The sequence below is a fragment of the Pseudoxanthomonas sp. 22568 genome (assembly GCF_052044485.1).
In the GTDB taxonomy this organism is placed as follows: domain Bacteria; phylum Pseudomonadota; class Gammaproteobacteria; order Xanthomonadales; family Xanthomonadaceae; genus Pseudoxanthomonas_A; species Pseudoxanthomonas_A beigongshangi.
On record NZ_JBQENC010000003.1, the window covers coordinates 182,790 to 298,132 of the forward strand.

General features: G+C 68.0%; 89 protein-coding genes and 2 tRNA genes (1 of these 91 only partly in view). 38 read left to right on the forward strand and 53 right to left on the reverse strand.

All coding sequences use genetic code 11. From position 1 onward, the window contains the following. Positions 1-262: 262 nt before the first annotated feature. From ACTJI2_RS05080 to ACTJI2_RS05110, 7 genes are all read left to right on the forward strand, one after another. Positions 263-1,507, forward strand: a complete 1,245-nt coding sequence (locus ACTJI2_RS05080; RefSeq protein ID WP_440841326.1) for an NnrS family protein — start codon at positions 263-265, stop codon at positions 1,505-1,507. A gap of 4 nt (positions 1,508-1,511) precedes the next feature. Further along, on the forward strand, positions 1,512-1,910 hold the full coding sequence (locus tag ACTJI2_RS05085) for a SirB2 family protein (protein WP_440841327.1): 399 nt from the start codon (positions 1,512-1,514) through the stop codon (positions 1,908-1,910). Between the two features lie 144 nt (positions 1,911-2,054). After that, positions 2,055-2,300, forward strand: coding sequence for a DUF2249 domain-containing protein (locus ACTJI2_RS05090; protein ID WP_225562431.1), 246 nt, complete (start codon positions 2,055-2,057; stop codon positions 2,298-2,300). Then, positions 2,297-3,535: a hypothetical protein gene (locus tag ACTJI2_RS05095; protein WP_440841328.1), complete on the forward strand. Its 1,239-nt coding sequence runs from the start codon at positions 2,297-2,299 to the stop codon at positions 3,533-3,535. Before ACTJI2_RS05090 ends, ACTJI2_RS05095 begins: the two co-directional genes overlap by 4 nt. A 154-nt stretch (positions 3,536-3,689) precedes the next feature. Then, positions 3,690-4,535 carry a ubiquinone anaerobic biosynthesis accessory factor UbiT gene (ubiT, locus tag ACTJI2_RS05100; protein ID WP_440841329.1) on the forward strand — a complete coding sequence of 282 codons (846 nt, stop codon included), beginning with the start codon at positions 3,690-3,692 and terminating at the stop codon, positions 4,533-4,535. Continuing rightward, positions 4,532-5,548: a quinolinate synthase NadA gene (gene nadA, locus ACTJI2_RS05105; protein ID WP_440841330.1), complete on the forward strand. Its 1,017-nt coding sequence runs from the start codon at positions 4,532-4,534 to the stop codon at positions 5,546-5,548. Before ubiT ends, nadA begins: the two co-directional genes overlap by 4 nt. Beyond that, a complete protein-coding gene (locus ACTJI2_RS05110) occupies positions 5,545-6,993 on the forward strand; it encodes an L-aspartate oxidase (protein WP_440841331.1) in 1,449 nt (482 codons plus the stop codon). Before nadA ends, ACTJI2_RS05110 begins: the two co-directional genes overlap by 4 nt. Before the next feature lie 79 nt (positions 6,994-7,072). On the opposite strand, the gene ACTJI2_RS05115 is transcribed toward ACTJI2_RS05110, so the two are convergent. The 5 genes from ACTJI2_RS05115 to ACTJI2_RS05135 all read right to left on the reverse strand — a co-directional run bounded on the left by ACTJI2_RS05115 (position 7,073) and on the right by ACTJI2_RS05135 (position 14,011). Beyond that, positions 7,073-7,960, reverse strand: a complete 888-nt coding sequence (locus tag ACTJI2_RS05115; protein ID WP_440841332.1) for a U32 family peptidase — start codon at positions 7,958-7,960, stop codon at positions 7,073-7,075. Positions 7,961-7,963: 3 nt separating this feature from the next. After that, the gene (gene ubiU, locus ACTJI2_RS05120) at positions 7,964-8,962 is read right to left on the reverse strand and encodes a ubiquinone anaerobic biosynthesis protein UbiU (protein WP_440841333.1); all 999 of its coding nucleotides are present in this window, start codon (positions 8,960-8,962) and stop codon (positions 7,964-7,966) included. Continuing rightward, entirely contained in the window at positions 8,962-10,548 is a 1,587-nt protein-coding gene (locus ACTJI2_RS05125; protein WP_440841334.1) for a UbiD family decarboxylase, read from the reverse strand. The genes ubiU and ACTJI2_RS05125 overlap by 1 nt, the downstream gene beginning before the upstream one ends. An 83-nt stretch (positions 10,549-10,631) precedes the next feature. Continuing rightward, positions 10,632-11,873 (reverse strand): alginate export family protein, encoded by a 1,242-nt coding sequence (locus tag ACTJI2_RS05130; RefSeq protein ID WP_440841335.1) that lies wholly within the window; start codon positions 11,871-11,873, stop codon positions 10,632-10,634. A gap of 50 nt (positions 11,874-11,923) precedes the next feature. Continuing rightward, positions 11,924-14,011: a TonB-dependent copper receptor gene (locus ACTJI2_RS05135; RefSeq protein WP_440841336.1), complete on the reverse strand. Its 2,088-nt coding sequence runs from the start codon at positions 14,009-14,011 to the stop codon at positions 11,924-11,926. A gap of 225 nt (positions 14,012-14,236) precedes the next feature. Between ACTJI2_RS05135 and nirK the strand changes: the two genes are divergently transcribed. From nirK to ACTJI2_RS05165, 6 genes are all read left to right on the forward strand, one after another. Then, positions 14,237-15,295 (forward strand): copper-containing nitrite reductase, encoded by a 1,059-nt coding sequence (gene nirK, locus ACTJI2_RS05140; protein WP_235997000.1) that lies wholly within the window; start codon positions 14,237-14,239, stop codon positions 15,293-15,295. A gap of 25 nt (positions 15,296-15,320) precedes the next feature. Beyond that, positions 15,321-16,082, forward strand: coding sequence for a formylglycine-generating enzyme family protein (locus ACTJI2_RS05145; protein WP_440841337.1), 762 nt, complete (start codon positions 15,321-15,323; stop codon positions 16,080-16,082). Next, the gene (locus ACTJI2_RS05150) at positions 16,079-16,669 is read left to right on the forward strand and encodes an SCO family protein (RefSeq protein WP_440841338.1); all 591 of its coding nucleotides are present in this window, start codon (positions 16,079-16,081) and stop codon (positions 16,667-16,669) included. Before ACTJI2_RS05145 ends, ACTJI2_RS05150 begins: the two co-directional genes overlap by 4 nt. A 27-nt stretch (positions 16,670-16,696) precedes the next feature. Next, positions 16,697-17,155 carry an azurin gene (gene azu / locus ACTJI2_RS05155; protein ID WP_141452761.1) on the forward strand — a complete coding sequence of 153 codons (459 nt, stop codon included), beginning with the start codon at positions 16,697-16,699 and terminating at the stop codon, positions 17,153-17,155. A 91-nt stretch (positions 17,156-17,246) separates the two neighbouring features. Next, positions 17,247-17,486 carry a hypothetical protein gene (locus ACTJI2_RS05160; protein ID WP_192198641.1) on the forward strand — a complete coding sequence of 80 codons (240 nt, stop codon included), beginning with the start codon at positions 17,247-17,249 and terminating at the stop codon, positions 17,484-17,486. A 92-nt stretch (positions 17,487-17,578) separates the two neighbouring features. Continuing rightward, positions 17,579-18,010, forward strand: a complete 432-nt coding sequence (locus ACTJI2_RS05165) for a group III truncated hemoglobin (protein WP_440841339.1) — start codon at positions 17,579-17,581, stop codon at positions 18,008-18,010. 96 nt (positions 18,011-18,106) lie between these two features. On the opposite strand, the gene ACTJI2_RS05170 is transcribed toward ACTJI2_RS05165, so the two are convergent. The 18 genes from ACTJI2_RS05170 to ACTJI2_RS05255 all read right to left on the reverse strand — a co-directional run bounded on the left by ACTJI2_RS05170 (position 18,107) and on the right by ACTJI2_RS05255 (position 60,068). Continuing rightward, positions 18,107-22,453, reverse strand: coding sequence for a DEAD/DEAH box helicase (locus ACTJI2_RS05170; protein WP_440841340.1), 4,347 nt, complete (start codon positions 22,451-22,453; stop codon positions 18,107-18,109). 734 nt (positions 22,454-23,187) lie between these two features. Then, positions 23,188-24,576: a sensor histidine kinase gene (locus ACTJI2_RS05175; protein ID WP_440841341.1), complete on the reverse strand. Its 1,389-nt coding sequence runs from the start codon at positions 24,574-24,576 to the stop codon at positions 23,188-23,190. Between the two features lie 88 nt (positions 24,577-24,664). Further along, on the reverse strand, positions 24,665-25,684 hold the full coding sequence (locus tag ACTJI2_RS05180) for an OmpA family protein (protein ID WP_318289137.1): 1,020 nt from the start codon (positions 25,682-25,684) through the stop codon (positions 24,665-24,667). Positions 25,685-25,694: 10 nt separating this feature from the next. Continuing rightward, on the reverse strand, positions 25,695-29,105 hold the full coding sequence (locus ACTJI2_RS05185; RefSeq protein ID WP_440841343.1) for a hypothetical protein: 3,411 nt from the start codon (positions 29,103-29,105) through the stop codon (positions 25,695-25,697). After that, positions 29,102-38,626 carry an SdrD B-like domain-containing protein gene (locus tag ACTJI2_RS05190; protein WP_440841344.1) on the reverse strand — a complete coding sequence of 3,175 codons (9,525 nt, stop codon included), beginning with the start codon at positions 38,624-38,626 and terminating at the stop codon, positions 29,102-29,104. The genes ACTJI2_RS05185 and ACTJI2_RS05190 overlap by 4 nt, the downstream gene beginning before the upstream one ends. A gap of 366 nt (positions 38,627-38,992) precedes the next feature. After that, positions 38,993-39,703: a response regulator transcription factor gene (locus ACTJI2_RS05195; protein ID WP_440841345.1), complete on the reverse strand. Its 711-nt coding sequence runs from the start codon at positions 39,701-39,703 to the stop codon at positions 38,993-38,995. Between the two features lie 240 nt (positions 39,704-39,943). Next, positions 39,944-41,437 (reverse strand): glycoside hydrolase family 47 protein, encoded by a 1,494-nt coding sequence (locus tag ACTJI2_RS05200; protein WP_440841346.1) that lies wholly within the window; start codon positions 41,435-41,437, stop codon positions 39,944-39,946. 25 nt (positions 41,438-41,462) lie between these two features. Then, positions 41,463-44,141 carry a beta-mannosidase gene (locus ACTJI2_RS05205; protein WP_440841347.1) on the reverse strand — a complete coding sequence of 893 codons (2,679 nt, stop codon included), beginning with the start codon at positions 44,139-44,141 and terminating at the stop codon, positions 41,463-41,465. A gap of 152 nt (positions 44,142-44,293) precedes the next feature. Next, positions 44,294-46,543 (reverse strand): family 20 glycosylhydrolase, encoded by a 2,250-nt coding sequence (locus ACTJI2_RS05210; protein ID WP_440841348.1) that lies wholly within the window; start codon positions 46,541-46,543, stop codon positions 44,294-44,296. A gap of 68 nt (positions 46,544-46,611) precedes the next feature. Further along, entirely contained in the window at positions 46,612-47,811 is a 1,200-nt protein-coding gene (locus ACTJI2_RS05215) for an AGE family epimerase/isomerase (protein WP_440841349.1), read from the reverse strand. Beyond that, the gene (locus ACTJI2_RS05220; RefSeq protein ID WP_440841350.1) at positions 47,798-48,799 is read right to left on the reverse strand and encodes a carbohydrate kinase family protein; all 1,002 of its coding nucleotides are present in this window, start codon (positions 48,797-48,799) and stop codon (positions 47,798-47,800) included. Before ACTJI2_RS05220 ends, ACTJI2_RS05215 begins: the two co-directional genes overlap by 14 nt. Before the next feature lie 7 nt (positions 48,800-48,806). After that, positions 48,807-50,114 (reverse strand): L-fucose:H+ symporter permease, encoded by a 1,308-nt coding sequence (gene fucP / locus ACTJI2_RS05225; RefSeq protein WP_440841351.1) that lies wholly within the window; start codon positions 50,112-50,114, stop codon positions 48,807-48,809. Positions 50,115-50,162: 48 nt separating this feature from the next. Beyond that, complete coding sequence (locus ACTJI2_RS05230) at positions 50,163-51,239, reverse strand: LacI family DNA-binding transcriptional regulator (protein ID WP_141452748.1); 1,077 nt, start codon at positions 51,237-51,239, stop codon at positions 50,163-50,165. 116 nt (positions 51,240-51,355) lie between these two features. Beyond that, complete coding sequence (locus ACTJI2_RS05235; RefSeq protein ID WP_440841436.1) at positions 51,356-53,731, reverse strand: GH92 family glycosyl hydrolase; 2,376 nt, start codon at positions 53,729-53,731, stop codon at positions 51,356-51,358. 284 nt (positions 53,732-54,015) lie between these two features. Further along, entirely contained in the window at positions 54,016-56,895 is a 2,880-nt protein-coding gene (locus ACTJI2_RS05240) for a TonB-dependent receptor plug domain-containing protein (RefSeq protein WP_440841437.1), read from the reverse strand. Positions 56,896-57,291: 396 nt separating this feature from the next. After that, positions 57,292-58,035: a copper homeostasis protein CutC gene (locus ACTJI2_RS05245; RefSeq protein ID WP_440841352.1), complete on the reverse strand. Its 744-nt coding sequence runs from the start codon at positions 58,033-58,035 to the stop codon at positions 57,292-57,294. Next, positions 58,032-59,036, reverse strand: coding sequence for a N(4)-(beta-N-acetylglucosaminyl)-L-asparaginase (locus tag ACTJI2_RS05250; RefSeq protein WP_440841353.1), 1,005 nt, complete (start codon positions 59,034-59,036; stop codon positions 58,032-58,034). The genes ACTJI2_RS05245 and ACTJI2_RS05250 overlap by 4 nt, the downstream gene beginning before the upstream one ends. Before the next feature lie 42 nt (positions 59,037-59,078). Next, entirely contained in the window at positions 59,079-60,068 is a 990-nt protein-coding gene (locus ACTJI2_RS05255) for a glucokinase (RefSeq protein WP_192198666.1), read from the reverse strand. A 295-nt stretch (positions 60,069-60,363) separates the two neighbouring features. Between ACTJI2_RS05255 and ACTJI2_RS05260 the strand changes: the two genes are divergently transcribed. The 5 genes from ACTJI2_RS05260 to ACTJI2_RS05280 all read left to right on the forward strand — a co-directional run bounded on the left by ACTJI2_RS05260 (position 60,364) and on the right by ACTJI2_RS05280 (position 64,688). After that, complete coding sequence (locus ACTJI2_RS05260) at positions 60,364-60,783, forward strand: CopL family metal-binding regulatory protein (protein ID WP_192198667.1); 420 nt, start codon at positions 60,364-60,366, stop codon at positions 60,781-60,783. Positions 60,784-60,894: 111 nt separating this feature from the next. Beyond that, positions 60,895-62,718 carry a copper resistance system multicopper oxidase gene (locus tag ACTJI2_RS05265; RefSeq protein WP_440841354.1) on the forward strand — a complete coding sequence of 608 codons (1,824 nt, stop codon included), beginning with the start codon at positions 60,895-60,897 and terminating at the stop codon, positions 62,716-62,718. Further along, entirely contained in the window at positions 62,715-63,668 is a 954-nt protein-coding gene (locus ACTJI2_RS05270; protein WP_440841355.1) for a copper resistance protein B, read from the forward strand. The genes ACTJI2_RS05265 and ACTJI2_RS05270 overlap by 4 nt, the downstream gene beginning before the upstream one ends. 59 nt (positions 63,669-63,727) lie before the next feature. After that, positions 63,728-64,039 carry an EF-hand domain-containing protein gene (locus tag ACTJI2_RS05275; RefSeq protein WP_440841356.1) on the forward strand — a complete coding sequence of 104 codons (312 nt, stop codon included), beginning with the start codon at positions 63,728-63,730 and terminating at the stop codon, positions 64,037-64,039. Positions 64,040-64,094: 55 nt separating this feature from the next. Further along, a complete protein-coding gene (locus ACTJI2_RS05280) occupies positions 64,095-64,688 on the forward strand; it encodes a DUF411 domain-containing protein (protein ID WP_440841357.1) in 594 nt (197 codons plus the stop codon). 55 nt (positions 64,689-64,743) lie between these two features. Here the strand turns inward: ACTJI2_RS05280 and ACTJI2_RS05285 are convergent, their stop codons facing one another. From ACTJI2_RS05285 to ACTJI2_RS05300, 4 genes are all read right to left on the reverse strand, one after another. After that, positions 64,744-66,573 carry a 2Fe-2S iron-sulfur cluster-binding protein gene (locus tag ACTJI2_RS05285; RefSeq protein WP_440841358.1) on the reverse strand — a complete coding sequence of 610 codons (1,830 nt, stop codon included), beginning with the start codon at positions 66,571-66,573 and terminating at the stop codon, positions 64,744-64,746. Next, complete coding sequence (locus ACTJI2_RS05290; protein ID WP_440841359.1) at positions 66,570-67,262, reverse strand: PepSY domain-containing protein; 693 nt, start codon at positions 67,260-67,262, stop codon at positions 66,570-66,572. The genes ACTJI2_RS05285 and ACTJI2_RS05290 overlap by 4 nt, the downstream gene beginning before the upstream one ends. Positions 67,263-67,335: 73 nt before the next feature. Beyond that, positions 67,336-70,080 carry a TonB-dependent receptor gene (locus tag ACTJI2_RS05295; RefSeq protein ID WP_440841360.1) on the reverse strand — a complete coding sequence of 915 codons (2,745 nt, stop codon included), beginning with the start codon at positions 70,078-70,080 and terminating at the stop codon, positions 67,336-67,338. A gap of 98 nt (positions 70,081-70,178) precedes the next feature. Continuing rightward, positions 70,179-70,601, reverse strand: coding sequence for a CopL family metal-binding regulatory protein (locus ACTJI2_RS05300; RefSeq protein ID WP_440841361.1), 423 nt, complete (start codon positions 70,599-70,601; stop codon positions 70,179-70,181). 128 nt (positions 70,602-70,729) lie between these two features. On the opposite strand from ACTJI2_RS05300, the gene hutC reads away from it, so the two are divergent. The 8 genes from hutC to ACTJI2_RS05340 all read left to right on the forward strand — a co-directional run bounded on the left by hutC (position 70,730) and on the right by ACTJI2_RS05340 (position 80,646). Continuing rightward, a complete protein-coding gene (gene hutC / locus ACTJI2_RS05305) occupies positions 70,730-71,461 on the forward strand; it encodes a histidine utilization repressor (RefSeq protein ID WP_318289159.1) in 732 nt (243 codons plus the stop codon). 2 nt (positions 71,462-71,463) lie between these two features. Continuing rightward, positions 71,464-73,158: a urocanate hydratase gene (gene hutU / locus ACTJI2_RS05310; protein WP_440841362.1), complete on the forward strand. Its 1,695-nt coding sequence runs from the start codon at positions 71,464-71,466 to the stop codon at positions 73,156-73,158. A gap of 6 nt (positions 73,159-73,164) precedes the next feature. Beyond that, positions 73,165-74,691: a histidine ammonia-lyase gene (hutH, locus tag ACTJI2_RS05315; RefSeq protein WP_440841364.1), complete on the forward strand. Its 1,527-nt coding sequence runs from the start codon at positions 73,165-73,167 to the stop codon at positions 74,689-74,691. Continuing rightward, the gene (gene hutG, locus ACTJI2_RS05320; RefSeq protein WP_440841365.1) at positions 74,688-75,617 is read left to right on the forward strand and encodes a formimidoylglutamase; all 930 of its coding nucleotides are present in this window, start codon (positions 74,688-74,690) and stop codon (positions 75,615-75,617) included. Before hutH ends, hutG begins: the two co-directional genes overlap by 4 nt. A gap of 81 nt (positions 75,618-75,698) precedes the next feature. Next, the gene (locus tag ACTJI2_RS05325; protein ID WP_183636593.1) at positions 75,699-76,094 is read left to right on the forward strand and encodes a heavy metal-responsive transcriptional regulator; all 396 of its coding nucleotides are present in this window, start codon (positions 75,699-75,701) and stop codon (positions 76,092-76,094) included. Then, positions 76,091-78,829 (forward strand): heavy metal translocating P-type ATPase, encoded by a 2,739-nt coding sequence (locus ACTJI2_RS05330; protein ID WP_440841366.1) that lies wholly within the window; start codon positions 76,091-76,093, stop codon positions 78,827-78,829. Before ACTJI2_RS05325 ends, ACTJI2_RS05330 begins: the two co-directional genes overlap by 4 nt. A gap of 105 nt (positions 78,830-78,934) precedes the next feature. Further along, positions 78,935-79,297 carry a DUF1428 domain-containing protein gene (locus ACTJI2_RS05335; RefSeq protein WP_440841367.1) on the forward strand — a complete coding sequence of 121 codons (363 nt, stop codon included), beginning with the start codon at positions 78,935-78,937 and terminating at the stop codon, positions 79,295-79,297. 1,091 nt (positions 79,298-80,388) lie between these two features. After that, entirely contained in the window at positions 80,389-80,646 is a 258-nt protein-coding gene (locus ACTJI2_RS05340; RefSeq protein ID WP_440841368.1) for an XAC0095 family protein, read from the forward strand. Positions 80,647-81,416: 770 nt separating this feature from the next. On the opposite strand, the gene ACTJI2_RS05345 is transcribed toward ACTJI2_RS05340, so the two are convergent. From ACTJI2_RS05345 to ACTJI2_RS05435, 19 genes are read right to left on the reverse strand one after another with little or no spacing between them, the layout of a single operon-like run. Then, positions 81,417-81,857, reverse strand: a complete 441-nt coding sequence (locus ACTJI2_RS05345; RefSeq protein WP_183636602.1) for an excinuclease ATPase subunit — start codon at positions 81,855-81,857, stop codon at positions 81,417-81,419. 31 nt (positions 81,858-81,888) lie between these two features. Beyond that, positions 81,889-83,133 carry a beta-ketoacyl-ACP synthase gene (locus ACTJI2_RS05350; protein ID WP_440841369.1) on the reverse strand — a complete coding sequence of 415 codons (1,245 nt, stop codon included), beginning with the start codon at positions 83,131-83,133 and terminating at the stop codon, positions 81,889-81,891. After that, on the reverse strand, positions 83,130-83,864 hold the full coding sequence (locus ACTJI2_RS05355; protein ID WP_141452724.1) for a 3-ketoacyl-ACP reductase FabG2: 735 nt from the start codon (positions 83,862-83,864) through the stop codon (positions 83,130-83,132). Before ACTJI2_RS05355 ends, ACTJI2_RS05350 begins: the two co-directional genes overlap by 4 nt. After that, positions 83,861-84,358 carry an ApeP family dehydratase gene (locus tag ACTJI2_RS05360; protein WP_440841370.1) on the reverse strand — a complete coding sequence of 166 codons (498 nt, stop codon included), beginning with the start codon at positions 84,356-84,358 and terminating at the stop codon, positions 83,861-83,863. Before ACTJI2_RS05360 ends, ACTJI2_RS05355 begins: the two co-directional genes overlap by 4 nt. Then, entirely contained in the window at positions 84,358-85,548 is a 1,191-nt protein-coding gene (locus tag ACTJI2_RS05365; RefSeq protein ID WP_440841371.1) for a beta-ketoacyl-[acyl-carrier-protein] synthase family protein, read from the reverse strand. The genes ACTJI2_RS05360 and ACTJI2_RS05365 overlap by 1 nt, the downstream gene beginning before the upstream one ends. Beyond that, positions 85,545-86,090: a DUF3261 domain-containing protein gene (locus ACTJI2_RS05370; RefSeq protein ID WP_440841372.1), complete on the reverse strand. Its 546-nt coding sequence runs from the start codon at positions 86,088-86,090 to the stop codon at positions 85,545-85,547. The genes ACTJI2_RS05365 and ACTJI2_RS05370 overlap by 4 nt, the downstream gene beginning before the upstream one ends. Continuing rightward, the gene (locus ACTJI2_RS05375) at positions 86,078-87,310 is read right to left on the reverse strand and encodes an NAD(P)/FAD-dependent oxidoreductase (protein ID WP_318289166.1); all 1,233 of its coding nucleotides are present in this window, start codon (positions 87,308-87,310) and stop codon (positions 86,078-86,080) included. Before ACTJI2_RS05375 ends, ACTJI2_RS05370 begins: the two co-directional genes overlap by 13 nt. A 6-nt stretch (positions 87,311-87,316) precedes the next feature. Next, on the reverse strand, positions 87,317-89,677 hold the full coding sequence (locus tag ACTJI2_RS05380) for an MMPL family transporter (RefSeq protein ID WP_440841373.1): 2,361 nt from the start codon (positions 89,675-89,677) through the stop codon (positions 87,317-87,319). Next, positions 89,670-90,302 carry an outer membrane lipoprotein carrier protein LolA gene (locus tag ACTJI2_RS05385; RefSeq protein ID WP_203322470.1) on the reverse strand — a complete coding sequence of 211 codons (633 nt, stop codon included), beginning with the start codon at positions 90,300-90,302 and terminating at the stop codon, positions 89,670-89,672. The genes ACTJI2_RS05380 and ACTJI2_RS05385 overlap by 8 nt, the downstream gene beginning before the upstream one ends. Next, on the reverse strand, positions 90,299-90,721 hold the full coding sequence (locus tag ACTJI2_RS05390; RefSeq protein WP_318289169.1) for an acyl-CoA thioesterase: 423 nt from the start codon (positions 90,719-90,721) through the stop codon (positions 90,299-90,301). The genes ACTJI2_RS05385 and ACTJI2_RS05390 overlap by 4 nt, the downstream gene beginning before the upstream one ends. Next, positions 90,708-92,267: an HAL/PAL/TAL family ammonia-lyase gene (locus tag ACTJI2_RS05395; protein WP_440841374.1), complete on the reverse strand. Its 1,560-nt coding sequence runs from the start codon at positions 92,265-92,267 to the stop codon at positions 90,708-90,710. Before ACTJI2_RS05395 ends, ACTJI2_RS05390 begins: the two co-directional genes overlap by 14 nt. Next, on the reverse strand, positions 92,245-93,198 hold the full coding sequence (locus ACTJI2_RS05400; RefSeq protein WP_440841375.1) for an LpxL/LpxP family acyltransferase: 954 nt from the start codon (positions 93,196-93,198) through the stop codon (positions 92,245-92,247). The genes ACTJI2_RS05395 and ACTJI2_RS05400 overlap by 23 nt, the downstream gene beginning before the upstream one ends. Then, the gene (locus ACTJI2_RS05405; RefSeq protein WP_440841376.1) at positions 93,195-93,947 is read right to left on the reverse strand and encodes a glycosyltransferase family 2 protein; all 753 of its coding nucleotides are present in this window, start codon (positions 93,945-93,947) and stop codon (positions 93,195-93,197) included. Before ACTJI2_RS05405 ends, ACTJI2_RS05400 begins: the two co-directional genes overlap by 4 nt. 3 nt (positions 93,948-93,950) lie before the next feature. After that, positions 93,951-95,624 (reverse strand): AMP-binding protein, encoded by a 1,674-nt coding sequence (locus ACTJI2_RS05410; protein ID WP_440841378.1) that lies wholly within the window; start codon positions 95,622-95,624, stop codon positions 93,951-93,953. Then, entirely contained in the window at positions 95,617-96,171 is a 555-nt protein-coding gene (locus ACTJI2_RS05415; protein WP_192198688.1) for a hypothetical protein, read from the reverse strand. The genes ACTJI2_RS05410 and ACTJI2_RS05415 overlap by 8 nt, the downstream gene beginning before the upstream one ends. An 18-nt stretch (positions 96,172-96,189) precedes the next feature. Beyond that, positions 96,190-96,444: an acyl carrier protein gene (locus ACTJI2_RS05420; protein ID WP_141452713.1), complete on the reverse strand. Its 255-nt coding sequence runs from the start codon at positions 96,442-96,444 to the stop codon at positions 96,190-96,192. A 22-nt stretch (positions 96,445-96,466) separates the two neighbouring features. After that, entirely contained in the window at positions 96,467-96,727 is a 261-nt protein-coding gene (locus tag ACTJI2_RS05425) for a phosphopantetheine-binding protein (protein ID WP_141452712.1), read from the reverse strand. Further along, positions 96,714-97,529, reverse strand: coding sequence for a lysophospholipid acyltransferase family protein (locus tag ACTJI2_RS05430; RefSeq protein ID WP_440841379.1), 816 nt, complete (start codon positions 97,527-97,529; stop codon positions 96,714-96,716). Before ACTJI2_RS05430 ends, ACTJI2_RS05425 begins: the two co-directional genes overlap by 14 nt. Then, positions 97,495-98,241, reverse strand: a complete 747-nt coding sequence (locus ACTJI2_RS05435; protein ID WP_440841380.1) for a beta-ketoacyl synthase chain length factor — start codon at positions 98,239-98,241, stop codon at positions 97,495-97,497. The genes ACTJI2_RS05430 and ACTJI2_RS05435 overlap by 35 nt, the downstream gene beginning before the upstream one ends. Before the next feature lie 138 nt (positions 98,242-98,379). Here ACTJI2_RS05435 and ACTJI2_RS05440 point away from each other — a divergent pair. Further along, positions 98,380-98,455, forward strand: a tRNA-Ala gene (locus tag ACTJI2_RS05440). 58 nt (positions 98,456-98,513) lie between these two features. Further along, positions 98,514-98,589: transfer RNA gene (locus tag ACTJI2_RS05445), tRNA-Glu, on the forward strand. Between the two features lie 244 nt (positions 98,590-98,833). Here the strand turns inward: ACTJI2_RS05445 and ACTJI2_RS05450 are convergent. Beyond that, positions 98,834-99,322 carry a DUF1249 domain-containing protein gene (locus tag ACTJI2_RS05450; RefSeq protein WP_440841381.1) on the reverse strand — a complete coding sequence of 163 codons (489 nt, stop codon included), beginning with the start codon at positions 99,320-99,322 and terminating at the stop codon, positions 98,834-98,836. A 130-nt stretch (positions 99,323-99,452) separates the two neighbouring features. Continuing rightward, on the reverse strand, positions 99,453-100,271 hold the full coding sequence (ppsR, locus tag ACTJI2_RS05455) for a posphoenolpyruvate synthetase regulatory kinase/phosphorylase PpsR (RefSeq protein ID WP_183641052.1): 819 nt from the start codon (positions 100,269-100,271) through the stop codon (positions 99,453-99,455). A gap of 150 nt (positions 100,272-100,421) precedes the next feature. Here ppsR and ppsA point away from each other — a divergent pair, with 150 nt between their 5' ends. Both ppsA and ACTJI2_RS05465 read left to right on the forward strand, forming a co-directional pair. Further along, positions 100,422-102,812: a phosphoenolpyruvate synthase gene (gene ppsA / locus ACTJI2_RS05460; RefSeq protein WP_440841382.1), complete on the forward strand. Its 2,391-nt coding sequence runs from the start codon at positions 100,422-100,424 to the stop codon at positions 102,810-102,812. Positions 102,813-102,822: 10 nt separating this feature from the next. Further along, positions 102,823-103,773 carry a mechanosensitive ion channel family protein gene (locus tag ACTJI2_RS05465; RefSeq protein ID WP_440841383.1) on the forward strand — a complete coding sequence of 317 codons (951 nt, stop codon included), beginning with the start codon at positions 102,823-102,825 and terminating at the stop codon, positions 103,771-103,773. Between the two features lie 437 nt (positions 103,774-104,210). Here the strand turns inward: ACTJI2_RS05465 and orn are convergent, their stop codons facing one another. After that, the gene (orn, locus tag ACTJI2_RS05470) at positions 104,211-104,771 is read right to left on the reverse strand and encodes an oligoribonuclease (RefSeq protein WP_192198691.1); all 561 of its coding nucleotides are present in this window, start codon (positions 104,769-104,771) and stop codon (positions 104,211-104,213) included. A 95-nt stretch (positions 104,772-104,866) separates the two neighbouring features. Here orn and ACTJI2_RS05475 point away from each other — a divergent pair, with 95 nt between their 5' ends. After that, on the forward strand, positions 104,867-105,319 hold the full coding sequence (locus tag ACTJI2_RS05475) for a DUF2721 domain-containing protein (protein ID WP_183636655.1): 453 nt from the start codon (positions 104,867-104,869) through the stop codon (positions 105,317-105,319). A 75-nt stretch (positions 105,320-105,394) separates the two neighbouring features. Here the strand turns inward: ACTJI2_RS05475 and tadA are convergent, their stop codons facing one another. Beyond that, positions 105,395-105,874 carry a tRNA adenosine(34) deaminase TadA gene (gene tadA, locus ACTJI2_RS05480; RefSeq protein ID WP_183636658.1) on the reverse strand — a complete coding sequence of 160 codons (480 nt, stop codon included), beginning with the start codon at positions 105,872-105,874 and terminating at the stop codon, positions 105,395-105,397. A gap of 390 nt (positions 105,875-106,264) precedes the next feature. On the opposite strand from tadA, the gene ACTJI2_RS05485 reads away from it, so the two are divergent. From ACTJI2_RS05485 to ACTJI2_RS05515, 7 genes are all read left to right on the forward strand, one after another. Further along, positions 106,265-106,561: a hypothetical protein gene (locus tag ACTJI2_RS05485; protein WP_192198693.1), complete on the forward strand. Its 297-nt coding sequence runs from the start codon at positions 106,265-106,267 to the stop codon at positions 106,559-106,561. Continuing rightward, positions 106,558-106,860: a hypothetical protein gene (locus ACTJI2_RS05490; RefSeq protein ID WP_440841385.1), complete on the forward strand. Its 303-nt coding sequence runs from the start codon at positions 106,558-106,560 to the stop codon at positions 106,858-106,860. Before ACTJI2_RS05485 ends, ACTJI2_RS05490 begins: the two co-directional genes overlap by 4 nt. 57 nt (positions 106,861-106,917) lie before the next feature. After that, positions 106,918-109,677 carry a magnesium-translocating P-type ATPase gene (gene mgtA / locus ACTJI2_RS05495; protein ID WP_440841386.1) on the forward strand — a complete coding sequence of 920 codons (2,760 nt, stop codon included), beginning with the start codon at positions 106,918-106,920 and terminating at the stop codon, positions 109,675-109,677. A 34-nt stretch (positions 109,678-109,711) separates the two neighbouring features. Beyond that, positions 109,712-110,449 carry an MgtC/SapB family protein gene (locus tag ACTJI2_RS05500; RefSeq protein WP_318289178.1) on the forward strand — a complete coding sequence of 246 codons (738 nt, stop codon included), beginning with the start codon at positions 109,712-109,714 and terminating at the stop codon, positions 110,447-110,449. 91 nt (positions 110,450-110,540) lie between these two features. Next, positions 110,541-111,596: a sensor histidine kinase gene (locus ACTJI2_RS05505; RefSeq protein WP_440841388.1), complete on the forward strand. Its 1,056-nt coding sequence runs from the start codon at positions 110,541-110,543 to the stop codon at positions 111,594-111,596. A gap of 10 nt (positions 111,597-111,606) precedes the next feature. Beyond that, a complete protein-coding gene (locus tag ACTJI2_RS05510) occupies positions 111,607-112,245 on the forward strand; it encodes a response regulator transcription factor (RefSeq protein ID WP_440841389.1) in 639 nt (212 codons plus the stop codon). A gap of 223 nt (positions 112,246-112,468) precedes the next feature. After that, positions 112,469-112,894, forward strand: coding sequence for a DoxX family protein (locus ACTJI2_RS05515; RefSeq protein ID WP_440841390.1), 426 nt, complete (start codon positions 112,469-112,471; stop codon positions 112,892-112,894). Between the two features lie 16 nt (positions 112,895-112,910). Here the strand turns inward: ACTJI2_RS05515 and ACTJI2_RS05520 are convergent, their stop codons facing one another. The 3 genes from ACTJI2_RS05520 to guaB form a co-directional block, all read right to left on the reverse strand. Further along, positions 112,911-113,339: a YciI family protein gene (locus ACTJI2_RS05520; protein WP_183636683.1), complete on the reverse strand. Its 429-nt coding sequence runs from the start codon at positions 113,337-113,339 to the stop codon at positions 112,911-112,913. A 139-nt stretch (positions 113,340-113,478) separates the two neighbouring features. Continuing rightward, a complete protein-coding gene (gene guaA, locus ACTJI2_RS05525) occupies positions 113,479-115,080 on the reverse strand; it encodes a glutamine-hydrolyzing GMP synthase (RefSeq protein ID WP_183636685.1) in 1,602 nt (533 codons plus the stop codon). Between the two features lie 71 nt (positions 115,081-115,151). Next, a protein-coding gene (gene guaB, locus ACTJI2_RS05530; protein ID WP_183636688.1) for an IMP dehydrogenase crosses the window boundary here: on the reverse strand, positions 115,152-115,343 show its 3' end. Its footprint extends 1,266 nt past the window's final position; the window shows 192 of its 1,458 coding nt (coding positions 1,267-1,458); the start codon falls outside the window, past its right edge; the stop codon is at positions 115,152-115,154.

Sequence of the window (115,343 nt, forward strand, 5' to 3'; positions counted from 1 at the left end):
TCGCGACCGTATTCCCCACACGCCCGGCTCCATCCCAGGCGCCGCTAGTTTCCCCCCTCATTCCAGCGCGAGCTGGAATCCATTGGGATCCTTGGATGCCGAGGAACGCTGGCCGGAAGTCAAAACGGGTCCCCGCGTTCGCTGGGATGACGAGGTGGGGCATCGGCAGATGCGACGCGGGCGGGAATCCTCCCGGCACCGATCCGCATCCCGCCTGATCCAGGTCAAGGAAGGCGCCGGCGACGCGGCGCAGACTGCGGCCATGCGACCGATTCCCGTTTCCAACCCGCCCTCGCCCCCCGCCGGCATGTCCGCGCGCCAGTTGCTGCAGGCACCGCACCGGCTGATGTTCTTCATCGGCGCCGGCAACGTGTTGCTGGCGATGCTGTGGTGGACGGCCTGGCTGGCCGCGCAGTACACCGGCGCCTGGCGCATGCCGGACATCGCGGTACCGCCGGGTTGGCTGCATGCCTTCCTGATGCAGTACCTGGTGCTGCCGAGTTTCATCTTCGGTTTCCTGCTGACGGTATTCCCGCGCTGGATGGGCTTGCCGGATCTGCCGCGCTGGCGCTACGCGCCGGTGGGCGCCGGACTGATGGGCGGACAACTGGCGATCCTGCTTTCCACGCTGGGCTGGGACGCCGGTTTCACGGTCGGCCTGTGGATGGCGCTGGCCGGCTGGCTGGCCGGCGTGGCCACGCTCGGCCGGCTGCTGCTGCGCGACACCGCGCGCACCTGGCACGCGCGTTCCTGCTTCGCCGCGCTGCTGCTCGGCTGCGCGGGACTGGCGTGCTTCCTCGTGTTCGTGCTGACCGGGGATGGGTGGTATGCCTTCGCCAGCATCAAGCTCGGCGGGGTGGCGATGCTGCTGCCGATCTACCTGACCGTCGCCCACCGCATGTTCCCGTTCTTCGCCGCCAATACGGTGCCGGGCTACAAGCCCTGGCGGCCGATGGCGTGGCTGGGCACGATGTGGGGCTTCCTGCTGCTTCACCTGCTGCTGGAGCTGCGCCACGCCTACGCGTGGCTGTGGCTGCCGGATGCGGCGCTGCTGATCGCCAGCGGCGTGGCGCTGTGGCACTGGTGGCCACGCGGACGGATGCCGGGCCTGCTGGCGGTGCTGTTCGTCGGTACCGCGTGGTTGCCGATCACCTTCGCGCTGTACACCGCGCAGAGCGTCATCTACCTGCTCACGGGTGAATTCGTGCTGGGGCGCGCGCCGATGCACGCGATGTTCATCGGTTTCTTCGGCAGCGTATTGGTGGCGATGGTCACCCGGGTTACCCAGGGTCATTCCGGGCGGCCGTTGAAGATGCCGGCGCTGGCCTGGTTCGCCTTCGCCGCACTGCAGATCGTGGCGGTGATGCGGGTGGTCGCCGAAATCGCCCCCGACGCGCTGTTCTGGCAGGTCGCCTCGGCGATTGGCTGGCTGCTCGCACTGCTGCCGTGGGTGGTCCGTATCGGCCGCATCTACCTGAGTCCGCGCGCCGACGGACGGCCGGGCTGACGCCATGATCACCTTCTATCCCGACATCAAGCAGGTCCATGTCGCCGCCGCGCTCACCAGCGGCACGCTGTTCGCATTGCGTGGATTGGGCCTGTCGCTGGGCATGCGCTGGCCGCGCGTGGCGCCGCTGCGCTATCTCGGCTACACGATCGACACCGTGCTGCTGACCGCGGCGATGATGCTGCTGACGATCCTGCCCGCCGGGCTGTTCGCCAACGGCTGGCTGGTCGTGAAGGTCGCTCTCATCCTTGCGTACGTGGTGCTGGGCGTTCTCGCCTTCCAGCCGACGCGGGGAAGACTGTCCCGCACCGTGCTGTATGCGGTCGCGTTGCTGTGTTTCCTGCAGGTTTACGGCATCGCGCGCACCCACCATCCGATGGGCCTGCTGGCCCTGCTGGGGTAACGCCATGAACGAAGCGCTGTTGCCGCCGGATCCCTGCTCGCCCTGTGCCGGCTGGATACGCGAATCCTTTGATGCGGCCGGCGCGACGCTGGCCTGTCCCGAATCGGATGACGCCGCGAGGGAGGGGGAAACACCGTGTCCCTGATGCGATTGGATCTGCGCGAACTCGCGCCGCCGGAACCGATGCAGCGGATCCTCGCCAGCCTGGAAGCGTTGCCGCGCGGTGGGCGGCTGGTGGCGTTCACGCCGTTCCGGCCGCTGCCGCTGATGTCGCTGCTCGACGCCTGGGGCTACGCGTACCGCGTGCAGGATCTGCCCGCCGGTGACGCCTGCATCGCAATCTGCCATGCCGACGATCGCGCCGCGCTGGAGCCGCCGCGAATCGCATGAGCGGACTGGCGTTCGCCCAGGCACCGCCGCCCGGGCAACCGCTGCGCTTCCTGCTGTCGTCTTTGGCCTGGGGCGTCGCCGCCGGCGCATGGCTGCTGTGGAGCGGTGAATTCGCGCTGCTGACGCGCTGGGCGCCGCACACGCTGGTGCTGGCGCACCTGTTTACCCTGGGCGTGCTCGGCAACGCGATGCTCGGCAGCCTGATCCAGTTCCTGCCGGTCGCCGCCGGCAGTCCATTGCCCCGCCCCGGACTCGCGCCATGGTTGCATGCGGCATTCAATGGCGGACTGCTCCTGCTGGTGCCGGCGCTGATGTTTCCGCACCCGCTGCTCACCGGCGCGGCCTCGCTGTTGCTGGCGCCATCGCTGCTGCTGTTCGCACTCGGCGGCCTGTTCGCGGTGGCGCGTGGAACCGGCGCGCGCGTGGCGCGGTTCGGCATCGGCGTCGCGCTGGCGTCGCTGCTGGTCACCGCCTCGCTCGGGCTGGCGGGGCTGGCGATCCTGTCGGGCAGGATCGCGCTTCCGCTGGATCGAATCGCCAACCTGCACGCCGCGTTCGGACTCGCGGGTTGGACGCTAGCGCTGCTCGGCGCGGTCGCCAGCATCACCCTGCCGACGCTGCAGGGAACGCGGCGCATTCCCGCCGGCTGGCTGCTGATCTGGCTGGGCGTGCTGGTCGCCGGCCTCGGCGCGACGGGTTGGCGCGCGCTGGCCGATGTGCCCATTCATCCGGCGCGCGTCCTCGCCCTGCCCGCGCTGGTGTTCTGCCTGGCGGTTCCGGTCCTGCAATGGCGTGCGCCGCATCCGCGCAATCCGGTGCTGCGCCGGTTCTGGCTGGCCGGCTGCACCGCGCTGGCGGCGGCTTGCCTCGCCACCCTGGCGCCGGAGCTGTCCCCGCGCGCCATGCTGGCGATTGGCGCGCTGGTGATCGCCGTCGGCCTGCCGCTGCTGGTGCTGGGCATGCTGCTGGAAATCGTCGGTTTCCTGGCCTGGATCGAACTGCGGCGGCGCCACCCGCGCGGCGTGCGCGTGCCGGGTGTGGACCGGCTGCTCGAAGACACCCACAAGCAGTGGCTGCTGTACGCCCACCTGGCGGCGGGCGGGCTGCTGCTGGCGGCGACCGTGGATCCCGCGCTGGCGCGGCCGGCCGGCGCCGCGCTGGTGCTCGCGTGGGGCGCCAGCGGAGGGGTGATCCTGCGCTGCTGGCGCGGAGCGCTGCGCTTCCGGCCCGCTTGATCTGGGTCAATGGCAGCCCGCCCGGCGCTGCCTAGGATGTGCCCACCGTACCGGTGATCGCCATGCCGCCGTTCGAATCGCATACCGCGCCGGCCCCCTCGGGCCATCGCCCTGTTGTCGTTTCCGCGCCCGTATCCGTCGTGGAGGCGGGTCCGTGCTGAGCCGCCTGGCCCTGGGCGGCACCCGCGCGGCGATCGACCGGGTCGACGACGCGATGGTGATCCTGCTGGGCGGACGCCAGCGGCTGGCCGGACTGGCCGGCCGGATCAAGCGCGACGCGGGCCTGGCGCAGACCGACGCGCGACGCGAGCACCGGGTCCGGGAACGCGCGCGCCGGCTCGCGGGCCGAGCCGGCATTTCTCCGTCCAGCGCCGAACGACTGATGCGGCTGCTGATCGCCGAAGCCCATCGCCGCCAGTCGCGGGCTTCTTCCCCCCTTTCCGAACCGACCCTTCCCATGGCCCATTCCGGTCCGTCATCGACCCGTTCCGCTTCCGCACCTTCCCCCCTGCTTCGCTGGCTGCCACCGCCACGCCGCCTGCGGCCCTGGCTCGCGCGGATACCGGGACCGTTGCGCCAACGCGCGGCGTTGCGCCTGCTCGCGCCTGCATTGGCGTCTCCGCGGGTACGGCGTGTCCTGGAGCCGATCGCCGGCCGCCGACTCGGCATCGAAATCACCGATCTCGATCAGCGCTGGGTGTTCGAATTGCGCGCCGACGGCCTGCATCTGGCGCAGGGCGACGCGGAAGCCACGGTGAGCGGCAGCGCCACCGATCTGCTGCTGCTGGCGAGCCGGCTGGAGGACGCCGATACCCTGTTTTTCCAGCGCCGCCTGATGCTGACCGGCGACACCGAACTCGGGCTGTTCCTGCGCAACCTGCTGGATCGGTTGCCTTGGGAAGCCTTTCCGCTCGCCTCGCGCATCCTCCTGCAACGCGGCGCGCGTCTGGCGCGCGACGCGCGGCAGGCCCATCGCGCACACGCCGGGCGGGCCGCATGAATGCCACGCATGCGCCGCGCTGGACGCCGGACCTGGAAGATCGCTATGCGGATCTGACCGCGCGCGTGGGCGATACCGTGCCGTGCCTGGAGTGGCCGCTGCACCTGCCCTGGATCGATGCCATCCGCGAACTCAAGCGTGAACGCGGCGCGGTGATCATGGCGCACAGCTACCAGTCGCCGGAGATCTTCCATGGCGTGGCAGACGTCACCGGCGACTCGCTGGCGCTGGCGCAGGCGGCCGCCGACTGCGACGCGGAGATCATCGTGCTGTGCGGCGTCCATTTCATGGCCGAGACCGCGAAGATCCTGGCGCCCCGGCGCACCGTGCTGATTCCGGATCCCGAGGCGGGCTGTTCGCTGGCCTCTTCCATCACCGCCGACGACGTGCGCGCCCTGCGCGCGCGCCATCCCGGTGCGCCGGTGGTCAGCTACGTCAATACCAGTGCGGCGGTGAAGGCCGAGTCCGATGCCTGCTGCACCTCCGCCAATGCGGTGCAGGTGGTCGAGGCGATGGGCGCGGACAAGGTCATCTTCCTGCCAGACGCCTTCCTCGGCCATCACGTCGCCGCCCAGACCGGCGTTGAACTGGTGCTGTGGGACGGCCGCTGCGAAGTGCACGAACAGTTCACCGCGCAGCAGGCACGGCATACCCGCGAGACCTTCGATGCGCGCCTGGTCGCGCATCCGGAGTGCCCGCCGGAAGTGCAGCGCGAGGCCGATTTCGTCGGTTCGACCACCGCGATGGGCGCGTGGCTGGAACGCGAGCGTCCGCGCCGCGTCGCCCTGATCACCGAATGCTCGATGGCCGACAACCTGCGCCATCGCTTTCCCGATGTCGAGTTCATCAAGCCCTGCAACCTGTGCCCGCACATGAAGCGGATCACCCTGCCGAACATCCATGCCTGCCTGCGCGACCTGCGGCACGTGGTCGAGGTTCCGGAAGACGTCGCCGCCGGCGCGCGCGCCGCGCTGGCGCGGATGCTTGCCGTGGGCCGGGGCGAACGCCCGTGAGCGGCGCGCCGCCACTGGTGGTGGTGGGTTGCGGCGTCGCCGGCCTGGCGACCGCGCTGTCGGCCGCGCCGCGCAAGGTGCTGTTGCTGGGACGCGCGCCAGCCGGCATCGACTGTTGCACCGCGCTGGCCCAGGGCGGCATCGCCGCGGCGCTGGACAGCGGCGACAGCACTGACGCGCATGCGCACGACACCCTGGCCGCCGGCGCCGATCACAACGACTACGACGCGGTCCGCTACCTGGTCGACAACGCGGTGATGGCGGTGCGCTGGCTGCAGGCGCAGGGGGTTCCCTTCGACCTGGAAGGCACGCGCTTCCTGCTGGGTCGCGAGGGCGGGCATCGGCGCAACCGCATCGTCCACGCCGGCGGCGATGCCAGCGGTGCCTCGCTGCTGCTGGCGCTGATCCGCGCGGCGCAGAACGCGCCGCACATCGACTGGCGTCCGCCGGCGACGCTGGATGCGCTGCGGGTCGGCGACCATGGCGTCAGCGGACTGCGCATCGCCTGGCCGGATGAAGGCCGCAGCGAGGACATCGACTGCGCCGAACTGGTGCTCGCCACCGGTGGCTGCGGCGCGTTGTTCGCCGCCAGCACCAATCCCTCCGGCGCCGACGGCAATGGGCTGGCGCTGGCGCTCGCCGCCGGCGCGCAGGCGCGCGATCTGGAATTCGTCCAGTTCCATCCCACCGCGCTGTCGGTCCGGGTCAACGGCGCGCTGCCGCTGATCACCGAAGCGCTGCGCGGCGCCGGCGCGCGCCTGTACGACGACGACGGCGCCCCGATCATGGCCGAGCGCCATCCTCTGGGCGATCTCGCGCCCCGCGACGTGGTGGCCCGGCAAGTGTGGCAAGCGCAACAGGCCGGCCAGCGCATCTGGCTGGATGCCACCCACCTGCACGAGACCTGGCTGCTGCAGTTCCCCACCGTGTACGCGCTGTGCCGCGCGCACGGCATCGATCCGCGGGTGCAGCGCATCCCGGTGACCCCCGCCGCGCACTTCCACATGGGCGGCATCGCCGCGGATCTGGACGGGCGCACCGCGGTGGAAGGCCTGTACGCGGTTGGCGAGGCCGCCTGCAACGGCGTGCATGGCGCCAACCGGCTGGCCAGCAATTCGCTGCTGGAGGGCGTGGTCTACGGCCGCCGCCTGGGCCAGTCGCTGGCCGGCATCCATCGGCATCTGCCCACCGAACACGGTCGCTGGGTGGTGCGCGGACGCTCCGCCGACACGGCGGCGCTGCTCGAACTGCGCGCACTGACCTGGCGCGCGCTGGGACCGGTGCGCGACGGAGCGGTGATGCGCGAGGCGCGTGAGGAACTGGCGCGCGATGCCGGCCTTGCCGGCAGCTGGCAGGGCGAACTGGTCACGCGGATCCTGGACGCGGCGCTGGCGCGGACGCGCAGCCTGGGCGCGCATTACCGGAGCGACGCGCCCGTCGACTGAACCGCGCCGCATCTGTCATTCGAATTCGTGGCATGCGAAGCGGCGGAATGATTCCCGCCGCTTCGTTCGACATCCGCCTTCAGGCCGGTTCCGGCGCCGCCAGCGACGCGCGTCCGGGCTTTCCATGCCAGTAGCCGTTGCGCGCCCCCAACCGTGGCGGCGGCAGTGGCGCGCGCAGCATCCGGTGGAAATGATCCACCACCGCCGCCATGTCGTCCTGCGCGGGCGACAGCCGCAGGATGTCCACGCCGCAGGCAATCAGCTCGTCGCGCTCGGGCGCCATGTCGACGATCTCCATGCCCTGCACCTGGATGCCGTTGATCACCATGAACGCCTCGCCTTCGCGGGTACCCAGCGGCAATCCGTCGGGATGTTCGATGCAGCGGAAACCGCAGTCGTCCTTGGGCACGTCGTAGGCGCGTGCGGTGAAGCAGCGCGCCGACCAGGCCAGCGGCAGGCGCCCCCAGGCCATGATTTCCAGTTCCGGCATCGGTGTGCCCTGCTCTGCCATCGCCGCGCGCAGTTCCTCCAGCAACCGGCGTCCCTGCTCCACGCCGGGCACCCAGCGCACCAGCCCGTCCTCGATCAATAGCCCCAGGGCGACGTGGTTGTAGACATTCAGCGTGGGGCCGGCCACGAACGGCAGACCGCGCTCGCGGCAGACCTGCACGGCGGACAGATCGTTGGCTTCCAGCAGGAATGCGCCGTTCTCCGCCAGTCGCACCACCGTCGACAGTTCGGACTCGGCCTCGATCAGGGCCAGCGATGACAGCACGATCTGCTTGCCGCTGGCGGCCAGTTCCTCCGCCAGCGCCAGCCAGTCGCGGGTGCGCAGTTCGCGGCGCTTGCTGCACACGGTCTCGCCGAGATAGAGGATGTCCAGCGGCCACTGCGCGGCCTCGCGGTAGAAGGCCAGCACGCGCTCGCGCGGCCAGACGTACTGCAACGGTCCAAGACTGAGTTTCATCGTTCAATGCCAGGCGCGGTGATAAGGGCCGAGGGTGGTCTGCTGGCCTTCGGCGTGGGCGGACAGATCGGCCTGCCAGTCCTCGCGCGGGCGCCAGCTGGCCGGCGCGCGCGCCTGCGCGTCGATGGCCTCGCGCCAGACCCGGGTCACGGTACGCACGTAGGCCGCGCCGCGCTGGCGGCCCTCGATCTTCAGCGCCGCCACGCCGGCTTCGGCCAGGCGCGGCAGCAGTTCCAGGGTATTGAGGCTGGTCGGTTCCTCCAGCGCATGGAAGATCTCGCCGCCGACGGCGTAGCGCCCCTTGCACACGGTGGGATAGCCGGCCGGCTCGGTCGCGCCGAAACGATCGATGAGCATGCCGTTCAGGCGGACACTGCGTCCCTGGTCCGGATGTTCCTCCCAGCGCACGAAGCTGGCCGGCGAGCACACGCCGTGGCGATTCGGCGACACCCCGGTGACGTAGCTGGACAGCTGGCAGCGTCCCTCCACCATGATGCACAGGCTGCCGAACGCGAACACCTCCAGCGGCACCGGCGAGGCCTGGCACAGTCGCTCGACCTGCTGCACCGACAGCACGCGCGGCAATACCGCGCGGGCGATGCCGAAGCGCTCGTGCGCATAGCGCAACGCCGCTGCGGTGGTCGCCGAACCCTGCACCGACAGATGCCTCGCCAGCCGGGGGTGTTGCCGCGACGCGTAGTGCAGCACCGCCATTTCGGCGGCGATGATCGCGTCGGCGCCGAACGCGGCCGCCTGATCCACCGCATGCCGCCATTGCGGCAACCGCGCGCTGTCCGGGTACGTGTTCAACGCCAGGTACACCTGGCGTCCGCGCGCATGCGCGTAGGCGATGCCCTCGCGCATCTCGGCGTCGTCGAAGTTCAGGCCAGGGAAGGCGCGCGCGTTGGTCTGGTCGCGGAAGCCCGCGTAGACCGCGTCGGTGCCGGCGTCGATGGCGGCCTTCAGCGCCGGCAGGTTGCCGGCGGGACATACCAGTTGCATCAGGGAGTTCTCCAGTCGGCGGAAGGCACGGGACGCGGCGTCCGGGCGGCGACCGCTTCGATGCCGGCTTCGTTCAAGTGTGCGTCGAGGTGTGCGTCGAGATTTCCAGCCTCGGCGGCGGCGGTCCGACATACCTGCCGCCACAATGCATCCACGCGTTGCTCGACCTGCGGATCCAGGGTGATCGGGCGTCCCCATTCGCGCGCGCTCTCGCCCACCCATTTGCGGGTCGCGTCCAGGCCGAGCTTGGAGCCCACGCCCGAGACCGGGGTGGCGAAATCCAGGTAGTCGATCGGCGTGTTCTCCACCAGCATGCTGTCGCGCGCCGGATCCACCCGGGTGGACACCGCCCAGATCACCTGCGCCCAGTCACGCACGTCGATGTCCTCGTCGGTGACGATGACGAACTTGGTGTAGGTGAACTGGCGAAGGTAGGACCAGATGCCCATCATCACCCGCCGTGCGTGCCCCGCGTATTGCTTGCGGATGCTGACCACCGCCACCCGGTACGAGCACGCTTCCGGCGGCAGGTAGAAGTCCACGATCTCCGGGAACACCTTGCGCAGAATCGGCACGAAGATGTCGTTCAGCGCCATCGACAGCACCGAGGGTTCGTCGAACGGTGCCCGCCCCATGTAGCTGCCGTGGTAGATGGCGTCGCGACGCAGGCGCATGCGCTCGATGGTGAGCACCGGGAAGTGCGCCTGCGCGTTGTAGTAGCCGGTGTGATCGCCGAACGGGCCTTCCAGCGCGGTGTCGCCGGGATGGATGAAACCCTCCAGCAGGATTTCCGCGCCCGCCGGCGCATCCAGGCCGGTCAACGCACTGCGCCAGACCCGCGTGCGCGCGGCCCGCAGCAGGCCTGCGAATTCGTATTCCGACAGCGTGTCCGGCACCGGCGCCACCGCCGCCAGCAGCGTGGCCGGATCGGCGCCGATCGCGACCAGCACCGGAAAGGGCTTCTCCGGATGCGCGGCCTGCCAGCTGGCGTAATCGAGCGCGCCGCCGCGATGCGGCAGCCAGCGCATGATCACCCGGTTGCGGCCGACCACCTGTTGCCGGTAGATCGCCACGTTCTGCCGCTGCTGATGGATGCCGCGGGTGATCACCAGACCGAAGGTGATCAGGCGATCGACGTCTTCCGGCCAGCAGCGCTGGATCGGCAGGCGCCCCAGATCGACGTCGCCGCCTTCCAGCACCTGTTCGTTGAACGCGGCGGCGTCGACCACCCGCGGCGCGACGTAGGCCAGTTGCGCCAGCCCCGGCCAGTCGGACAGCGCGCTGCGCAGATTGCCGGGCCAGCGCGGTTCCTTGATGCTGGCCAGCAGCTCGCCCAGTTCGCGCAGCGAGGCCAGCGGCCGGCCGGCCAGCGCCAGTTCGATGCGGCGCCGATGACCGAACAGATTGCCCAGCAATCCGTGGTTCGAACCTGCGTTGTGCATCAGCAGCGCCGGCCCGGATTCGCGCAGGGCCCGCAGGCTCAGCGCGGTGCTTTCCAGCTCCGGGCTGACGGGCGCGTCGATGTCCAGCAACTGTCCGTGTCCGGAAAGATGCTCCAGGAATTCGCGCAGATCGTGGAAGGCCATGCCGCGTCCTGTGGCGGGAAGGAGGCGGCATTGTCCTCACGCCCCGCCACGGGACACATTGATCCACGTCAAGCCGGAATGGCTCAGTACGTGTACTGCACCTGCACCCAGAACTTGTCGGTATCCACCGTGCGGGTGGCATCGCTGCTGCGGTAGCTCGCCAGCTTGAGCAGGCCTTCCAGTCCCTTCACGCCGGGTATCGCGCGGCGCCAGGACAGATCCAGCTCGCGGCCGAAACGGTGGCCGCCGCGATCGCTGCGGAAGTCGTGGTACCAGGTCTGCCATTCGCCACCGCCCAGCGGCAGGCTGAAGCCGGCGTAGGCATCGCGCAGGCCGTCGGCCGGCGTGGTCAGGAACTGGTCGGCCCAGCCCTGGAACGCGTGCTTGGTCGCCAGTGGCGTCTGGAACGCGCGGTTGCCCGTGCCGCCACCGCCCTCGCCCAGCACTTCATAACCGGCCTTCCATTGGATGTCCTGCCAGCGGTAGCCGGCTTCGGCCAGCCAGTAGCGGCTGTCCAGCCGCCATGGGTTTCCCGCCAGTTCGCGCTGCCGCGCGTGTTCCAGCACGTAGGAGAACCCGCCGGCCTTGCCTTGCACGCGCAGGCCGCTGGTGCGGCTGGACAGCGTGCCCAGTGGCGCGCCCGCGGCTACGGCCAGGTTGTCGAGGCCCAGCCGGTAGTGGTAGCCGATGGCGCTCAGGTTCGACGACAAGGCGTACTGCGCCTGCAACAGATGGCTGTGGCCCTCGATGTCGGCCGGCGCGTTACGGCTGACCGGGCGGGTGTCGTCCGGGCCGAACACGCTGTTGATGTTGTCCAGGTACGCATAGGTCAGCTTCCAGCCGGCGCCCGGCGTCAATTCGATCATCGCGCCATCGTAGGTCTGCTCGTTCTGCCGCCAGCCCACGCCGCCGACGAAGCGCTGGTTGCCCAGGTTGATGCGCTGGCGGCCGACCTGCGCGTTGCCCCAGTCCGCCGCGTAGCGGATCAGCGCCTGGTTGACCTCGGTGCCTTCCGGGTCGCCGACCGTGGCGTAGCCGGCGTGGCCGTTGCGGGTGTCGTTGAAGTGTTCCGCGCCCAGGTGGCGGACATCGTCGATTTCCACCAGCCCGGACAGGCCGTGCCAGCGTGGCGTGCGATAGCCGATGCGGGTGCGCAGGGTATGCGCCTTGGCGGTGTCGAGCGCATTGTCCTGATCGACCTGCTCGAAACGGTAGCGGGCATCCAGGATCAGTTTGCCGCCAGTGTCCTCCGGCGAGGCGGCGATGGCGGGAAGCGCGAGGGCCAGGCAAGGCAGGCCCAGCAGTCCGCCGATGAGGTGTTTCATGTGTGTGATCCCCTTTTTTTCGTGCTTGGATGGCGCGCATCGATGCGCGCTCAGTAGCGATAGTTGAGCTTCAGCCAGGCGGTGCGGCCGGGTTCGTTGATGCGCACCGGATCGGCCGGATAGCCGAACGCGCTGTTGCCGCCCAGATTGAGGTGTTCGCTGTAGGCGCGGTCGAACAGGTTGTCGATGCCTGCGGTGAGTTGCAGCTGGTCGCTGAAGCGGTAGCCGCCATTGACCGAGAACACCGCGAAGCCCGCGCTCGGGCCGAGATCGCGTCCGACCACGTTGCCCTGCCCCGTGCTCACCCGATCCTGGTCGTCGACGATGCGCAGCAGCGTGCCCCACGACCAGCGCCGGTACTCGCGGCTGGCCGACAGGCGCAGTTCCAGCGGGGTCATCTGCGGCAGCGGCTTGCCGCTGGCGCGATCCTCGCCCCAGGCGTAGGCCAGCGCGCCGCCGAGTTTCCAGCCATCGGCCGGCCGCCACTCCACGCCGGCTTCGCCGCCGCGGATGTCGGCATCGATGTTGCGCGCGCGGGTGGTCGCGCCCATGCCCATCATCCCGGGCAGGTAGTCGAACAGGATGTAGTCCTGCATGCGGCCGGCATAGACCGATACCCACGCCTCGACGCGTTCGCCGCGGTACTGCAGGCCCAGGTCGAGCTGGGTGGTGCGCTCGGGCTGGACGCCGGCGAAGGCGTTGGCCGCACCGGCCGGTCCGCGCTTGGGCGAAAACAGTTCCCAGTAGTCGGGCATGCGCTGGGTGTGGCCCAGGCCCACATAGGCGCCGAGACGCCCGGACATGTCGTATTCGTAGCGGACGAACGCGCTGGGCAGGGTTTCGCGGCGTTCCTGGCCGGCGGTCGGATTGGGCATCGGCATCATGCCGCCGGTGCTGCGACGCAGATCCCGCACCTGCGCGCGGTCCAGGCGCAGACCACTCATCAGGTGGTGCTTGTCGGTGATGTGCCAGTGCGATTCGGCGAATGCGCCGAAGGTGCGGAAGCGCGCATCCACCGTCCAAGGCTGCAGCCGGTAGGTGCCGCGTCCCATGCCGCTGCGCTGGCGATGGCGACTGTCGCGCAGATCCACGCCGGCGGTGATTTCCCACTCGCCCTGCTGCCAGGTCGCGGCCGCGCGCCCGCCCCAGGTGCGGTGGCCGACGTTGCTGGCCATCGGCATCGGCATGCTGCTGGACGGATCCGGCCGCCGCAGCGTGTAGTTGTCCATCACGTGATCGACGTCGTTGAGATACAGGTTGGCCTTGAAGGCATCCAGCACGCCGCCAATGTCGCTCTTCTCGAAGCGCAGGCCGAGGCTATCGCGACGGAAACGCGAACCGTCCATGCCGCGACCGGCATAGCGCGCCTGCGCGTCGCCGGTGCCGGCGCTCAGTTCCAGCACGGTGTTCGCGTCCGGCGTCCAGCCCAGCGCGGCATCGGCGTTCCACTTGCGCCATGCCGACGGTACTTCGTCGCCATTGCCATCCTGGTAGTCGTCCGCTTCCGAACGGTTGCCGCCCAGTCGCACATAACCGGTGGAGTTGCCGAGCGTGGCGTCCACCACCTGATCGTTGCGGTTTCGGCTGCCGGCCAGCGCGCTGGCGTTGACGCGCACGCCGGGGCGGTCGAAGTACGGAATCTCGCGTTCGAAGCGCACCGTGCCCGCCGATGCGCCGCCGCCCCACAACACCGTCTGCGGTCCCTTGATGACCACCAGGCGATCGTAGGTTTCCGGCGCGATGTAGGACATCGCATTGTCCATCCGCGAGGGACAGGCGCCGCTCAATGCGCCGTCGTTGGTCATCAGGTTCAACCGCGATCCGAACATGCCGCGCAGCACCGGGTCACCGTTGGTGCCGCCGCTGCGCAACAGGGCGAAGCCGGGAATCGTCTTCAGGTAATCGGCGCCGTCGCTCGCCGGCACCGGCTGGCGCGGCAGTTTGGGATCGGTGACGAAAGTGGTCGCCATCGCCGGCGCCACGCCGACAACGACCACGCCATCGAGTTCGGTGGGCGAAGCGGGTCCCGCGTCATGCACATGCTGGCCGGCATCGTTGGGTGGCGCCTCGGCGGCGAGCACCATCGAAACCGGTGCGAGCGCGAGGGACAGGGCGACGGCAAGACAATCTCTACGCATGACACGACACTCCGTTTAGGTCGGTGCCATTGTCTGGAGTCGCTCCAACCTTGGGATGCGTCAGGTTGTCGCAGGCGGAGGCGATCTTGATCCATGTCAAGCCGGCCGCACTTGCCGGCTTTTTTCGCCGAATCGGGGGCGGCGATTGATGCAAATCAAGGCGACCACGAAGGTCGGACAACTAACGTTCCCCCATCGGCCCAAGGCCATGACAAGGAACGCGCCATGAAGCGCAAGAGCAACTCCCTGCTTTATTACGCCCTCGCCTGCGCGATGGGCGCCACGCTGGCCGGCAACGCCCTTGCCGGCGATGCCTCCGCCCCACTGGGCGAACCGATCAAGGCGGTCCTGACCGCCCCGCCGATGGTGCCGCCGCCGATCACGCGCAGCACGCCGGCCAAGGTCATCGTCGACCTGGAAGTGGTCGAAAAGGAGATGAAGATCTCCGATGGCGTGACCTACAACTTCTGGACCTTCGGTGGTTCGGTGCCGGGCAGTTTCATCCGCGTGCGCCAGGGCGACACGGTGGAGTTCCACCTGAAGAACCACCACAGCTCGCACATGCCGCACAACATCGACCTGCATGCCGTCACCGGCACGGGCGGCGGCGCCGAGGCGACGTTCACCCTGCCCGGCCACGAAACGCAGTTCACCTTCAAGGCGCTGAATCCCGGCCTGTACGTCTACCACTGCGCGATGCCGCCGGTCGGCATGCACATCGCCAACGGCATGTACGGCCTGATCCTGGTCGAGCCGCCGGAAGGCCTGCCGAAGGTGGACAAGGAGTTCTACGTGATGCAGGGCGACTTCTACACCGAGGGCAAGTACGGCGAACCCGGCCTGCAGCCCTTCAGCCTGGAAAAGGCCATCGACGAGCATCCGACCTACGTGGTGTTCAACGGCGCGGAAGGATCGCTGACGGGTGACAACGCGCTGCAGGCGAAGGCCGGCGAGAGCATCCGCATGTTCGTCGGCAACGGCGGCCCCAACCTGGTGTCCAGCTTCCACGTCATCGGCGAGATCTTCGACAAGGTCTACATGGAAGGCGGCAGCAAGTACCAGGAAAACGTGCAGACCACGCTGGTGCCTGCCGGTGGCGCGACCATCGTCGAGTTCAAGGCCGACGTGCCGGGCAACTTCGTGCTGGTCGACCACAGCATCTTCCGCACCTTCCACAAGGGCTCGCTGGGCATCCTGAAGGTCGACGGTGAAGCCAAGCACGACATCTACACCGGCCAGCAGTCCAGCAAGGAGTACCCGCAGGGCGAACCTGCCGGCAAGTAAGCGAAGAAACCCCGTGAGGATGCCCATGTACCGGAGACTGCCCACCCTGTTGCTTGCAAGCCTCGTCGCGCCGGCGATGGCGGGCAGTCCCGGCTACGTGGACGTGCCGGGCGGAAGCTTCCGCTCGGCCATCCGCTACGAGGAAAGCAGCGACGCGCGTTCCGTCCCGGCCTTCGCCCTGATGGAACGCGCGGTCAGCAACGCCGACTTCGCCCGCTTCGTCGAACGGCAGCCGCAATGGCGACGGGATCGGGTGCCGGCGCTGTTCGCCGGTCCCGGTTACCTCGGGCACTGGGAAAGCGCCACCGTGCCGGGCGCGGCGGTCGACGCGGACGCGCCGGTGGTGCAGGTCAGCTGGTACGCCGCCGATGCCTACTGCCGCGCGCAGGACGCGCGCCTGCCGACCTTCCTGGAATGGGAATACGTCGCCGCCGCCGATGTCGACCGGCGCGACGCCCGCGCCGACCCCGGCTGGCAGGCCCTCCTGCTCAACGACGCCACCGCCCGCGCCCTCGATGCCGGCGACGCGCCGCCCAACGCCTACGGCATCCACGGCCTGCATGGCGTGGCCTGGGAATGGGTGGACGACTTCGCCATCCTGATGGGCGACAGCGACAAGCGCGGCGCCGACGACGGCGACAAGCTCAAGTACTGCGGCGCCACCTCGCTGGCCTTCAACGACCGCCAGCACTACGGGGTGATGAAACGCTTCGCCCTGCTGTCCGCACTGCAACCGGTCAACACCCTCGGCAACCTCGGATTCCGCTGCGCAAGGAGCCAGCCATGAAGATGCCCCTTTCTTTCCTCCTGCTCGGGCTGGCGCTCTTGCAGCCCGGCCTCCCGGCCGCCGCGCAGACGCTGCCGGGCGATTCCCTCTACCAACTGGACGCGAAGGTCACCGACCAGGACGGCAACACCGGCCAATGGCGGGATCTGCGCGGCAAGCCACGCATCGTGTCGATGTTCTACACGAACTGCCACCTCATGTGCCCGCTCATCATCGAGAACGGCAAGGCGGTGCAGAAACAGCTGACGCCCGTCGAACGCGCGCGCGTGGAGCTGGTGATGATCAGCCTGGATCCCGCCCGCGACACCCCGCAGGCCCTGCGCGAGACCGCGCAACGGCACCGCGTGCCCGCGCAATGGCGGTTCCTGCAACCCGGCGCCAACGATGCCCGCGCGATCGCCAGCGTGCTCGACGTGCGCTACCGCCCGCGCGAGGACGGCAGCATCAACCACACCAGCGTGCTGGTGCTGGTGGATGCCGATGGCCGCGTCCTCGCCCGCTCCGAGGTGGCCAGCGCGATACCGGATCCGGCCTTCGTCGCCGCCGTCCGCACCGCCCTGTCCTCCTCCGCTTCCCCTGTCCACTAACCCCGCAACCACACCAAGGAGTTTCCGATGAAAGTCGTTTCCGCTTCCCTGCTCGCCCTGGGCCTGATGGCCGCCGCCGGCATGGCCCAGGCCGCCAACAACTGCACCGTCAGCCTGAAGGGCGACGATGCGATGAAGTTCGATCTGAAGACGGCCACCGTTTCGGCCAGTTGCCCGACGATCACCATCGAGCTGACCCACACCGGCAAGATGCCGGCCGCCGCGATGGGCCACAACGTGGTCATCTCCGCCGCCAAGGACATGGACGGCATCGCCCGCGACGCCATCAAGGCCGGCGTGGGCAACCACTACGTGCCCAAGGGTGACGCCCGCGTGCTCGCCGCCACCACCCTGATTGGCGGCGGCCAGAAGACCAAGATCACGCTCCCCGGCAAGAAGCTGACCGCCGGCGGCGACTACAACTTCTTCTGCAGCTTCCCCGGCCACTCCACCTTGATGAAGGGCAAGTTGGTAGTGACGAAGTAACTCGCCGGGGACAGGAGCGCCGGGGCCGGTTTGCCGGCGCTCCTGCTTTCACCGTCGCATTTCCTTTCCCACACTGACCGTCGGTACCGCCATGGAATACCACATCCCCCTCCCCGGCCCGTCCGTGGATCCAATCACCATCGAACGGGTGTTGCAGGAATTCGATCCCGCCGGCCTGGTCGACCTTGACGCCAAGGCGGGCAAGCTGCGCATCTCCACCGTGGTGATGGACATCGAACTGGTGTTCATCATGGAACAGGCCGGACATCCGGTGCGCCTGACCCAGATCGAACGCATTGCCTCGGTGTGCTGCGGGGGCTGCAGCGGCTGATCCGCGGTACGGTGCACGCGGCTTGATCGCGATCAATTTGAACCGGTTCGCGATGCGATACGGTGCCCGGGTCGAAGTTCCGGTAAGCCGCCATGCGCATCCATCCTTCCGAAGACGGCGGCCCGGGACTCGGGCTGTGCAGCGAGGCCGATGTCGTCAGGCTGGTCGAGACCTTCTACCTGCGCGTGCGTCGGGATGACCTGCTGGGTCCCTTCTTCGAAGCGCGCGTGCGGGACTGGGCCGCGCATCATTCGCTTCTGGTCGCATTCTGGTCGTCGTTGCTGCGCGGCACGCGCCGCTTCCATGGCGCACCGGTGAGCTGCCATCTGGGCATGGCGGGGCTGACCGAAGCCATGTTCCTGCGCTGGCTGATACTGTTCCGCCAGACCACCGCCGACTGCGACAACGAGGCGATGCGCCGCGAAGCCGACGCCGCCGCCCTGCGCATGGCCAACCATTTCTGGCAACGCTATCAGGCCAGACAGATGCCGGCCTGTGCGCCCACGCCGCTTCCGGTGGACTGAAACGCCGGCACTTCCGGCGAAACCCAATCCCGGACGACGTGGCCGGGAAGCCGACCCATCGCGGGCCGACACGCCCCGCCGGAGTGGAGGACGGGCCTATCCTGCGCGCGCCGGTACCGGTGGCGATTCCATCTCGGTGGGCACCGCCCGCAGCAGGACACGGCTGGCCTCCTGCTGCTCGGGCAGGGACAGCAGTTCCAGGAAACGCGTCTCGCCGGCGACCAGCACCGCGACCGCCAGGCCATCGCGATAGAGCACGCGCGCGCCGGGCACGCGCGCGATCTTCTCGCCCGGCAGCAGTGTGCCCAGCAGGTTGGCCGGATCGGTGGCGGCGATCGCCAGCCACTTGCCATCGGCGGGCCTGCGGCGCACCTGGCGCAACGCGGCGACGGCTTCCGGCAAGGCGAACTGTTCGCCCGGGATGCCGGTGATGAAGCGGCCCCCGCGGATCTCACCGCGTGCTTCCAGGCGCTGGTAGATCCGTACCAGCTCGCGCCAGGGCGGCAGCCATGCGGCCTCGCGTTCGAGCAGCCGCCAGCAGACCACACCGTAGCGCCGCAGCAGCATGCGCGCGACGTGTTCGACTGCCTCGGCCCTTGCCTCGCCACTGCCCGATGGCGCACCGGCGCGAATCAGCGCCCAGCGGCCGGCGTCCTGGATGCCGAACATCGGCTTGCGGCGGCGATGGCGGGATCCGCCATCGCGCTTGGACGCGGGGACCAGCAACGCCCGCAGGCCGCCGAAACTGTCGCAATGGACCCGGCCCCGCACCACCAGTTCGGCCAGCGCGTCTTCCAGTTCGGTGCGCAGCAGATGCGCGCCGTCGCCGATTTCATCGAAGAACGAGGCGCCGTGCGCGCCGAGATAGTCCACCACGCGGCGCGCGCGCGAACCCAGGTCGTCATCGTCCACCGGCGCGGGGGCCAGGCGCGTCCACAGCGGCGCCTGGCGACGCGGCAACAGCAGGATCGGCGTGCCGCGCAACGAGACATTGCCGCGCCCGCCACCCTCGCTTGCGGGCGGCCGCAGCCGCGTCCACAGCGTGCGCCCCGCGGTGCACAGATCGTCCAGCCAATGGATCGCGTAACCACGCACGCGCGCCGGCAGCAGGTCCGCTTCCCAACTGGCGGCGGGCGCCTCGAATCCTTCCAGTTGCCCCAGCACGCCGGCCAGCGCTTCCGGTCCACTGACCCGCTCCGCCTCGCTGAGGTGCTGCCAGTCGAACAGGAAACGCTGAAAATCGCGCGGTTCGACCGGTTCGATTTCGCGCCGCAGTTGCTTGAGCGTGTAGCGATGGATGCGCGCCAGCAGGTGACGCTCGCACCACTCCTCCTCGCGCGCGCCGGGGGTGAAATGACCCTGCATCACATAGCCTTCGCTTTGCAGCGCAAGCAATGCCAGATCCACCTCGTTCACCGGCAATGCCAGCGAATGCGCGAGCGCGGTGGCGGGCACCGGCCCCAGCGCGGTCAGGCGCGCGCGCAGCAGTTCGCGCAACGCGGTCTCGCGCGGCCAGTCGGCCTGCGCGTATTCGTCGGGCGCATCGACCACCGGCTCGATCGGCGCGGCGGGGAACAAGGCGCGCAGCATCGGCAAGTGCTCAGTCGCCAGCCACAGCGCCCGCGCGCCGTCGTCGCCCACCTGCATGCGGGTGGCGCGTCCGTCCGCCGCCAGTGCCCGCAGCCATTCCGGCCAACCGGTGTTGTCGGCGGCTTCAGCGACAGTGATGGCGCCCACGCCAGTCAGCGCCTCGTGCATCTCGTCGGGATTGCGCGGCTGCGGCCAGGCTTCCTCGCGCACCGCCTGGATCGCGCCGATATCCAGCTTGCCGAGTTCGTCGGCCGACTCCGCCTCGCGATAGAGCCGGCTCTGCACCGCCTGGGTGCGGCGTTCCTCCAGCGGCGCATCGTCGAGGAAGGCATAGGGACGCGCGTTGATCACTTCGGCCGCCAGCGGCGACGGCAGCGGCAGATCCCGCGCGACCACTTCGATCTCCCCCGCTTCCAGCCGGCGCAGCAGTTGCAGCCAGCCATCGGCATCCATCGCCTCGTGCAGGCAGTCGTCCAGGGTCTGCGCGACCAGCGGGTGATCCGGAATCTCGCGTTCGCCGACGATGTTCTCCAGGCAGGCGACCTGATCCGGGAACACCGTCGCCAGCAAATCTTCCGACTTCATCCGCTGCAACTGCGGCGGCACCTTGCGGCCGCCCAAGAAACGCGGCAAAGCCAGCGCGGTGGTGGCGTTCCAGCGCCAGCGCACACCGAATAGCGGCGCATCCAGCAGCGCCTGCACCAGTACGTCCAGCGCCGAGGACGAATGCAGGTAGCGCGAGACCTCGATCAGCGGGAAGCTGTGGCTGGTCGACAGCGACAGGATGATCGCGTCCTCGGTCGCGGCGGCCTGCAGTTCGAAATTGAACTGGCGGCAGAAGCGCTTGCGCAGGGCCAGGCCCCAGGCGCGGTTGAGCCGGCTGCCGAACGGCGAATGCAGGATCAGCTGGGTGCCGCCGGATTCGTCGAAGAAACGCTCCAGCACGATCCGCGACTGGCTGGGCACCTGGCCCAGCGCGGCCAGGGTCTTGTCCAGGTAGTCGGCGATCTGGCGCGCGGCTTCCTCGTCCAGCGCCACCTCCTGCATCAGCCAGCGCATGCCGGCGTCCACGCCGTCCGCGATGATCTCGGCGGCCACGGCTTCGCGCAGGCGCGACACGCCGAACGACAGTTCATCGCTGCGTCCGGGTGCCTCACCCAGCCAGAACGGGATGTTGGGCGGTGCGCCGCGCGCATCCTCCACCCGCACCCGGCCCGGTTCCACCCGCAGGATGCGATAGCTGGCGTTGCCCAGTTGGAACACGTCGCCGGACAGGCTTTCGACCGCGAAGTCCTCGTTGACGGTGCCGATGGTGTGCGCTTCCGGTTCCAGGATCACCGCGTAGTCGCCGGTGTCGGGAATGGTGCCGCCAGACATCAGCGCGGTCATCCGCGCCCCCTTGCGCTCACGCAACCGGCGATGCACGGCATCGCGGTGCAGATAACCCGCGCGTGGGCCGCGCCGGGTGCTGAAGCCCTCGGCCAGCATCCGCACCACCGTCGCGTAATCCTCGCGCGCCAGCATGGCATATGGCGTCGCCCGCCGGACCAGCGCATACAGCGCGTCCTCGTCCCATTCACGGCTGGCGGTCTCGGCCACCAGTTGCTGGGCGAGCACGTCCAGCGGCGCGACCGGGATGCGCAAGGCATCGAGTTCACCACGCCGGACGCAATCCAGCAGCGCCGCGCATTCGATCAGCTCGTCGCGCGACTGCGGGAACAGGCGCGCCTTCGGCACCCCGCCCACCGCATGGCCGGAACGGCCCGCGCGTTGCAGGAACGTGGCGATGGAGCGTGGCGAGCCCAACTGGCACACCAGATCCACGTCACCGATGTCCAGGCCCAGTTCCAGCGACGCGGTCGCCACCAGCACCTTCAGATCGCCACGCTTGAGCCGCTGTTCGGCATCCAGCCGCGCTTCCCTGGCCAGGCTGCCGTGGTGCGCCGCCACGCCCTCCTTGCCCAGCCGCTCGCCGAGGTGGCGGGCGGCGCGTTCGGCCATGCGCCGGGTATTGACGAACACCAGCGTGGTGCGGTGTTCGCGCACCAGCGCCGCGACCCGGTCGTAGACCTGCTCCCACTGGTCGTTGGACATCACCGCGCCCAGCGGCGTCGGCGGCAGCTCCAACGCCAGGTCGCGCTGCTTGCGGTAGCCGATGTCGACGATTTCACAATGCGGCGGTTCCGGCCCTTCGCCCGCGCCCACCAGGAAGCGCGCCACCGCGTCGATGGGTTTCTGGGTCGCCGACAGGCCGACCCGCACCGGGGGCTGCGCGCACAGCGCCTGCAGGCGTTCCAGCGACAGCGCCAGGTGGCTGCCGCGCTTGCTGGCGGCAACCGCATGGATTTCGTCGACGATCACCGTGCGCACGCTGGACAGCATGCTGCGGCCGGAAGCCGAGCCCAGCAGCACGTACAGCGATTCGGGCGTGGTCACCAGCACGTGCGGCGGCTTGCGGAACACTTTCTGGCGCTCGCCGGCCGGCGTGTCGCCGGTGCGCACCGCGGTGCGGATCTCGATGTCGGGCAGGCCCATGTCCGCGAGTTCGGCGCGGATGCCGGCCAGCGGCGCGTCGAGGTTGAGGTGGATGTCGTTGGACAGGGCCTTCAGCGGCGAGACGTAGACCACGGCGGTCTCGTCCGGCAACCCGCCCTCGTCCAACCCGCGCCGGACCAGGTCGTCGAGCGCGGCGAGGAAGGCCGTCAGGGTCTTGCCCGAACCAGTCGGGGCCGCCACCAGCGTATCGCGGCCCGCGCGGATCGCCGGCCACGCGGCGCGCTGGGCCGGCGTGGGCCCGGGAAACGTGCGCCCGAACCAGCGGGCAACGGCGGGATGGAACGAGTCCAGCGGCATGGCGGCGACGATACCGGGAAACCTCCCGGAAAACGGTGAAAACCTGGAGCCGAGATGGTGCTGTTTGATGGCGGATCCAAGCGCGTGGGGTGAACGGATGCCGTCCGTGGGTTCTGTTCTTCTGCTTGGAAAACGCCCAGTTCGCCGTTCCCTTTCTCCCGTCCCTTCCCCCGCAACGCGGGGGAAGGTGCCGAAGGCGGATGGGGGCAAGGATCCGTGCGAAGAGCGCCCCCATCCGGCGCGGGCGCGCCACCTTCCCCCGCAGGCGGGGGAAGGGAACATGTCCAGGCGCGTGGGGGAACCGATGCCATCCGTGCTTTTCCTCCTTCCGCTTGAAGGAGAACGCCCAGTTCGCCTTCCCTTTCTCCCGTCCCTTCCCCTGCAACGCGGGGGAAGGTGCCGAAGGCGGATGGGGGCAAGGATCCGTGCGAAGAGCGCCCCCATCCGGCGTGGGGCGCGCCATCTTCCCCCGCAGGCGGGGGAAGGGAACTATTCAAGCGTGTGGGATGAACGGATGCCGAGCGTGGGTTTCGTTCTTTTCGCTTGGAAAACGCTCAGTTCACCGTTCCCTTTCCCCTGTCCCCTTCCCCCGCAACGCGGGGGAAGGGGCCGAAGGCGGATGGGGGCAAGGGTCCATGCGAAGAGCACCCCCATCCGGCGCGGGCGCGCCACCTTCCCCCGCGTTGCGGGGGAAGGGACCATCCGATTTGGAAACTGCGAGCTGCGCCTGATTCCTAGCCCGCCGCCGGCAACTCAATCCGGATCACGGTGCCCGCGCCGACGGTGCTGTCCACACCGATGCGACCACCGGCGCGCTGGATCAGGTCGCGCGCCACCGACAGGCCCAGGCCGGTGCCCTCGCCGGCGGGCTTGGTGGTGAAAAACGGGTCGAACGCGCGCGCCTGTACCTCCGGCGTCATGCCGGTGCCGGTGTCGCGGAAACCGATGGCGACACCGCTCGCGCCGGTGTCGGCGGTGACCTCGAACACGCCGCCGCCGGGCATCGCGTGGTTGGCGTTGGCGGCGATGTTCAGCACCATCAGTTCGAACTGGGTGCGATCAAAGCGGATCGGTTGCAATCCCTCCGCCACGTCCAGGCGGACATCGACCGTCGGGTCGAACAACTGGCGCAGCATCGGCCGCAACTCGCGCAGGCTTTCGCCCGCATCGAACGTCTGCAGATGGGTCTCGTCCTGTCGGGCGAACGCCAGCAGCTTGTGGGTCACCAGGGTCGCGCGGCGCGCGGCCGATTCCACGCCGGCCAGGGCTTCCTTGAGCGCGGCCGGATCGTCCTGCCGCTTGCCGCGACCGGCGTAGCCGAGAATCAGCGACAGCAGGTTGCCGAAGTCGTGGGCGACGCCGCTGGCCAGCCGGCCCACCGCCTCGACCTTCTGCGCGTGGATAAGCTGTTCCTGCGCGCGTTCGCGTTCGCGCGCCTCCTGCTCCAGCAGGCGGTTGCTCTCGGCCAGTGCATTGCCACGCTGGTTGGCCTCGCGCAGGCTTTCGCGCAGCGCCACGGAACTGCGATCCAGCACCACCGCGATCATCAGGAACATCGCGAAGCGCGCGGCCAGATCGACCAGCCGGTTGTAGACCTCGCCATCGCGCGCGATCTCCAGCCACATGCCGCCGCAGAACGCCACGGCGATGCAGGCGAACATCACCCACAAGGCGCGCCGGCCGACCACCAGACCGGCGATCGCCATCCAGATCACCAGGATCGGCTGTTCGTAGACCTGTGCGTCGAATCCGGTGGACAGATAGCTGGGCACCACGGTGACCGCGAACACGGCCAGCAGCAGGTAGGACGCCGCAGCGAACCTGCCGCGTCGGATCAGCCAGAAGCTGGCGCCGGCCGCGGCGCTCACCGCAAGGCTGAACACCATGCTGGCGATCTCGCCCGGCCGCCAGGGAATGTCCACCGAGGCGCGGTAGATCCAGGCCAGCGGCGGCAACATCGCCAGCAGCAGCGAGATCACCTGGATCATCGGCGCGTTGCGGCGATCCACCGGATCGGCAATCGGCACGTCGCGGAACCAGTCCAGCACGCCGCGCAGGAGCGGCCCGATCAGCGGAATGCGCGCGCCGCGCGTGGAAACGACCGATGGAGAGGGTTCGATCATGGGGGTCCTCAGGGATGCCTAGCCGCCGACCGGGCGACTGGGACGGCCGCCCTCCCCGGCGCCGTCCGAACATCCCCGGACCGGCGGATTATAGGCCCGGCGCGGGCTTTTCCCCGGTTGCGCCCGCTTGCAGCCTGACTTCGACCCGACGGTTCGGGATCAGGCATTCGCGCAGCGCCTCGCGCGGCTTCACCCCGTCGCAGGCCTGCACCTGTTCGGTATCGCCGCGGAAGGTGTAGCGGATGGCGTCGGCGGGCACCCCTCGCTCGATCAGCCATTCCCGCACCGTGCGCGCGCGGCGCTCGGACAGGCCCTGGTTGTAGTCGTAGCCCCGACCCTGCAGGCGATCGGCGTGGCCCACCAGTTCCACCGCGCGCAGCGGCCTGCCCTCCTCGCGCAGGCGCGCCAGTTCCCGCTCCAGGTTCTGCAGCGAGTAGGCGCGGATATCGCGGCGACCATCGCGATCGAATTCGAACAGCACGTTGGCGGTGAGCACCGTTTCCGCCGCCGGCACCACGCCCGGCACACCGCACTGGCGCGCCAGCGCCTCGGCGTCGCTCACCATGTCCTCGGCGATCTGGATATAGGGCTTGGAATGGCGCCACTGCTGCTGGTTGAACTCGTTGCCGGCATGCACCAGTTCCACTTCGCCGCAGGCCACCGCCTGCTGCGCGCAGACGAAACCCGGAGTGCCGTGGATCGCGCCCAGGCGCTTCCACAGGTCCTCGCGCACGCGGGCCGCGCCGTTGACCAGCGGGGTGTCGGTGGGCAGCGGCGAGACGCCCTGCTCCATCCCCACGATCAGCTTCTCCGATTCGGTCAGCGCTTCCTGCGGGAACGCGCTGCGATCGTTGCGGGTGTATTCGTGGAAGGACACGTCCAGCCAGCACTGGGCCTTGGACAGGTGGTAGTCGCGCACCGGGCGGCCGCCGTCGTTGAGCGCCTGGATACGCCCCTGGGTGGCCTCGTAGCCGGACAGATCGGCATGGATGGCCTCGTCGGTGATGCGATCGCGCGGCGGAACCAGTTGGGTCTGCTGCGCGGCGGCCGTGCCGGCCAGGGCGGCCAGGACGGCGGCGGTGATGAGCGTGGACTTGGTGATGGTCATATGGGGTTCCTCAGCGCACCGGATCGCGGTAGCGGGCGTCTTCCCTGCGGAAGAGGTCTTCGTCGAACTTGAAGCGCAGGCGGATGAAGGCGCCCTGCTGGGTGTACTCGTAGCCGGTCAGGTCCTCGTCGCCGCGGAAACCGGTGGCGTTGTAGCCGACCGAAAGCCACAGGTTCTGCCGCAGCAGGCGCCCGACTTCCACGCCGAACGCGTACTGGTTGGCGCCGTACTGGCCACGGAAGGTCGAGGCCAGCACGCCGATGTCCCAGTTCTCGGTGATGTCGTAGACCACGCGGCCCGACAGCAGCACCGCGCGGAAGTCGTCATTGACCCGGCCGGTGTCGGCATAGAAGAAGCTGTCCTGCTGCCACTTCGCCGCCACCCGCCCGGTCAGCCACCACGGCCGCGATGGATGCCAGTCGGCGTGCGCGGACACGATGTGCGCGCTGGTACGGATGTCCTGGCCGGTATCGGAACCGAAACCGGAACCGTCCATGCCGCTCTCGTCCTTCTCCAGCTTGTACTCGTAGCGCGCCAGCGCGTTGATGCGGTTGGTGTCGGTATCGCGGTAGGCCACGCCGACCTGGAAGCGATCCTGCAGCACGTCGCCGCGCGCCGCGTAGACCGTGCGCAGCAGGTAGTTGCGCGCCAGCACGGTCCAGTCGCGGTTGAGCTTGCGCGCCGCGAGGAACTGCAACAGGGTGGTGTTGTAGGCCTCGTCCGTCGGGGTTTCGGCGACGTCGTCGGAAATCCGGTGTTCCAGCCGGATGTTGCCGCGCCACAGCGGATTGGCGCTGTAGTCCAGGGCGATGCCTATCCCGGTCGAATCGCCGACGTTGCCGGAGATCACGTTGGTATGCTCCAGCGAGGTGTCCAGGCGCAGTCCCTCGCGCAGGTCCCAGCGGTTGCGCATGCCCGAGGCCGCCTGGATGTCGCGGCCGGCGATGGCGTCGCGCAGCCGATATTCCGAGAACAGCTGGGTATCGCGCAGGAAGCTGGTATCCACGCCCAGCGCCACCGTATCGGCCTCGCGACCGTCCTGGGTCAGGCCGTTGACACCGCTGATGCCGGTCTGTTTCTCGTAGCGGCCATACAGGCGGCTGCGCTCCCGCAACTGGAAGTCCACGCCGAGGGCGATGCGGTTGCGATCCTCGCCATGGATGTCCTGCTCCACCTCGCCGCCCAGGTTCAGGCGATCGCTGGCGCGGTAGCCGACGCCGAAGCGCAGCATGTCCGAGGACAGCTCGGTGCCGACCGGCAGGCCGCTGGCGACATCGTTGGGGTTGCCGTTGCTGATGATCGGCAGGCCGGTCAACGGGTCCAGCGGCTGCTGGCCGTAACCGAGCGCACCGCCGCCGGCGCCGGTGGCGTAGCCGCCGGAAAGGCCGCCCAGGTTGCCGTATCCACTGTTGGTCGCCCAGGTGTAATAGGCGCCGACGGTTTCGCGGATGGCGCGGTAGCCGAAATCCAGGGTCAGCTTGTCGGTCACCTTGACGCGCGTGCCGACGCTGCCGGCATTGCGCTCGCCGCCGTCGGGATTGCGGTCTTCGCTGCGCAATCCCTCCGCGTACAGCTCGAAGCGCTCGTTCAAGCGGTAACGCGTGGTCAGGCTGTACTCGCCCCGCCCGCCGTACAACGGCGAGGCCTGGTTGTTGAACTCCGGATCCGATTGTCCGGCGAACAGTTTCAGATCCGTCTTCTTGCCGGCATGCCCCAGCTCCACGCGCCAGGCGTTGCCTTCCACCAACCCGCTCAGCCCCTGCAACGCGGGCGTGCCGTATTGGTTGATGGAGTTGGTGTTGACCTCGCTGCGCGTGCGCGCCGCCTCGGCCACCAGCCAGGTGTTTTCACCCAGGCGGTAGCCGACGTTGGCGCTGCCCATCTCGAAGCTGGCGAACGGATTGCGGTCGTCCACGTAGGATCCGCCGATCTCGCCGTTCTGGCCGACCCGCAGTTGCGCGTCGCCACCGACCACCCAGAACTTTTCGGTGCCCTGATCCAGTTCGTAGGTGATGCGCAGCGATACCGGATTCAGATCGCCATCGAACGAGGGCAGGAAGCTGTTGAGCAGGATGCGGCCGGAGAACGGCTCGAAGCTGTAGTCCACCAGCCGGGCCAGCGGACGCACCGAGACGATGCGCGAAGGCTGGTTGCGATCGCGCACCACGACCTCGACCCGCTCGCTGCCTTCCAGCACCGCGTTGTTGCGCAGGCCGTAGGGGCCGCTGCCCTGGCTGGGCAGTTCCTCGATGACCTGGCGCAGCGAGTCCTCGATGGCGAACACGTTGCCGCGCACGCGCGCGTTTTCGAAGTGCCAGCCCAGTCCGGTCGCGGTGCGGTTGTAGGTGCCCAGCACGCGCTGCGGCGCACGCTCGCCGAAGCCGACGCCGGTCTGGGTGGCGATGCTGTCGCCGGTCTGGAAATCACCGTACAACAGATAGTTGCGGCCATTGTCCACGCGCACGTACAGGCGCTCGGCCGAGCGCGCGTCGAAACCGCGCAGCGACGCGTCGCCATACACCGGATAGAACTCCTCCGGCTGGATGTCGCGCAGCAGGCGGGCCCGCACTTCCTTGTCCGAGTCGTAGGCGGCGGTCAGCAGGTACTCGCCCTTGATCCTGCCCTTGACGAAGAACGCCGCGCGCGCCGCGCCATTGGCCTTGCCGTTGTTGAACTGCTTTTCCCAGCGGCGGATTTCCCGCTCGAAACCATCACCGCGGGTGCTGCCGTCGATCAGGTTGTCGCCCTTGCGGCGGAAGTTGATCACGCCCTCGATGAGGCCGGTCGCGATCATCTCGCGCATTTCCGGCACGAAGCCGACCACGCCCTCGGCGGTCTCGCCGCCGGAGGTCACCCGCAGCAGCACGTCCTGCGGGTCGTGCGGCGCCAGCAGGTCGAACTCGGCGCGGCCGTCGCGCACCGGCACCTGCACGCCGGGCGTGACCTTGTCGGCGTCCAGGTGGCCGGGGCCGAGTTCGTCGGTACGGCCATCGGGCAACTTGATGCGGCCGCCGGAGTTCTCGACGGTCGCGAAGGCTTCGCCGGCCAGCGGCTTGCCATCGGCGCCGAACAACTGGATCACCACGTGCACCGGCGACTGGCCGTCGGCCGGAACGCCGTCGCGATCCACCTCCACCACCACCCGCTGCACGCCGGCGTTGGCGCGGTAGTCGACATTGCCCGGTTGCGCATACAACGGTTGAGAGGTGGCCTGCTGGCTTTGCGGCGATTGCGGGAACAGCGGCGTCGCCTGTCCCAGCACCGGGGTGAAGCGCTGGTCGCCGGAGACATTCTGGGCCATCGCCATGGCCGGCATCAGCACCAGCGACATCGCCAGGCTCAGCGGTTTGCGGGAGAAAGGTTGGGGACGCATGGTCTTCCTGGCCTGGCGGACGCGGGCGGGTCGCGGGGTGCGGCTCATGGCTGCACCTCCGTGCCGGCGGCGGGACTCGGGGCGGTCGCCCTCGGATCCACGATCGGGCGCTGGTTCGCCGAGTCGGTGCCCTGCTGCGGGCTGCGCAACGGCTTGCTCTCGAAACGCAGCGGCGATTGGCCCGGTTCGGTTTCCGGCGCGCGGATCTCGCCCTGGGTGCGGCGTGCCTTGACCTGTTCGATCACCGGGTTGGAGCAACTTCCCTCGATGAAGTCGGCGCGATGCAGCTCGCCGTTCTTGAGGTCGATGAACAGGCTGTCGGCGTCGCCCAGGTTGCGGTTGCTGCTGGTGGTCAGGCGCGAGCCGACCGGCAGCGTGGACGCGTCCACCTTCAGGGTGTGGCTCTTCGGCGGCAGGCCGCAGTAGCTGTACTTGCCTTCCGAATCGCTGATCAGCCAGGTGCCGTCCTCGAAGTACATGCGTACGCCGGGGATGCCCAGTTCTTCCTTGTCCTGCACGTGGTTGACGTTGCAGTCAACGAACACCTTGCCCAGCACGCAACCCTCGTCGGCGAACACGCCGCCGCTGACGATCACGCGGTACTCGGCCGGATTGGACGGCACGGTGCCGCCGTTCGGATACGGCGCCAGCGTGTTCGGATCCACGCAGCCGCCGGTGATCGAACAGCCCCAGGCGCGCGCGCGGTTGATGCCATCGCCCTGCTGGCTGCCCACGCCCACGCGGACGCGGTAGCTCAGCACCTTCTGCGCGCCGACCGCCAGCGAACCGACGTCGAACACCAGGGTCGGTCCGGGCTTGCCGATCGGGTCGGCGATGCCGCTGCCGTCCACCCGCGCGGTACCGGCGATGAAGGTGAAGCCATGCGGCAGGCGGTCGATGACGTTCACCGTGCCCAGCGCGGCGCCCGCGGTCTGGCGGATGGTGATCGTGTAGACCAGGCTGTCGCCCACTTCCACGGTCTTGCGGTCGCCGGTCTTGGTGATGACCAGGCCGGGCGCCACCTGCGGATCCAGCGGGATGTGGTTGTGCACCGGCGCGGCCACGCCCGAACCCAGATTGACCTCCAGGTAGTAGGTGGTCGCGGTGCCGGCCGGGCCGGTCGGCGCGGTCGCGTTCGTCTGCACCGGATAACCCAGGCCCGGCGTGGACGGCGGCGTCAGCGGCGAGTTTTCCGCCGGAATCATGCCGGACTCGAAGGTATAGCCGGCCGGCGGAGTCACCGCGATCTGGAACCGGCACGACGCCGGCGCGCCCGGCGCCATCAGGAACTGGTAGAAACCGTCGGCGCCGACCGTCATCGAGATCGCGTTGCCCTGCACGGTGTAGCCGCCCATGGCCGCGTTGAGCACGTGCTGTTCCGGCGCATAGGCCGGGCAGCTGCCGATCGGCGTCAGGGTCACCCGCGAGCCCGGGACCGGGCTGCGCGTCACCGCGTCGTAGATCACGCCGCCCGGATTCAGCGGCAGGCTCTGCTGCGGCAGGTTCGCACCCGGGGCAAGCACCACCGACAGGCGGGTGACGCCGTCGGTGCTGCTCGGGCAGGAACTGGCGGTCCCACCGCCGATCGCGCCGGTGGCGTCGCACGGCGCGGGCGAACCGCCAGCGGTTTCGCCGCTGACCGGCCAACCCCACACCACGCCGGTGGCGGGGTCGCGGAAGCGGATGTCCAGCGGCACGCCGGGAATCTGGTCGGCGATCGAGTAGGAACCGTCGACGCCGGTGGTGGCCGTACCCACCACCTGTCCATTGGCGTCCACGACTTCCACGGTCCAGCCACCCAGGCGGCGATCGCCGCCATCGATCAGGCCGAAGTCGCTGCCCTGGTCGAACCACACCGTGCCGGAGACCGACGCGGCCAGTTGCACCGGCGTGGGCAGGTGGCAGGCGTTCTGGGTGATCGCCGGGTCGCATACCGGCAGGTCGTCGACGTTGCCCTCGAAGTTGGCGCGTTCTTCCTGCGTTGGCGTGCGGAACTCGTTCTCGCCGCCGCCCTCGACCAGTACCGCGTTGTTCGCCGGCGATGCCGCAGCGGCGGTCGCCGCGACACGCACGCGCGCCACGATGGTGTCGGTCGCGGTGGCGCCGGCGGCGATGACCGTGCTGCTGGCGCAGCGGAAGCGGTTGTCGCCGATCGCGCCGGTGCAGCTCCAGCCGGACCCGGCCGGCGTGGCGTCCAGGGTCAGGCCGGCAGGCAGGCGATCCTCCACCACGTATTCGCCCGCGCTCGCCTGCTGGCCGATGTTGCGCACGCGGATGGTGTAGGTGCCCACGTTGTTGACGGTGAAGGTCGCTGGCGTGGCGGTCTTGCTGACCACCAGGTCGGGCGAATCGCCGACCTCGCCGAAGTTGTTGTCGATCGACTGTCCGCCCGGCGGCAGCACGATGCCGCTGATCGCCGACGGCGTGGTCGTCACCGGCGTGGCGGTGCCGGTCGGAGTGCCATCGATGGTGCCCGGCGTGGTGATGCCATTGAGCGTCTCGGCGGGCTGGGTCGGCTCGGTCACCGTGTAGGTGCCCGGACGCAGGTTCTCGAAGCGGTACCGGCCATCGCTGTCGGTGGTGACGGTGACGTTGACCGTTTCGCCGAGATCGTTGGTGCCGGTCAGCACGACCTGCACGTTCGGGAAGCCGCCCTCGCCCGTGTCGATGACGCCGTTGTTGTTGCCGTCGTTGTAGACCCGGCCCGAGATGGTGCCGGCGGGAACCTCGCCAAAGTTGTTGTTGGCCGCTTCCTCGCCCACGCCCAGCGTGATGCCCTCGATCACCGACGGCGCGGTGGTCGGCGCGGTGGCGGTGCCACCGCCGGTGCCGGGCACGGTGATGCCGTTGAGCGTACCGGCCGGCTGCTCGGGTTCGGTGACCGTGTAGGTGCCCGGCGGCAGCTCGGTGAATGCGTAGCCGCCGTCCGGCTGGGTGGTGACTTCGCGGGTGATGGTGTTGCCGGCCAGATCGGTACCGGTCAGGCGCACGACCACCGAACCGATGCCCTGCTCCGACGGATCGATGACGCCATCGTTGTCCAGATCGCGCCAGACGCGGCCGCTGATTGCGCTGTTGAGCGGAATCTCGCCGAACAGGTTGTTCTCCGAAGCGGCGCCCGGCGTGGTCAGGTCAATCGCGCTGATCGCACTCGGTACGGTGGTGATCGGCGTGGCGGTGCCGGACGGCGTGCCGCCGACGGTACCGGCCAGGGTCTGGCCGTTGCTGGTGCCGGTGGGCTGCTGCGGTTCGGTCACGGTGTAGGTACCCGGACGCAGGCCCTCGAAACGGAAATCGCCGTTGGCGTCCGTGGTCGTGGTCAGATCCACCGCCGCGCCGCTGTCGTCGGTGCCGGTAAGGCGAATGGTCACGCTCTCGATGCCGGTCTCGCTGGCGCCGGCCTGCGCGCCGTCGTTGTTGGCGTCGAAGAACACCCGGCCGGAGACCGACACGCCCAGGGTTTCGCCGAAGTCGTTGCGCACGGAGGACTCGCCCGCACCCAGCGCGATGCCGGCGATGGCGCTGGGCACGGTCGCGATCGGCGTGGCGGTGCCCGCGGGCGTGCCGCCGATATTGCCGGCCACCGTGGTGCCGTTGATCGTCGTCGCCCCGCCCACCACCGGCTGCGCGGCCTGTTCGGTCACGGTGTAGGTGCCGGCCGGCAGGTCGCCGAAGCGGTAGTCGCCGTTGGCATCGGTGACCGCCTCGGCCACCGGATTGCCGAGCGCGTCGCGCGTGCCCGCGGGCAGGCTCACCCGCACGCCGCCGATGCCGTTCTCGCCCGGCTCACGCACGCCGTTGTTGTTGGCGTCCAGCCACACGCTGCCGGACAGCGCGCCGGCCAGTTCGCCGAAGTCGTTGCCGCGCGAACCGGCCACCGGCAGGTTGGTCACCGGGATCTGGTTGAGGCCGTTTTCCTGCCCTTCGGCCAGGCCGGTCGGCTGGGTTTCGCTGATGAGATAGTTCTGGCCGGCAACCGCGCCACCGTAGCTGTAGTCGCCGTTGGCATCGGTGGTCAGGGTGACCGGCGCCGGATCGTCCGCCGTGCCGAACTGGCCGTCCGGACCGGCGCCCTGGATCACCACGGTGACGCCGGGAATGCCGGCGTCGCCGCCATTGTTGTCACCATCGTCGTTGCGGTCCAGGTACACCGTGCCGCTGATGATGGCGTTGGCCAGTTCGCCGAACAGGTAGCCGGTGGCGTCCTGCCCGGCGGACAGCGCGATGCCGTCGATCACGTTGGCGGTGTTCGCATTGCCCGGGGTCGTCGCGTTGCCCGGCGTATGCCGGCCATCCAGGTAACCGGCCGGCTGCGTTTCGGTGAGCGTATAGCTGGTGCCCGCCTGCGGCGGCAGCAGGTCGGCGAAGCGGTAGGCTCCGCTGCCGTCAGTCTGCACGGTCATGTTCACCGGCTGCCCCAGCACGTCGGTGCCGGTCAGGGTCAGCGTGACATTGCCGATCGGATTTTCGCCGCTGTCGAAAGCGCCGTTGTTGTTGTTGCCGGCGGTGGCCGAGAAGTCCTCGAACACGCTGCCCGCCAGCGATCCCAGCACTTCGCCGAAATCGTTGCCGGCCGAACCGGCGATGGTCAGATTGTTGATCTCGATGACATTGCTCGGATGCTCGCTGCCTTCGCCGTAGCCATCCGGCTGGGTTTCGCTGACGCGATAGCTCTGGCCAACCACCAGGTCGGTGAACTGGTACGCGCCATTGGCATCGGTCTGCAGGATGACCGGCGCGGGATCGTCGCCATTGCCGAACACCCCGTCCGCGCCCGCACCGGTGAGCGTGACGGTGACGTCCTGCAGGCCGCCGTTGGGGCGGGAGTTGACCGTGCCCGCGTCGCCGGCGTCGAAATCGCCGTTGCGGTTGCGATCCAGGTACACGTTGCCGGAGATCGCCGAGATCGCATCCTCGCCGAAGTTGAACTGCACACCATCCAGTCCGGCGCCCAGATCGATGTCGCTGATCCGGTCGGTGGTCGCCGCATCACCGGCCACGCCGGTGGCCGCCGTACAACCGGTCGTGCAGGCCGCGCCACCGATCTGGCCGGGATTCACCGCGCCGGGCCGGTTGCGGTAGTTGCCCGCCGGCAGCGCCTCGCGCAGGGTGTAGGTGATCAGCGGATCGAGTCCGGTGAAGCTGTAGGCGCCGGTGCCATCGGTCGTGGTGGTGCCGATCACCGCGCCGGTCGCCGCATTCAGCAGTTCCACCGTGGCGCCGGCGATCGCGCCGTCGCCGCCGTTGCGGGTGTTGTTGTAGTTGCCGTCCACGTAGACGAAGCCGGACAGCGAGGGCAGCCGGACTTCCGGGAAGTTGTAGCGCACGCCCGCCTGGCTGGCGCCGACCGCGATGCCGGTGAACACGGTGTCGGGCGAACCGGTGGCGTAGGCGCCGCCCAGCGACGGTTCGGCACCACCACTGGTCGGCGGGGCGACCGGTCCATCGACGAAGCCGGCCGGCTGCGTCTGGGTCAGCGTGTAGCCACCCGCGCCCGCGGGCGACAGATCGCCAAAGCTGTAGCTGCCATCGGCGGCGGTGGTGGTGGTGAGATTGACCGCGTTTCCGTAGGCGTCGGTACCGGTCAGGCGGATGCTGACGCCGCCGATGCCGGGTTCACCGGCAACGCCCTGATGGGTGCCGCCGTTGGCGCCGGCGCGATCCCGATCCTGGAACACCACGCCTGCCAGCGACGAACGCGTGACCAGGATGTCCTCGTCGTCGATGTTGTTGCCCGGATTCGGATCCACCTGCTCGGTGGCGATGCGGGTGGTGTTGACCTGTGCCGCCGCACCGGGATACGAGGTCCAGCGCACCGGGATGATCACGCGCACCTTGCCGGTGACGGTCACGTCGCCCAGGTTGCAGGTCAGTGCCAGCCCGGCGGCCGTGCACGCGCCGGTCCCGTTGGGCTGCTCATCGCCGCCCGGCGATGGACCTTTCTTCTGCCACTGGACCGGACCGGTGATCTCCAGCCCGTTCGGCAGGGTGTCGGTGATGACCGTGCCGGTGCCGCTCTGCGGGCTGGTGCCGCTGCGATCGCGCGACAGGCTGGCGCCGGGGCCGTCGTTGGCGCCCTCCAGTACCCAGTAGAACGGCTGGCGCAGCGCCACCGTCGTCGCCGGGGCCGCCGGCAGGGCGACATCCGGATCCAGATCGGGGGCGTCGGTGAACACGTGCTTGGCGACGCGTACATCGGCGCGCGCGCGAATCGTGGTCGGTTCGTCGGCCGCGTTGTTCGTCGGGTTGGTATCGGTCTCGGCCAGGGTCGCCTGGACCTGGTTGCGCACGGTGTCGCCGCTGCCGCCGGGCGCGGTCAGGTAGCGGTACTGGACGTATACATAGCTGGTCGCATTGACGCCCAGCGTGCCCAGCACGTTGCTGCCGCTGAACCCGGCGCCGGGCACGTCGCACTCGATGTTCAGCCCGGGATCGGCGGGCGTGGTGCCCGCGCCGGTGAACGGATTGGCACTGTTGACGGTGCATCCGGCCGTGCTGAAGCCGCCCGTGGGGGCGCCGCCGGTTCCGGGCGCGATGCCGACGAATTCGACCTGGCGCCCGTTCGGCGCGCGGAACGTATCGGTGATCCGCACACTGGTGGCCACCGACGGGCCGCGGTTGAGCACGGTGATGCGGTAGGTGATGAGGTTGGCCGCGGTGTTGACCGCGTCGTAGCCCAGCGGATCCACGCCGCCGGTGAAGCCCAGATCGTCCTTGTTGACGACCAGATCCGCCGCGCCTTGCTCGAAGGTCAGCGAGGCGTCCTTCTGATCGTCGGCGGCGCTGGTGTTGGTGTTGTAGTCGAACGGACCATTGGCGTCGCTGCCGCTGGCGCCGCCGGTGATGTCGAAGCTGGCGACGTTGGTGAATTCGCGACCGGCCGGATTGTTGTTGCTGTTGACGTTCGGCCGGATCTGCACGCGCAGGCTCTCGGTCTGCCGGAACGTCAGGTTGACCGCCGGACAGGTGACGACCACCTGCGACGGCGAGCCGGTCGGGTTGGCATAGGACATGCCGCCGGCGGTCGCCGTGGCGGTGGTGCCGCCGGCCGCGCTGTGCGTGCACGCCACGTTGCCGGGGGTACGGGTGGCCGACACCAGCACGAAGCCCGTGTCGTTGGCCGGCAGGGTGAAGACATCGCGGAAGACCACGCCGGGGACGGTCGACGGTCCCTCGTTGTAGTAGCTCATCACATAGTTGCTGACCACGCCGACGCGGCCCACGTTGCCCGTGGTGATGTCCTTGGCGGTGGTGGTCACGTTGGCGCGGCGCTCGACCCGCACCCAATCGCTGGCCTGGTTGTTGGCGCCGTTGATTTCACCCACGGAACTGGTGACATCCGGATCCACGGCCACGCCGGCGGTGTTGCAGAACGCGCCGCTGGCCGGCGCGCCCACGCCGCAGTTGCCCGGGCTCTGGCCGATGCTGTCGAAGAACGGGAAGCCCACCGTGATGGTGATGTCGGCCGAAGCACCCACCGCCAGTGCGGTCGTGTCCGAGCGGCAGATCACCGAAGGCCCATCGACGACGCAGTTCCAGCCCGCCGGCCCGGCCACGGTTACGTTGGTGCGGTCAACCCCGGCGGTATTGCCGTTCACGAAACCCGGAATGGTGTCGTTGACGACGATGCCGCTGGCCGGCACCGCGTCGGTGATGGCGAGGTTGGTCACCCGCAGCGTGTAGCTGTAGGTGTTGGTGCCCAGCGGGATGACGTTGTCGGCGCCGCCGTCGTTGGCGCGTGTCCACTTCTCGATTTGCAGATCGACACGATCGTTGGTGGTGCGGGTGCCGTCACCGGCGCAATCGTTGGTGGTATTGCGATCCTCGTTGATGCTGCCGGTGCTCGGCTCCAGCGAACCGCCGGAACCGCCGGTGCAGGCATTGTTGGTCAGCGCCAGATCCGGGGTCCGGGCGCGGGTGACGATCCGCAGCGCCGGCGTGTCGGCATCGCGCGCCAGGTCATAGCGCGAAGGATCCAGATCGCAGGTGACGACCTGCGCCGGACCGCCCGCGTTCCAGGCGGCCGGTGCCACCGAGCAGCTCCATTCGCCGGCATTGCCGCCACTGATGTACTCCTCGCCCGCCGCCAGCCGATCCACGACCTGCACGTTGCCGGTCGCCGCGCGCGGCCCGTAGTTGTGCACGTTGATGGTGGAGGTCATCAGGCTGTCGGCGTCGGGGCCGGTGCCCGGCCAGATCGCGACCAGTGCCGGCGTCTTGCGCTTGGCCAGCCCCAGGTCCGCGCCATTCGGCATCACGCTGAACTGGACGCTGCCGCTGTTGTTGACGGATACCGGATCCGGGGTCTGCGACGTCACCGTCGCGGTGTTGGTCACATCGCCACTGCTGTTGGCGCCGTTGGAAGGCACCATCGCGGTGATGGTGAAGCTGGTGGACGCGCCCGGCGCCAGGTCACCGGCGTAGCTGCATCCGCGGGTGGTGTTCCCGGCCGTCGTCGAACAGGTCCAACCCGCCGGCTGGTTGCCGCCGGTGATGGTGAAGCCGGCGGGCAGCACGTCCGTCCAGCTCGGATTGGTGGCCGCGCTGGGACCCAGGTTGCTGACATTGACCGTGAAGGTGATCGGATCGCCGGAAATGGCCGGCGCCGGATTGGCGCTCTTGCTGATCGCCATGTCCGCACCGGGCGTGACCACGGTGGTGACATCGTCGGTATTGTTGGCCAGATTCGGATCCGGCATCGAACCGGCGTTGACCACGGCGGAATTGATGATGTTGCCGCCACCGACGTTCACCTTCGCGCGGAACGAGAAGGCGCTGCTGGCGCCCGCCGCCAAGGTGCCGGCGTGGGTCGCGGTCATCGTGCCCGGATTGAAACTCCAGGCCGGGCCGCTGAAGCTGCCGGGGACCAGGCTGACGCCCGCCGGCAGCGTGTCCCGCACGTTGAAACCCGACGACGCGCCCGGACCGTCATTGGTGACGGTCAGCGTGTAGGTCACCTCGTCGCCGCCGATCACCGAGGCCGACGAGGCGGTTTTTTCCAGCCGCAGATCGCCCGACTGATCCAGCGTGGTCTGCTGGCTGAGCAGGTTGTTGCTTGGCTCGCCGTCAGCGGTGAAGAAACCGTGGCTCGTCGGCAGGCTCGCCAGGGGTTCGCCCGCGCCGGGCTCGGTGGCGCTGGCGCGTCCGACGGCGCCATGGATGAACACCGATCCCGGCGCCATGCCGGTGGTGAGCATCTGGATGTCGAAGCTTGCGGCGGGCTGACCCGCCGACAGCGATTGCGGCAACGCGCAGCGGATCCGGACCGGGGAACCGCCCAGGTTGCTGCAGAAGGTCGGCAACGTGCCCGCAGCGGCCCCCGCCGGCAGATCGAACAGGACAACCGCGTCGTCGACCGTATCGACATCGCCGTTCTCGACTACGACGTGGTACACGACCGGTGCGCCGACCGGGCTCGGATCGTAGCCGGTGTCGGTCAGGCCGCTGATCTGCAGATCGGCCGCGCTCGCCAGCGTCGGCGGCAGCAGCGTGGTCAGCAGCAGCGCGGCCCTGCGAAGCCATTGCCCGCTTCGCGGTTCGCCACGCGGAATGGCGGTGGCCTCGTCCACGTCATGACCAGAGACAGGCGCGCGCGCGCATTCGGCGCCAGGCGCCGCAACGACTTGGAGGACCACAGTTTTCCCCTGTTCCGTACACCGCCTTGCGGGCGGTCCTGGTAGCCGTCGGCGCGAAGGACGGTCCTGGCGGCAGTCGCCGCGATGGAACCGGACTTCCCGAAAGACGGTTGCTCTCGCGCCGGAAACGACGCGGCCGCAAAGCGCAGGTTTTGTGCGCTGCAACGGCAGGGGAATCTTATTTTGTGATTCTTATCACCTCAATAACGGAACATCACTCACACTTTCCATCGCTCTCGAACACTCTCGCGCAGCGCAGCGCCGCGCACGAACACGGACACGCCATGGATCGCGGCGTGCTCAGCCGCCCTCGTGCAACCACAGATAGCCGATGCCGCGCACCGCGCGCAGTGGCAGCGCGTGTCCGCTCGCACCCCGTACGCGTTGGCGCAGGCGATGCAGCAGCACTTCGAGCCGATGCGGATCGAAATCCGCAGGCGACTCGGTCATGCCGGCGATCAAGCGTTCGCGCTCCACCGGTTCGCCGGGCTGTTCGAACAACATGCGCAGGAACACCCGTTCCGCTTCGCCCAGGCTCAACTCCACGCCGTCGGGCGTGCGCAGCTTCCAGCCACCGGCGACCAGCGCCCAACGTGGCGCGGGTTCCGCCGGCACGATCCGGTCGGAAGCGGACAGGCGGCGCCGCAGGCTGGCGATACCCGCGGCCAGCACATCCATGTCCACGGGCTTGACCAGATACAGATCCGCGCCCGTGCTGAGCCCCCGCGCCATGTCGTCGCTTTTCCCGCGCGCGGTGAGCATCACGATGCCGACCGAAGCGATCTGATGCAGGTGGCGGGCAACCGCGTAGCCGTCCTCGCCGGGAAGACCGATGTCCAGCAGCACGATGTCGCAGGGCTGCACGGCCAGGTGCCGGTAAAGCGCTTCGGCGCTGGCGAAACCCACGGCCTGGAAACCGCGCTCGGCCAGTTCCGACACGAGCAGTTCGCGAAGTTCGTCGTCGTCTTCCGTCACCGCGATGCGGGCGGGCGTCAGGGTGGCTTCAAGCATGGAGTCAAGCGGGTTGGATGCCTAGAGTTGTGATTCGCATTACGCATTCAGCATATCGGATCCGTCGTGATAACGGTTACCGACCACGCATTCCGCCACTCCAGGTTTTCCCATGCTCTCCTCTGCTCTCCCATGCTCTCCGAAAACGCCCCCTATCCCGCCCGTGTGCGGGCGCGTGGGCAAAAAAAAATGCCCGTCCTGGGGACGGGCATTCGGATGCCGCGGCGATGAAGTCCGGACTCAGTCCTTCCAGGTCTTCCGGATCGGATGGGCCTCGGTATTGAACACCACCGCGTCGAAGTCCAGTGCGGTCTTGGGCGCGAACAGCAGGTAGTAGTACTTGAAGGTCTCGGCGAACAGGAAGCTTTCCATCGAGTCGTTCTTCTCCTTGCTGCGCACGTCCTTCAGCGCGGCGAAGCCGTGCTCGGTGCGAGTGTGGCGAACGAAGTCCTCGAAGAATTCCTTGCCCATGCCGCGGTAGCGCGCATCGCCGGTGTAGTGATGCAGGTAGTACGCCGACTCGACGATCTCCGGACGCAGCGGATAGCCCGGCGAGGTCACTTCCATCTTCGCGTAGTCGATCGCTTCCGGCTCGATGCCGTGCAAGCGCCACATCTTCAGGCCGGATTCCTGCAGGCGCTTGGCGCGCTCGAGATCGCCACCGAACGCCAGCAGGCCCGGCATGAACGCGTCCAGCGCGCCGTAAGTGGTCTGGGTGCGCTTGCCGGTGTTCATGTCGGCGTAGCCGTACCACAGTTCGCCCTCGCGCACTTCATCGGCCAGGTACTGGTTGATCGGACCGATGCTCTCGTCCCACATGCGCTTGCAGTCGGCATCGCCGAACAGCTTCCAGCACTTGAACAGGTACTCGTAGTACGAGTCGATGCCGCCGGCGATATGGCTGGTCGGATTGGTCCACTCGCCGGTCTCGACGTTGATGTTCAGACCGACCAGGCCGATCCTGGAGCGGCGGTTGAAGGTCTCGGTGAGCGCCCGCTTGGCCTTGTCGTAATAGATCGGATTTCCGGTCAGCTTGCTCAGCGCGCCGAACTCGATCAGCAGGGTGCCAGTCTCGGCCGGATTGCTGACGGTGCCGCGGACCTTGCCGGTGCGCAGGTTGACGTGGGTGTACGGCAGCCCGGTCTTGCTCTCGAACACCGGCAGCAGGCGCTTGCCCAGATCCTCGGCCAGCTTGAGCAGGCGCTCGTCGCCGCTGAGCTGATAGCCGGAGATCAGCCCACCGAGCAGGCGGATGGTGATCTCGAAGTTCTGCACGTACATGTCGTGATCGAACGAGAGCTGGGTGGCGATCAGCTCGCGCGCTTCGGTCGCTTCCTTGTCCAGGCCCAGAAGGATCAGGGTATCCAGTGCGTCCACCGGCGACATCAGCAGCGACTTCTCGTACCAGTCGCGCGGCTGGCCGCTGATCGGTTTCAGATCATCGTGGCCCTTGGCGAACTGCATGTAGCCCTGCCATGCATGGCGGGTCTCGGCCTTGACCTGTTCGGCCAGGCGCGCGGCCTCGGCCTCGTCCACCACCGGCACGTCCGCGCTCGCGGCCTTGGCGGCCGGCGCCGGCGTTCCGGTTGCCGCGGGCGCGGCCGTTTCGGCCGCCGGCTTCTGACTGCAGGCGGTGCCCGTCACCAGGGTCAGCGCCATCACCACCGCGCCGGCCAGGCGCTGGCCACGCAGGGCGCGACGGGGGGAATTCGTCGGGTTCGATACGTCGTGCATGGGAGTTCCTCTTTGCGGAAAACGATCAGGGAGCCGGCGCGGACATCGCGTCGGCGAGGGATTGAAGGGTCAGCGCCTTGCGCAGCGCCGCCGCGTCGGTCTTCGAGGACACGCGCAGGCTGACGGCTTCGCCCGGCAGCAGGTCAAGCGCGTTGTCGGACAGCGTCGCGTCCAGATCGCCGAAGTCCAGCCACAACGCACGCACGAACACCGGCGAACGCAGGGTCAGCAGATAACCGTCACCGTCGCCATCGGCGGCCAGCTCGGTGTCGATGCGCGGCGCCGGCAGGTGCAGGTCCTTCGGCGCGGTGAAGTAGACCAGTCCGCGCGAAACCGTCTCGCCGCCGCGGACCAGATCGAACACCGCGAACGTGCGCGCGGGATCCGCGCCATCCAGCAGTTCGGCGTCGCGGAACTCGCCGGCCGACGTCGCCGCCAGGGCCGCGAGCGTGGCCGATTGGCGACGCTCCTTCAGCACGCGGCCATCGAAGTCCATCACCCGCAGGCGCCATTCGGCGTCCGTCGGCGTGGTCAGGTCGGACAGCAGTGACAACCGGGTCACGCCCTCCTTGCGCAGCGCCGCGACCGCCAGCGGTGCGAAGAAACGGCGCGCGTGGAAGTTCAACGGCTTCCAGCGTCCGTAGAAATCCACGCTCGACCACGAGGCGCCCGGCCACACGTCGTTGAGCTGCCAGTACAGCGAACCCATCGTGTACGGCCGCGAGGCGCGGTGATGCAGTGCGGCCAGCTCGATGCCATCGGCCTGCATCACCCGGCTCAGGTAGACGAAACCGGGGAAATCGCGCGGCTTGCCGTACTCGCGCTCGATGTACAGCGACAGGCGGGTGTTGCCCTCGCCGGCCAGGAACTTCTGGTGCGCCTTGATCACCGGGCTGTCGACCGCCTGTTCTTCCGGCTTGGCGAAGCTGGCGATGGTGCGCATGTCCGGCCACGCCTGCAGGCCGAACTCGGACATGAAGCGCGGGGTTTCGTCCAGGTAGGCCTGCACCGGCTTGGAACCGGCCCAGACGTCCCAGTAATGCTTGTCGCCCTTGCGCGAATCGTTGGCCTTCTCGTCCAGATCGTTGCTGGGCGAACTGGACCAGTACGGCACGCCCAGTCCCTGCTCGCCCACCACCTGGCGCAGGTCCTGTCCGAACAGCGCCACATAACCCTGCCAGACCTTGTCGGCGAACACCGGATCCGCCGCGACCAGCTGCTTGCGGTGGCCCCAGTCCTTCCACGCGGTCTCTTCCTCGTTGTTGCCGCACCACAGCACGATGCTGGGGTGGTGGCGCAGGCGGCGGATGTTGTCGCGCGCCTCGGCCACCACGTTGGCACGGAACGCCGGGTCGTAGCCGGGCTGCATGCCGCCGCCGAACATGAAGTCCTGCCAGACCAGCAGGCCGAGTTCGTCGGCGATCTCGAAGAACACATCTTCCTCGTAATAGCCGCCGCCCCAGTTGCGCAGCATGTTCATGTTGGCGTCGCGGGCGGCGGTCAACGCCGCGCGCACGCGCTTCTCGTCGGCGCGCGGCGGGAACGCGTCGAAGGGGATGACGTTCGCGCCCTTTGCGAACACCGGCACGCCGTTGATCACGAAGGCGAAGCCCTGGCCCTGCCCGTCCGCGTCGACATCGCGCTTGAGTTCGATCATGCGCAAGCCGGTGCGGCGCTCGCTGCTCGCCTGTCCGCCCCTGGCCTTGACCGTGGCGCGGAAGGTGTAGCGCGCCTGTTCGCCATAGCCCACCGGCCACCACCGACGGGGCTTGGGCAGGGTCATCTCCACCGTCACCGGCTGGACACCGGCGGTCAACGCGGCCTTGCGGCGCAGGACATCGACGCGGCGCCCATCCGGGTCCAGTACTTCGACCTCCACGTCCGCGGAACCGGCACGCGCGGCATCGACCTCCACCAGCACGGCCAGCCGGGCCTGGCGCTCGTCCAGCGCATCGGTGCGCACGGCCAGATCGGTGATGCGCAGATCGTTCCAGGTTTCCAACCGGATCGGCCGCCAGATGCCGGCGGTCACGTAGCGCGGGCCCCAGTCCCAGCCGAAGTGGTAACCGGGCTTGCGCACGAAGTTGCCGACCATCGCGTCCTTCGGCTCGTCGCCATAGGGCGAGGGATAGTTGCCGGCGATCTTGTGCGGCATCGCCTGCACCTTCGGCAGCAGCGTGCGGATGGGCGAACGGAACACCACCCGCAGCTCATTGCCGCGGGCCTTCAGCCGCCCGTCCACGCGCGCGCGCCAGGTGCGGTGGCTGTTGTCCGCCTTCAGCAACGGCTGGCCGTTGAGTTCGACCTCGGCGAAGGTATCCAGTCCCTCGAACACCAGTTCCGCGTGCGGACGCGCCAGGGTCGTGGCATCGACATCGAAGCGGCCCAGGTACTCCCAATCGGCCAGCCCGATCCATTGCAGCCCGGCTTCCGGCGCGCCGACGTAGGGATCCGGAATCACCCCATTGGCGAACAGATCGGTGTGGACCGTGCCCGGCACCGCGGCCTTCGCCCATCCGGCGGCTTGCGGGTGCGCCGCGAGCTGGGCGTCGCCGGGCAACAGGCGGAAGCGCCAATCGGCGCTGACCGCCTGTGACTGCGCGGCCGGCTGCGCGATCGCGGTGGTGCCCAGCAACAGCCACGCGACGCAGAGCATCGCGCGCATCCAGGCGGGAACCGTGGCGGCAATGGGTTGGACTCTCATGAACTCGCTCCTCCTCCTCGGCCGACGCGGCTCGGTGCCGTGACGGCACCCGCGTGGCGTGATCCTGCGCCGTTCCCGCCACGCACGCGCGTCGCGGGAATCCGTGCGTCCGTCCGCGACCCGGGATCCCGGATCCGGCCGGACCTCCTGCTTCAATGCCGCAACTGCGTCGCGTCCAGCGGTTTCAGCGACGCCTCGCCCTTCGCCCAGCTCAGCCCGAGGCCGATATCGCCCGAACGCTGGTAGAAATCCAGCCGCAGCCGGTGCCAGCCGCGGCGCAGCGGCACGCTGCCTTCCACCGGCTGATCATAGGTCTCGTTGCGCACCACCGCCTCGCCATCGATGTACAGCGCGGAAGCATCGTCGGCCTGTGCGCGGAAACGGTACAGGCCATCTTCGGGCACGTGCAGCCAGCCTTCGAACACCAGCCCGAAATGCTCGTGGCGACCGTAGCCGCGCCAATCGAACGACTGCGCGCTGCCGCTGCGCACCGGCTTGGCCGCTTCCATCTCGGCGAACCGGTCGAAGGTGCCTTCGTAGTAACGGTAGGACACGCCGGAGGCGCGCGCTTCCTTCGGCTCTGGCTGCGCCGGCTTGTAGCGGCGGTTGCGCAGGGTCGCGCGGTGGATGCCGCTCTCGCGCCCATCGGCGGTGATCGTCAGCGTGCGCACCGTGACCGCGCCGTCGGCAGGCACGGTGACGCTGACCGGTCCGGTCGCCCGCGGCGAGGCGGTGGTCGGGACGCTGCCGTCCAGGGTGTAGTGGATGCGGCTGCCGGGCACGCGCGGCCGCAGGTCCAGGGTGTACTGGTCCTGTTCCACCGCCAGGCCGTCGCGCAGGCCCCATGGCGCCGGAATGCGGTATCGCAGTCCGGCCTGCGCCAGGCGCGGATACTGGCCGGACAGGCGTCGATCGAAGGCGTCGAAATCGCGCTGCGCCTGCGGCGTCCAGGCGATCTCGGCCAGCGCCAGCAGGCGCGGGAACACCATGTACTCGACCACTTCCTTGCGCGGCATGCGCTCGGTCCACACGTTCGCCTGCACGCCGAGGATGTGGTGGCGCTTGTCGGCCTCCAGTTCCACCGGCACCGGGTCGTAGGCGTAGACGGTCTCGATCGGCAGCTCGCCGCCTTTCTGCCACAGCTCGGTGTCCTTGGGCCCCTGGCCATAGTCGAGGTAGCAGCAGCGCGTCGGCGACATGATCACGTCGTTGCCGTGGCGCGCGGCGGCGATCCCGCCGGCCTCGCCGCGCCACGACATCACCGTCGCATCCGGGGCAAGGCCGCCTTCGAGGATTTCATCCCAGCCGATCAGCCGCTTGCCGCGCGAGTGCAGGAAGCGCTCCATCCGGCGGATGAACCAGCTCTGCAGTTCGTGCTCGTCCTTCAGGCCCTCGCGGCGGATGACTTCCTGCGCCGCCGCGCTCTGTTGCCAGCGCGTCTTCGGCGCTTCGTCGCCGCCGATGTGCACGTACGGCGCCGGGAACAGCGGGATGACCTCGTCCAGCACATTTTCCAGGAAGGTGAAGGTCGGCTCGGTCGGACAGAAAATGTCGTCGAACACGCCCCAGGTGGTGCCGGTCTCGAACGGTCCCGGCGTGCAGCCCAGTTCCGGATAGGCGGCCAAGGCGGCCAGCGCATGGCCGGGCATCTCGATTTCCGGAATCACCGTGATGTGCAGCGACGCCGCGTAGGCGACCACGTCGCGCACCTCGTCCTGGGTGTAGAAGCCGCCGTAGGGTTTGCCGTCGCCGTCGGTTTCCTTGCGCTGCCCGCCCACTTCGGTCAGGCGCGGATAGCGCTTGATCTCGATGCGCCAGCCCTGGTCGTCGGTGAGATGCCAGTGGAAGCGGTTGAGCTTGTAGTGCGCCATCCGGTCCAGCAGCCGCTTGATGAAATCAACCGGGAACAGGTGGCGGCCCACGTCCAGGTGCATGCCGCGATAGGCGAAGCGCGGCGCGTCATCGATACGCTGCGCCGGCAGTTCCAGCCGCGGGGCGCGCTCGATGGGCAGCAGTTGCATCAGCGTCTGCACACCATAGAACTGGCCGGCGGCGTCGCCGCGCAGGCTGACGCCTTGCGGCTGCACATGCAGTTGGTAGGCCTCGGCGGCGATGTCCTTGCCGGCGGGCGCCAGCCGGATCACGTCGGCGGTTTTCGCCGATGCCTTGCCGCAATCGCGCAGCGCCCAGCCTTGCCGCTCGCGCAGCCAGGCATTGAACAGATCGGCATTCGCCTGCGCGTCCTTGCCTTCCGCGCACAGCCGCGTGGCAGACGACAGCACGAAGGTTCCGGTTTCCGGTTTGACCGATGCCGGCAACGGCACCAGCGAAGGCGCCGGTGCCTGTGCGTGCGCGAATCCCGATGCCAGCAGGACCAGTCCTGCCGCCAGCCTACGTTGCATCGATCCAAAACTTGACGCGTGTGTTCCGTGCAAAGCCCTTCCCTCCTCGCTCGGTGTGGTGGCCCGGCTCAGCCGCGCGGGCGCACCACGTTCAGTACCTCATGGCATGCGCCCATGGTGTGGTAATCCGTCTTGCCGGCCGGACTCTTCTCGTCGCTGTACTTGCGGTTGTCCGCATCCAGGATGCGGTACCACGCGCCGTACCGGTGATCGACGAAGTATTTCCAGGAGTAGTCCCACAGGCGGTCATACCACTGCCAGTAGGACGCATCGCCGGTGCCCTGCGCCAGCAGCGCGGCGGCGGCCAGCGATTCGGCCTGCACCCAGAAATACTTGTCGTCGTCGCACACCGCGCCGTCCGGGGCGAAGCCGTAGTACAGACCGCCACGCGTCTCGTCCCAGGAACGCGCCACCGCGACATCGAACAGGTGGCGTGCGGTCGGCACCAGCCAGTCGGCGTCGACATGGCGATCCAGGATCATCAGCAGCTTGGCCCACTCGGTCTGGTGGCCGGGCTGGAATCCCCACGGGCGGAACAGGTGCTTGGGATTGTCGCGGTTGTAGTCCCAGTCGATGTTCCACCGGGTGTCGTAGTGTTCCCACACCAGCCCGTCGGCCTTGGCGGCCTGACGGCGGGTCATGTTATCGGCCAGTTGCAGGGCGCGTTCGACATAGCGGCGCTCGCCGGTGGCCTCGAACGCCGCCAGCATCGCCTCGCACATGTGCATGTTGGCGTTCTGGCCGCGGTAGCCGGTGAAATTCCACTGCGCGTCGGCTTCGTCCTTGTACAGGCCGTGTTCCGGTTCCCAGAAGCGCTGTTCCAGCAAATTCCAGGTTTCGTCCATCCAGCCACGCGCCTCTTCCACGCCGGCCTTCACGCCGCAGGAATAGGCCAGCAGGACGAAGGCCACGCCGTAGCAGTGGTTCATGTCGTCCTCGACCACGCCGTCGCGCAGCGTCCACGCATAGCCGCCGGTGGTCGGGTTGCGGTGCACCTCGCGCAGGTAGCGCAGGCCGTGCTTCACCGCGTCCAGGTACTCGGCGTTGCCGAATTCGCGGAACGCCATCGCGTAGTTGAAGACGAATCGCGTGCTGCTGACCAGGTGGCGATGGCCGGCGTCATAGACGCTGCCGTCGTCGCGGAAGTAATGGAAGAAGCCGCCGGCCGGATCGATGGCGCGCGGATGGTAGAAGGCCATGGTCTGCGCGATGTGTTCGCGCAGGAACGCGGGCGACCGGAAATCCGGCGCGGTATCAAGCGTGCTCATGTTGGTCCTGCAGCAGTTGTTGGACTTCGGCCAGGGTCGGCATGGCGGCGAAGGCACCCTTGCGGGTCACCGCCAGCGCGCCGACGGCGGCGCCGAAGCGGAGGGTGTCCTCGATGGCCCCGCGGTTGTGGCAGAACGCGGCGAAACCCGCGCCGTCCCCGCCCCGCTCGCCCAGCCGGAACAGCAGGCCACCGACGAAGGCGTCGCCCGCGGCGGTGGTGTCGCGCGTCTCGACCCGGAAACTGCTCACGCGTCCATCGGCCTGGCGGGTGAACCAGCGGATCGGCGCGGCACCGTCGGTGATGATCAGCAACTGGGCCTGGCCTTCGAACAGGCGCTCGCGCACCCGGGTTTCGCCTTCCGCGCCAGCGCCGAACGGACGCGCCAGATAGTCGAGTTCTTCCTGCGACAGCTTCACCAGGTCCGCGTTGCCCAGCGCCTCCCACAGTCGCGGCGCCGGATCCACGCCGGCGGGCCAAAGCGCCGGGCGCAGGTTCAGATCCAGGCTGACCACCGCGCCGGCCGCGCGCGCGCGCAGCATGCCGTTGAACGTCGTCTCGGCGATGGTCGGCTCGGTCAGGCTGTTGGAACAGACGTGGAAGCTGCCGGTACCGTTGAAACAGGCGGGCTGGAAATGCTCGGTGCGGAACAGCAGGTCCGCCGCCGGCGGCCGATAGAAGCTGAAGCTGCGCTCGCCGGTCGCGTCCAGGGCGACGAAGGCCAGCGCTGTCTTGGCCTCGCCGGTGCGCACGATGCAGTCGGTCGCCACGCCGGCCGATTCCAGGCTCTCGCGCAGGAAGTCGCCGAACATGTCCTCGCCCAGCATGCCGGCGAAATGGGTATCCGCGCCGAGCCGGGCCGCGGCCACCGCCACGTTGGCGGGCGCGCCGCCGGCGTACTGCAGGAACGCGCGCGGGGTATCCGGCGTGGCCGGGGGCTGGGCGAGTAGATCGATCAAAACCTCGCCGAAACAAACGATTTTCGACATTTTGGCCTTACGCTCCCTTGGCCGCCGAGGCGTCCGGGCGCGAACCCGAGAGGCCATAGAAGATGATGTAGCCGTAGCAGAGCAGCGGCAGGATGAAGGCGTGATGCAGGCCGATGTTGTCCGCCAGCACGCCCTGCAGGTACGGAATGATCGCGCCGCCGACGATCGCCATGATCAGCAGGCTCGACGCCTTGCCGGTCAGCGGTCCCAGGCGCTCGATGCCCAGCGCGAAGATGGTCGGGAACATGATCGAATTGAACAGGCCCGTGGCCACCACGCTGTACACGGCAACCGGACCCTCGGCCAGCATGGTGAGCGCCAGCAGCGCGACATTCACCGCGGCGAAGATCGCCAGCAGCTTTCGCGGCGAGAACTTGACCATGATCGCCGAGCCAACGAAACGGCCGATCATCGCCATCGTCCAGTAGGCGGCGACGTAGTTGGTGGCTTCCTGTTCGGTGAAGCCGCCGATGTTCGGCATCGACAGGTAGTTGACCAGGAAGCTGCCGATCGCCACTTCAGCGCCGACATAGAAGAAGATGCCAAGCACGCCGAACAGCACATGGCGATGGCGCAGCGCTTCGCCCAGCGTGTGCTTGACCGGATCCGCCTGCTCGGTGGATTCGGTCAGCGCCGGCAGGCGGAACAGGAACACGAACACCGCCAGCAGGAACAGCGCGATGCCCAGGCCCACGTACGGGCCCTGCACCGCCTGCGCTTCCTGGACGCGGTAGGCCAGTTGTTCGGCCTCCGGCAGCGCCGCGATCTGATCGGCGCTCTTGACGGTGTTGCTCAGGATCAGCAGGCCGCCAAAGATCGGCGCGATGGCCGTACCCAGCGAATTCAACGCCTGCGCCAGGGTCAACCGGCTGGAGCTGGTCTGCTCCGGTCCCAGCAGCGCGACATAGGGATTGGCCGCCACCTGCAGCACGGTGATGCCGGTGGCCAGCACGAACAGCGCGCCGAGGAAGGCTTCATAGATGCGCAGTTCGGCCGCCGGCCAGAAGCCCAGCGCGCCGATGCCGGCGATCACCAGGCCAGCGACGATTCCCTTCTTGTAGCCCAGGTGCGCGACCAGCCGGCCGGCCGGCAGCGACATCAGGAAGTACGCGCCGAAGAAAGTGAACTGCACGAGCATCGCACGCGCGTAGTTCAGCTCGAACACCGCCTTCAGGTGCGGGATGAGGATGTCGTTGAGGCAGGTCAGGAAGCCCCACATGAAGAAGATCGTGGTGACCACGGCCAGGGCCACGCGGGTGTTGACCGCCGGAGCGGCGGCGGAGGTCCGGGGCTGGGGTGTCGGAGCAAAGGCCATGCGGGGGCTCGCCTCAGGGTTCGGTGGATACGGAGAAACGGAAGGACATCATGGGCGCGGCGCCCCGCTGCTTTCGCGGATGCGCAGCTCCACCGATGCGGTGGTGCGCTGCGGCGGCGCCTCGGGTTCGCCCAGGCGGCGCAGCAGCAGTTCAGCGGCCTGCCGGCCACGCTCGCGCGGGTTCACCGCCAGCGTGGTCAGCGGCGGCGACGTCACCGCGGCCTCGGAAATATCGTCGAATCCGGTGACCGCGAAATCGCGCCCCGGATGGATGCCGCGCGACGCCAGCCCTAGCATCAGGCCGAGGGCGACGGTGTCGTTGTAGCAGACCGCCGCGGTCGGGGCCGGTTCGCTGGCGAACAGTTCGCCGGTGCGCGAGGCGGCTTCCAGCCGATTGGGCGCCGACTCGATCATCCGCCCGTCCTCGACCGCCAGGCCGGCTTCCTGCATCGCCTGCGCGTAGCCCGCGCGGCGCTGCCGGCAGGACGACGAATCCGCGTGGCCGCCGAAGAAGGCGATGCGGCGATGGCCCAGATTGATCAGGTGCTGCGTCGCCATGTAGGCGCCGCGCTGGTTGTCCAGCGCCAGGAAATCCCAGTCGGCGCCATCCAGTTCGCGGTTGAACAGCAGCACGTTGCCGTGCGCGCCCAGCACCTGCCGCAACTGCGCGCTGTCGCTGCCCTCGGCGGGCGACAGGATCAGTCCGGCCGGCATGTGTTCCATCAACGTGGACAGCACCGCCTGCTGGCGTTCGGGCGATTCGGCGGTGCTGCCGAGCAGGGTCACGTAACCACGCGCGCCCAGCGCCTCGTCCACGCCCGCCGCGAATTCGGCGAAGAACGGGTTGGACAGATCGTTGATCACCAGCGCGACGCTGGAGGACGTCTGCCGGCGCAGGTTGGCCGCGCCGCGGTTGTAGACATACCGCTGGCGACGCAGCTCGGCTTCCACCCGCGCGCGGGTGTCGGCGTGCACCAGCGGACTGCCGCGCAGCACCAGTGAAACGGTCGCGCGCGAAACCCCGATGGCATTGGCGATGTCGGTGACCGTGACCGCCCGCTTGCCGGCCTTCCGGCCCGCGCCTGCGCGGGCACCCTTCCCTGTCGCGGTGGCTTTGTCTTTCATCTGTTCGTAACGTCCCGGGAAGCCGCAAGCCTAAACGATCGCGCGGGGGAAAATGCCATGCCGGCCGCCGGACCGGTGGGAGAGAGAGCCGGAGCGGCGGCGGACATGGCGGTAACTCACTGGCCGCCCGCGGACGGCGCGGCGCAGAACGATGCCGGCAGATCGGCCGCGCGGGTGCCCCAGCCGGTGGTCGGCGGCGTGGCGGTCAGCGCGTACTCGATGCGGCCGCCCTGCTGCAGGCGATTCCAGTCCAGCCAGACCGGCGCATGCGCCTGCCCGTCCACGCGCACGCCATCGACATACTGCAGCGTGCGGCCGTCGGCGCCCGGCGCGTCGATGCGCAGGGTGCGGCCCTGGCCCAGGTCCATCTCGACCCGGCTGAAGCGCGGCGCATGCAGCAGGAACTGGCCGGTGCCGGGCACGGCCGGATACAGGCCCATCGCGCTGAACAGGTACCAGGCCGACATCGTGCCGAGGTCATCGTTGCCGGTGACGCCGTTGGGCGCGTTGGTGAACAGCTGCTGGGCCGCGCGCAGCACGGTGGTGGTCTTCCACGGCTGGCCAATCAGCGTGTACATCCACGGCGCGTGCAGATCCGGTTCGTTGTTGGGGTTGTAGCGGTACTGGTTGTAGTAGCTGTACGGGCCGACCACCCACTCCTTGCGGGCCGCGTGCAGCGGATCCTTCACCAGCGCGTCGTAGGCGAAGAAGGTGTCCAGGCGCTTGCCCGCCTGTTCGGCGCCGTGCATCGCCTCGACCAGTCCGGGCACATCCTGCTGGACCAGCCACTGGTATTGCCAGGCGGTGCCTTCGTGGAAGCCGTGGTGCGAACGCGGGCTGTAGTGGCCGTCGGCCGGCACGTACCAGCCGCCGTCCTCCATGCGCGCGCGAGGGAAGCCGGTGAAGCCGGTTTCCTCGTCGCGCACGTGGGCGTCCCACACCTTGCGCCAGTTGCGGCCGCGCTCGCGCAACACCGCCACGTCCTCGCCCAGGCCCAGGCCGTCGGCCATCTGCGCCAGCGAGCAGTCGGCCAGCGCGTACTCCAGCGTGGCCGAACCGCCGTGGTGCGGATCCACGTCCATGCCCTTGGACGGCCAGGCGCGGTCGTACTGCACGAAGCCGTTGGCCAGATAGCTGGCGTTGCCGGAACGGCCGGCATGGCGCGAATTGGTCGGCGGCATCTCGAAGGCGTTCTGGCGCAGCGCCGCATAGGCCTGCTTCTCCACGCCCTTGAGCGCCCCGAAACGCCACAGGTCGACCATGAACGGGGTGACCGGATCACCGGTCATCACGTTGGTCTCGAAGTTGGCATAGCCCCAGCGCGGCAGCCAGCCGCCCTGCTCGTGGATCGCCAGCAGCGAGCGGCCGATGTCGCGGGTGCGCTCGGGGCGCAGCATCGCCAGCAACTGGTTCTGCGAACGGTAGGTGTCCCACAGCGAGAAGTACTCGTAGTAGGTCCAGCCGTCGGCGCGGTGGATCTGCTCGTCATAGCCGCGATAGCGGCCGTCGGCGTCGCTGCCGGTCAGCGGCTGCAGCAGCGCGTGGTACAGCGCGGTGTAGAACACCGTGCGGTCGTCCTGGTTGCCGCCCTGCACGCGGATGCTGGCCAGTTCCTTGCGCCAGGTGTCCTGGGCCTGTTTGCGCATCTGCTCGAAGCCGAGCAGCTTGCCGCCGCGCATGCCGTCGCTGCGCAGGTTGTTGCGCGCGCCTTCGGCATCGACGTGGGAGATCGCGCTGATCGCGGTGACCGCCTTGCCCTTGCTCGTGTCGAAGCTCAGCCAGGCACCGTTGAGCTTGGCTTCGCCTTCCATGCTGTGGCGCGCGCCCGGCAGGCCGCCGGTCTCGCCCCAGGTACCGAACGCCTTGAACGGGCGATCGAACTCGATGCGGAACCAGGTGGTGTACTGGTGGCCACCGCAGAAGCTGCGGGTGACCAGCTTGCCTTCCACCACGCGATCGCCAACCACGTCGACGGTGCTGCCGATCACCGAATGGCGCTCGTTGGCCTGCGCCACGTTGACCAGCACGTGGCCTTCGCTGGTGCCGGCGGAGAAGGTATAGCGCTCGGCCGCCGCGCGGGTCAGCGCGGTCGCCTCGGCGTCGATGCCGCCGTAATCGAGCAGGCGCACCTTGTAGTAACCGGCCTGCCCCACCTCGCCGTCGTGGCTGTAGCGGGAGGCATAGGTCTTGTGGTTGAAACGCTTGGGATCCTTGGTGTCGAAATCGCCGCCCGGCCCGATCGTGCCGGTGACCGGCAGGACCGAGACCTGGCCGCCCTGCTCCCAGCAACCGGCGCCGGACAGGAACGAATGGCCGAAGCCGCGGATCTTGGGATCGTCGTAACGCCAGCCCGTGTAGTGCTCACCGATGGGGCTGACCTGGATCAGGCCGAACGGCGCCGAAGCGCCCGGGAAGGTGTTGCCGTCGTCCTTGCTGCCGATGAAGGTGTTCACCTCGCGCACCGGATCCACCGCCGGTGCGGCGTGGATCATCGGCGTGGCCAGCGCCAGCAGGCCGGCCAGGGCCAGTGCGACGGGACGGGCGCGCGTGGAAACCGGTACTCGGGACGTCGGTGTCATGCGGTCTGATTACCTTGTATGCGTGCGGTCTCGCGACCGCGGGTTGAAGCTTCCTGGAGTCCGGACGGCATCCCTCGGGGAGGATGCCGCCGGATTGTATGACGCGTATACAACTGGTGGAGCGGGGAAAATGGCCCGGCCGAAGCCGGGCCGACAGTCCCGAGCCCGTCCACGCGGACGGGGAGAGAACCTCGGGATCACTCGAAGTTGAACACGTACTCCATCGCCACTTCGCGGCCCACCGGGCTGAACAGGCGGCTGTTGTAGAACTCGTAGTCCAGCTTGTACGGGTCCTTGTGGTTCCAGCCGGTGCTGTTGAACACGTTGGTCACGTAGAGGTTGATCTTCGCTCGCGGAGTGATGCGATAACCCACGTTGAAGTTCCAGGTGATCGCCGGACCGACGCGGCCGTAGAACTTGCGCGTAGCCTGGCCGAAGGTCGGGCTGTTCGGATCGGTATCGACGCACCCGGCCTTGTCACTGGGCACGCCGCCGTCGGCGAACGGAATGCAGCCACCCGAGTTGGCCAGGTCGTTGGGATCCCAGTGGTAGCGCACGCTCGGCACCGCGCCGATGCGATCGCCGTAGACAGTGGCGTTCCAGTTGCCGTAGGCCCAGCTCACGCTGCCACGGATCTTGCTGCGGACGTCGCGATCGCGGCGTTCCGGATTCGGATCGGTGCGGTAGGTCTGTTCCTTCATCGACTGCAGGTTGGTGTAGTTCACACCGAACTGGAAATCACCCCAGCGATCGGTCGTCAGACGGTAGCGGGCGGACACGTCGATGCCTTCCACTTCGCGCTGTGCGATGTTGATCGGGCCACGACGAACGTCGGTGATGAAACCGTCGGCGTCGCGGGTGACGCGGTCGAGGATAGAGGCGCAGTAGTCGGCGCCGCCAGGATTCGACCAGCTCTGTCCCGGTGTGGTGGTAAGACCGGTGCGACAGCCCGCCTCGTCACGCAGGACGATGTCCTCACCGATATCGCGGATTTCGTCTTCCAGCTTGATCGCCCAGTAATCGGCGGTCAATGACAGGTTGTCGAGAATGTCCCACACGAAACCCGCCGTCCACGACTTGCCCAATTCCGACTTCAGGTCCGAAGCTCCCTCGCGGTTGATATTGAACGGATAGGTGACGTCGGTGTTTTCGGAGGTGCAATTGTTGGTTTGGTAGGCGCCGCTGTCGATGCAGCGGAACGGGTCCAGTGTGCGCACCTGTGCTGAGCTGTGCTCGGCCAGCAGGTAGTGCATGTCCGGAGCGCGGAAGCTGGTGGCATAGCTGCCGCGGATCAGCAGGTTGCTCAGCGGACGCCATTGCAGACCGGCGTTCCAGGTGGTTTCGCTCTGGGTACCGATGTTGGTCGACGAATCGGCATACGACTTGTAGTCGCCGTAGCGGTCGTAGCGTGCCGCCAGCGTCGCGGTCAACGTGTTGACCAGCGGGATGCTGAACTCGACGCCGGTCGAATAGCGGGTGCGTTCGCCACCACCGCGATCGATGTTCTGCACGTCGTAATCCAGGTTGCCACGCGGATCCGGGTTCAGCTCGTAGCCCTGCTGGGCGACCTCCGCCACCGCCGCGAAGCCGATCGGACCCGCCCAACCCTCGAACAGATCACCGCTGATCGTGAAGGCCGCCTGGTTGACCCAGGATGCCGACTGGTTGATCGAATGGGTGCCGAACTGGCGGTACTGTTCCGGGGTGACCGGATTCCAGTAGCGATCGCGGTTGAGGTTGTACGCCGGCAAGCCGTTGACCACGCCCACCTGCGGGCCAAGGAAATAGGCGTTGACCAGGTCCCAATCGACCGTGGAAATACTTTCACGCACAGAATAGTAGGAACGGCCCAGCGAGGCATCCCAATCAAACCGGCCTACTGTGCCACGCAGGCCGGCACTGATGTCCCAGGAACGTTCCTGGTTGTGGTTGCGCAGGTTGGCGTCACCGCCCACTTCCTGCGCGGTGAAGTTGCGCACGCCAATCAGCGACATGCCGCTGCCGACGTCGTAGAACGCAGGCGCGTCCAGGCCCGCCGGGAACTGCACGCCCGGAGGCGAGGTACCCCACTCGGCTTCCGAATCGAATACAGACACGTTGGCCCAAGCCTGCATGCCGTTCTCGAAATCCCAGGTGCCGTACACATAACCCGACAGATCCTTGCTGCCTCCACGGATCAGCCAGTTGCCGAAGTCCGAGGTCAGCCCGCACAACTGCCCACTGTTGGTGATGGTGTCGCTGTTGCGGTTGTAGGTGAGGCGATCAGCCAGATAGAACTCGCCACCGAACTTCTCGCAGGTGCCGGTCGGCGGCGCTTGGCGCATGCCGGTGTTTGCATCGATCAACGCCAGGCCGCTGAACGGACGGAAGCCGACCTTGCGTTGTTCCGGATTCCACGAGCTGTACGGCGCATCGTCGGAATCGTCCATGCCAGGCCGATCACGACCGAACAGTGGGTCGCGCTCGGTGTATTGAGCCGCATAGGTCACGCTCCAGTTCTGGCCGACCTTGCCGCCAGCCCAGGAGATGTCCCAGGTGTCGCGGCCACCCTCGGTCGAGGCGCCGCCACGGATGCGGAATTCGTCGCCTTCGTAGTTCTTCTTCAGGATGATGTTGACCACGCCGGCCACCGCGTCCGAGCCGTAGATGGCCGACGCGCCGCCGGTCAGCACTTCCACGCGCTCGACGGCGGCGGCCGGAATGTTGCTGTAGTTGGCGAAGTTGCTCTGCCCGCCATATGGCAGCGGGTAATCGGCCACGCGACGGCCGTTGACCAACAGCAGGCTGCGACCCGGCCCCATGTTGCGCAGGTTCAACGGGCTGGCATTGGGAGTATGCGAACCCCAAGCCACATCGGCCTCGACCGTGCCGATCGCTTCGTTGAGCGTGCTCAGCATGTCGTAGACGGTGGTGAAGCCTTCCTTCTTGATTTGGTCGGCGGAGATGACTTGGACCGGCGCCGGACCTTCCACCTGGGCGCGCTTGATGCGCGAGCCGGTGACGGTGACGGTATCGAGTTCCTTGGTGGATTCGGAAGAAGCGGCCTCCTGGGCGGCCACGGACAACGAAGGCAGCATCGCCAGCAGCAGGGCGCTGGACAGGACGTTGCGGCGGTAACGGGTGGACTGAGCCATTTTTGCGAAGTACTCGGGGTGGTTAGTTGGTGTGGTGTTTGACTTGCGATACGGCGGCGTCCAGAAGGATTTCTCTCGATCTAACCCCGCGCCTGAATCGTTCTAATGGCTCAGGCGCCTCTCTCTGGATCGATCTAAATTAAGCATGCGTAAATGCGGGATGGCATTCCGCAACGCAGCAAATCAGTCAGACTTGCATTTTGAATCGAGATAAATGTTTCGAATCAATGGCTTGAGGGTGGCGGTTTCAGACCCCTGCCATGCATCGATGACAGGCGGATGAACAAAGTGCGCAAACTCACCCGCGAGGCCCGCCCGCGGCGCACCTGGCCCCCCGGCTCAGAGCGCGGCGAGTGCCCGCCTGAACGCGGCGACGATCGCCGGATCGGTTTCCTGACGGTCGTACTCGAGCCCGGCCAGCGCCGGGTTGTGGAACGCCATTGCCGTGGCGCGCCGCGCCTTGGCCGAGGCATGCACCTCGTTCACGCCGGTCGCCTGCACCAGTCCCGCGACATTGCCCGGCGTCAGCCCGGCCCCGGCCAGGATCGCGATGCGACCGGCCGCCTGCCGCACATGGCCGGCGATCGCCGCGGCACCCTGCACCGCGTCGGCCTGGCCACCCGAGGTCAGCACCCGATCACACCCCAGCGCCACGATCGCTTCCAGCGCCCTGGCCGGATCGCGGACCGCGTCGAAGGCGCGATGGAACGTGACACCCATACCCGATGCCGCCGACACCAACTCGCGGCACAGCGGCAGGTCGATGTCGCCGCCCGCGTCAAGCGCGCCGATCACCACGCCGTCGCAGCCCAGCTGCCGGCAGGCCGCGATGTCGTGCAGCATCACCTCAACCTCCTCCGGGCCATACAGGAAGTCGCCGGCCCGCGGCCGGATTAGCACGAAGATCGGAATCGACAACCGGTCCCGGGTCCTCGCCAGGGTGCCGTAGGACGGCGTGGTGCCGCCTTCGCCCAGGTTCTCGCACAGTTCGATCCGATCCGCGCCGCCGGCCTGCGCCGCGAGCGCGGACAGGTGCGAGTTGGCGGCGATTTCCAGCAGGCAGCCGTCGGGCTTTTCGTTCATGACTGCGTGGTCGTGTAGACCGAGCCGGATTCGCGCAGATCGTCGCGCTTGCCGGCATCGCATACCGCATAGACGAAACCGCGATGCAGGGCGAACGCGCCGACCTCGCCATGCTTGTTGAGCGCCAGGAAGCACACCTGCAGGTTCTTGCTGGCCTCCGGACGCTTGCGCACGACCCGGTCGATGGCCTCGCGGCAGGCGTCCATCGGCGAGCGGCCCTGACGCATCAGTTCGACCACCAGGAAACTGGCCGCGTTGCGGATCATCTCCTCGCCCACGCCGGAAGCGGTGGCGGCGCCGACCTCGTTGTCGACATAGAGACCGGCGCCGATGATCGGACTGTCGCCGACCCGGCCGTGCATCTTCCAGGCCATGCCGCTGGTGGTGCAGGCGCCGGCCAGCCGGCCCTGCGCATCGATGGCGAGCATGCCGATGGTGTCGTGGTTGTCCTTGTTGCCGGGCTGTCCGCGCCGCTCGGCGTTGATCTCCGGCTTGTACTCGGCGGTCTTCAGCCAGTCGCGCCACGCCTTCTCGGCCTGCGGCGTGAGCAGGCGCTTCTTCTCGAAGCCTTCGGCAATCGCGAACTGCTGGGCGCCCTCGCCCACCAGCATCACGTGCGGGGTCTTCTCCATGACGCGGCGCGCCACCGAGATCGGATGCAGGATGTCCTCCAGCGCGGCGACCGAACCGCAGCGGCCGTCACCGTCCATGATGCTGGCGTCCAGGGTCAGCACGCCGTCGCGATCCGGATTGCCGCAATGGCCGACGGTGGGATTGCACAGCTCGCTCTCGGCCCAGCGCGCCCCGGTTTCCACCGCGTCCAGCGCGGTGCCGCCGCGGGCCAGCACCGGCCAGGCCGCCTGGTTGGCAGGCACGCCGAAATCCCAGGTGGACACCACCCGCGCACCGGGAGCGGAAGCGGCGCCCGCGCGCATGGCGGGCAACGACAGGGCACCGGCGGCCAACAGGCCAGCCTGCAGGAACTGCCTGCGATCAGTCATCGGATCCTCCCTCGGGATGGGCGCGCGCGGCGCCGTGTCGATTCAATCCAGGTGGTGCGAGGCGTACCACGCGGCCGCGCCCATCACGCCAAGTTGGCCGTGATCGACCCGCCACACCGGCACGTGCCGCAGCACGTGGCCGAGCACGCCCTTGTTGAGATAGCGCTCGCGGAATCTGCCGTTGCGCAGGAACTGTTCGATATGGCCGGAGATGCCGCCCGCCAGATAGACCGCCTTGGCGCCGAACGCGATCGCCAGATCGCCGGTCAGGCTGCCCAGCCAGCCGCAGAACACCTCGACGGTTTCCACCGCCAGCGGATCCTCGCCCGCCTGCGCGGCGGCGATCAGTTGTTCGGGCGTCTGCCAGCGCGGGGTCCTGCCGCGAATCTCGCACAGGCACGGATACAGGTTCATCAGGCCGTTGCCCGACAGCACGCGCTCGTTGTCCACATGCGGCCAGCGCCTCATCAGCAGCGCCAGCACTTCCATTTCCAGCGCATTGCCCGGCGCCAGCGCCGCATGGCCGAACTCGCTGGCCAGCACCGGCCGCGTGCCGCCCTCGAAACGCAACGCCGCCCCGAGCCCGGTGCCGGGCCCAAGCACCAATGCCGGCCAATGGAAGGTATGCGGATGCTCGCCGCTCAGCGGCGACAGGCCGTCGGCGTGCAGATAGGGAATCGCGTAGGCGACCGCCTCGAAGTCGTTGATCAGCGACAGCGTCGCCAGACCGGAGGCCTGCCGGGTGCGCTCCAGCGACACTGGCCACGGCAGGTTGGAATTGACCAGGGTGTCGCCATCCAGCAGCCCGGCGATCGCCACCACCGCGGCATCGGCCGTGGCGTGCTCATCGACGGCGAACCTGTGCAGGATCGCGGCCAGGTCGGGGTATTCGGCGCAGGCGTACTTCTGGTAGGCGAGGACGCGCGGCGCATGCCCCGGCGCCACCGCGACCTTGGCCAGCCGGGCGAAGGTTCCGCCGACATCGGCAACGATCAGTTCCCGGCCGGGCGAGGCGTGCGTGGCCTGACTCATTTGCGGCACTTCAGGATTGGCCGGGTACGGTACCGCTGCTGCATTCACGCGTTTGCCCTGGTTTGGATCGATTCAAGCGCCTGGATTCTGTGGCATCGCAGGACGTTTGGAAAGATGCCGAATCCATACCGGGGCGTACTCCGCGGGCGCACAGGGAAGCAACCCGTTCACTTTAACAGGCCGCCCCGCCGCCGGGCGTGGCCCGCCTGGACCCGCGTCCAATGCTTATCCGGTGATGTATGCCGCCGTCCGCCGCTGCACATTCACGGGCCGCCCGGTTAAAGTACGTGCCGTCATGTCGCTTCCCTCGCTGCTGCTGCGGATCCTGCTGAGCGTTACCCTGCTGGTCTCGGGGACGGGCAACGCCGTGGCCGCGCTGCAGATGCACGTGGCCCAGGCCGGCCAGGTGCATGCGGGACACGCCATGGACGACTGCGCCATGACGACCAAGGCCGATCCGGCGGTGTCCGCCCCCTGCCACGACGCGGACGGCGCCCCAACCGCTGCCAAACCGGCGCCGGCCCACGACCATGGCCAGCCCGATTGCTGTTCCACCGGCCACTGCGATGGCTTCTGCGCCCAGCAGGCGCCCGCGACGATGCCGGCGGCGTGGATCGGCAACGGACCGCGCGCCAGCGCCGATCCGGTCGGTCCTGTTCCCGCCGGCCATCCCGCCCCGCCGCTTCCTTCCCCGCAGCGACCTCCCATCGCCTGAATCCGGCCACAGGGCCGTGGATATTCCGCGCCGCCGCGACGCTGCCGTCGCTCCGCGCGTCTTCCCGCAGTTCCGACCCCGGGCTGCCTTCGAATATCGTCAGGAGTTTTCATGTCTTCCGATTCTTTCGGCGCGGGATCCGGTTCCGGATTCCAGCTTTCCCGGCGCCGCTTCGTCACCGGCCTGGCCGTGGGCGGCGTTGCCGCCGGCTTCGGCCTCGCGCGCCTTCCCGCATGGGCGAACACCGCCCATTCGATGTACCAGGCGCCGGTGCTGACCGGCACCGATTTCGATCTCGCCATCGGCACCTCGCCGGTCAACTTCACCGGCCGTACCCGCCCGGCGATCACCGTCAATGGCAGCCTGCCGGCGCCGATCCTGCGCTGGCGCGAAGGCGACACCGTCACCCTGCGGGTCGCCAACCGCCTGGCCGACGCGCACAGTTCGATCCACTGGCACGGCATTCTGCTGCCGGCCAACATGGACGGCGTCCCCGGCCTGAGTTTCGACGGCATCGCGCCGGGCGAAACCTACCAGTACCGGTTCCAGCTCAAGCAGTCCGGCACCTACTGGTACCACAGCCATTCGATGTTCCAGGAACAGGCCGGCCTGTACGGCGCGCTTGTCATAGACCCGGCCGAACCGCCGCCCTATCGCTTCGATCGCGAACACGTCGTGCTGTTGTCCGACTGGACCGATCTGGATCCTGCCGCGTTGTTCCGGCGGATGAAGAAGATGCCGATGCACGACAACACCTACCAGCGCACGGTCGGTGATTTCGCCCGCGACGTCCGCCGCGACGGCTGGGCGGCGACGCTGTCCGATCGTGGCATGTGGGGACGCATGCGGATGACGCCCTCGGACATCTCCGACATCAACGCGCACACCTACACCTACCTGATGAACGGCAATGCGCCCGCCGGCAACTGGACCGGGCTGTTCCGCTCCGGCGAAAAGGTGCTGCTGCGTTTCATCAACGGCTCGGCGATGACCTACTTCGACGTGCGCATCCCCGGCCTGAAGATGACGGTGGTCGCCGCCGACGGCCTGTACATCCATCCGGTCACCGTCGACGAGTTCCGCATCGCGGTGGCCGAGACCTTCGACGTGCTGGTCGAACCCGGCGGACAGGACGCCTTCACCATCTTCGCCCAGGACATGGGCCGCACCGGCTACGCGCGCGGCACGCTGGCGGTGCGCCAGGGCCTGGAAGCGCCGGTACCGGCACGCGATCCGCGTCCGTTGCTGACCATGTCGGACATGGGCCATGACATGGGCGGCGGCGGTCACGACATGGGCGGCCACAAGGGCATGGAAGGCGGCTGCGGCGCGAACATGTCCGGGCAGAAGGGCATGGAAGGCGGCTGTGGCGCCAGCATGGGCCACGGTGCGCACGGCGGCGGCGGCAAGGCACCGGTGCATGCGCCGAGCGAAGCCGGCAATCCGCTGATCGACATGCAGACGGCGGCCACTTCGCCCAAGCTGGACGATCCCGGCATCGGCCTGCGCGACAACGGCCGCAAGGTGCTGACCTATGGCGACATGAAGAGCCTGTTCGACGATCCCGACGGCCGCGATCCGGGCCGCGAGGTCGAACTGCATCTCACCGGGCATATGGAGAAGTTCGCCTGGTCGTTCAACGGCATCCCCTTCGCCGGCGCCGAGCCGCTGCGCCTGAACTACGGCGAGCGCATGCGCATCGTGCTGGTCAACGACACGATGATGCAGCACCCGATCCACCTGCACGGCCTGTGGAGCGATCTGGAGGATGACCAGGGCAACTTCCACCTGCGCAAGCACACCATCGACATGCCGCCGGGCACGCGCCGCACCTATCGCGTGCGCGCCGACGCGCTTGGCCGCTGGGCGTTCCACTGCCACCTGCTGTACCACATGGAAGCCGGCATGATGCGGGAAGTGCGGGTGGAGGAATGAACATGCGCCCCCATCTCTCGCTCGGCCTGTTGGCCGCCGCGCTGACCCTGGCGCTCTCCGCCCAGGTCCAGGCACAACAGCACGACCATGCCGCGCATGCGCCCCCCGCGCCCGCACAGCAGAAACCGCCGGTCCCCGTCGAGGAAACCCCGAAGGCGGATGATTCGGAGACGGATCACTCGCAAATGGACCATTCGACGATGGACCACGGAACGGCGGCCAAGGCTCCCACCGATCCGCGCGAGCCCATTCCGGCCGTCACCGACGCCGACCGCGCCGCCGCTTTCCCCTCCCTCAAACCGCATGCGATGGAACATGCGCCGGCATTCAATTCGTTGGTGATGATCAACCGCCTGGAAGGCTGGGATGCGGATCACGGCACCGGACAGGCCTGGGAAGGCAGCGCCTGGTTCGGCACCGACCTCAACCGGTTGTGGCTGCGCAGCGAGGGCGAACGCGAAGGCTCGCGCACCGAATCGTCCGAACTGGAAGTCCTGTACGGCCGCAGCGTCTCGCCCTGGTGGGATGTGGTGGTGGGCGTGAAGCAGGATTTCCGCCCGGCCGATTCGCGCACCTGGGCCGCCTTCGGTGTACAAGGGCTGGCGCCATACAAGTTCGAGATGTCCGCCACCGCCTACGTGGGTGAATCCGGACAGGTCATGGCCACGGTAGAAGCCGAGTACGAACTGCTGCTGACCAACCGCCTGATCCTGCAACCGCTGGTCGAAGCGAGCTTCTCGTCCAAGGACGTGCCCGAATACGGCGAAGGCACCGGCCTCAACAAGGTCGAAGCCGGCCTGCGCCTGCGCTACGAAATCAACCGGCGTTTCGCGCCCTACGTGGGCGTGGTGCACGAACGGCTGTTCGGCGACACCGCCGACTACCGGCGCGGCGAAGGTGGCGACACCCGCGATACCCGCTTCGTGGCCGGCGTCCGCTTCTGGTTCTGACAACCCGGCGGCGGCGACCGCGCCGCCGCCTCATCCCGATTCGACTGGAGAATGATCCGATGAAGAAAAATATTTCCGCATCCACCCTGATGGCACTCGCCCTGCTGGCCGCCCCCGCGTTCGCCCAGGATCATGCTGGCCACGGCAGCCACGCCGGCCATGGCGCGCAGGCCCCGGCGGCGAAGAAGACCGGCGCCGCCAATACCGGCAATGCGTCGTTCGAAAGCCTGGACAAGAACCGCGATGGCTTCGTCAACAAGGCCGAACTGCCGGAGCGGCATCCACTGCTGGCGCATTTCGGCATGGGCGACAAGAACGGCGACGGCAAGCTGGACCGCAAGGAATTCGCCAACGCCATGGCGATGCTGTGACCCCGTCCGGCGGAGTCCGGATGGATTCCGCCGGCTTTCCGGAGAAGAAACAACAATGAGCTCCCTGCTGAAACACCTCACCGCCAGCGCGTTCCTGGCCGGTTCCAGCGTGCTGCTGGTCGCCTGCGGCGCGGCGCCTGGCGCGGCTTCGGCCAGTGACCGCGTCGCGCTCGCCGCCGTCCCCTCGCCCGCCCACGCTGCGGCGGAAACCACGGCCGCTTCCGCGACCGCCACGACTGCCGCAACGTCCTCTGCCGCCACGCCCGCCCACCTGCCGCTGATCCGCGTGCACAAGAGTCCCAGCTGCGGCTGCTGCGGCGTCTGGGTCGAACACGTCCGCGCCGCCGGTTTCCCGGTCGAGGTGCACGATACCGAGGACATGATGACGGTGAAGGATCGCCTCGGCGTGCCCGAGCCGATGATGTCCTGCCATACCGCCGAGGTGGATGGCTATTTCGTCGAAGGCCATGTTCCGGCCGAGGACATCAAGCGCCTGCTCGCCGAGAAGCCGAAGGCACGCGGCATCGCCGTGCCCGGCATGCCGCTCGGTTCTCCCGGCATGGAAATGCCGGATGGCCGCACCCAGCCTTACGAAGTGGCGTTGGTCGGCGGCGACGGCACGACCGGGACCTTCTCGCGCCATCCCTGAAAAAAGAAAAGCCCCGGCGGGAGAGACTTCCGCCGGGGCAATGGGGTGTTTCCGTCTAGATCTTGAAGTCGTCGTAGGCGATTCGTGCCTCGTCCACGCCCAGCCGCTTCAGCAGTTGCCGCGTCGCCATCAGCATGGCTGGCGGCCCGCACAGATAGAAATCGCAGGCATGCAGATCCGGATGGTCGCGCAGCAGGGTGTGCTCGGCCACCTCGTGCACCAAGCCCCGCAGCAGCCCGTCACCGCACTCGGCCTCGTCCGACAGCACCAGGTGCCAGCTGAAGTTGGCGTGCCGTTGCGCCAGCGCCGCCATTTCCTCGATGTAGGGCGCGTCGCGCAGGCTGCGTGCGCCGTACCAGAAGTGCATGCGCTCGCCTGCCCCGCCGTCGAGGCAGGCATGGATCATCGCCCGCAGCGGGGCCATGCCCGCACCGCCACCGATGAACACCTTCTCCCGATGGCCCGGCTTGATCGCGAAATCGCCGAACGGTCCGCTGAAGCGCACCTTGTCGCCGGCCTTCAACGAGTACAGGTAGGTCGAACCCTTGCCGGTCGGCACCCGCTTCTTGCCTTGCGCGCCCGGATTGAAGCGCGCCAACAGGCTCAGCCGTCCCTCCGTGTTCGCCACCGGCAGCGACAGAGAATAGGAACGCCGCACCGCTTCCTTGTTGACCAGATTGGCCGGCAGTTCCAGCGCTCGCCAGTCGTCGCGGTGATGTTCCGGATGCGCCAGATCGTGCGGACGCAGGCGGTAATCCGGCACATGGACCTGCAGGTAGGCGCCGGGCTGGTATTCCTCGCCCAGCGCGGTGTCGGTCTTCAGCACGATCTCGCGCAGGAACGGCGTTACCGCCTCCACCCGTTCGACCACCGCCTCGTGCTCGGTCCACAGGCGGCTGCCGCCCGACACCTCGACGTGGGTGTCCTTGTCGACGTGCAGGTTGCAGGCCAGCCGGTAGCCGAGTTTCAGGCGTGATTCGGGCAGGTGGGCGCGGTCGGCCGCGGTCGCCGGCGGCGGCGTACCGCGGAAGCGCACTTCGCACAGGCCGCAGCTCTGCCCACCGCCACAGTTCGAAGGCAATTGCAGGCCATTGCGCGCCAGCGCCAGATAGACGTTGTCGCCATCGGCGGCGGTCACGGTGCGCAGGCAGGTGCCATCGGGATCGTGCACGGCCAGCTCATGGCCGCCGCGCCAGCGACGCGGCACGAACTCGCTCAGTCGGAAGCTCGCGAACAGCAGCCAGACGCCGGTCAGCGCCATCCACAGCCCGCCGATGCCCGCCGACACCACCAATGGATTGTTGAAGTCCACCCGTCCGCTGTAGTCCATGATGTGCAGCATCCAGAACACATCGAACAGCCGCCAGGTGCGGTTGCGGTGCTGCAACACCTGGCCGGTGTCCGCGGCCAGATAGACCGTCGTCTCCTCGGCGTCGTCGAAATCCACCCGCCACAACCGGCCGGGGTGATCGCGCACTTCCAGCGTGCGTTCCAGCAGGCGCGCCGGCGCCGCCTGCCCGGGTCCGGTGTAGGACGCCCGCGCCAGCTGTCCCGCCAGCGCGGCGTCGATGGCCAGGCGTGTTCCCGTCCGCGCATCGACCAGATGCGTGCGGGCGCCGTCGAATACCTGGTAGACGGGACGTTCGAGCAACCAGCCAGAAGCGACCGTGAACGCGTCCCCGCCCACCGCCGCCAGCGCCGTGGACGCCGGCCGCGCGTCGGCCGGCCATGCCCGCGGTTCCGCCGCATGCGCGCGGAATTCGTGGCCCTGCACCTTGTCGTGCTCCAGCCAGGCCATCATCAATCCACTCGCCATCCACAACACGAACTGCACGGCGATGATCAGCCCGACCCACTTGTGTAGTTTCCTCAGCCAGGGCGTCATGCGCTGCGCCTCCGGGTGAAGCTGTAGAACAGCAACCAGGCGCCGCTCAGCGCGAACAGCAAGCCGCTCGCCGCCGCCACCCGCAACAGGGTGTTGTTGACGTCCGTGCGCTTCTCGTAATCCATGATGTGGAACATCCACAGGAAATCGAACCAGCGCCACAGGCTGTGCCGGCGCGCCAGCAATTCGCCGGTGTCGGGCGAGAAATACAGCGTGGTCTGGCCACGATCGTCGAACCGCACCGCCCACATCGGCACGGGCCGGGTCTGCACTTCGCGGGGCGCGCGGGTGATCCATTCGGCGCCGGTCACGTCCGCCTCGCCCTGGTAGACCGCCTTGGCCAACGCGACCACGGTCGTGCGTTCCAGCGGGGTGATGCGCTCGCCGGTGCCGGCATCGACCAGGGAGGCGCGATCGCCCTGGCGGATCTCGTAGACCTCGCGGTCCAGCAGGCGCTTGATCTTCAGTGCCGTGATATCGGGATAGCGCGCGGCCAGATCCGCCTGCGCCACGCGCGGCGCGGCGGCGACCAGTGGATCAGTGTGGCTGTGCGCCAGGTGATCGCCATGGATGATGTCGAGCGGGACGACGGTCATGTAGACGCCGCTGATCATCCACAGCAGCGCCTGTACTCCGACGATCAGCCCGATCCATTTATGGGCGCGGCGCGCCCAGAAAGCGGGTTTCATTCGAATGTTCCTGTTGGTTGCGGCGTCGCCGCGATCTGCCCGTCCGCCGGTTGGCCGGCGGACGGGTCACGGTTCACCAGCGGTAGCCGAAACGCGCGTACCAGCGCCGGCCCAGCAGGTCGTAGGTCATCGTGTCGGTGTTGCCGTCCGTGTAGCTCTGGATGAACGGCGCCTGCTTGTCCCACAGGTTGTCGATGCCGAACGAGACATCGAACGACTGCCCCACCGGCGCGAACTTCGCCTGCACGTTGTGGTAGGTCAGGCTTGGCGCGTGATCGCCGGTGAACCCCTTCGTGGCGGTGATGTCGTCGGTCTTGCCGATGTACTGCACGCTGTAGGAACCGGACCAGGCATCGCGCTTGGCCGTCAGCGAGGTGAACGCCCGCCAGTGCGCGTAGCTGCCGCGTCCGCCGGTGATCTCGCCGGCATACTCGATCAGATCCGCGCCCGGGAACGGCCGCACGTCATAGCGATCCAGGTAGGACACATCCATGCTGAAGGTCGAGTCGAAACCCATCGCATCGAACTCGTACAGGCCGCCCAGATCGATGCCGGAGATCCGCTCGTTGGCCGCGTTGACCGGCTGCGAGGACAGGAAGTCCACTTCGCCGGTGACCGGGTTGCGGGTGAAGTTCTCGCTGCCGCAGAACGGATGCGCCAGGCCCGGGGTGCTGTAGCAGATGGACAGCTTGGTCGACCCGTCGATGCGCTGGATCGCGTTGTCGATGCGGATGTTGAAGTAGTCCACGGTCAGGGTCAGGCCCGGCAGGAAGCCCGGCGTCCACACCGCGCCCACCGTCAGCGACTTGGCATCCTCCGGCTCCAGATCCGGATTGCCGCCAGAGGTGGTCAGAATGGTGTTGCCCGGCTGCACGTAGCCGGCAGGCACGCCGTAGGCCTGGCAGTTCTGGCGCACGGTCGGATCGATGGTGGTGCTGGTGCTCCAGCCGCTGCACGGATCGGTCGTGGTCAGATTGCCCTCGGCGACGCCGCCGAACAGCTCGGGGATGTTCGGGATGCGGAAGGCGGTGGCGTAGTTGGCGCGGATCTTGAGCGACGGCATCACCTGCCAGTCCAGGCCGACCTTGTAGTTGATGTCCTCGCCGAACAGGTCGTAGTCCGAATAGCGGACGGCGGCGTTGAGAATCAACGAATCGGCGATGGCGCTGTCCATCAACAGCGGCACGGCGAACTCGACGAAGGCTTCCTTGGCGGTGTACTCGCCGGCAATCGGATCCTGCTGGTTGGTGTTGGCGATGCCCATCACGGTCAGCGGATCCGGATCGCGCCAGCCGCGTTCCTTGCGGACTTCGATGCCGGAGGCGAAGCCCACCCAGCCCGCCGGCATTTCGAACAACTGGCCGCTGATGTTGGCGGTGAAGCTCTTCTGTTCATTGCCGCCATGATCGCGGGTGGTGAACAGGATGTAGTCCAGCACTTCCTGGCTGACGTCGCCGTAGCCCAGGTAGTCGGCGCAGGGAATCGCCGCCCCCGGCGCGTTGCTGCAGATCGCGGTGTCGAGGGTCTGGTCCACGCGGTCCAGGTTGGCCACCTTGGTGGAGCCGTCCAGGCCGGTGTTGCGGCCCCAGTTCAATGCGGCCGACCAGTCCCAGTTCATGCCCAGCTGGCCTTCCAGCCCGACCACCGCGCGGAAGGTGTTGGTGTCCTGGAAGAACCGGCGGGTACCGGCTTCCTCAAGGCGGCGACGCTGCAACAGCAGATCCTGCCCCGTCGGGTTGGTCGGATGATCCGCGGCGATGTTGATTGGCCGGTACACGCCCAGGCCGCCTGGCGTCGCGAGCTGGTGCGACTGGCGATTGGTGTACATCAGTTCGGTGAACAGGCGCGTGGTGTCGTTGAGCTGGGTATCGCCGAACAGGCTGAAGCTCAGGCGCTTGATCGGATTGACCGCGTTGAGGGTCGGGTTGCCGTTGTAGTTGTGCTTGGCCGCCGAATACGGCTCGTAGAAGTCGCCGTCGCCGTTTGGATCCTGGTTGAAGTTGACCCGGCTGCCGTCGGCCAGCAAGGCGCGACCGCCGATGGTGGTGGAGCTGCCGGAGCAGACCAGGCCGCCGGTGTCCTCGTCCACCGCCAGCCCGCAAGGCGCGCGCGTGGCCATGTTGACGCTGCCGCTTTCCGAATAGCTCAGCCCGGCCATCAGCGAGCCGCGATCGCTGGTGGTGCCCCAGACCAGATCGAAGGATCCGTCTTCGCCGTCGCTCTCGAAGGTCTGGCCATAGCGCATCGCCAGTTCGGCGCCTTCGAAGTTCTTCTTGGTGATGATGTTGACCACGCCGGCCACGGCATCGGCGCCGTAGATGGCCGACGCGCCATCCTTCAGCACCTCGATGCGCTCGATCAGCGCCACCGGGATCATATTCAGGTCGACCGAACTGTTGGCGCCGGTGCCGCCGTTGACCACGCGACGGCCATTGAGCAGCACCAGGGTGCGGTTGATGCCCAGGCCACGCAGGTTGACCTGGGTGGTGCCGTAACCGTTCTCGGCCCAGTAGGCGTTGGTCTGGCTGCCGGCGAAACCGGCGGAGGCCGGCAGGCGTTGCAGCAGGGTTTCCACCGAAGTGGCGCCGGAACGTTCGATGGTTTCGGCGTCGACGACGCTCACCGGACCGACGCCCGAAATCTGCAGGCGCTTGATGTGGCTGCCGGTGACCTGGACGGTGTCCAGCGTGGTCGCCTGCTCTTGCGGGGCCGATGCAGCGTCGGCGGTGGCGGTGTCCTGCGCGTGCAGGGTGTGGACGAAGCCTGCGCACAGCAGTGCGCCGACGGCCGCGGCCAGCGGATTGGGTTTGAAAAACATGGGCTCTCTCCCCGTGTCGGGTGTCTTGTCTGTTCGGATGGTGTCCCGCGGGAAATGCCCGGCAGGACGAACGGGCCGCGCTCGCGGCCATGACAAGCTCAGCCGATCGGAGGTCGGAACACGCGCGAGACGCCGCTGCGCACTTCCGGCAACAGCGGGGGATTCAGATAGGGCGCATCCAGGACATGCTGGGCCGCGAAAAGCGGCGCGTTGCGTCCCGGATAAAAAGTGAGCACGCAACTGCAGGCGCAACTGGTCGCGCTGCCGCAATCGCAATCATCGTGGTGATCGCCGTTCGTCGGATCGCCGGTCAACCAGCCCGCGTCGGCGGTGCAGGCGGGCGCGCCGCGGTCAGGCTTGGCCTGTTCATCATGCTGGCGATGGCCGCCCTGCCCGCTTTCGCCGTCGCCGATCGCGGCCAGATCAGCAACCGCCATCCGCGTCGCCGCCCACGCGCTGGCCGCGCCGTCCAGGCAAAGGACGGTGATCAGGACCAGTCGCAGGAGCAGGCGAATCGACATCGGGAAGAGCGGGCACCAGGTTGTCTATACGAGAGACTTAACACTTATCGAAAACGGGTGTCAACCGTTTGTGCGCTGCGGCATCGAAATCGCTGGCGACAGTTGTATAGACATGACATGCTTTTTCCATGGAGACGCCCAAGCCGCACTACCTCAAGCTGAAGCAGTACATCCTCCGCCATATCACCAATGGCGATTGGCCGCCGTTGAGTCGGGTGCCCAGCGAGAACGATCTGGTGGTCAAGTTCGGCGTCTCGCGGATGACCGTCAACCGCGCGCTGCGCGAACTCAGCGACTCCGGCGTGCTCACCCGCGTGCAGGGTGTCGGCACCTTCGTCGCCGGCCCGAAGGCCGAGTCCGCCATGTTCGAGGTGCGCAGCATCCGCGAGGAAATCGTCGCGCGCGGACAGGTCCACAGCGTGCAGGTGCTGATCGGCGAGGCGGTGGTCGGGCGCCCCACCGTCACCAACCAGTTCGGCCTGGAATCCGGTGCCGAACTGTTCCACACCCGCCTGCTGCACAAGGCCAACGGCAAGCCGCTGCAGTTGGAGGACCGCTTCGTCAATCCGGCCAGCGCGCCGGATTACCTGGGCATCGATTTCCAGACCGAGATTCCGCACCAGTACCTGATGCGCGTGGCGCCGCTGGAGCGCACCGAACACGTCATCGAGGCCGAGACCGCCAACAAGCGGCTGGCCGCGCAACTGGAGATCGCCGAGGGCGATCCCGTGCTGGTGCTGACCCGTCGCACCTGGTCGCGCGGCCAGGTCGTCACCTGGGTCCGCCTCACCTACCCCGCTTCCCGCTATCGGTTCGTCGGCACCTTCCAGGTCGGCGCCACCATCACTCCCGGAGGATAACCATGACCGCCACCGATCCCTCGCGCACCGCCGGTGCCCGTCCCGTCCGCGCGCCGCGCGGCACCGACCTGCATTGCCGCAGCTGGCTGACCGAAGCGGCCTACCGCATGCTGCAGAACAACCTGGATCCGGACGTGGCCGAGCGCCCCGACGAACTGGTCGTGTACGGCGGCATCGGTCGCGCCGCGCGCAACTGGGCCTGCTTCGACAAGATCCTGGAAACCCTGCGCACGCTGGGCGACGACGAGACCCTGCTGATCCAGTCCGGCAAGCCGGTCGGCGTGTTCCGCACCCACGCCGACGCGCCGCGCGTGCTGCTCGCCAATTCCAACCTGGTCCCGCACTGGGCCACCTGGGACCACTTCAACGAGCTCGATAAGAAGGGCCTGATGATGTACGGGCAGATGACCGCCGGCAGCTGGATCTACATCGGCAGCCAGGGCATCGTCCAGGGTACCTACGAAACCTTCGTCGAACTCGGCCGCCAGCACTACGGCGGCGACTGGTCGGGCAAATGGATCCTCACCGCCGGCCTCGGCGGCATGGGTGGCGCGCAGGCGCTGGCGGCGACGCTGGCCGGCGCCAGCAGCATCGTCATCGAATGCCAGGAATCGCGCATCGACTTCCGCATGCGCACCCGCTACGTGGACTTCAAGGCCCGCAGCATCGAGGAGGCACTGGAAATCATCCGCACCACCGATCGCCCGGTCTCGGTCGGCCTGCTCGGCAACGCGGCCGAACTGCTGCCGAAGTTCGTCGAGCTGGCGCGCCAGGGCGTGGCCAGGCCGGACGCGGTCACCGACCAGACCTCCGCGCATGATCTGATCAATGGTTACCTGCCGACCGGCTGGACGGTCGAGCAGTGGGTCGCCGCGCGCAATGGCGGCGACGCCGAGCGCGCCGCGCTGACCAACGCCGCCGCCGAGTCCTGCGCCGTCCACGTCAAGGCGATGCTCGATTTCCACCACATGGGCGTGCCGACGATCGACTACGGCAACAACATCCGCCAGGTCGCCAAGGATCGCGGCGTCGCCAATGCCTTCGATTTCCCCGGCTTCGTCCCCGCCTGCATCCGACCGCTGTTCTGCCGCGGCATGGGTCCGTTCCGCTGGGTCGCGCTGAGCGGCGATCCGGAGGACATCTACAAGACCGACGCCAAGATCAAGGAACTGTTCCCCGACAACGCCCACCTGCACCGCTGGCTGGATCAGGCGCGCGAGCGCATCGCCTTCCAGGGCCTGCCCGCGCGCATCTGCTGGCTGGGCCTGGGCGAGCGCCACCGCGCCGCGCTGGCGTTCAACGAGATGGTCCGCAACGGCGAGCTCAAGGCGCCGATCGTGATCGGCCGCGATCACCTCGACTGCGGTTCGGTCGCCAGCCCCAACCGCGAGACCGAAGGCATGCGCGACGGCTCCGACGCGGTCTCCGACTGGCCGCTGCTGAACGCGATGCTGGCCACCTCCGGCGGCGCCACCTGGGTCAGCCTGCACCACGGCGGCGGCGTCGGCATGGGCTTCTCCCAGCATTCGGGCGTGGTCATCGTCTGCGACGGCAGCGAGGCCGCCGACCAGCGCCTGTCGCGCGTCCTGTTCAACGATCCGGCGATGGGCGTGATGCGCCACGCCGACGCCGGCTACGAGGACGCACTCGTCTGTGCCCGCGAACACCACCTGCACCTGCCTGCCATCACCGGATAAGCCTCCATGTTGAATCTCGTTCCCGGCCAGCTGTCGCTGGCCCAGATCCGCACCATCGCCAATGCCTTCGAGCCGATCCAACTGGATCCGGCCTGCCTGCCGGCGGTGCGCGCCTCCGCCGAAACGGTGCAGTCGATCGTCGCCGCCGGTGCGCCCGCCTACGGCATCAATACCGGCTTCGGCAAACTCGCCAAGGTGCACATCCCGGTCGACCAGTTGGAACAGTTGCAGACCAACCTGGTGCGCTCGCACGCGGTCGGCATGGGTCCGCTGCTGGACGACGACACCGTGCGCCTGATCCTGGCGCTGAAAATCGCCTCGCTGGCGCGCGGTTTCTCCGGCGTGCGCGAGCAGACCCTGCAAGCGCTGATCGCGATGTACAACGCGCAGATCTGGCCGTGCATTCCCTCGCAGGGCTCGGTCGGCGCCTCCGGCGATCTGGCGCCGCTGTCGCACCTGAGCCTGGCCGCGATGGGTGAAGGCCAGGTCCGCGTCAACGGTGAACTGCGCGATGCCGGCGAAGCGCTGCGCGCCGCGGGCATCACCCCGATCAAGCTCGCCGCCAAGGAAGGCCTGGCCCTGCTCAACGGCACCCAGGTTTCCACCGGCATCGCCCTGCGCGCGCTGTTCGCGGCCGAACAGGTCTACTCGGCCGCGGTGCTGGCCGGCGCGCTGAGCGTGGATGCGGCCTGTGGATCCGACGCGCCGTTCGATCCGCGCATCCATGCCGTGCGCGGCCAGCCCGGCCAGATCGAGGTCGCCGCCGAATACCTGCGCCTGCTGCACGGCAGCGCCATTCGCGAATCGCACCGCCACAACGACACCCGCGTGCAGGATCCCTACAGCCTGCGCTGCCAACCGCAGGTCATGGGCGCGTGCCGCGACCAGTTGCAGCAGGCCGCGCGCACGCTGTGGATCGAAGCCAACGCGGTGTCCGACAACCCGCTGGTGTTCACCGACACCGGCGACGTGATCTCCGGCGGCAACTTCCACGCCGAGCCGGTGGCCTTCGCCGCCGACCAGATCACGATTGCCGTCTCCGAAGTCGGCGCGCTGTCCGAACGCCGCATCGCCCTGTTGATCGACGCCAGCATCTCCGGCCTGCCGGCCTTCCTGGTGGCCGAGCCGGGCATCAACTCCGGCTTCATGATCGCCCACGTCACCGCCGCGGCGCTCGCCAGCGAGAACAAGACCCTCGCCCATCCGGCCAGCGTCGATTCGCTGCCGACCTCGGCCAACCAGGAGGATCACGTCAGCATGGCGACCTTCGCCGCGCGCAAGGCCGGCGACGTGGCGACCAACGTGCGCCGCATCGTCGCCATCGAGCTGCTGGCCGCCGCCCAGGGCATCGACTTCCGCCGTCCGCTGAAGTCCTCCGAGCTGCTGGAAGCCGCCCACGCCCGCATCCGCGCGGAAGTCCCGCACTACGGCGAGGACCGCTACCTGGCGCCGGAGATGCAGGCATTGGAAGCGCTGGTCGCCAGCGGTACATTGACCGCCTTCGTCGACATGCCGCTCGGGGTATCCGCGTGATTCCAGGCTGGAAAGGCCGCATCGATCCGCCCGGCGACGGCGACACCCGCCGCTGGCACCAGATCGTCGCCACGCCCGAGGCGGGCGCACCCGCTGGCGTGGCGCTGGTGGGTTTCGCCTGCGACGAGGGCATCCGCCGCAACAACGGCCGCACCGGCTCGGCGCAGGGCCCGATGGTCCTGCGCGCGGCACTGTCGAACCTGCCGGTGCGCGACGACGCCCCGCTGTACGACGCGGGCGACGTGATCTGCGAAGGCGAGGATCTGGAAGGCGCGCAGGCGGCGTTCGGCGCCCGCGTCGCCGCCTTGCTCGACGCCGGCCACCTGCCGATCGGCCTGGGGGGCGGGCACGAGATCGCCTTCGCCAGCTACCAGGGCCTGGTCGGCCACCTGCGCGAGCGTCGCCCGCGCGTGGGCATCGTCAATTTCGACGCGCATTTCGATCTGCGCCAGCAACCGGTTGGCAGTTCCGGCACGCCGTTCCTGCAGGCGCTGGATCACGCCGCCGGCATCGGCCTGGACGCGCAGTACCTGTGCCTGGGCATCAGCGCATCGGCCAATACCCGCCAGTTGTTCGAGACCGCGCGCCAACGGGGCGTGCGCTATCTGCTGGACGACGAGATGGACATGCGGCGGCTGGACCTGTGCCAGCAGCGCGTGGCCGACTGGCTGCGCGATATCGACCTGATCTACCTGACCATCTGCCTGGACGTGCTGCCGCACGCGACGGCGCCCGGCGTCAGCGCACCCAGCGCCCGCGGCGTGCCGCTGGAGGTGCTGGAGCCACTGCTGGAAACCATCGCGGCGACCGGCAAGGTCGCGCTGATGGACGTGGCGGAACTGTCGCCGCCGTTCGACCGCGACAATGGCACCGCCCGGGTCGCCGCCCGCCTGATCCACCGCGCGGCGCACGCCATCCGCGGCTGAGCCCGCCAGCGCGACAAAAACCCTTGACTCTTGACCAAGGTCAAAGGTGCAGAATGGCGTCATTCCGAACCGGAGAACGCCATGAACATCGGCCAATTGGCACGCCTGGCGGGCGTGCCCATCGATACCGTCCGCTACTACGAGCGCCAGCAACTGCTGCCGCCGCCCAGCCGCAGCCCCGCCGGCTACCGCCGCTATGAAGGCTCGGACGTCACCCGCCTGACCTTCATCCGCCGCGCCAAGGCGCTCGGCTTCACTCTGGACGAGGTCCGCGATCTGCTGGACATCAGCGCCGGCCGCGAGGACATGGGCCAGATGAAGGCCGCCGCCGCCAGCAAACTGGCCGTCGTTGAGGAGCGCCTGGCCGAGATGACCCGCATGCGCGACGCGCTGCGCAGCCTGGTCGAGGCCTGTCCGGGCCATGGCGATCTGAGCGAGTGCCCGATCGTGGCCGCCCTCGCCGAGGAACCGAAATGAGCGGGTCCTGCCATTCGCACGACAAGCCGGATGCCAACAAGGCGCAAGGCGGATGCTGCGGTGGCGGTTCCTCATTCTCCCCGACCGCCGCTGTTCGTGACCCGGTCTGCGGCATGAGCGTGGATCCGGCGACCGCGCCGCATCACGTCGAACACGACGGCCAGACCTACCACTTCTGCTCCGCTGGCTGCCGGGACAAATTCGTCGCCGAACCCGAACGATTCCTCGCCGCACATGCCGCCGAGGAAAAAACATCGGCGTGCTGCGGCACCGGAAAAGCCGAAGCCGCCAGCGCGGCGAAGGCGAATGACGCGTGCTGCCGCGGTGGCGATGCCGACCACGCGCATGCGGGCTCCAACGACCACGCGCACGGACATGCCCATCACCACGCCACCGCGCCTTCCCACGCCGCTCATGACCACGCACACCATCACGCCGCACACACCGCGGGTACCGTGATCGATCCGGTCTGCGGCATGCGCGTGGATCCGACCACCACCGCTCACCACGCCGAACACGCCGGCCAGGCCTACCACTTCTGTTCGGCCGGCTGCCGCACAAAATTCATCGCCGATCCGCCGCGCTGGCTGGCGCCGAAGCGCGAGCCCGAACCGGCCGTGCCCGGCGCGCAGTACACCTGCCCCATGCATCCGGAAATCGTCCGCGACGGCCCCGGCACCTGCCCGATCTGCGGCATGGCGCTGGAGCCGATGATGCCTTCGCTGGATGACGGCGAGAATCCGGAACTCACCGACTTCCGCCGTCGCTTCTGGTGGACCCTGCCGCTGAGCGTGGCGACCCTGGTGCTGGCGATGTTCGGCCAGTACTTCCACGGCCTGTCTCCCACCACGCGCACCTGGATCGAACTGGTACTCAGCACGCCGGTGGTGCTGTGGGCGGCCTGGCCGTTCTTCCAGCGCTGGGCGCAGTCCATCCGCAACCGCAGCCCCAACATGTGGACTCTGATCGGCACCGGCGTCGGCGCCGCCTACGGCTACAGCGTGGTGGCAACGGTGGCGCCGGATCTGTTTCCCGCCTCGTTCCACGAGCACGGCCGGGTCGGCGTGTACTTCGAGGCCGCGGCAATCATCGTCTCGTTGACCCTGCTGGGCCAGTTGCTGGAACTGAAGGCGCGCTCGCAGACCTCGGCCGCGATCAAGGCGCTGCTCGGACTCGCCCCCAAGACCGCCCGCCGCCTGCGCGAGGACGGCCAGGAAGAGGACATCGAACTCTCGCACGTCCACGTCGGCGATCGCCTGCGCGTGCGCCCCGGCGAAAAGGTGCCGGTGGACGGCGTGGTGATCGAAGGCCGCTCGCACATCGACGAGTCGATGTTGACCGGCGAACCGGTGCCGGTGTCCAAGGAAAACGGCGACAGCGTCATCGGCGCCACCATCAACGGCTCCGGCAGCCTGATCATCCGCGCCGAGCGGGTCGGCAGCGACAGCGTGCTCGCCCAGATCGTGCAACTGGTGGCGCAGGCGCAACGCTCGCGCGCGCCGATGCAGCGGCTGGCCGACAAGGTGTCGTTCTGGTTCGTGCTGGCGGTGCTGGCCGCGGCCGTGCTGACCTTCCTGGGCTGGGGCCTGTTCGGTCCGGAGCCGTCGTGGACCTATGCCGTGCTCAATGCAGTCTCGGTGCTGATCATCGCCTGTCCCTGTGCGCTGGGCCTGGCCACGCCGATGTCGATCATGGTCTCGACCGGCCGCGCCGCCCAGCTGGGCGTGCTGTTCCGCGACGCCGAGGCAATCGAGACCCTGCGCAAGGTCGATACCCTCATCGTCGACAAGACCGGCACGCTCACCGAAGGCCGTCCGGCGTTCCGCGTCCTGATTCCGGCCAGCGGATTCGAGGAAAACGAAGCGCTGCGGCTGGCCGCCAGCCTGGACGCCGGCAGCGAGCATCCGCTGGCGCACGCCATCGTCGCCGAAGCGCGCGAGCGCGGCATCGCGCTGGCGCCGGCACAGGATTTCGAATCCTCAAGCGGCATCGGCGTACGCGGTCACGTGGACGGCTACGCGCTGGCGCTGGGCAACACCGCGCTGATGCAGGAAACCGGCGTGGACGTGTCGGCGCTGGACGCCGACGCCCGCCGCCTGCGCGCGGAGGGCGCCAGCGTGATGTTCCTGGCCGTGGGCGGCCGCGCCGCCGGCCTGATCGCGGTGGCCGATCCGATCAAGGTCACCACGCCTTCGGCGCTGCGTGCGTTGCAGGCGATCGGCGTGCGCATCGTGATGGCCACCGGCGACGGCGAACGCACCGCGCAAGCGGTGGCCTCGCAGGTCGGCATCGACGAGGTCCATGGCGAAGTGCGTCCGGCCGACAAGGCCGCGCTGGTCGCCCGCCTGAAAGCCGAAGGCCGGGTGGTGGCGATGGCCGGCGACGGCATCAACGACGCTCCCGCCCTCGCCTCCGCCGATGTCGGCATCGCCATGGGTACCGGCACCGACGTGGCGATGTCCAGCGCGCAGGTCACCCTGGTCAAGGGCGATCTGGGCGGCATCGTCCGCGCCAAGGCATTGTCGGAAGCAACCGTGCGCAACATGCGCCAGAACCTGGGCTTCGCGTTCTTCTACAACGCATTGGGTGTGCCGGTCGCCGCCGGCCTGCTGTTCCTGTTCGGCGGCCCGTTGCTTTCACCGATGCTGGCCGCGCTGGCGATGAGCCTGAGCTCGGCCTCGGTGGTCGCCAACGCGCTGCGCCTGCGTCACCAGTCGCTGCCCACGAGCGCCTGAGCCCGGCCCCGGNGCATCCGCTGCGGCACCTCCGACAGAGGGTCTCTTTGCCATGCCTTAACACGTCGGGCGCGAGCATGCGCCCTTCCGCATGGAGGTTGATTCATGGCATACGTGGATGGTTTCCTGTTGGCGGTGCCCGCCGCACGACTTGCGGAGTACCGCAAACTCGCCCGCCAGGCCGGACAGGTCTGGATGGACCATGGCGCGGTCGAGTACTGGGAATGCGTGGGCGACGACGTACCCGACGGCAAGACCACCTCGTTCGCACGCAGCGTCAAACTCAAACCCGGCGAGGTCGTGATCTTTTCCTGGATCCGCTACCGCTCCCGTGCCCACCGCGATCGCGTGAACGCCAAGGCGATGGCCGACCCGCGCATCGCCGACATGGGCCCCGACCAGATGCCGTTCGATCCCAAGCGGATGATGTATGGCGGATTCACGGGGCTGGTGTCGCGGGTGCGTTAGCAATCGACACCGCCCGCGAGGACGTCCAGTCCGCGCACCGCGCAAGCGCAGTTCCGTCCGACCGATACCACATCGGCACACGGACACAGCCCCCTCCCCCGCCTGCGGGGGAGGGTTGGGGTGGGGGCAAGCGGAAAGATCCCGAGCTAAGACAACCGGCGCCGGAAACACACCACCGCACCGACTGCGAAGGATGAATAACGACTGCTGAAAAGCGCCCCCATCCCAGCCTTCCCCCGCACGCGGGGGAAGGGGCAGAACATCGCAGCGGCACTGACACAGTCCCCTCCCCCGCCCGCGGGGGAGGGTTGGGGTGGGGGCAAGCGGAAAGATCCCGAGCCATGACACACAACGCCGGAACCACACCACCGCACCGACTGCGAAGGATGGATAACGACTGCTGAAAAGCGCCCCCATCCCAGCCTTCCCCCGCACGCGGGGGAAGGGGCAAAAAACCTACCAGAGACACACACTAGCCCCCTCCCCCGCCCGCGGGGGAGGATTGGGGTGGGGGCAAGCGGAAGAATCCCGAGCCATGACAACCAACGTCGGAAAAACACCAGCACACCAGCTGCGAAGGATGGAAAACGACTGCTGAAAAGCGCCCCCATCCCAGCCTTCCCCCGCATGCGGGGGAAGGGGCAGAACACCGTGCTGGCGGGCGTGATTGTTTTCTTCAGCGCCTTCCCCTTCGGTCGCCATCGTTGTACGAGCTCATCGCTCGTATCTTCATTCCGCCCTATCCAGAGCCATCCGATACACAACGTGGCTACGCCGCTTCCGTGACAACGGAAACATTGAATCGAAAACGTTCAAAGTTAGTCGACATCGCGCAAGCGCATCAGCAAACTTCGGCGTCAGGAGTTCGAAAAACTCTTATACAGGAACACAACCCTCTGTCTTCCCGTGGCCTATTTGTTTCATCACTGGATGACGACCGGCGATCGCACGTTTCTCCTCACGCCGGGAGGGGGCGAATACAAAACCCGCAAGGGGAATCAGCCCAGCCGCCTGTATACGGTTTTTCGCCTCCCGGCTCCCGGCCGCGCTTCCGCGTGCCGGGATACTTCAACGAAGAAATGGAGGTCCCCATGACCAACCCACGTATGGTCTATCTGTTGGAAGAAGAAACCCAGCTCAACATGATCCAGCTGCGTGATCACGTCAAGCTTCTGTCCACGCTGTCCAGTCCGCGCTTCCGCAAGGACGAGCACCACTGTCTGCCGGTTCCCCTGCAGGCCCTTAGCGACTGCTTCGCCTACATCGCCCAGGACATCAACGACATGCTCGACGCCCTGCGCTACCACTACGGCGAACCCGAAGCGGACGAAGCCGCCGGCAACGCGTAACAAAAAACGCGGGCTGCTAGCGCCCGCGTTCCGTGTTCACATCCAACAGACAAGAACTCGCCTTCGGTCCGCATGCACGCATACGAACCCGTTCTTTCAGGGCAAATCAAAGAGTGAGTGATAGGAAAGGACTATCCGCTCCGAATCCAGCGCCGATATCACGATCTTTCCCCGCGACGTCCGCACGCCGCCTGCTTCATCGCTCACTGCCGTATCGATATCGTATCGATAGATATGGCCATAATCGCTATCGCGGGTGACCGATTCACTCGTCCATATGATTCCACCAAAATTGTCTGCGACGGATCGCACGAGTTCCGTACAGGAAAGAGCTCGCACCCGTTCCGGTGAAATGGGTTCTTCGTGCTGCCCCGCAGATACGGGAGGCCCCTCCGGAACCACAAGTGTCTCCTTGAACTCAATGCACGAACTCGCTAACCGTCACCAGCCGTCTTGACCGGTTCCCATAGACCACGAAACGGGAAATCAGGCGCCACTAGCCGCCACGTCCTTGACGTCGCGATGTCCTGGAACCACCGCCCTCCGTAGATTTCCCCGTCACTGCAGGCAGGGTCCGTCGTCACCTCGACAACGATGCCATCGCGGATGCAGGACTCGATGTGCTGCACGAAGCGACGATACTCCGATGGCGTTTCAAAGCCGCGAATTGGATACCACTCAGTACTTTGCACTGAATTGCCTCTATCCACATCATCAGATGAAGCCCGGCATCCGCTGGGCTCCTCTTGACTGTCGAGATCAGGCAGCCCTCACTTCACCTTCGCGTAAGTCCCCTTCAGCGCCACGCCCGACATGATGTTGCCGGCATAGCATTCGTAGTTAGTGGGGCTCTTGAATTCGTTCTTCTTGAAGTAGCTGGTGATGTCGACCACCGCGTTGGCGCCGCGCGCCTTGGCGCTTTCCTGGAAGGCCTTGAGCACCGACAGGGCGACCCAGCGGCAGGATTCAACATCGTTCTTGCCGACACCGTTGGTCTTCTTGTTGGAGACGTCCTCGCCCATGCGCGAGACCACTGCGGGGTGGGCCTGGCCGGCCAGGTAGAAACGCACGCTGCCGTCGATGCCGGCTTCCTTGGCCTGCGGCGAGTCGATCAGTTCCTGCAGCGGCAGTTCCAGGCGGGTGTCGCCGGCGAAGGCGTTCGGCGCGGCGATGGACAGGGTCAGCAGGGCGGCGGTGAGAAGGCGTTTCATCGGGTACTCCTTGTAGTGGAAAAGGCGGTCGTCATTCCTGCCAGCGGCGGAAAATCAGCGAGGTGTTGATGCCGCCGAAGGCGAAGTTGTTGCTCATCACGTGTTCGGCCCGCAGTTCGCGGCCCTCGCCGGTAATGTAGTCCAGCTCGGCGCAGCGCGGATCGCGCGCTTCCAGGTTGAGCGTGGGGGCGAACCAGCCCTCGCGCATCATCTGGATGGTCGCCCAGGCCTCGTAGGCCCCGCAGGCGCCCAAGGTGTGGCCGACGTAACTCTTCAGCGAGCTGATCGGAATGCGCGCACCGAACACCTGCGCGGTCGCGGCGGTCTCGGCGATGTCGCCGTGATCGGTGGCGGTGCCGTGCGCGTTGACGTAGTCGATGGCGTCCGGCGTCAGGCCGGCGTCTTCCAGCGCCAGTTGCATCGCCTCGGCCATGGTGTCGGCGCTGGGCTGGGTGACGTGTTGGCCGTCGCTGTTGGTGCCGTAGCCCACGACCTCGGCCAGGATGTGGGCACCACGCGCGCGCGCATGTTCCAGTTCTTCCAGGATCAGCGTGCAGGCGCCCTCGCCCAGCACCAGTCCGTCGCGACCGGCGTCGAACGGGCGCGGCGTGCTTTGCGGATCGTCGTTGCGCACGCTGGTGGCGAACAGGGTGTCGAACACCGCCGCGGCGGTGGCGTCGAGCTGTTCGGCGCCGCCGGCGACCATCGCGACCTGCTTGCCGAAGCGAATCGCCTCGTAGGCCGAACCGATGCCCTGGCTGCCCGAGGTGCAGGCGCTGGAGGTGGTGATGACCCGGCCGGTCAGGCCGAAGAACACGCCGATGTTGACCGGCGCGGTGTGGCTCATCATCTTCAGGTAGGTGGTGGCGTTGATGCCTTCGGTGGTGTGCTCGTTGAGCATCCGGCCGAAGTCGCCGATGGCGCTGTGGGTACCGGCGGACGAACCGTAGGACACGCCAACCTTGCCGCTGCCCAGCAGCGGATCGCCCAGCAAACCAGCCTGCTCCAGCGCCAGTTCGGTGGCGCGCACGGCCATCAACGCGACCCGGCCCATGCTGCGGGTGGTCTTGCGGTTGTAATGCGGCGGCAGTTCGAATTCGGCGGCTGGCGCCGCCAGTTTGGTGTTCAGGCCTTCGTAGATGTCCCATTCGTGCATGTGCCGCACGGCGTTGCGGCACTCGCGCAGGCGCAGGTGCACGCTGGGCCAGTCGTTGCCCAGCGGGCTGATCGTGCCCGCGCCGGTAACCACCACGCGTTTCAGTTGGGCGTCGCTCATCCGATCAGACCTCCGTTGACGGAGATGACTTGGCGGGTCACGTAAGCCGCCGCCGGCGACAGCAGGAACGCCACCACCGCGGCGACTTCCTCCGGTTGTCCCATGCGCCGCATCGGAATCAGCTTGAGCGCTTCCTCGGCCACCTCGCCGGCCACCATCTCGGTGTTGATCAGGCCCGGCGCGACGCAGTTGACGGTGATTTCGCGGCTGGCCAGTTCCAGCGCCAGCGCCTTGGTCGCGCCGATGATGCCGGCCTTGGCGGCGCTGTAGTTGGCCTGTCCGCGGTTGCCGACCAGGCCCGACACCGACGACAGGGTGACGATGCGGCCGGGCTTGCGTCGGCGCACCATCGGCATGGTCAGCGGGTTGAGCACGTTGTAGAACGCATCCAGGTTGGTGTGGATTACCGCGTCCCAGTCCTCCCCGCTCATCGCCGGAAACGCGTTGTCGCGGGCGATGCCCGCATTGCAGACCACCCCGTAGTACGCGCCGTGCGCGGCCACATCGGCTTCCAGCGCCTGCGCGGCGGCGGCGCGATCGCCCACGTCGAAACCCATCACCCGCGCCTGCCGGCCAAGCGCGCGGATCTCCGCGGCCACGGCCTCGGCTTCCTCCACCCGGCTGCGGTAATGCACCACCACGTCGAACCCGTCCTGCGCGGCACGCAGCGCGATCGCGCGCCCGATGCCGCGGCTGGCCCCGGTGACCAGGACCGTCGAGTCTCCACTCATGCTTGCTCGTTCTCCAGATAGGCCATCGCGTCCGGTGGTTCGAACACCGACACGTTGGCGCTTGCGATTTCGTCCCCGTTCGCCTCGATGCGGCAAGCGAACATCCCCAGGCCATTGTCGCCCAACAGCTCGCGGATCGCCTCCACCCGCAGCAGGGTGCCGGCCGGGAAATGGGTCCAGGCCGACTGATAGCGGCGGGTGCCCAGCAGGAAGCCGATGCTCGGCTCGCCGCCGGCCTGGCGGGCGCGACAGCCGGCCCAGGCGGCGATGGCCTGGGCCATGTACTCGACCCCGACCCAGGCCGGCACGCCGGCCTCCTCGCTGAACGGCCCGTCGGCCGGCACCCGCACCTCGACCGCCACCCGGTCCTCGTCCCAGCCCAGCAGGCGGTCGATCAGGCGCAGGGTGCCGCGATGCGGGATGACCCGTTCGATGTCGTACAGCGGATGCGCCGCATCGGCGGCCGGCGACGGGCGCGCGTTGTCCAGGTTCATCATCCGGCTCCCAGCAGCAGGACCGCGTTGCTGCCGCCAAAGGCGAAGGAATGGCTGAGCACATGCCGAAGCGGGCGTGCGGCGCGCTCGCCGGGGGCGGCGAAGTGCAGTGGCGCCAGATCCGGATCCGCTTCGCCATCCCACCAGTGCGGCGGCAGGCGGTGCTCGGGATTGGCCGCCAGCGCGAGCCAGGACAGCCCGGCCTCGATCGCGCCCGCCGCGCCCAAGGTGTGCCCGGTCAACGGCTTGGTCGAACTCACCGGCGTGCCGGGCCGCATCGTCGCGGCGACCGCGCGGCTTTCCATCGCGTCGTTCTGCGGCGTGGCGGTGCCGTGCAGGTTGACGTAGTCGATGTCGTCGGCCTGCACACCCGCGCGCGCCAATGCCTGCCCGATCGCGGCGATGGCGCCGACACCCTGCGGCTCGGGCGCGGAAATATGGTGGGCATCGGCGGTTTCGCCCCACCCCGCCAGCCGCACCGGTCCGGGTTCGCGGGTCATCAGGAACAGCGCGGCACCCTCGCCGATGTTGATGCCGTTGCGGTGACGCGAGAACGGATTGCAACGGGCGGCCGATACCGATTCCAGCGCGCTGAAGCCGTCGATGGTGAAGCGGCACAACGAGTCCGCGCCACCGGCGATCACCGCGTCGACGATGCCCGCGCGCAGCAGGCGCGCCCCCGAAGCCAGGGCCTTGGCACTGGAGGAACAGGCGGTCGATATCGTCCAGGCCGGACCGTGCACGCCCGCTTCGGCGGCGACGAACCGCGCCGGCGTGCCGATCTCCTGCTGGGCGTAGTGGAAGCCCGCCGGCCAACTGCCGTGTTCGTGCTTGAACGGCAAGGCCTGTTCGGATTCGCCGATGCCGGAGGTGCTGGTTCCCAGCACCACCGCCACCCGGTCGGCGCCATATCGGTCGATGGCGGCGGCCACGGCCGGTGCAATCTGGGTGAATGCGCCGCGCAACAGCGCGTTGTTGCGTCCGCGCAACGGCAGCGGGCAGTCGGACAGATCCGGCAGGACGCCGGTCACCGCGCCCAGCATGAGCGGTCGCCCGGGGGTGAGCGCTTCGCTGAGGCGCACGCCGCCGGGCGCATCGCCGGCGAACAGCGCGGTCGCCACCGCGTCGCGGCCGGTGCCCAGCGCGCAGGTGATGCCGAGTTCGTTGAGGAAGACCTGCGCGGCGTTCACGGGTTGGCCTCTCCGCCCACGGTCTGGATGTCCAGCGCGTAGCCTTCGGCCAGGTTGCGCAGCCGCAGGTTGTCCGGCGCGTCGCGGGTCAGCACCAGCCAGGCGGTGCCGTCGCGCAGCAGCCGACGCTCGTGGCCATCGTCCTCCACCCGCCACCCGGCGGGCAAGGCGCCACGCACGGCTTCCAGCGGCCATAGCGCGAACTGGAGATCGTCCAGCACGCGCTCGCCGCGCACCGCCGGCGGCAGCCAGGGCGCGCGTTGCTGGTGCAATTCGCGGCCATCCCATTGCAGGCGCACGCCGGACTGGCCGAGTGCCTGCACCGCCAGCCGCACTTCCTGCGCGTCCACTTCCAGCAACGCCTCCAGATCGCGTTGCCGGGCGCCGAACTGGAAATGCAGGCGCTGCTGCACCGCCAGCGGTTTGCCCAGCGCGGCCGGCGCCAGCCGCAGCGGCGGCAACGCGACCGCCGGTGCCGGCGTGCGATGCGCGCAGGCCGCCAGCAGGCACAGCATGCCCAACAGGGCGATCAGGCGTCGCACAGTTCCTCCAGCACGCGCAGGCGGCGGCCGGTGTCGGCGACGTACGGGTTGCGGGTATCCCAGGCGTAGCCGGCCAGGATCGAGCAGATCATGCGGCGGATCTCCGGCTGCTGGTCAGGATGGAAAATGATTTTCTGGAAGCCGCCCGCATACCACGCCTCCACGAAACGGCGGAAGGTCTGCACGCCCGCGCGCAGCGGTATCGAGTAGTCGGTTTCCCAGTCCACCGCTTCGCCCGCGTAGCGGCGCCGCAGGCAGTCGGCCGCCAGTTGCGCCGACTTGAAGGCGATGGTCACGCCCGAGGAGAACACCGGATCCAGGAATTCGCCGGCGTTGCCCAGCAGCGCGTAGCCCGGCCCCCACAGCGAGTTCACGTTGGCCGAGTAGCCGGTGATCTGGCGCACCGGCAGCACCGCCCACTCCGCGTCCTTCAGCAGCCGGGTCAGGTTGGGATCCTCGCCGACGATCGCCTGCAGGCGCTCCAGCTCCGTGCCCGGATAGCGGTTGAGGAATTCCATTTCCGCGACCACGCCCAGCGAGCAGCAGCCATTGGAGAACGGGATGGTCCAGTACCATACGTCGACGTGCTCGGGGTGGGTGGTGATCAGGATCTTGTTGCGATCAAAACCGGCATCCTGCGCGATATGGTCGCGAACGTGCGTGAAGATGGCGCCGCGCACCGGGAAATTCGACGGCGATTCCAGTTTCAGCAGCTTGGGCAGCAGCCGTCCGAAGCCGCTGGCGTCGAGCATGAAGTCCGCCTCGACCTGGTAGGTCTCGCCTTCCGGCGAGCGCACGGTCACCCGCGGGCGCTCGCCCGGTTCGGCGGCCAGCACTTCGTGACGATAACGGACCTCCGCGCCCATCCGCTCCGCGCCCCTGGCCAGCACGTGGTCGAAGTCGGCGCGCTGCACCTGGTAGGTGGTGCCCCAGCCCGGCGAGAACTTGTCGCGGAAATCGAACTGGGTGGTGCGCTCGCCGCGCACGAACGCGGCACCGTTCTTGTACTGGAAGCCGGCTTCCACCACGTCCTGCAGCAGCCCGGCGGCCTCGATGTATTCCATGCTCTGCGGCAGCAGGCTCTCGCCGATGGAGAAGCGCGGGAACTGCTCGCGTTCCAGGATCAGCACGCGGCGTCCCTGCTGGCGCAGCATCGCCGCCGCCACCGAGCCCGCCGGGCCCGCGCCGATGATCAGGATTTCCGTCTGTTCGATTTTCATTCCTTGCTACTCGTGCTCTAGAGGTGACGGGGAAGCCGCCGGTGGGCGGAACAACGGTGAAACCAGCCAGACCAGGCCGATGCCCAGCAGCAGGGTGAGACCGAAGGCGCGCAACGCCGGTGTCGCCGACAGCGCCAGCAGCCCGAACGACAGCCAGGTGCTGGCCGCGCCGATGCATACCGCCATCCAGGCGCGGGCGTCGCCGCGGTGTTCGGTCAGGAAAATGCCGTAGTCGATGCCCATGCCCAGCAACAGCAGCAAGGCCAGCACGTTGAACAGTTGCAGCGGTTGGCCCGCCAATCCCAACAGCGCGACGGTCAACGCGCCGGCCAGCAGGGTCGGCAACATCACCCGCCAGGCGCCGGCGCGATAGCGCCACCACAGCAATGCATACACCAGCACCGCGCCGGCCAGCAGCAGCCCACTCATCAGGTGGCGGTAATGGCGCAGCAGGCGCGAGAAGTCGGCGGTGCGATCGACCCAGCGCACTCCGGGCAGTTGCGCGGCCTGTTGCTCCAGCAACGCCAGCGCGCCGTCGCGTCCCAGGTCATCGATCAGCACCACGCTGGCCAGTTGTCCGCCCACCTGCCCCAGCCATTGATGGCGGAACGGCGCGGACACCGGCGAAGCCAGCCACGCCTCGGGCCACAGGGGGCCGGCGCTGAAATCCGGACGCGCAAGCGATTCGCCCAGCGCCTGTCCGACCTGCGCCATCACCGCGCTTTCCACCCGTCCGGTCAATACGGCGTCGGCCTGTTGCCGGCGCAGCGACGGCAACCAGTCGCTGATCGCGCGATGGCCGCCGATGCGGTCATCGGTCTCCAGCTTGCGCAGGCGTTCGGTCAACGCCTCTTCGCGTTGCAGCAGGGTTTCGGCATCGTCGGCGCGGATCAGGAAGAACTGCGCGGGACTCGGCATCCCCAGCAGCCGCCCCACTTCGATCTGCTGGGCCATCACCGTCGGTGGCGAGGATTGCAGGCTGCGAAGGTCGTCATCGCCATGCACGCGCAGCAGGCCGGCGACCAGCACCACGGCCACCAGCACGCCCACCACGATCCCGCCGCGGCTGCGAACCGCGCGCGGCCAGCGGTCCAGCGAACGGCCAATCGCCCGCGAGAAACGGGTATCGCGCACCTGGCCGCCATCGAGCCACGGGAACAGGCAGATCACGGTAAGGAACGCGCCGGCCAACCCGACCACCGAAAACAGTGCCATCTGGCGCAGGCCCGGAAACGGCGCCAGTCCCAACGCCAGATAGGCCAGCGCGCTGGTCGCCAATGCCAGCCACAGGCCCGGCAACAGGTGGCGCAGCAACGCCCAGCGCCGTTCCGCCGCCACGCCCTGGCGCGAGGCGAACCAGTGGATGCCGTAGTCCTCGGCCACGCCGACCAGGCTGGCGCCGAAAATCAGGGTCAGCAGATGAACCTGGCCGAACACCAGCGCGGTCACCGACAGGGCGGTCGCGCAGCCGATGATCAGCGAAGCGGCCACCAGCAGGATCGGACGCAGCGAACGGAACGCCAGCCACACCAGCAGCAACACCGCCGCCAGCGAGCCCCAGCCGATGGTATTGATTTCGCGGTTGGCCTGCACCGCCGCCGCCTCGGCGTGCAGCGGCACGCCCGCGCGCAGCACGCGCACCGAGGGCTCGGCCGCGCGCGCGGCGGCGCCGGCGCGGTCCAGCGCATCCTGGATGATGCGTTCGCCATCGAGCCGGAACGCCGAAGCGCGGGTCTGGAACGCGAGCACGCTCCAGTGCAGGCCATCCTTTTCCAGCAGGCCGTCCTCGCCCACGCTCAGGCCCGACGCCCGCGCGCGCGCCTGCCACCATTGCGGCCACAGGCCGAGCGGGTCCTGCCGCCATTCGGTCAACCGGGGCGCGCCCATGGGACCGTACAGCGCGGCCAGCGCCTGTTCCGCCAGCACGGCGGTGTCGGCCGTGGCGATGCCGACGCGCTGTCCGGGCGTCAGCAGACGATCGCGATACGGCGCGTAGAAAGCCTGCGCCTGCGGAAACCAGTCGGCGGCATTGTCGGCCGCGGTGAACGGCAATCGCGCCGCCTCCTCACCGGCCAGCGAACGGCGGAACGCCGTTTCGGCCCGATGCGCCTGCTCCGGCGTGGCCGCAACCAGCACCACCACGATCTGGCGCGCACCGGCATCGGCAATGCGCTCGGTGGCATCGGCCAGCACGCGATCATCGGCATCGCGCGGCAACAGCGCCAGGATGTCGCTGTCGATCGGCGGGTGCTGCCAGAACCGCCACTGGTGCGCCGCGACCGCGGCCACCGCGAGCAGCCACAGCAGGGCCAGCCAGCGCCAGCCGGAACGCCAGCGGCGATCTCGCGCGTCCAGGCCTTCAGTCAAAGCGGCGCGCCTCGTCCGCCGCCAGCGTGGCCGGCGTGTCCTTCAGCGCGGAAAACCGCAGCAGCGTGCTGTCGCCGTTGGCTTCCTCGATCCGCACCTCGCGCACGTAGCGATCACCACTCAGCTCGATTCTGGCGAACACCTTGGCCAGTGCCGCCGAACGCGGTTTCAGGCCCAGCCGCCAGCCGTTGTCCGGCAACGCCTGCACCCGGGTTTCGAAACGCGAGGACAGCGCGGCGACATCGCCGCTGACCAGCGCGAACATCATCGCGTTGACCGAGCGCAGCGCCGGCTGCTCGCGACCGTCCACCTCGACCCGCTGGCTGCCGTCGCGCTGGCGGCTGAGGATGCGGTCGCGGGTGATCACCATCTCGGACGGGAACGGCTTTTCCGTCGTCCAGATCACCCCCTTCTGCCGAGCGACCACGAACCGGCCCTGCGAACGCAGCGGGTTCTTGAAGCCGGTGATGCGTTTTTCCTGTTCGAACTGGCCGCGCAACACTTCGACCTGGGCGACGCGCTGCTGGATCACCGCCAGATCGTCCGCCGCGCGCGCGGACGGCGGCCACGCGCCCGCCGCCAGCAGCAGCACCGACGACAACAGGAAACCGGACCACCGCTTCATTCGACCTGCACTCCCAGCCGTTCCCACAGCACCGGCGGACACACATAGAGCATCTCGCCTGAAGCCGCCTCGACCGCCACCTGGAGGGTGTGGGCGCGGGTCAGGACCTGTTGGGATTCGGCGTCGCGGATGACGTATTCCAGCTTCAGCCGGTTTTCCCACTCCACGATTTCGGCGCGCACCACCAGCGGCTGCGCATAGCGCAGGGGACGGATGTACTTGATACGCGCATCCACCACCGGCCACAGGAAACCGGAGTCCTGCATCTGCGGATAGTCGTAGTCGAACCGTTGCAGCAGCGTGCAGCGGGCGATTTCCAGGTACTTGAAGTAGTTGCCGTGCCAGACCACCTGCATCGGATCGCAGTCGTGGAAGGCTGGCGACAGCGCGATTTCGCAGGACAGATCAGGCGTCGGCATACAGGCCCCAGCGCCGCGCGCGCACGTCCTCGCACAGCGCGCGCAACTCGTTGTCCAGCGCGCGGTCCTCGACGACCAGGGCGATGCGGTCGCGCAGATCCGCGTACATCGCCGCCGCCTGCTCGCCGAACACGGCCGAACCGCCGGCGCGCGCGCGCAGTTCCACCGCCTGGCGGGCGGCGATCAGCATGGCTGCGACCACTTGTTCGGTCAGGGTGATCACGCGCAGGCAGTCGCGGGCGGCGATCGTGCCCATGCTGACCTTGTCCTGGTTGTGGCATTCGGTCGAGCGTGAGAACACCGAGGCCGGCATGGTCAGCTTGAGCGCTTCGGCGGTCCACGCCGACACGCTGATCTGCAAGGCTTTCAGCCCGTGGTTGATGGCCGCGCGCGGACCGCTCGCGGCGGACAGGTTGGACGGCAGGCCGTGGTTGAAGCGGGTGTCCACCAGCAGCGCCAGCTGGCGATCCAGCAGGTCGGCCAGGTTGGCGACCGCGTTCTTCATCGCGTCCATCGCGAAGGCGATGTGGCCGCCGTAGAAATGCCCGCCATGCAGGATCTGGCCGCGCTCGGGATCGATCAGCGGGTTGTCGTTGGCACTGTTGAGTTCGGTTTCAATCAACTGGCGGAAGAACGGCAGCGCGTCTTCCAGTACGCCGATCACGTGCGGCGCGCAGCGCAGCGAATAACGATCCTGCAGGCGCTGCTCGTTGCGCGGCGGACGATCGCTGTGCAGGTCCTGGCGCAGGCGCGCGGCGGTCCGCGACTGGCCGGGATGCGGCTTGGCGTCGAACAGCACCTCGTCGAAATGGTGCGCGTTGCCGTCGCTGGCGAGCACGTTGAACGCGGTCAGCCGGGTCGCCAGCCGGCTCAGGTAGTCGGCGCGTTCCCAGGCCAGGCAGGCCAGCGCGGTCATCACCGCGGTGCCATTCATGATGGCCAGGCCTTCCTTCGGCCGCAGCTTGAGCGGGGTCATGCCGATCTCCGCCAACGCTTCGGCCGCGGGCCGGTGCACGCCGGCGTGGATGACGTCGCGTTCACCGCACAGCACCGCCGCCACGTAGGACAGCGGAGTCAGGTCACCGCTCGCCCCCACCGAGCCTTCGGCCGGAACCAGCGGCAGCACGTCGTGCCGGAGCAGGTTCTCCAGCCCGTCGAGCAGTCCCTGGCTGACGCCGGACATGCCGCGCGCCAGCGATGCCAGCCGCGCCGCGAGGACCGCGCGGGTCTCCTCGGCGTCAAGGAACCTGCCGAGTCCACAGCCATGGTAGGTGTAGAGGTGGTGCGGCAGTTCGGCGACCAGTTCCGGCGGAATGTTGACCGTGCAGGAATCGCCATAGCCGGTGGTCACGCCGTAGATGACGCCGTCCTCGCGCAGCACGCGATCCAGGAAGTCGGCGCCGCGGGCGATGCGCGCGCGGAAACCGGCGTCGTCGGACAGCCGGGCCTCGCGCTGCCGGCGCGCCAGCGCCGTCACGTCCTCGATGCGCAACGGGGCATCGCCGAACCGGACCGCGCCGGTGTCACTCTCGGGGGGAAGCGTCATGCGTAACCTGATCCCAGAAGGGAAAGAAATTGAACCAGTCGTAAGGCGCGCCGACCAACTGGCGCTCCAGCCATTGTGCGAACCGCCCGGCGTGTTCGGCCAGCGCCGCGTCGCGCGAACCGCGCGGCAGGCGGATGTTTTCGGCAAAGGGTTCGAAGCGCACTTCGTAACCATCGCCGGCGTGGGTGCAAGCCATCGTGAACACCGGGCAGCCCAGCGCCGAGGCCAGCGCATAGGCGCCAATCGGAAACGGCGCCGGATGGCCCAGGAACGGCACCCGCACGCTGCGCCCGCCCTGCAAGGGCACGCGGTCGCCGGCGATGGCGACGAACTCGCCGGCGGCGATGCGTTCGGCCAGCACCGTGGCGGTGGCCGGCCCCAGCTCGGTCACCTGCATCAGGCGCACGCCGTTGGCCGGGTCCAGCCGATCCAGCAGGCGGTTGAAGCGCGCGGCGTGCGAGGTATGCACCAGCGCGGTCAGGCGGAAACCCGGCACCCGGTCGGCCAGCGCCTGGCACAGCTCCAGGCAACCGATGTGCGCGGTGATGATCAGCCCGCCGCGCCGCTGCGCGACCATCGCCATCATCACGTCGCGGTGGGTGATCACCCGCTGTTCGGGATAGCGGTGGCCCATCGCCAGGATCTTGTCCAGCAGGGTCTCGGCGAACATGAAGAAATGGCGCAGGCTCTGCCAGCTCCCCGGCTCGCCACCGAACACTCCGCGATCGTGCGCATGCAGCCGGCGCAGGTACTGCAGCGACGCCGCGCGCGCGGTGGCGTTGCCCAGCCGGTGGAAGAACACCACCGGATAGGCGCACAGCCGGAACGGCCAGCGTCCCAGCCAGCGATGCACGCCGCACAGGAAGCGCACACCGGCCACCGAGGTGGACTCGGCGATGTCCGCCCAGTGCGGTTGTCCGGTGGCGCTCACGCGGGCACCGTCCGTCCACGCAGCAGCCAGCGCGGCAGGCGCCGCAGCATGCCGAAGAACAGGCGCGCGTGCATGCGGCTGATCCGCACGTTGTCGCGCCAGACATCGAAATGCGACACGCCGTCGCTGGGATAGGTCACCCGGGTCGGCAGGTTGACCACCGCCACGCCGCGCCAGAACAACCGCACAATGATTTCGATGTCGAAATCCATCCGCCGGCCAATCGGTTCCTGCGCCATCAGCGCCAGCACCGGCGCCAGCGGATAGACGCGGAAGCCGCACATCGAATCGCGGATGGCGAACGACAGCGTGTTGATCCAGACCCAGACGTGGGTCAGGTAGCGGCCATACAGGCGCCCTTTGGGCACGCTTTCGTCGTATTCGGGCACGCCGCAGATGATCGCCTGCGGTCGCTGCCGCGACGCCTCGGCGAAACGCGGAATGTCGGCGGGATCGTGCTGGCCGTCGGCGTCGATCTGCAATGCGTGGCTGGCACCGAGCCGCGCGGCTTCGCGGAAGCCCGCCATCACCGCCCCGCCCTTGCCCTGGTTGTGCGCCAGCCGCAGCAGCCGCACGCGCGGCGCATGCGCATCGGCCAACGCATCCAGCACCCGTGCGCAGGCAGGACCGGACCCGTCGTCCACCAGCAGGCAATCCAGCCCGGAGGCGAGCACGCCGGTGACCATCGCGCCAATCGCGTGCTCGTGGTCGAACACCGGAATGATCACCATCAAGCGATCGACCGACATGGTTCAGTGTCCTTCCTGCGCCGCGAACACGACCCGGCCACTGGCGTGCGGACCATGCGCGGAGGTGTACTGGAATGCCAGCGTCGATTTTTCCGCCGCCCATTGCAGGTGCAGGCGGATGCGGTCGCCCGGACGCGCGACGCGCTGGAACTTCAGCGCCTCCATGCGCAGGAACCGCGGCGGCAGCGGGAAGGCTTCGCGGCCGAACCGGATCGCCCAGTCCAGTTGCGCCACCCCGGGCAGGATCGTCGCCTGCGGAAAATGACCGTCGAACACCGCCAGATCCGCGTCCAGATCCAGTTCCAGTTCGGCGGCCAGCGGTTCACGCACGCGCCAGTGCGGTTCCGGACGCTCGGGCCGGAACAGCGCGGTCAGCGCCCGCTCGGTGACCTTGCCCTGCGCGTTGACCGGCAGGGCCACTGCGTAACGCCAGCGGCGCGGACGCGCGACCGCGTCGTGGCGGCCGGCCAGATGTTGCGACAGCTGCTGCGACAGCGCGCGGCGGCCGTGTTCGCGCAGGTACTCCCAGCCGGCCTCGTTGGGCACCACCACCGCCACCAGCGCGTCGCGCGCGCCGGGCAGCACGCAGACGCGGGCTTCGGCCACCCGCGGATGACCGGCAATGTCGCGCTCCAGTCCATCCAGCGACACTCGGCGCTCCTCGACCTTGACGATACGATCCGCCCGCCCGAGCAGGCGGAACCCGTCTCCGTCGGCGTGTACCCGGTCCTCGCTGGTCCACCACTCCCGCGCCTGGGCCAGATGCGGCGAGCGCACCTGCAGGCGTCCATCCTGGACCCGCCAGGCCACCCCGGGCAGCGCGCGCCAGGCCGGTTGCTCGTCGTCCCAGCGCCGCCACGCGATGCCGCCGGTCTCGCTGCTGCCGTAGATTTCGGTGGGGGCCACCCCCAGCCAGCGGCGGGCTTCCAGCGCGGCCTCGGCCGGCAAGGCGCCGCCGGAGGAGAACACCGCCCGCAATTGCCCGCCCAGCGAGGCCCAGTCCAGTTGCTGCGGCAGCCGTTTCAGGTGCGCCGGGCTGGCCACCAGCAACGCCGGTTGCCCGGCCAGGGCGGCCAGCAGGTCCTCGTGGAAGAAGGTACGCGGCGCGATCGGCCGGCCGGCCGCCAGCGGCCACAGCACCCGGAACAGCAGTCCGTAGATGTGCTGGTGGGACACCGTGCCATGTACCGTCGCCGCGCCGAGGTCCGCGCCGAAAGCGGCTTCCAGCGCTTCCACCTCCCGCGCCAGCTGATCCAGCCGCTTCTCGATGGCGACCGGCTCGCCGGTGCTGCCGGAAGTGAACACCAGCAACCGGGTCGCGGCCTCGTCCAGCGGCGCCAGGACCGTGTCCGGAACCACGTCCGCGGGCATCACGCCACCATCCGTGAAGTCGCCGGCGAAGCCATCGACCTGCCCGGCCAGCCGTTCACGGGTGGCCGGCAGGTTGTCGGCGCACAGGAATACCCGCTTGCCGGCGTGCCAGGCACCGAACAGGGCCGCGGCGAAGGCGGTCGCGTCCTCGAAGTACAGCGCCCAGTCACGGCCCCCGGCGCCGGCGAATGCCGCCTGCCAGGCCAGTACCCGGGTCCGGAACGCCGGGTGATCCCAATCCGGACCGACCCGCCGTCCGGTCCGGGCATCGACGGCGATGCGGTCCAGCGGCAGCCACTCACTCATGCCGGTGCGCCGCCCGCACGCGCTGCCGCACCAGCCACTCGCCCGCGAACAAGGCGCCCATCAGCAGGTAGGCGATGCCGCCGTTGTAGAGCGCCCAGACGCGATCCGTGGTCCATAAGGCCGTTGCCAGCGCCAGTGCGCCATTGAAGATGAAGAACACGCACCACACCTGGGTGACCCGGCGGGTATAGGCGACCGCGCGCGCCGGCAGATCCGGCTCGCTCACGCGGGCGATCCGCTCCACCACCGTGGGCGGGAAGCGCAGGCTCACCGCGAACACCACCAGCATCACCGCGTTGACCAGCGCCGGATACAGCTTCAGCGGCAGCGCATCGTTGAACACCGTGGTCAGCGCGGCCAGAATCGCCGCCCCGCCCGCCGCCGCCAGCCACACCGGCTGGCGGGTCGCCAGCGCGCGCAGCAGCGCCAGCGCCATCAGCAGGAGCGCCAGCCAGCGCGGCTCGAACCGGCCGAGCGCCAGGTAGACGACCAGCGGATAGGCCAGCGACAGGGCAATGAACAATGCCGCGCGGACCCGGTTCGCCATGAGCGCGCCGCGCCTTGATCAGGCGGCTTGGTCGCGGATCAGGCCATACAGCACGTCGACGACGTCCTGCACCGTGCGGACGGTCTTGAACGCGTCCGGTTGCAGGTTGCGGCCCAGCAGCGGCTTGAGCTGGACGATCAGATCGACCGCGTCGATGCTGTCGATGTCCAGGTCGTCGTACAGGCGCGATTCCGGCGTGATCTTCGCCGGATCGATTTCGAAGGTGTCGTGCAGGATCGTGGCGATCCGGTCGAATAGTTCGTTCTTGGTCATTTCAGTCCCCTCGCCGCGCCCTTCACGCCGCCCGCTGCGACGCGACGAACTCGGCCAGCGCGCGCACGCTGGAAAAATGCTTGCGGGTTTCCTGCGAGTCCGCCGACAGGCTGACGCCGTAGCGCTTCTGCAGGGCCAGGCCCAGTTCCAGCGCGTCGATCGAATCCAGCCCCAATCCTTCGACGAACAACGGCGCCGCCGTATCGATGTCATCGGGACCGATGTCCTCGAGGGACAGGGCGGCGATGATCAATTCCTTGATCTCGTGCTCAAGTGCCTGCACGCGTTTCCTCTCCAGAAAAATAATGCGTCAAATAGTCGGTGAGCCGCCTGGCGGCTGCCGCGTCCCCTCCGGTTCCGGACTCGGCGGCGTTCAGGAACCGTGCGATCGGCAGGTCTTCCTGAACGTCCACCACCACATGGAACCGGCGCGTGGGCACACGATACCATTTCTCCCCTTTCCCCAGCGTCATCGGCGTGCAGCTCAGCCTGACCGGCGTGATGTCCAGGCGGCCGCGGACGGCGATGTTGGCGGCCCCGCGCTGCAGCTTCGGCGGCTGCCCGCGCACGGTCCGGGTCCCCTCCGGAAAAATCACCAGGTTGCCGCCCGCCCTCACCGCTGCGATGCAATCGTCCACCAGTCCGGCGCCATCGTCGTTGGATACGTAACCCGCGGCCCGGACCGGCCCGCGCATGAACGGATTGCGCGCCACCGCCGACTTCACCACGCAATCGGCGTTGGGCAAAAGCGAGACCAGGAACACCACGTCGATCAGGGTCGGATGATTGGCCAGGATCAGCAGGCCGTCGCGTTGCAGGCGCTCGCGATGGCGGATTTCATAGGTCAGCAGGCCCAACTGGCGCATCAGTTCCACGTGCGCGGCGAAACTGCGCTGCACGGCGCGCCGGACCAGCCGTCGCCGGCGCGACGGATCGCGCACGAACCATTGCATCGGCGGGAACACCAGCACCCTCAGCACCAGCCCGCCGACACCGAAGGCCAGGAAACTCAGGCCGGTGCCGAACACCCGCCACAGATGGTCCAGGCGGTCACCCACCGTGGCGCCACTCCCATTGCCGCCCATCAGCCACGTGCCGCAGCGTGCCGGAACCGGCCAGCAGGAACCGCAATACCTCCAGACTGTGCGGCAGGGCCGCGGATTCCGGCGCGCCCGCCTCCGCCGGCGCCGCACCGCAGCCCAGTCCCACGGCGATGCCGTCGTCGCGATCCGCCGGCGCCACCCGCCAGCACCAGGCGTGGAAAGGATCCGGTTCGTCCCTGAAATCGGCATAGACCTCGGGCAGTGCGGCGTCGTAGACCACCACCAGTACTTCAGGCGCGCCATCCCCGAGCAGTCCCGCCGCCTCCACCAGCGCCGCTTCCGGCGTGGCGTGTCCGGCGGCGAGCGCCAGATAGTTGCCACGCTCGCCGCGCACGATCGAATACAGCGCGGCGATCGCGTTGTGCACGGAGAGTCCGAAGCTGGTCGGCGACAGGGTTTCGCGACGGCTCAGCGATTCCAGCAGTTCCACCGAGCAGGCCACGTCGCCGTGCCGCGAGGCGAACACGAACGGAATGCCTTCCGCCTCCGCGCGCTGGCACCAGTAGGCGGTCTGGATCGCCATCCGCCCCAGGCGATCGATTCGCCGCCGCTGCATCGCCGGTACCTCCCCCAGCGCCGGCGTGCCCTCGCCGTGGGGCGGAAACGGCTGGCGCGCCCATTCGCGCCAGGCCTCGGCGGTTTCCAGTCCGGGCGCCCAGGCGGCCCATTCGGCGATGGTGAACTGAATCCTCACGATGCTGCGATCCGCTCGGTTTCTGCGAGCGCCCTATTCCACCGGATGCGCCCCGAATCCGCCACCGTGAAATTTTTTTTTCACGGATGCTTGCAAGTCGGCAAAGCCCCCCCTACAATTTCGCTTCTCCCGCCGCGTGGGGCCATAGCTCAGCTGGGAGAGCGCTTGCATGGCATGCAAGAGGTCGCCGGTTCGATCCCGGCTGGCTCCACCAACTTTCCAGGCATTAGGCCGTCTGGAAAGAAAAATTTAAGCGGCAAAGTTTCAAACGCGTCCCCATCGTCTAGAGGCCTAGGACATCACCCTTTCACGGTGGCGACCGGGGTTCGAATCCCCGTGGGGACGCCAATTTTGAAGAAACAATCAGGGCCCGGGAAACCGGGCCCTGATTGTTTTTGCGTTGCCGGAATAACGGGAAATTGGCCGCGGAAAGATCATGCGCGGGCTGACGAAAGCCGCCTGGTTCTTACTGTGCGAATGGAATGTTGTACGACTGGTGGTTCGTTACCCGCGCATACGTCGCACGCCGCCTTGCCCGCCCTGCACGCCTGCGCAGGAATCGGTTTCGATGTGCAGGCCAATCCGAGTCGAACTAGGCCGCGTCGAGCGCGGCGGTTTCGATCGCTTTCAATGTCGCCACGCCATGCCCCTGGTCGGCCAGGTATTCCAGCCATTTGCCCAGGAAGGTATTCATGCGCATGCGATGGCTGATCACTTCCGCCGGCGGCGGGTACAGGCCGATCACGTCTTGCCAGCGGCGGCCGACGTAGCAATGCGTGGCCTCGGCCTGGTGGGCGTCGCGGTACAGGCGCACGAAGGCGGAAGGATCCGGTTCGCCGGTCAGCGGATCGCGCAGATCGTAGGTGAGCCTGAGTTCGACCGTGTAGCGGTGGGTCTCGATCACTTCCAGGCGCACGTCCAGGCCGTCGCCGACCGAGGAAATGTAGGTTCCCGCGGTCAGGTGGTCCGGGGCGAACAACCGCATCAACCGCACGTGGTTTTCCGCATAGAGCGCCATCAGCCAGCCGAAGCGGCTGAGCTTGGGAATGCGTGCCTGGCGGTCGGTGGCGGGAGGTTGCATGGAGCCGATGCTACACGTTGGCCGGCGTCGGCGGCAGCATTGACGGCATCGCCCGGGAAGCCTAAGTTAAGGTTTCCCGCCGCCGGAATTCCGCGGCGCGTCCCCGCCCCTTCCGGCCCGCCTCCCCGCCTCAGAACATCTCGCGCTGCAGCCCCAGCGTGGACAGCACCTTGCTGGAGATTTCCTCGATCGACTTGTTGGTGGTACTGAGGGTGGGAATGCGCTCCACCTGGAACATCGCCTCGGCCGCGGCGACCTCGCGCTTGCAGGTATCCATCTGCGCATAGCGGGAATTGGGACGCCGCTCCTGCCGGATCTGGTGCAGGCGATCCGGATCGATGGTCAGGCCGAACAGCTTGCGCCGGTAAGGACGCAGCCGCGGTGGCAGGCGATCGGTTTCCAGATCCTGATCGGTCAGCGGATAGTTGGCCGCGCGCACGCCATAGTGCAGCGCCAGGTACACGCAGGTAGGCGTCTTGCCGGCGCGCGACACCGCCACCAGGATGACGTCGGCCTCCTCGTATTCCAGCGCGATGCCGTCGTCGTGGGTCAGGGCGAAGTTCATCGCGTTGATGCGGCGATGGTAGGTCTCGAAATCGACCAGGCCGTGCGCCTGGCCCACCCGCGACTGCCGGGGGGTCCCCAGCTCGCGCTCCAGCGGTTCGATGAACGGCGCGAACACATCCAGCATCAAGGCGCCACTCTCGGCCAGCACCCCGCTCAGGGCCGGATCCACGCAGGAATTGACCACGATCGGCCGGGCCCCTAGCGCGATCCCGGCCCGGCGGATGCGGTCGGCCGCGTCCCGGGCCTTTTCCTCGTCGTCCACGAAGGAAATCCGGTCGGTCTGGAAGCGGAAACCGGTGAACTGCGTCAACAGACTGTGACCGATGGTTTCGGCGGTGATGCCGGTACCATCGGAGACGTAGAACACCGGCCTGGTCACCAGGCCGCCCTGGTCCGGATTCACCACGAAACCCCCTTCAGATCAAGCTTGTCTGCAATTGGTATTGCATAGCATCATAGCGCCTCTTTCCCCACGGACACGGCCCGGCCGATGGTCTCGGCGCGGCGCACGGTCAGCTTTGGAGCTTAACGCTTGAACGAGAACATCCTCTGGCTGCATGCGTTGCGCCTGTCCGATCTTGCCCGTGTCGGCGGCAAGAATTCCTCGCTTGGCGAAATGATCGGCCACCTGGCCGGCCTGGGCGTGTCCGTGCCGGGCGGCTACGCGACCACGGCCGAGGCGTTCAAGGCGTTCATCGCCCACAACGACCTGTCCAAGCGGATTTTCGACAAGCTGGCCACGCTGGATGTCGAGGACGTGCCGGCGCTGACCGCCGCCGGTCGCGAGATTCGCGGCTGGGTCATCGACGCCCCGCTGCAACCGGACCTGGATCAGGACATCCGCACCGCCTACGCGCAGCTGTGCGCGGAAAACGGCGGCGGCGAAGTGGCGGTCGCGGTGCGCTCCTCCGCCACCGCCGAGGATCTGCCCGACGCCAGCTTCGCCGGCCAGCAGGAAACCTTCCTCAACGTCACCGGCGCCGATGACGTGGTCCACAAGGTGAAGGAAGTCTTCGCCTCGCTGTACAACGATCGCGCCATCGCCTACCGCGTGCACCACGGCTTCAAGCACGAGGACGTGTTCCTGTCCGCCGGCGTGCAGCTGATGGTGCGATCGGACGTGGGATCCTCCGGCGTGCTGTTCACCCTGGACACCGAATCCGGTTTCCGCGAGGTGGTGTTCGTCACCGCCAGCTACGGCCTGGGCGAGAACGTCGTGCAGGGCGCGGTGAATCCGGACGAGTTCTACGTCTACAAGCCGACCCTGGCGCAGGGCAAGCCGGCAATCCTGCGCCGCGCCCTGGGCAGCAAGCAGATCCGGATGGTCTATTCGGACAAGCCCGGCGAGCGCGTGCGCAACGAGGACACCCCGGCGGAACTGCGGAGCAAGTTCTCCATTTCCGATGCCGACGTGCAGGAGCTGTCGAAGCAGGCGCTGGTCATCGAAAAACACTACGGCCGCCCGATGGACATCGAATGGGCGAAGGACGGCGTCAGCGGCAAGCTGTTCATCGTGCAGGCCCGTCCGGAGACGGTGAAGTCGCGCGCCAAGGCCACCCAGATCGAACGCTACGCGCTGGAAAAGCGCGGCACGGTCATCGCCGAGGGCCGCGCGATCGGCCAGAAAATCGGCAGCGGCGTGGCCCGCGTGGTGCGCTCGCTGGATGACATGAACCGCGTGCAGGCCGGCGACGTGCTGGTCGCCGACATGACCGACCCCGATTGGGAGCCGGTGATGAAGCGCGCTTCGGCCATCGTCACCAACCGCGGCGGCCGCACCTGCCACGCGGCGATCATCGCCCGTGAACTGGGCGTGCCGGCGGTGGTCGGCACCGGCAACGCGCTGGACAGCATCGCCGACGGCGTGGAAGTGACGGTCAGCTGCGCCGAGGGCGACACCGGTTTCATCTACGACAGCGCCCTGCCCTTCGAGCGCACGACGACCGATCTGGACAACATGCCGCCGGCGCCGCTGAAGATCATGATGAACGTGGCCAACCCCGAGCGCGCGTTCGATTTCGGCCAGTTGCCGAACGCCGGCATCGGCCTGGCCCGGCTGGAAATGATCATCGCCAGCCACATCGGCGTGCATCCGCTGGCGCTGCTGGAATACGACCGCCAGGACCTGGAAACCCGTCGCAAGATCGACGCCAAGATGGCCGGCTACGCGGACCCGGTGAGCTTCTACGTGGATCGCCTGGCCGAGGGTATCGCCACCATCACCGCTTCGGTCGCGCCGAACCCGGTCATCGTGCGCCTGTCGGACTTCAAGTCCAACGAGTACGCCAACCTGATCGGCGGCACCCGCTACGAGCCGCATGAAGAAAACCCGATGATCGGCTTCCGCGGTGCCAGTCGCTACGTCGATGCCTCGTTCGAGCCGGCCTTCGCGCTGGAGTGCCGCGCGGTGCGCAAGGTCCGCGACGAGATGGGCCTGGACAACCTGTGGGTGATGATCCCGTTCGTGCGTACCCTGGAGGAAGGCCGCAAGGTGGTCGAAGTGCTGGCCCGCCACGGCCTCAAGCAGGGCGATGGCGCTACTGGCGACAAGCCGGGCCTGAAGATCATCATGATGTGCGAGGTGCCCTCGAACGCCCTGCTGGCCGACGAGTTCCTGGACATCTTCGACGGCTTCTCGATCGGATCCAACGACCTGACCCAGCTGACCCTGGGCCTGGATCGCGACTCCAGCATCGTCGCCAACCTGTTCGACGAACGGAACCCGGCGGTCAAGAAACTGCTGTCGATGGCCATCCAGGCCGCGCGCGCCAAGGGCAAGTACGTGGGCATCTGCGGCCAGGGTCCGTCCGACCATCCGGATCTGGCCGAATGGCTGATGCAGGAAGGCATCGAGTCGGTGTCGCTGAACCCGGACACCGTGGTCGATACCTGGCTGCGTCTGGCGAAGCGAAAAGCGGCATAATCCGGGCCGCATGGCCCTGATCACCCTTCCCACCAAGACGCCCGCCGCGGCGTCCACGCCCACCGCCACCCGTGCGTTCGATTGGAGTTCGATCGACTGGATGGCGGTGCTCACCAACTGGGCGATTGCCGCGGCCATCGTGCTGCTCGGCTACTGGCTGTCCAAATGGATCAGCCGGATCGTGTACCGGGCGCTGACCCGCGGCGGGGTCGAGGCGACCCTCGCCGGCTTCCTGCGCAATGTCTGCTACGCGGTGATGATGGTGGTGGTGCTGATCGCCGCGCTGCAGAAGATCGGCGTACCCACCACCTCGGTGCTGGCGGTGGTCGGCGCGGCCGGCCTGGCGGTTGGCCTGGCGCTCAAGGACTCGCTGTCCAACATCGCCTCCGGGGTGATGCTGATCGTGCTGCGTCCGTTTCGCGACGGCGACCACGTGCAGGCCGCCGGACTGGAGGGCGTGATCGAGGAAGTACGCATCTTCCAGACCCGGCTGCGCACCTTCGACAACCGCCTGATCGTATTGCCCAACAGCATGATCACCACCGCGCCGATCATCAATTTCACCGCCAAGCCGCGTCGCCGCGTCGACATCCTGGTGGGCGTGGGCTACGACGACGACCTGAAGCAGGCCAAGGACGTGCTGCTGTCGCTGGCGCAGGCCAACCCGCTGGTGCTGGCCGATCCCGCGCCGCTGGTGCTGGTGAGCAGGCTGAGCGAAAGCAGTGTCGACCTGACCCTGCAGGCGTGGGTGAAGACCAAGGATTTCGGCGATGCCCGCAGCCAGCTGACCGAAGCGGTGCGCACCGACATCATCGGCCACGGCCTCAACATCCCGTATCCGCAACGCGACCTGCACGTGTACCACCACAACGCGGACGGCACCCCGCTGACCCACCTGATCACCCGCGCCGTCGCCGATGATGGCGACGTGACGCCTCCGCCGGCCGCGCCCGCGCCCTGAACTGCCCCGTTCTTGTGGGAGCGACATGAGTCGCGACTGCCTCATCGGGAGACGACGGTCCGGTGTTGATGACCTATCGGGTCGCGACTCACGTCGCTCCTACAACCACTACCCCATGTAGGAGCGACGTAAGTCGCGACCGGAAACTCTCCGAACGGGGCGACCATCGCGACTCACGTCGCTCCCACAGGGACGGGAAAAGCGCGGCCTCAGCCGGCCAGTTCGGCCAGGTGCTTGCGGTAGGGGCGTAGCCTTGTCCGTCGCGATTGCCTTGCCGGCTCAAGACGGTTCGCTGCCGATGAGCTGTCGGGTCGCGACTTACGTCGCTCCTACAGCCAACTACCCCATGTAGGAGCGACGTCAGTCGCGACCGGATACTTTCCGAACGGGGCCATCGCGACTCACGTCGCTCCCACAGGGACGGGAAAAGCGCGGCCTCAGCCGGCCAGTTCGGCCAGGTGCTTGCGATAGTGGCGCAGTTCCTCGATGGAATCGCGCACGTCGCTGAGCGCGGTGTGCGCGGCCTGCTTGCGCACGCCCTCCAGCACCGGCGGGGCCCAGCGGCGCGCCAGTTCCTTCAAGGTGCTGACGTCGAGGTTGCGGTAATGGAAATATTTCTCCAGCCGCGGCATCAGGCGGTGCAGGAAGCGCCGATCCTGGCAGATGGAATTGCCGCACATCGGCGACGCGTTGGCCGGCACCCATTCGTTGAGGAAGGCCACGGTCAGCGCCTCGGCCTGGCCCAGGCTGACCTGGCTGTCCAGGACCCGCTGCCACAGCCCGGACTTGCGATGCTGGTTGCGGTTCCAGTCGTCCATGGCTTCCAGCGCCTCCAGCGGATGGGCGATGGCCAGTTCCGGCCCCTCGGCCAGCACGTTCAACTGCGAATCGGTGACCACCGTGGCGATCTCCAGAATGGAGTCTCCGCCCGTGTCCAACCCGGTCATTTCCAGGTCGATCCAGATGAGTCGGTCGTTGTTCGCGTTGCTGGCTGTCATGCACCTGTCCGTCGGGGAATGAGGCCGGGAATCCGGCGCGTTGCGGGAAATCCGCGTGATGTCATCATAACGCAGACGCCCACCACGACCGGCCCATGAACAATTTCGCGCACTATGCCGTCCTGACCGCGATGCTGGCGCCCGCGTTCTTCCTGACCGCCACCGCCTCCCTGCTGCTGTCGGCCAACAACCGCTTGGCCCGCATCATCGACCGCGCCCGCACCCTGCTGCGCGAGCTGGTCGACGTCGAGGACGAGCACGAACGCCAGCTCTACGAGATGCGCATCCGCCTGCAGCGCCGCCGCAGCCTGATCATCCTGCGCGCCGGCCAGCTCCTGTACGCCGCGATCAGCTGCTTCGTCGGCACCAGCCTGGCCGTGGCCGTCGACACCTTCCTCGAACACCGGCTGGGTAGCCTGCCCACCTGGCTGGCGGCGGTCGGGGTTCTGGCGATGCTCGCCGCCAGCCTGTTGCTGGCGCGTGAATCCACCCTGGCGGTGACCGCCATCAACGAGGAAATGGACCACCGCCACGTCAAACGCCGGTAGGGCGGAGCTTGCTCCGCTGACGCGTGGCGCTTCCCTCCCGGACAAGCTGCGGAAAGCAGCGGAGCAAGCTCCGCTCTACAGGAGCGGGCGGCCGCGCTTGGCGCGGAAATAGTTGGTCAAGCGACGGCTGGCTTCTTCTCCCAGCACGCCGCCCTGCACTTCAACGCGATGGTTGTGGCGCGGGTCGGTCAGCAGATCGAACACGCTGCCACAGGCGCCGGTCTTCGGATCGGCCGCGCCGTAGACCACCCGCGCCACCCGCGCATGCACCAGCGCCATCGCGCACATCGCGCAAGGCTCCAGGGTGACGTACAGGGTCGTGCCGATCAGCCGATGGTTGCCCAGCGCCTGCCCGGCGCGACGCATGGCGACGATCTCCGCGTGCGCGGTGGGGTCGTGTTCGGCCAGGTTGCGGTTCCAGCCCTCGCCCAGCACCTGCCCGTCGGCATCCACCAGCACCGCGCCCACCGGAATCTCGTCATCCTCGCGTTCGGCGCGCTCGGCCAGCGCCAGCGCATGCTGCATCCAGCGGATATCGTCGTCGGGCGTGGCCATCTTGCGGGGTGGATTTCGGCGAGAAGTGCGCCATCGTGGTCGAAGCGGACCACGAACGTCAATGTGATGGCCGGTACGCGGCCCATGGCGCGCGCGCCATGCCATCCCCTATATACGCAGGTATATCCCGGCCAAACCACCGCAGCCTAGGCGTGCCGCGATGGCGCGCGGATAATTCCACCATCACGCAACGGCGGTCGATGACCGCGCCGATGCGTCTCCCGCTTCCGCGCACAGGTGCGCTTCCCGGAGATTTCCCATGGACCCCGACCCTGACGGGCGCTTCGCCGCGTCCCCAACCACATCGTCCCGCACACAACCGGCGCCGCTGCCGGGGTCCCTTCGCGCCTGATCGCCGGTGACCCCGCGGGCGTCGTCCCGGAGGTCACCATGAATCGCACGTTCCTCTATCCCGCGCTGCGCGGCGCCCTTTGCGCACGCGATGTCGTCGCCTTGCGCCGCCTCTATGCAGAGCATGGCGCCGCCGCATTCGCCGGCGCGCTCTCCACCTGTTCCTCGCGCGTCTCGGCCGATGCGTTGTCGTTGCTGCCGTTGCGGGGCCGGATCCGCGTCCTGCCGCATCTGCCGCCGCCAGCCCGCGCGCAGTTGGAATCGCTGTGCCGTCCCACGCGCGCCACCGCATTGCCAAGCGCGTCCATCCCGCTGTCCGGTGGATATGGCCCATGAAGACGCGCCCCTCACAGGCGTCCGTCGCCCCGCCGAACTTCCATTTCTTCCGTGTCAGCCTGCGCCTGCGCACCGGCTGGAGCGACACGGTCGAAGCCCGCATCCGACGCGCGCGCGGCCTGCATCTCAGATTCGTGCACCGGCGCGAACAGGCCATCGTCCTCGGCATCGACGCGCCCGGGGAAGGACGCCGCGAACTGGCCCGGCTGGTGCGACTCATGTCCTGCCATCCCGGCGTGCGCGCCGTGCGCTGGGAAGTCGTGCCCACCACCGCCGATGCGTTCGACCCCCTCGCCTGAATCGTCCGGCCGACATCGCGTCGTCGTGCGGTTGCCCTTCCCTTCCAGGAGTTTCACATGAACCTGCTCAAGACCTGGTTCGATGCCTTTCTGCGCAGCCGCCGCGCCGCCGGCCTGTTCGGCCGTCGCGCGATGCCCGAGGCCGGCTTCGGCCGGGCCGATGCACGCACGGCTCCCCTGCTTCCGTCCCGGACCCTGTCACAGGTGGCGCGGGACGATCTGCCCGCCGCGCTGTCGCGGCTGGCCTCCCATGAGGACGGCCTGAGCCTGGCCGAAGCCGCGGAGCGCCGCGCGCGCTTCGGTCCCAACGAGGTCGATCACGAAAAGCCGCTGCCGTGGTGGCGCCACCTGTGGCAGTGCTACCGCAATCCCTTCAACCTCCTGCTGACCGTGCTGGCGGCCGTTTCCTACCTCACCGAGGACGCCAAGGCGACCGTTGTCATCGGCATCATGGTGCTGCTGTCCACCCTGATCCGGTTCTTCCAGGAAGGACGCTCCAACCGCGCGGCCGAGCGGCTCAAGGCGCTGGTCGGCAACACCGCCACCGTGATCCGGCGCGACCTGGGCACCGAAGCGGCCGATGTCGCCGAGCGCTACTTCGGCACCCGACTGCATTCGCGCCGTCCGCCCAGCCGGCAGGAAGTCCCGATCCGCGATCTGGTGCCCGGGGATCACATCGTGCTGTCGGCCGGCGACATGATTCCCGCCGACTGCCGGGTGCTGGTCGCCAAGGATCTGTTCGTCGCCCAGGCGGCGATGACCGGCGAATCGCTGCCGGTGGAAAAATTCGCCGAGGCCAGCAGGGACGAAGGCGGCGCGCTCGAACAGAACAACCTGTTGTTCATGGGCACGAACGTCGTTTCCGGCACCGCCACCGCGCTGGTGGTGGCGACCGGCGCGGAAACCTGCTTCGGCGCCGTCGCGCATCGGGTCACCGCCAGCGACCATGCGCCCACCGCGTTCCAGGCCGGCGTCAACAGCGTCAGCTGGCTGCTGATCCGTTTCGCCCTGGTGATGGTCCCGTTCGTGCTGCTGATCAACGGCTTCACCAAGGGCGACTGGATGGAGGCGTTCCTGTTCGCCCTGTCGGTCGCGGTCGGGCTGACCCCGGAAATGCTGCCGATGATCGTCACCTCCACCCTGGCCAAGGGTGCGGTATTGCTGGCGCGGCGGAAAGTCATCGTCAAGCGGCTGGACGCGATCCAGAATTTCGGCGCGATGGAGGTGCTGTGCACCGACAAGACCGGCACCCTGACCCAGGACCGGATCGCGCTGGAACGCCACACCGACGTGTTCGGGAACGATTCGGAGGACGTGCTCAAGTTTGCCTACCTCAACAGCCACTACCAGACCGGATTGAAGAACCTGCTGGATCGCGCGGTGCTGGAGCACGTCGAACTGCAGACCGAGCTTCGGCTCGCCCAGGACTACCGCAAGGTCGACGAAATCCCGTTCGACTTCGAACGCCGCCGGATGTCGGTGGTGGTGTCCGAACGCGAGGATCACCATGAACTGATCTGCAAGGGCGCGGTCGAGGAAATGCTGGCGGTCTGCACGCAGGTCCGCGACGGCGACACCGTGGTGCCGCTGGATTCCCGGATGCTCGCGCGGGTCCGCCGGGTCACCCAGGAGCTCAACGAGGAAGGCCTGCGGGTGGTCGCGGTGGCGATGAAGGAAACCCCGCCCGCCCGCGACGCCTATTCCGTCACCGACGAACGCGATCTGATCCTGGTGGGCTACGTGGCCTTTCTCGATCCGCCCAAGGAATCGGCGGCGCCGGCCCTGCGCGCCCTGGCCGACCATGGCGTGGAAGTGAAGGTGCTGACCGGCGACAACGAACTGGTCGCCGCCCGGGTGTGCTCGCAGGTCGGCCTGGAAGGCGACGCGGTGATCACCGGTCCGCAACTGGACCGGATGAGCGACGCCAGCCTGACCGCCGCCGTCCAGCGCTACCGCGTGTTCGCCCGGCTCACCCCGCTGCACAAGGAGCGCCTGGTGCGCGCCCTGCGCGGACAGGGCAAGGTGGTCGGCTTCCTCGGCGACGGCATCAACGACGCGCCGGCGCTGCGCGCGGCCGACATCGGCATCAGCGTGGACGGCGCGGTGGACATCGCCAAGGAGGCCGCCGACATCATCCTGCTGGAAAAGAGCCTGATGGTGCTGGAGGAAGGCGTGATCCAGGGCCGTCGCACCTTCTGCAACATGCTCAAGTACATCCGCATGACCGCCAGTTCCAACTTCGGCAACGTGTTCTCGGTGCTGGTGGCCTCGGCGTTCCTGCCGTTCCTGCCGATGCTGCCGCTGCAACTGCTGGTGCAGAACCTGCTGTACGACGTGTCGCAGATCGCCATCCCGTTCGACCACGTGGACGAGGAACTGGTGCGCCGGCCGCTGAAGTGGAATCCGGGCGACATCGGCCGCTTCATGGTGTTCTTCGGCCCGATCAGCTCGATCTTCGACATCACCTGCTTCGTGGTGATGTGGCATGTGTTCGCCGCCGACACCGTGGCCGAACAGGGCCTGTTCCAGTCCGGCTGGTTCGTGGTCGGCCTGCTCACCCAGACCCTGATCGTGCACATGATCCGCACGCCGCGGCTGCCGTTCGTGCAGAGCCTGGCCGCACCCGCGCTGCTGGCGATGACCGGCGTGATCATGCTCATCGGCGTGTTGCTGCCCATGAGCCCGTTGGCCGGCTACTTCGGGCTGCAGGCCCTGCCGGCCGGCTACTGGCCGTTCCTGGTGGCCATCCTGCTGGGCTACGCGGTCCTGACCACCTTGTTGAAGCGTTTCTACATCCGCCGCTTCGGCTGGCAATGAGCGGGCGGCCACGCCGTCCGCGAGCGAGTACGACATGAACCTGGATCCCCATCTGCCACCGTTCGACGCCGGAGCGACCCTGAGTTCGCTGATCAGCCTGGGCACGGCTTTCCTGCTCGGCTCGCTGATCGGCTTCGAACGGCAGGTCCGCCAGCGCACGGCGGGCCTGCGCACCAATACCCTGGTCGCGGTGGGCGCGGCCGTGTTCGTCGATCTGGCGGTGCGTTTCCACGCCCTGCACGGGGGCACCCCCACACCGTTGCAGGTGGTGGCCTACGTCATCTCCGGCATCGGCTTCCTCGGTGCCGGCGCGATCATGAAGGAAGGCGCGCAGGTTTCCGGCCTGAACACGGCGGCGACGCTGTGGGGCTCGGCAGCGGTCGGCGCCTGCGCCGGCGCCAAGCTGTTGCCGGAGGCGGCGATGGCGGCGCTGTTCGTGCTCACCGCGAACACCGTCCTGCGCCCGGTCGTCAATCGCATCAATCGCCGGCCGGTGCAGGAGGAGTTCAGCGAGGCGACCTACGTCGTGCGCGTGGTCTGCCGGCGCGCCGCCCAGATCGGCGTGCTGCAGCGGACCACCGACCTGCTGGAGGCCGCGCACTATCCGATCCGTTCAATCGAGCAGCAACCCTTTGGCAGCGAGGAAATCGAGCTCGAAGCGGTCCTGTACGCGACGGCGGTCGACGCCGACGAACTGGACGCGGTGATGACGGCCATCTCGCGCCTGCCGGGCGTGACGCAGGCGTTCTGGAACGCCAGCGCCGAGGAATGACCGGGCGAAGCGATGCGCCCGTCCCGGCAAAGGCGCCGATGCTATCCTGCGCCGGCCTGAGCATCGCCACGGGGACACGGACACCGGGATCATGCGCGTCAACTCTTCCCGCCTGGGCCTGGGCGTCGCCGTCGCGCTGGCGGTCATGGCCGCCATCTTCGTCGCCGATACCTCCACCGACTATGCGGTCGCGGCGGCGGGTTTCTATACGGTGGTGATCCTGGCGGCCGCGCGACGGCTGTCGGCGCGCCAGCTCACGATCCTGGCCTGCGCCTGCATCCTGCTGACCCTGCTGAGCTTCGCCCTGTCCGGTTTCGGCAATTACCGGGTGGGCCTGATCAACTCCGGCATCGGCATCGTCACGATCATGGTCACCACCTATCTGGCGCTGAAGATGGAAGCCGCGCGCGCCGACGCCCAGGACGCGCAGGCCCGGCTGCTGCGGGTGGCACGTGCCTCCACTTTGGGCGAACTGACCACCTCCATCGCCCACGAGGTCAACCAGCCGCTGGCCGCAATCGTCACCAGCGGCAACGCCTGCCAGCGCTGGCTGGCGCAGTCGCCGCCGAACCTGGACAAGGCGCGGCAGGCGGTGGAGCGCATCCTGGATGACGCGCAGCGTGCCAGCGACGTCATCGTCCGCGTCCGCGGCATGACCCGCGGGCAAGCGCAACAACCGCAGGCCTTCGCCATCAATCCGGCCATCGAGGAAGTCCTGTCGCTGGCGCGCGCGGAACTGGAGCGCCACGGCGTCCACGTCACGCTGGAACTGTCCGAGGAACTGCCGCCGGTGTTCGCCGATCGCGTGCAGATCCAGCAGGTGCTCGCCAATCTGGTCCTGAACGCGGTGGAGGCGATGTCGGCCACTCCGCCGGGCCGGCGCTCGCTGCGCGTGGGCAGCGCACGCGCGCCCGACGGACGGGTGCGCGTGAGCGTGGCCGACACCGGCAGCGGCCTGCCCGCGGCGATGGATGACCAGCCTTTCGAGGCTTTCTGGACCACCAAGGCCGACGGTCTCGGCCTGGGGCTGAGCATCAGCCGCGGCATCATCCAGGCCAGCGGAGGCAGCATCCGTGCGGCGAACCGCGCGCAAGGCGGTGCCGAACTGGTGTTCGAGCTTCCTCCCGCACCGGGGACGTCCGCATGAGGACAGTGGCATGAATCGAGTCCGCCCTCCCGTCGTCCCTGCTCCGGAGCCGATCGTCCATGTGATCGATGACGATCGCTCGGTGCGCGCGGCGCTGGAGGATCTGCTGGCCTCGGTCGGCCTGCGGGTGCGTGTGTTCGGGTCGGTGAGCGACTTCCTCGCCGCTCCGCGCGAGGACGCGCCCGGCTGCCTGATCCTCGATGTGCGCATGCCCGGACAGAGCGGCATGGATTTCCATCGGCAGATGGGCGAACTGGGCATCGCCCTGCCGGTCATCTTCATCACCGGCCACGGCGACATCGCCATGGGCGTGGAAGCGATGAAGAACGGCGCGCTCGAATTCCTGACCAAGCCCTTCCGGGATCAGGAACTGCTGGACGCGATCCAGCGCGGCATCGAGCAGGATCGCGCGCGCCGCACGGAAGAAGGTGCCATCGACGAACTGCGCCAGCGTTGGGCCTCGCTCAACGCGGGCGAGCAGGCGGTGATCCAGGGCGTGGTGCGGGGCCGGCTCAACAAGCAGATTGCCGCGGATCTGGGGGTCAGCGAGATCACAGTGAAAGTCCGGCGCGCACAGTTGATGCGCAAGATGCAGGCGAAGACGCTGGTGGATCTGGTGCGGATGTACGACCGCCTGCAGGCGTCCTGAGCTGGATTGCGCGGCGGCGCTTGCCGGGCAGGCTTCCTCCGGATACGTCCTGGTCATCGACGGAGCGCGGGTTCCCACCCGCTCGCGAAACATGCGCGCACGCGCTTGACCTCAAGTCCACTTGAGGGGCGACACTCGCCTGAATGCGGCCGCCGGAATTTTGTTTCCGGTACCCGGCCTTGCGCCGGCCGCGCGCTTTCCTCCCTCGCGAAAAGAAACCGAGATGCCGAAGACCGTCGCCGCCCTGCTCGAAAGTCCAATCCTGTGGTTCATCGCCCGCCTGGCCCTGGCGGTGGTGTTCGTCTCCTCCGGCCTGGCCAAACTGATTGATTTCGACGCCGGCATGCAGGAGATGCGCGGCGCCGGCCTGGAACCGGCGCCGTTCTTCAACCTGGCCACCATCGGCGTACTGCTCGGTGGCGCGACGCTGATCCTGCTGGATCGGCTCGTGTGGCTCGGCGCGGCGGTACTGTCCGTGTTCCTGATCCTGACCATCCTGATCGTGCACACCTTCTGGAGCCAGAGCGGCGGCCAGGCGCAGTTGTCGCTGTTCTTCGCCCTGGAACACGTCTCGGTCGTCGGTGGCCTGATCGCCGCCGCCATCGCCAGCCACCAGCGGCATCGCGCAAACCTTGCGATGCCGCGCTGAAACAGCGCCGGTGGTTTCAGGCGACGCCGAGCTTCCCGCGCTCCCCCTCGCGAGGCGTCGCCAATTCCTCGGGGCTCACGAAATCGGCCAGATCCGCCGCCTCGTAGAACGGCCGGATTTCGATTTCGCTCGGGCCCGACATCGGCGCGCGCCTCGCCCAGGCCATGGCCTCGTCGATGTCCTTGACCTCCCAGATCGAGAAGCCGGCGATCAGTTCCTTGGTCTCGGCAAACGGTCCGTCGGTGACCGTCAGGTGGGCGCCGTCGTAACTGAGGCGCTTGGCCTCGCCGTTGTTCTTGAGGCCTGCGGCGGCCACGAAGATGCCGGCCTGGACGAGTTCCTCGGTGAACCGGTCCATCGCCGCGAAGGCTTCAAGCGCCTCGGGCGTGGGGTCGCCGATCTTGTCGCCGCCCTCGATGGCTTTCACGAAAACCAGTACGCGCATGTCTGTCTCCTGTTGGAGTCCGCCCCATTGACGGCTCATCTGGACGACGAACCAGCGGAGCGGCTATCGACGCACCTCGAAAGCTACTCAGGAACAACCGATAAATCATTGTTCCATAAGGTGGGAGCCGTGCCGCGGACTACTCCCACTCGATAGTGGCGGGCGGCTTTCCGCTGATGTCATAAACGACACGAGAAACACCACGCAACTCATTGATAATCCTGTTGGAAACGGTGCCCAGCAGGTCATACGGCAGGTGCGCCCAATGGGCGGTCATGAAATCGATGGTCTCGACCGCGCGCAGCGCGATCACCCACTCGTAGGCGCGGGCGTCGCCGACCACGCCGACCGACTTGACCGGCAGGAACACCGCGAACGCCTGGCTGACCTTGTCGTACCAGTCGGCCTTGCGCAGTTCCTCGATGAAGATGGCATCGGCGCGCGCCAGCAGGTCGGCGTACTCGGCCTTGACCTCGCCCAGGATGCGCACGCCCAGGCCCGGGCCCGGGAACGGATGGCGGTACACCATCGTGCGCGGCAGGCCCAGTTCCACACCCAGCCGGCGCACTTCGTCCTTGAACAGTTCGCGCAGCGGTTCGACCAGCCCCAGCTTCATGTGCTCGGGCAGGCCGCCGACGTTGTGGTGGCTCTTGATGACGTGGGCCTTGCCGGTCTTGCTGCCGGCCGACTCGATCACGTCCGGATAGATGGTGCCCTGCGCCAGCCACTTGGCGTTCTTCAGCTTGTTCGACTCTTCCTCGAAGATTTCGACGAACAGGTTGCCGATGATCTTGCGCTTGGCTTCCGGATCGCTGACGCCTTCCAGCGCCTTGAAATAGCGCTCGGCGGCATTGACCCGCACGATCTTCACGCCCATGTGCTCGGCGAACATCGCCATCACCTGGTCGCCTTCCTGCCAGCGCAGCAGCCCGGTGTCCACGAACACGCAGGTCAGCTGTTCGCCGATGGCCTTGTGCAGCAGCGCGGCCACCACCGAGGAATCCACACCGCCGGAAAGGCCGAGGATGACCTCGTCGGAGCCGACCTGCTCGCGCACGCGGGCAATCTGGTCGTCGATGATGTTGGCGGCGGTCCACAGGGTCTTGCAGCCGCAGATTTCGGCGACGAAGCGGCGCAGCAGGGTCTGGCCCTGCTTGGTGTGGGTGACTTCCGGATGGAACTGCACGCCGTACCAGCGCTTTTCCTCCAGCGCCATCGCGGCAACCGGGATGCGGTCGGTGACAGCGGTAATCGTCCAGCCCGGTGGCGCCTTGGCAACGTGGTCGCCATGGCTCATCCATACGTCGATGCGCGGATCGCCGTCATGGTCGGTCAGCCCGCCCAGCAGCGCGTCATGCGCCACCAGCTCGACTTCGGCGTGGCCGAACTCGCGGGCGTCGGCCGCTTCGGTGGCGCCGCCCAGTTGCGCGGCCAGGGTCTGCATGCCATAGCAGATGCCGAGAATCGGCAGGCCGGCGTCGAACACCTGCTGCGGCGCCTTCGGCGCACCCGGCAGCGTGGTGGATTCGGGGCCGCCGGAAAGAATGATGCCCTTGGCACCGAACTTCGCGATTTCCTCGGGATCATGATCCCAGGCCCAGATTTCGCAGTAGACACCGATCTCGCGGATGCGCCGGGCAATCAGCTGCGTGTACTGCGCGCCGAAATCGAGGATGAGGATTTTGTCGTCGTGAAGCCGGGATTGGGGATTGGAGATTGGGGATTCGGAAACGCCGGACATACTTCCTCGCACTGGTACTGGTTCTTTTATCGAATCTCGAATCCCGAATCACCTCATCCCATCGGATGGGTTCACCCCATCCGATAGTTCGGCGGTTCCTTCGTGATCTGCACGTCGTGGACGTGGCTCTCGCGCTGGCCGGCGCCGGTGATCACCACGAACTTCGGCTTGCTGCGCATCTCCTCGATGGTCGCGCAACCCACGTAGCCCATGGTGGCGCGCAGGCCGCCCACCAGCTGATGGATGATGCCGCCAACCGAACC

Excerpts from the sequence above, each read along its gene's own strand:
- ACTJI2_RS05080 (WP_440841326.1), top strand. The coding sequence starts at position 263 with ATGCGACCGATTCCCGTTTCCAACCCGCCCTCGCCCCCCGCCGGCATG.
- ACTJI2_RS05085 (WP_440841327.1), top strand. The coding sequence starts at position 1,512 with ATGATCACCTTCTATCCCGACATCAAGCAGGTCCATGTCGCCGCCGCG.
- ACTJI2_RS05090 (WP_225562431.1), top strand. The coding sequence starts at position 2,055 with ATGCGATTGGATCTGCGCGAACTCGCGCCGCCGGAACCGATGCAGCGG.
- ACTJI2_RS05095 (WP_440841328.1), top strand. The coding sequence starts at position 2,297 with ATGAGCGGACTGGCGTTCGCCCAGGCACCGCCGCCCGGGCAACCGCTG.
- nadA (WP_440841330.1), top strand. The coding sequence starts at position 4,532 with ATGAATGCCACGCATGCGCCGCGCTGGACGCCGGACCTGGAAGATCGC.
- ACTJI2_RS05115 (WP_440841332.1), bottom strand. The coding sequence starts at position 7,960 with ATGAAACTCAGTCTTGGACCGTTGCAGTACGTCTGGCCGCGCGAGCGC.
- ubiU (WP_440841333.1), bottom strand. The coding sequence starts at position 8,962 with ATGCAACTGGTATGTCCCGCCGGCAACCTGCCGGCGCTGAAGGCCGCC.
- ACTJI2_RS05125 (WP_440841334.1), bottom strand. The coding sequence starts at position 10,548 with ATGGCCTTCCACGATCTGCGCGAATTCCTGGAGCATCTTTCCGGACAC.
- ACTJI2_RS05130 (WP_440841335.1), bottom strand. The coding sequence starts at position 11,873 with ATGAAACACCTCATCGGCGGACTGCTGGGCCTGCCTTGCCTGGCCCTC.
- ACTJI2_RS05135 (WP_440841336.1), bottom strand. The coding sequence starts at position 14,011 with ATGCGTAGAGATTGTCTTGCCGTCGCCCTGTCCCTCGCGCTCGCACCG.
- nirK (WP_235997000.1), top strand. The coding sequence starts at position 14,237 with ATGAAGCGCAAGAGCAACTCCCTGCTTTATTACGCCCTCGCCTGCGCG.
- ACTJI2_RS05145 (WP_440841337.1), top strand. The coding sequence starts at position 15,321 with ATGTACCGGAGACTGCCCACCCTGTTGCTTGCAAGCCTCGTCGCGCCG.
- ACTJI2_RS05150 (WP_440841338.1), top strand. The coding sequence starts at position 16,079 with ATGAAGATGCCCCTTTCTTTCCTCCTGCTCGGGCTGGCGCTCTTGCAG.
- azu (WP_141452761.1), top strand. The coding sequence starts at position 16,697 with ATGAAAGTCGTTTCCGCTTCCCTGCTCGCCCTGGGCCTGATGGCCGCC.
- ACTJI2_RS05160 (WP_192198641.1), top strand. The coding sequence starts at position 17,247 with ATGGAATACCACATCCCCCTCCCCGGCCCGTCCGTGGATCCAATCACC.
- ACTJI2_RS05165 (WP_440841339.1), top strand. The coding sequence starts at position 17,579 with ATGCGCATCCATCCTTCCGAAGACGGCGGCCCGGGACTCGGGCTGTGC.
- ACTJI2_RS05170 (WP_440841340.1), bottom strand. The coding sequence starts at position 22,453 with ATGCCGCTGGACTCGTTCCATCCCGCCGTTGCCCGCTGGTTCGGGCGC.
- ACTJI2_RS05175 (WP_440841341.1), bottom strand. The coding sequence starts at position 24,576 with ATGATCGAACCCTCTCCATCGGTCGTTTCCACGCGCGGCGCGCGCATT.
- ACTJI2_RS05180 (WP_318289137.1), bottom strand. The coding sequence starts at position 25,684 with ATGACCATCACCAAGTCCACGCTCATCACCGCCGCCGTCCTGGCCGCC.
- ACTJI2_RS05185 (WP_440841343.1), bottom strand. The coding sequence starts at position 29,105 with ATGAGCCGCACCCCGCGACCCGCCCGCGTCCGCCAGGCCAGGAAGACC.
- ACTJI2_RS05195 (WP_440841345.1), bottom strand. The coding sequence starts at position 39,703 with ATGCTTGAAGCCACCCTGACGCCCGCCCGCATCGCGGTGACGGAAGAC.
- ACTJI2_RS05200 (WP_440841346.1), bottom strand. The coding sequence starts at position 41,437 with ATGCACGACGTATCGAACCCGACGAATTCCCCCCGTCGCGCCCTGCGT.
- ACTJI2_RS05205 (WP_440841347.1), bottom strand. The coding sequence starts at position 44,141 with ATGAGAGTCCAACCCATTGCCGCCACGGTTCCCGCCTGGATGCGCGCG.
- ACTJI2_RS05210 (WP_440841348.1), bottom strand. The coding sequence starts at position 46,543 with ATGCAACGTAGGCTGGCGGCAGGACTGGTCCTGCTGGCATCGGGATTC.
- ACTJI2_RS05215 (WP_440841349.1), bottom strand. The coding sequence starts at position 47,811 with ATGAGCACGCTTGATACCGCGCCGGATTTCCGGTCGCCCGCGTTCCTG.
- ACTJI2_RS05220 (WP_440841350.1), bottom strand. The coding sequence starts at position 48,799 with ATGTCGAAAATCGTTTGTTTCGGCGAGGTTTTGATCGATCTACTCGCC.
- fucP (WP_440841351.1), bottom strand. The coding sequence starts at position 50,114 with ATGGCCTTTGCTCCGACACCCCAGCCCCGGACCTCCGCCGCCGCTCCG.
- ACTJI2_RS05230 (WP_141452748.1), bottom strand. The coding sequence starts at position 51,239 with ATGAAAGACAAAGCCACCGCGACAGGGAAGGGTGCCCGCGCAGGCGCG.
- ACTJI2_RS05235 (WP_440841436.1), bottom strand. The coding sequence starts at position 53,731 with ATGATCCACGCCGCACCGGCGGTGGATCCGGTGCGCGAGGTGAACACC.
- ACTJI2_RS05240 (WP_440841437.1), bottom strand. The coding sequence starts at position 56,895 with ATGCTGCCTTCGTTGTCCGTGGCCGCCCAGGAGGCCGCTTCTTCCGAA.
- ACTJI2_RS05245 (WP_440841352.1), bottom strand. The coding sequence starts at position 58,035 with ATGAACGAAAAGCCCGACGGCTGCCTGCTGGAAATCGCCGCCAACTCG.
- ACTJI2_RS05250 (WP_440841353.1), bottom strand. The coding sequence starts at position 59,036 with ATGACTGATCGCAGGCAGTTCCTGCAGGCTGGCCTGTTGGCCGCCGGT.
- ACTJI2_RS05255 (WP_192198666.1), bottom strand. The coding sequence starts at position 60,068 with ATGAGTCAGGCCACGCACGCCTCGCCCGGCCGGGAACTGATCGTTGCC.
- ACTJI2_RS05260 (WP_192198667.1), top strand. The coding sequence starts at position 60,364 with ATGTCGCTTCCCTCGCTGCTGCTGCGGATCCTGCTGAGCGTTACCCTG.
- ACTJI2_RS05265 (WP_440841354.1), top strand. The coding sequence starts at position 60,895 with ATGTCTTCCGATTCTTTCGGCGCGGGATCCGGTTCCGGATTCCAGCTT.
- ACTJI2_RS05270 (WP_440841355.1), top strand. The coding sequence starts at position 62,715 with ATGAACATGCGCCCCCATCTCTCGCTCGGCCTGTTGGCCGCCGCGCTG.
- ACTJI2_RS05275 (WP_440841356.1), top strand. The coding sequence starts at position 63,728 with ATGAAGAAAAATATTTCCGCATCCACCCTGATGGCACTCGCCCTGCTG.
- ACTJI2_RS05280 (WP_440841357.1), top strand. The coding sequence starts at position 64,095 with ATGAGCTCCCTGCTGAAACACCTCACCGCCAGCGCGTTCCTGGCCGGT.
- ACTJI2_RS05285 (WP_440841358.1), bottom strand. The coding sequence starts at position 66,573 with ATGACGCCCTGGCTGAGGAAACTACACAAGTGGGTCGGGCTGATCATC.
- ACTJI2_RS05290 (WP_440841359.1), bottom strand. The coding sequence starts at position 67,262 with ATGAAACCCGCTTTCTGGGCGCGCCGCGCCCATAAATGGATCGGGCTG.
- ACTJI2_RS05295 (WP_440841360.1), bottom strand. The coding sequence starts at position 70,080 with ATGTTTTTCAAACCCAATCCGCTGGCCGCGGCCGTCGGCGCACTGCTG.
- ACTJI2_RS05300 (WP_440841361.1), bottom strand. The coding sequence starts at position 70,601 with ATGTCGATTCGCCTGCTCCTGCGACTGGTCCTGATCACCGTCCTTTGC.
- hutC (WP_318289159.1), top strand. The coding sequence starts at position 70,730 with ATGGAGACGCCCAAGCCGCACTACCTCAAGCTGAAGCAGTACATCCTC.
- hutU (WP_440841362.1), top strand. The coding sequence starts at position 71,464 with ATGACCGCCACCGATCCCTCGCGCACCGCCGGTGCCCGTCCCGTCCGC.
- hutH (WP_440841364.1), top strand. The coding sequence starts at position 73,165 with ATGTTGAATCTCGTTCCCGGCCAGCTGTCGCTGGCCCAGATCCGCACC.
- ACTJI2_RS05325 (WP_183636593.1), top strand. The coding sequence starts at position 75,699 with ATGAACATCGGCCAATTGGCACGCCTGGCGGGCGTGCCCATCGATACC.
- ACTJI2_RS05330 (WP_440841366.1), top strand. The coding sequence starts at position 76,091 with ATGAGCGGGTCCTGCCATTCGCACGACAAGCCGGATGCCAACAAGGCG.
- ACTJI2_RS05335 (WP_440841367.1), top strand. The coding sequence starts at position 78,935 with ATGGCATACGTGGATGGTTTCCTGTTGGCGGTGCCCGCCGCACGACTT.
- ACTJI2_RS05340 (WP_440841368.1), top strand. The coding sequence starts at position 80,389 with ATGACCAACCCACGTATGGTCTATCTGTTGGAAGAAGAAACCCAGCTC.
- ACTJI2_RS05345 (WP_183636602.1), bottom strand. The coding sequence starts at position 81,857 with ATGAAACGCCTTCTCACCGCCGCCCTGCTGACCCTGTCCATCGCCGCG.
- ACTJI2_RS05350 (WP_440841369.1), bottom strand. The coding sequence starts at position 83,133 with ATGAGCGACGCCCAACTGAAACGCGTGGTGGTTACCGGCGCGGGCACG.
- ACTJI2_RS05355 (WP_141452724.1), bottom strand. The coding sequence starts at position 83,864 with ATGAGTGGAGACTCGACGGTCCTGGTCACCGGGGCCAGCCGCGGCATC.
- ACTJI2_RS05360 (WP_440841370.1), bottom strand. The coding sequence starts at position 84,358 with ATGAACCTGGACAACGCGCGCCCGTCGCCGGCCGCCGATGCGGCGCAT.
- ACTJI2_RS05375 (WP_318289166.1), bottom strand. The coding sequence starts at position 87,310 with ATGAAAATCGAACAGACGGAAATCCTGATCATCGGCGCGGGCCCGGCG.
- ACTJI2_RS05385 (WP_203322470.1), bottom strand. The coding sequence starts at position 90,302 with ATGAAGCGGTGGTCCGGTTTCCTGTTGTCGTCGGTGCTGCTGCTGGCG.
- ACTJI2_RS05390 (WP_318289169.1), bottom strand. The coding sequence starts at position 90,721 with ATGCCGACGCCTGATCTGTCCTGCGAAATCGCGCTGTCGCCAGCCTTC.
- ACTJI2_RS05395 (WP_440841374.1), bottom strand. The coding sequence starts at position 92,267 with ATGACGCTTCCCCCCGAGAGTGACACCGGCGCGGTCCGGTTCGGCGAT.
- ACTJI2_RS05405 (WP_440841376.1), bottom strand. The coding sequence starts at position 93,947 with ATGTCGGTCGATCGCTTGATGGTGATCATTCCGGTGTTCGACCACGAG.
- ACTJI2_RS05410 (WP_440841378.1), bottom strand. The coding sequence starts at position 95,624 with ATGAGTGAGTGGCTGCCGCTGGACCGCATCGCCGTCGATGCCCGGACC.
- ACTJI2_RS05415 (WP_192198688.1), bottom strand. The coding sequence starts at position 96,171 with ATGGCGAACCGGGTCCGCGCGGCATTGTTCATTGCCCTGTCGCTGGCC.
- ACTJI2_RS05420 (WP_141452713.1), bottom strand. The coding sequence starts at position 96,444 with ATGACCAAGAACGAACTATTCGACCGGATCGCCACGATCCTGCACGAC.
- ACTJI2_RS05430 (WP_440841379.1), bottom strand. The coding sequence starts at position 97,529 with ATGGGCGGCAATGGGAGTGGCGCCACGGTGGGTGACCGCCTGGACCAT.
- ACTJI2_RS05450 (WP_440841381.1), bottom strand. The coding sequence starts at position 99,322 with ATGCAACCTCCCGCCACCGACCGCCAGGCACGCATTCCCAAGCTCAGC.
- ACTJI2_RS05465 (WP_440841383.1), top strand. The coding sequence starts at position 102,823 with ATGGCCCTGATCACCCTTCCCACCAAGACGCCCGCCGCGGCGTCCACG.
- orn (WP_192198691.1), bottom strand. The coding sequence starts at position 104,771 with ATGACAGCCAGCAACGCGAACAACGACCGACTCATCTGGATCGACCTG.
- ACTJI2_RS05475 (WP_183636655.1), top strand. The coding sequence starts at position 104,867 with ATGAACAATTTCGCGCACTATGCCGTCCTGACCGCGATGCTGGCGCCC.
- tadA (WP_183636658.1), bottom strand. The coding sequence starts at position 105,874 with ATGGCCACGCCCGACGACGATATCCGCTGGATGCAGCATGCGCTGGCG.
- ACTJI2_RS05485 (WP_192198693.1), top strand. The coding sequence starts at position 106,265 with ATGAATCGCACGTTCCTCTATCCCGCGCTGCGCGGCGCCCTTTGCGCA.
- ACTJI2_RS05490 (WP_440841385.1), top strand. The coding sequence starts at position 106,558 with ATGAAGACGCGCCCCTCACAGGCGTCCGTCGCCCCGCCGAACTTCCAT.
- mgtA (WP_440841386.1), top strand. The coding sequence starts at position 106,918 with ATGAACCTGCTCAAGACCTGGTTCGATGCCTTTCTGCGCAGCCGCCGC.
- ACTJI2_RS05500 (WP_318289178.1), top strand. The coding sequence starts at position 109,712 with ATGAACCTGGATCCCCATCTGCCACCGTTCGACGCCGGAGCGACCCTG.
- ACTJI2_RS05505 (WP_440841388.1), top strand. The coding sequence starts at position 110,541 with ATGCGCGTCAACTCTTCCCGCCTGGGCCTGGGCGTCGCCGTCGCGCTG.
- ACTJI2_RS05510 (WP_440841389.1), top strand. The coding sequence starts at position 111,607 with ATGAATCGAGTCCGCCCTCCCGTCGTCCCTGCTCCGGAGCCGATCGTC.
- ACTJI2_RS05515 (WP_440841390.1), top strand. The coding sequence starts at position 112,469 with ATGCCGAAGACCGTCGCCGCCCTGCTCGAAAGTCCAATCCTGTGGTTC.
- ACTJI2_RS05520 (WP_183636683.1), bottom strand. The coding sequence starts at position 113,339 with ATGCGCGTACTGGTTTTCGTGAAAGCCATCGAGGGCGGCGACAAGATC.
- guaA (WP_183636685.1), bottom strand. The coding sequence starts at position 115,080 with ATGTCCGGCGTTTCCGAATCCCCAATCTCCAATCCCCAATCCCGGCTT.